At 67.5% G+C, this 112,406-nt stretch carries 99 protein-coding genes and 1 pseudogene (1 of these 100 running past the window's edge); 43 read left to right on the top strand and 57 right to left on the bottom strand.

Features of this window, described 5'->3' with window-relative positions:
- From AC1DXX_RS06525 to AC1DXX_RS06515, 3 genes and pseudogenes are all read left to right on the top strand, one after another.
- Positions 1 to 256: the 3' portion of a hypothetical protein gene (locus AC1DXX_RS06525; protein ID WP_478133355.1), read on the top strand. 68 nt of this gene lie to the left of the window's left edge; the window shows 256 of its 324 coding nt (coding positions 69–324); its start codon lies off the left edge, out of view; the stop codon is at positions 254 to 256.
- Positions 257 to 276: 20 nt separating this feature from the next.
- A pseudogene (locus AC1DXX_RS06520) lies at positions 277 to 384 on the top strand ((R)-mandelonitrile lyase); the annotation flags it as partial.
- Positions 385 to 475: 91 nt separating this feature from the next.
- Complete coding sequence (locus AC1DXX_RS06515) at positions 476 to 1,138, top strand: carboxymuconolactone decarboxylase family protein (protein WP_478133354.1); 663 nt, start codon at positions 476 to 478, stop codon at positions 1,136 to 1,138.
- Positions 1,139 to 1,203: 65 nt separating this feature from the next.
- Here the strand turns inward: AC1DXX_RS06515 and AC1DXX_RS06510 are convergent, their stop codons facing one another.
- Positions 1,204 to 1,644 carry a MarR family winged helix-turn-helix transcriptional regulator gene (locus AC1DXX_RS06510; protein WP_256330717.1) on the bottom strand — a complete coding sequence of 147 codons (441 nt, stop codon included), beginning with the start codon at positions 1,642 to 1,644 and terminating at the stop codon, positions 1,204 to 1,206.
- 160 nt (positions 1,645 to 1,804) lie between these two features.
- Here AC1DXX_RS06510 and AC1DXX_RS06505 point away from each other — a divergent pair, with 160 nt between their 5' ends.
- Together AC1DXX_RS06505 and AC1DXX_RS06500 are read left to right on the top strand one after the other, a co-directional pair.
- Positions 1,805 to 2,542: an SDR family oxidoreductase gene (locus AC1DXX_RS06505; protein WP_478133353.1), complete on the top strand. Its 738-nt coding sequence runs from the start codon at positions 1,805 to 1,807 to the stop codon at positions 2,540 to 2,542.
- The gene (locus tag AC1DXX_RS06500; RefSeq protein ID WP_478133352.1) at positions 2,539 to 2,754 is read left to right on the top strand and encodes a hypothetical protein; all 216 of its coding nucleotides are present in this window, start codon (positions 2,539 to 2,541) and stop codon (positions 2,752 to 2,754) included. Before AC1DXX_RS06505 ends, AC1DXX_RS06500 begins: the two co-directional genes overlap by 4 nt.
- Here AC1DXX_RS06500 and AC1DXX_RS06495 read toward each other — a convergent pair.
- Positions 2,744 to 3,637 (bottom strand): LysR family transcriptional regulator, encoded by an 894-nt coding sequence (locus tag AC1DXX_RS06495; RefSeq protein WP_478133351.1) that lies wholly within the window; start codon positions 3,635 to 3,637, stop codon positions 2,744 to 2,746. The genes AC1DXX_RS06500 and AC1DXX_RS06495 overlap by 11 nt on opposite strands.
- Before the next feature lie 114 nt (positions 3,638 to 3,751).
- Between AC1DXX_RS06495 and AC1DXX_RS06490 the strand changes: the two genes are divergently transcribed.
- The 7 genes from AC1DXX_RS06490 to AC1DXX_RS06460 all read left to right on the top strand — a co-directional run bounded on the left by AC1DXX_RS06490 (position 3,752) and on the right by AC1DXX_RS06460 (position 11,120).
- The gene (locus AC1DXX_RS06490) at positions 3,752 to 4,900 is read left to right on the top strand and encodes an alpha/beta hydrolase (RefSeq protein WP_478133350.1); all 1,149 of its coding nucleotides are present in this window, start codon (positions 3,752 to 3,754) and stop codon (positions 4,898 to 4,900) included.
- Positions 4,900 to 6,123 (top strand): MFS transporter, encoded by a 1,224-nt coding sequence (locus AC1DXX_RS06485; protein WP_478133349.1) that lies wholly within the window; start codon positions 4,900 to 4,902, stop codon positions 6,121 to 6,123. The genes AC1DXX_RS06490 and AC1DXX_RS06485 overlap by 1 nt, the downstream gene beginning before the upstream one ends.
- Positions 6,120 to 6,623 (top strand): cyclophilin-like fold protein, encoded by a 504-nt coding sequence (locus AC1DXX_RS06480; protein WP_478133348.1) that lies wholly within the window; start codon positions 6,120 to 6,122, stop codon positions 6,621 to 6,623. Before AC1DXX_RS06485 ends, AC1DXX_RS06480 begins: the two co-directional genes overlap by 4 nt.
- A 57-nt stretch (positions 6,624 to 6,680) precedes the next feature.
- Positions 6,681 to 7,505 carry a 2Fe-2S iron-sulfur cluster-binding protein gene (locus AC1DXX_RS06475; protein ID WP_478133347.1) on the top strand — a complete coding sequence of 275 codons (825 nt, stop codon included), beginning with the start codon at positions 6,681 to 6,683 and terminating at the stop codon, positions 7,503 to 7,505.
- Complete coding sequence (locus tag AC1DXX_RS06470; protein ID WP_478133346.1) at positions 7,492 to 8,484, top strand: FAD binding domain-containing protein; 993 nt, start codon at positions 7,492 to 7,494, stop codon at positions 8,482 to 8,484. Before AC1DXX_RS06475 ends, AC1DXX_RS06470 begins: the two co-directional genes overlap by 14 nt.
- A 13-nt stretch (positions 8,485 to 8,497) precedes the next feature.
- The gene (locus tag AC1DXX_RS06465; protein WP_478133345.1) at positions 8,498 to 10,690 is read left to right on the top strand and encodes a xanthine dehydrogenase family protein molybdopterin-binding subunit; all 2,193 of its coding nucleotides are present in this window, start codon (positions 8,498 to 8,500) and stop codon (positions 10,688 to 10,690) included.
- Positions 10,691 to 10,763: 73 nt separating this feature from the next.
- On the top strand, positions 10,764 to 11,120 hold the full coding sequence (locus tag AC1DXX_RS06460; RefSeq protein ID WP_478133344.1) for a cyclophilin-like fold protein: 357 nt from the start codon (positions 10,764 to 10,766) through the stop codon (positions 11,118 to 11,120).
- A 118-nt stretch (positions 11,121 to 11,238) separates the two neighbouring features.
- On the opposite strand, the gene AC1DXX_RS06455 is transcribed toward AC1DXX_RS06460, so the two are convergent.
- The 8 genes from AC1DXX_RS06455 to mltG form a co-directional block, all read right to left on the bottom strand.
- Positions 11,239 to 11,721, bottom strand: a complete 483-nt coding sequence (locus AC1DXX_RS06455; protein WP_478133343.1) for a DUF2726 domain-containing protein — start codon at positions 11,719 to 11,721, stop codon at positions 11,239 to 11,241.
- Between the two features lie 94 nt (positions 11,722 to 11,815).
- Positions 11,816 to 12,025 carry a DUF4124 domain-containing protein gene (locus AC1DXX_RS06450; protein ID WP_478133342.1) on the bottom strand — a complete coding sequence of 70 codons (210 nt, stop codon included), beginning with the start codon at positions 12,023 to 12,025 and terminating at the stop codon, positions 11,816 to 11,818.
- Positions 12,019 to 12,696, bottom strand: coding sequence for an ankyrin repeat domain-containing protein (locus AC1DXX_RS06445; RefSeq protein WP_478133341.1), 678 nt, complete (start codon positions 12,694 to 12,696; stop codon positions 12,019 to 12,021). Before AC1DXX_RS06445 ends, AC1DXX_RS06450 begins: the two co-directional genes overlap by 7 nt.
- Positions 12,693 to 13,499 (bottom strand): TatD family hydrolase, encoded by an 807-nt coding sequence (locus AC1DXX_RS06440; RefSeq protein WP_478133340.1) that lies wholly within the window; start codon positions 13,497 to 13,499, stop codon positions 12,693 to 12,695. The genes AC1DXX_RS06445 and AC1DXX_RS06440 overlap by 4 nt, the downstream gene beginning before the upstream one ends.
- A gap of 132 nt (positions 13,500 to 13,631) precedes the next feature.
- Positions 13,632 to 14,018, bottom strand: coding sequence for a PilZ domain-containing protein (locus tag AC1DXX_RS06435; RefSeq protein ID WP_478133339.1), 387 nt, complete (start codon positions 14,016 to 14,018; stop codon positions 13,632 to 13,634).
- The gene (locus AC1DXX_RS06430; protein WP_478133338.1) at positions 14,015 to 15,031 is read right to left on the bottom strand and encodes a DNA polymerase III subunit delta'; all 1,017 of its coding nucleotides are present in this window, start codon (positions 15,029 to 15,031) and stop codon (positions 14,015 to 14,017) included. Before AC1DXX_RS06430 ends, AC1DXX_RS06435 begins: the two co-directional genes overlap by 4 nt.
- The gene (gene tmk, locus AC1DXX_RS06425; RefSeq protein WP_478133337.1) at positions 15,028 to 15,672 is read right to left on the bottom strand and encodes a dTMP kinase; all 645 of its coding nucleotides are present in this window, start codon (positions 15,670 to 15,672) and stop codon (positions 15,028 to 15,030) included. The genes AC1DXX_RS06430 and tmk overlap by 4 nt, the downstream gene beginning before the upstream one ends.
- Complete coding sequence (mltG, locus tag AC1DXX_RS06420; protein ID WP_478133336.1) at positions 15,669 to 16,691, bottom strand: endolytic transglycosylase MltG; 1,023 nt, start codon at positions 16,689 to 16,691, stop codon at positions 15,669 to 15,671. Before mltG ends, tmk begins: the two co-directional genes overlap by 4 nt.
- 79 nt (positions 16,692 to 16,770) lie before the next feature.
- Between mltG and ygfZ the strand changes: the two genes are divergently transcribed.
- On the top strand, positions 16,771 to 17,715 hold the full coding sequence (gene ygfZ / locus AC1DXX_RS06415; RefSeq protein WP_478133335.1) for a CAF17-like 4Fe-4S cluster assembly/insertion protein YgfZ: 945 nt from the start codon (positions 16,771 to 16,773) through the stop codon (positions 17,713 to 17,715).
- A 143-nt stretch (positions 17,716 to 17,858) separates the two neighbouring features.
- Positions 17,859 to 18,773 carry a hypothetical protein gene (locus tag AC1DXX_RS06410; protein WP_478133334.1) on the top strand — a complete coding sequence of 305 codons (915 nt, stop codon included), beginning with the start codon at positions 17,859 to 17,861 and terminating at the stop codon, positions 18,771 to 18,773.
- 10 nt (positions 18,774 to 18,783) lie between these two features.
- Here the strand turns inward: AC1DXX_RS06410 and AC1DXX_RS06405 are convergent, their stop codons facing one another.
- The 4 genes from AC1DXX_RS06405 to AC1DXX_RS06390 are packed head-to-tail and all read right to left on the bottom strand — an operon-like array spanning position 18,784 to position 24,765.
- On the bottom strand, positions 18,784 to 19,644 hold the full coding sequence (locus AC1DXX_RS06405) for a YbgC/FadM family acyl-CoA thioesterase (protein WP_478133333.1): 861 nt from the start codon (positions 19,642 to 19,644) through the stop codon (positions 18,784 to 18,786).
- A 29-nt stretch (positions 19,645 to 19,673) separates the two neighbouring features.
- The gene (locus AC1DXX_RS06400; protein ID WP_478133332.1) at positions 19,674 to 22,427 is read right to left on the bottom strand and encodes a DUF6493 family protein; all 2,754 of its coding nucleotides are present in this window, start codon (positions 22,425 to 22,427) and stop codon (positions 19,674 to 19,676) included.
- Positions 22,424 to 23,794: an SWIM zinc finger family protein gene (locus AC1DXX_RS06395; RefSeq protein ID WP_478133368.1), complete on the bottom strand. Its 1,371-nt coding sequence runs from the start codon at positions 23,792 to 23,794 to the stop codon at positions 22,424 to 22,426. Before AC1DXX_RS06395 ends, AC1DXX_RS06400 begins: the two co-directional genes overlap by 4 nt.
- A gap of 5 nt (positions 23,795 to 23,799) precedes the next feature.
- Positions 23,800 to 24,765, bottom strand: coding sequence for an alpha/beta hydrolase (locus AC1DXX_RS06390; protein ID WP_478133331.1), 966 nt, complete (start codon positions 24,763 to 24,765; stop codon positions 23,800 to 23,802).
- Between the two features lie 163 nt (positions 24,766 to 24,928).
- Between AC1DXX_RS06390 and AC1DXX_RS06385 the strand changes: the two genes are divergently transcribed.
- The 7 genes from AC1DXX_RS06385 to AC1DXX_RS06355 all read left to right on the top strand — a co-directional run bounded on the left by AC1DXX_RS06385 (position 24,929) and on the right by AC1DXX_RS06355 (position 34,205).
- The gene (locus AC1DXX_RS06385; RefSeq protein WP_478133330.1) at positions 24,929 to 26,065 is read left to right on the top strand and encodes an iron-containing alcohol dehydrogenase; all 1,137 of its coding nucleotides are present in this window, start codon (positions 24,929 to 24,931) and stop codon (positions 26,063 to 26,065) included.
- A gap of 396 nt (positions 26,066 to 26,461) precedes the next feature.
- Entirely contained in the window at positions 26,462 to 28,804 is a 2,343-nt protein-coding gene (locus AC1DXX_RS06380) for a type VI secretion system Vgr family protein (protein WP_478133329.1), read from the top strand.
- 8 nt (positions 28,805 to 28,812) lie between these two features.
- Entirely contained in the window at positions 28,813 to 29,250 is a 438-nt protein-coding gene (locus AC1DXX_RS06375; protein ID WP_478133328.1) for a hypothetical protein, read from the top strand.
- Positions 29,251 to 29,277: 27 nt separating this feature from the next.
- Positions 29,278 to 31,917, top strand: a complete 2,640-nt coding sequence (locus AC1DXX_RS06370; RefSeq protein WP_478133327.1) for a DUF2169 family type VI secretion system accessory protein — start codon at positions 29,278 to 29,280, stop codon at positions 31,915 to 31,917.
- Positions 31,914 to 33,050: a pentapeptide repeat-containing protein gene (locus tag AC1DXX_RS06365; protein WP_478133326.1), complete on the top strand. Its 1,137-nt coding sequence runs from the start codon at positions 31,914 to 31,916 to the stop codon at positions 33,048 to 33,050. Before AC1DXX_RS06370 ends, AC1DXX_RS06365 begins: the two co-directional genes overlap by 4 nt.
- Positions 33,047 to 33,802 (top strand): DUF3540 domain-containing protein, encoded by a 756-nt coding sequence (locus AC1DXX_RS06360; protein WP_478133325.1) that lies wholly within the window; start codon positions 33,047 to 33,049, stop codon positions 33,800 to 33,802. Before AC1DXX_RS06365 ends, AC1DXX_RS06360 begins: the two co-directional genes overlap by 4 nt.
- Positions 33,803 to 33,818: 16 nt before the next feature.
- A complete protein-coding gene (locus AC1DXX_RS06355; protein ID WP_478133324.1) occupies positions 33,819 to 34,205 on the top strand; it encodes a DUF4150 domain-containing protein in 387 nt (128 codons plus the stop codon).
- Positions 34,206 to 34,217: 12 nt separating this feature from the next.
- Here AC1DXX_RS06355 and AC1DXX_RS06350 read toward each other — a convergent pair whose 3' ends face one another.
- From AC1DXX_RS06350 to AC1DXX_RS06325, 6 genes are all read right to left on the bottom strand, one after another.
- Entirely contained in the window at positions 34,218 to 35,198 is a 981-nt protein-coding gene (locus AC1DXX_RS06350) for a tripartite tricarboxylate transporter substrate binding protein (RefSeq protein ID WP_478133323.1), read from the bottom strand.
- Positions 35,199 to 35,300: 102 nt separating this feature from the next.
- The gene (locus AC1DXX_RS06345; protein ID WP_478133322.1) at positions 35,301 to 36,374 is read right to left on the bottom strand and encodes a patatin-like phospholipase family protein; all 1,074 of its coding nucleotides are present in this window, start codon (positions 36,372 to 36,374) and stop codon (positions 35,301 to 35,303) included.
- A gap of 35 nt (positions 36,375 to 36,409) precedes the next feature.
- Positions 36,410 to 36,829: a DUF3592 domain-containing protein gene (locus AC1DXX_RS06340; protein ID WP_478133321.1), complete on the bottom strand. Its 420-nt coding sequence runs from the start codon at positions 36,827 to 36,829 to the stop codon at positions 36,410 to 36,412.
- Positions 36,830 to 36,853: 24 nt separating this feature from the next.
- A complete protein-coding gene (locus AC1DXX_RS06335) occupies positions 36,854 to 39,229 on the bottom strand; it encodes a Tex family protein (RefSeq protein ID WP_478133320.1) in 2,376 nt (791 codons plus the stop codon).
- Between the two features lie 80 nt (positions 39,230 to 39,309).
- Positions 39,310 to 40,293, bottom strand: coding sequence for a sensor histidine kinase (locus AC1DXX_RS06330; protein WP_478133319.1), 984 nt, complete (start codon positions 40,291 to 40,293; stop codon positions 39,310 to 39,312).
- 36 nt (positions 40,294 to 40,329) lie between these two features.
- Entirely contained in the window at positions 40,330 to 41,124 is a 795-nt protein-coding gene (locus AC1DXX_RS06325) for a LuxR C-terminal-related transcriptional regulator (RefSeq protein WP_478133367.1), read from the bottom strand.
- Between the two features lie 321 nt (positions 41,125 to 41,445).
- Here AC1DXX_RS06325 and AC1DXX_RS06320 point away from each other — a divergent pair, with 321 nt between their 5' ends.
- From AC1DXX_RS06320 to AC1DXX_RS06300, 5 genes are all read left to right on the top strand, one after another.
- Positions 41,446 to 41,952, top strand: a complete 507-nt coding sequence (locus tag AC1DXX_RS06320) for a hypothetical protein (RefSeq protein ID WP_478133318.1) — start codon at positions 41,446 to 41,448, stop codon at positions 41,950 to 41,952.
- Positions 41,953 to 42,017: 65 nt separating this feature from the next.
- Complete coding sequence (locus tag AC1DXX_RS06315) at positions 42,018 to 42,374, top strand: GIY-YIG nuclease family protein (RefSeq protein ID WP_478133317.1); 357 nt, start codon at positions 42,018 to 42,020, stop codon at positions 42,372 to 42,374.
- Positions 42,371 to 42,811 (top strand): MarR family winged helix-turn-helix transcriptional regulator, encoded by a 441-nt coding sequence (locus tag AC1DXX_RS06310; RefSeq protein WP_478133316.1) that lies wholly within the window; start codon positions 42,371 to 42,373, stop codon positions 42,809 to 42,811. The genes AC1DXX_RS06315 and AC1DXX_RS06310 overlap by 4 nt, the downstream gene beginning before the upstream one ends.
- Before the next feature lie 64 nt (positions 42,812 to 42,875).
- Positions 42,876 to 43,451, top strand: coding sequence for a DUF2239 family protein (locus AC1DXX_RS06305; protein WP_478133315.1), 576 nt, complete (start codon positions 42,876 to 42,878; stop codon positions 43,449 to 43,451).
- Entirely contained in the window at positions 43,448 to 44,863 is a 1,416-nt protein-coding gene (locus AC1DXX_RS06300) for an MATE family efflux transporter (RefSeq protein ID WP_478133314.1), read from the top strand. The genes AC1DXX_RS06305 and AC1DXX_RS06300 overlap by 4 nt, the downstream gene beginning before the upstream one ends.
- Before the next feature lie 12 nt (positions 44,864 to 44,875).
- Here the strand turns inward: AC1DXX_RS06300 and AC1DXX_RS06295 are convergent, their stop codons facing one another.
- Both AC1DXX_RS06295 and AC1DXX_RS06290 read right to left on the bottom strand, forming a co-directional pair.
- Complete coding sequence (locus tag AC1DXX_RS06295; protein ID WP_478133313.1) at positions 44,876 to 45,352, bottom strand: VOC family protein; 477 nt, start codon at positions 45,350 to 45,352, stop codon at positions 44,876 to 44,878.
- A gap of 127 nt (positions 45,353 to 45,479) precedes the next feature.
- On the bottom strand, positions 45,480 to 45,818 hold the full coding sequence (locus AC1DXX_RS06290) for an antibiotic biosynthesis monooxygenase (RefSeq protein WP_478133312.1): 339 nt from the start codon (positions 45,816 to 45,818) through the stop codon (positions 45,480 to 45,482).
- A gap of 89 nt (positions 45,819 to 45,907) precedes the next feature.
- Here AC1DXX_RS06290 and soxR point away from each other — a divergent pair, with 89 nt between their 5' ends.
- Both soxR and AC1DXX_RS06280 read left to right on the top strand, forming a co-directional pair.
- Positions 45,908 to 46,387, top strand: a complete 480-nt coding sequence (gene soxR / locus AC1DXX_RS06285) for a redox-sensitive transcriptional activator SoxR (RefSeq protein ID WP_478133311.1) — start codon at positions 45,908 to 45,910, stop codon at positions 46,385 to 46,387.
- A gap of 171 nt (positions 46,388 to 46,558) precedes the next feature.
- Positions 46,559 to 47,341, top strand: a complete 783-nt coding sequence (locus AC1DXX_RS06280; RefSeq protein ID WP_478133310.1) for an alpha/beta fold hydrolase — start codon at positions 46,559 to 46,561, stop codon at positions 47,339 to 47,341.
- 122 nt (positions 47,342 to 47,463) lie between these two features.
- Here the strand turns inward: AC1DXX_RS06280 and AC1DXX_RS06275 are convergent, their stop codons facing one another.
- Both AC1DXX_RS06275 and AC1DXX_RS06270 read right to left on the bottom strand, forming a co-directional pair.
- Entirely contained in the window at positions 47,464 to 48,465 is a 1,002-nt protein-coding gene (locus AC1DXX_RS06275) for an NAD(P)-dependent oxidoreductase (protein WP_478133309.1), read from the bottom strand.
- A 28-nt stretch (positions 48,466 to 48,493) separates the two neighbouring features.
- Entirely contained in the window at positions 48,494 to 49,534 is a 1,041-nt protein-coding gene (locus AC1DXX_RS06270) for a LacI family DNA-binding transcriptional regulator (protein WP_478133308.1), read from the bottom strand.
- Between the two features lie 234 nt (positions 49,535 to 49,768).
- On the opposite strand from AC1DXX_RS06270, the gene AC1DXX_RS06265 reads away from it, so the two are divergent.
- The 3 genes from AC1DXX_RS06265 to AC1DXX_RS06255 all read left to right on the top strand — a co-directional run bounded on the left by AC1DXX_RS06265 (position 49,769) and on the right by AC1DXX_RS06255 (position 53,126).
- Entirely contained in the window at positions 49,769 to 50,278 is a 510-nt protein-coding gene (locus tag AC1DXX_RS06265) for an HD domain-containing protein (protein WP_478133307.1), read from the top strand.
- Positions 50,279 to 50,413: 135 nt separating this feature from the next.
- Positions 50,414 to 52,594: a catalase/peroxidase HPI gene (gene katG / locus AC1DXX_RS06260; protein WP_478133306.1), complete on the top strand. Its 2,181-nt coding sequence runs from the start codon at positions 50,414 to 50,416 to the stop codon at positions 52,592 to 52,594.
- 115 nt (positions 52,595 to 52,709) lie between these two features.
- Positions 52,710 to 53,126, top strand: coding sequence for a hypothetical protein (locus AC1DXX_RS06255; protein ID WP_478133305.1), 417 nt, complete (start codon positions 52,710 to 52,712; stop codon positions 53,124 to 53,126).
- Positions 53,127 to 53,187: 61 nt separating this feature from the next.
- Here AC1DXX_RS06255 and AC1DXX_RS06250 read toward each other — a convergent pair whose 3' ends face one another.
- The 9 genes from AC1DXX_RS06250 to AC1DXX_RS06210 form a co-directional block, all read right to left on the bottom strand.
- A complete protein-coding gene (locus tag AC1DXX_RS06250) occupies positions 53,188 to 54,681 on the bottom strand; it encodes a flavin-containing monooxygenase (RefSeq protein WP_478133304.1) in 1,494 nt (497 codons plus the stop codon).
- Positions 54,682 to 54,693: 12 nt separating this feature from the next.
- Positions 54,694 to 56,286: an MFS transporter gene (locus AC1DXX_RS06245; RefSeq protein ID WP_478133303.1), complete on the bottom strand. Its 1,593-nt coding sequence runs from the start codon at positions 56,284 to 56,286 to the stop codon at positions 54,694 to 54,696.
- A 64-nt stretch (positions 56,287 to 56,350) separates the two neighbouring features.
- Positions 56,351 to 56,995 carry a PqiC family protein gene (locus AC1DXX_RS06240; RefSeq protein ID WP_478133302.1) on the bottom strand — a complete coding sequence of 215 codons (645 nt, stop codon included), beginning with the start codon at positions 56,993 to 56,995 and terminating at the stop codon, positions 56,351 to 56,353.
- Complete coding sequence (locus tag AC1DXX_RS06235; RefSeq protein ID WP_478133301.1) at positions 56,992 to 58,641, bottom strand: PqiB family protein; 1,650 nt, start codon at positions 58,639 to 58,641, stop codon at positions 56,992 to 56,994. The genes AC1DXX_RS06240 and AC1DXX_RS06235 overlap by 4 nt, the downstream gene beginning before the upstream one ends.
- On the bottom strand, positions 58,638 to 59,381 hold the full coding sequence (locus tag AC1DXX_RS06230; RefSeq protein ID WP_478133300.1) for a paraquat-inducible protein A: 744 nt from the start codon (positions 59,379 to 59,381) through the stop codon (positions 58,638 to 58,640). Before AC1DXX_RS06230 ends, AC1DXX_RS06235 begins: the two co-directional genes overlap by 4 nt.
- Positions 59,378 to 60,013 carry a paraquat-inducible protein A gene (locus AC1DXX_RS06225; protein WP_478133299.1) on the bottom strand — a complete coding sequence of 212 codons (636 nt, stop codon included), beginning with the start codon at positions 60,011 to 60,013 and terminating at the stop codon, positions 59,378 to 59,380. The genes AC1DXX_RS06230 and AC1DXX_RS06225 overlap by 4 nt, the downstream gene beginning before the upstream one ends.
- Positions 60,014 to 60,033: 20 nt before the next feature.
- Positions 60,034 to 61,389 (bottom strand): MFS transporter, encoded by a 1,356-nt coding sequence (locus AC1DXX_RS06220; RefSeq protein WP_478133366.1) that lies wholly within the window; start codon positions 61,387 to 61,389, stop codon positions 60,034 to 60,036.
- A 92-nt stretch (positions 61,390 to 61,481) separates the two neighbouring features.
- A complete protein-coding gene (locus tag AC1DXX_RS06215) occupies positions 61,482 to 62,696 on the bottom strand; it encodes a multidrug effflux MFS transporter (RefSeq protein WP_478133298.1) in 1,215 nt (404 codons plus the stop codon).
- A 51-nt stretch (positions 62,697 to 62,747) separates the two neighbouring features.
- The gene (locus AC1DXX_RS06210) at positions 62,748 to 63,629 is read right to left on the bottom strand and encodes a CmcJ/NvfI family oxidoreductase (RefSeq protein ID WP_478133297.1); all 882 of its coding nucleotides are present in this window, start codon (positions 63,627 to 63,629) and stop codon (positions 62,748 to 62,750) included.
- A gap of 299 nt (positions 63,630 to 63,928) precedes the next feature.
- Between AC1DXX_RS06210 and AC1DXX_RS06205 the strand changes: the two genes are divergently transcribed.
- Together AC1DXX_RS06205 and AC1DXX_RS06200 are read left to right on the top strand one after the other, a co-directional pair.
- Entirely contained in the window at positions 63,929 to 65,788 is a 1,860-nt protein-coding gene (locus AC1DXX_RS06205; protein WP_478133296.1) for a M48 family metallopeptidase, read from the top strand.
- Between the two features lie 85 nt (positions 65,789 to 65,873).
- Positions 65,874 to 66,773 carry a DapH/DapD/GlmU-related protein gene (locus AC1DXX_RS06200; protein ID WP_478133295.1) on the top strand — a complete coding sequence of 300 codons (900 nt, stop codon included), beginning with the start codon at positions 65,874 to 65,876 and terminating at the stop codon, positions 66,771 to 66,773.
- A gap of 20 nt (positions 66,774 to 66,793) precedes the next feature.
- Here the strand turns inward: AC1DXX_RS06200 and AC1DXX_RS06195 are convergent, their stop codons facing one another.
- The 7 genes from AC1DXX_RS06195 to AC1DXX_RS06165 all read right to left on the bottom strand — a co-directional run bounded on the left by AC1DXX_RS06195 (position 66,794) and on the right by AC1DXX_RS06165 (position 74,072).
- Entirely contained in the window at positions 66,794 to 67,408 is a 615-nt protein-coding gene (locus AC1DXX_RS06195) for a DUF2894 domain-containing protein (protein WP_478133294.1), read from the bottom strand.
- Positions 67,401 to 68,051: an OmpA family protein gene (locus AC1DXX_RS06190; protein WP_478133293.1), complete on the bottom strand. Its 651-nt coding sequence runs from the start codon at positions 68,049 to 68,051 to the stop codon at positions 67,401 to 67,403. The genes AC1DXX_RS06195 and AC1DXX_RS06190 overlap by 8 nt, the downstream gene beginning before the upstream one ends.
- Positions 68,048 to 70,138 (bottom strand): DUF802 domain-containing protein, encoded by a 2,091-nt coding sequence (locus AC1DXX_RS06185; protein WP_478133292.1) that lies wholly within the window; start codon positions 70,136 to 70,138, stop codon positions 68,048 to 68,050. Before AC1DXX_RS06185 ends, AC1DXX_RS06190 begins: the two co-directional genes overlap by 4 nt.
- Before the next feature lie 10 nt (positions 70,139 to 70,148).
- Positions 70,149 to 70,823 carry a DUF3348 domain-containing protein gene (locus AC1DXX_RS06180; RefSeq protein WP_478133291.1) on the bottom strand — a complete coding sequence of 225 codons (675 nt, stop codon included), beginning with the start codon at positions 70,821 to 70,823 and terminating at the stop codon, positions 70,149 to 70,151.
- A gap of 118 nt (positions 70,824 to 70,941) precedes the next feature.
- Positions 70,942 to 72,204 carry a sterol desaturase family protein gene (locus tag AC1DXX_RS06175; protein ID WP_478133290.1) on the bottom strand — a complete coding sequence of 421 codons (1,263 nt, stop codon included), beginning with the start codon at positions 72,202 to 72,204 and terminating at the stop codon, positions 70,942 to 70,944.
- Between the two features lie 75 nt (positions 72,205 to 72,279).
- A complete protein-coding gene (locus AC1DXX_RS06170; RefSeq protein ID WP_478133289.1) occupies positions 72,280 to 72,900 on the bottom strand; it encodes a pyridoxamine 5'-phosphate oxidase family protein in 621 nt (206 codons plus the stop codon).
- Positions 72,897 to 74,072, bottom strand: coding sequence for an MFS transporter (locus AC1DXX_RS06165; RefSeq protein ID WP_478133288.1), 1,176 nt, complete (start codon positions 74,070 to 74,072; stop codon positions 72,897 to 72,899). The genes AC1DXX_RS06170 and AC1DXX_RS06165 overlap by 4 nt, the downstream gene beginning before the upstream one ends.
- Before the next feature lie 78 nt (positions 74,073 to 74,150).
- Between AC1DXX_RS06165 and AC1DXX_RS06160 the strand changes: the two genes are divergently transcribed.
- Both AC1DXX_RS06160 and AC1DXX_RS06155 read left to right on the top strand, forming a co-directional pair.
- The gene (locus tag AC1DXX_RS06160) at positions 74,151 to 75,044 is read left to right on the top strand and encodes a LysR substrate-binding domain-containing protein (RefSeq protein WP_478133287.1); all 894 of its coding nucleotides are present in this window, start codon (positions 74,151 to 74,153) and stop codon (positions 75,042 to 75,044) included.
- A gap of 83 nt (positions 75,045 to 75,127) precedes the next feature.
- Complete coding sequence (locus AC1DXX_RS06155; RefSeq protein ID WP_478133286.1) at positions 75,128 to 76,348, top strand: MFS transporter; 1,221 nt, start codon at positions 75,128 to 75,130, stop codon at positions 76,346 to 76,348.
- Between the two features lie 6 nt (positions 76,349 to 76,354).
- On the opposite strand, the gene AC1DXX_RS06150 is transcribed toward AC1DXX_RS06155, so the two are convergent.
- From AC1DXX_RS06150 to AC1DXX_RS06140, 3 genes are read right to left on the bottom strand one after another with little or no spacing between them, the layout of a single operon-like run.
- Positions 76,355 to 76,909 (bottom strand): methylated-DNA--[protein]-cysteine S-methyltransferase, encoded by a 555-nt coding sequence (locus AC1DXX_RS06150; RefSeq protein ID WP_478133285.1) that lies wholly within the window; start codon positions 76,907 to 76,909, stop codon positions 76,355 to 76,357.
- 22 nt (positions 76,910 to 76,931) lie between these two features.
- Positions 76,932 to 80,009 carry an FAD-binding and (Fe-S)-binding domain-containing protein gene (locus AC1DXX_RS06145; RefSeq protein WP_478133284.1) on the bottom strand — a complete coding sequence of 1,026 codons (3,078 nt, stop codon included), beginning with the start codon at positions 80,007 to 80,009 and terminating at the stop codon, positions 76,932 to 76,934.
- Between the two features lie 11 nt (positions 80,010 to 80,020).
- Positions 80,021 to 80,716 carry a GntR family transcriptional regulator gene (locus AC1DXX_RS06140; protein WP_478133283.1) on the bottom strand — a complete coding sequence of 232 codons (696 nt, stop codon included), beginning with the start codon at positions 80,714 to 80,716 and terminating at the stop codon, positions 80,021 to 80,023.
- A 121-nt stretch (positions 80,717 to 80,837) separates the two neighbouring features.
- Here AC1DXX_RS06140 and AC1DXX_RS06135 point away from each other — a divergent pair, with 121 nt between their 5' ends.
- From AC1DXX_RS06135 to AC1DXX_RS06125, 3 genes are all read left to right on the top strand, one after another.
- A complete protein-coding gene (locus tag AC1DXX_RS06135) occupies positions 80,838 to 82,082 on the top strand; it encodes a pyridoxal-phosphate-dependent aminotransferase family protein (RefSeq protein ID WP_478133282.1) in 1,245 nt (414 codons plus the stop codon).
- Positions 82,083 to 82,197: 115 nt separating this feature from the next.
- Positions 82,198 to 83,175 carry a Bug family tripartite tricarboxylate transporter substrate binding protein gene (locus AC1DXX_RS06130; protein WP_478133281.1) on the top strand — a complete coding sequence of 326 codons (978 nt, stop codon included), beginning with the start codon at positions 82,198 to 82,200 and terminating at the stop codon, positions 83,173 to 83,175.
- 290 nt (positions 83,176 to 83,465) lie between these two features.
- Positions 83,466 to 84,239, top strand: coding sequence for a 2-keto-4-pentenoate hydratase (locus AC1DXX_RS06125; protein ID WP_478133280.1), 774 nt, complete (start codon positions 83,466 to 83,468; stop codon positions 84,237 to 84,239).
- On the opposite strand, the gene AC1DXX_RS06120 is transcribed toward AC1DXX_RS06125, so the two are convergent.
- Positions 84,188 to 85,150, bottom strand: a complete 963-nt coding sequence (locus tag AC1DXX_RS06120; RefSeq protein WP_478133279.1) for a LysR family transcriptional regulator — start codon at positions 85,148 to 85,150, stop codon at positions 84,188 to 84,190. The genes AC1DXX_RS06125 and AC1DXX_RS06120 overlap by 52 nt on opposite strands.
- Positions 85,151 to 85,244: 94 nt before the next feature.
- Between AC1DXX_RS06120 and AC1DXX_RS06115 the strand changes: the two genes are divergently transcribed.
- Positions 85,245 to 86,435 (top strand): MFS transporter, encoded by a 1,191-nt coding sequence (locus tag AC1DXX_RS06115; RefSeq protein WP_478133278.1) that lies wholly within the window; start codon positions 85,245 to 85,247, stop codon positions 86,433 to 86,435.
- Positions 86,436 to 86,444: 9 nt separating this feature from the next.
- Here AC1DXX_RS06115 and AC1DXX_RS06110 read toward each other — a convergent pair whose 3' ends face one another.
- Positions 86,445 to 87,272: a dienelactone hydrolase family protein gene (locus tag AC1DXX_RS06110; RefSeq protein ID WP_478133277.1), complete on the bottom strand. Its 828-nt coding sequence runs from the start codon at positions 87,270 to 87,272 to the stop codon at positions 86,445 to 86,447.
- 103 nt (positions 87,273 to 87,375) lie between these two features.
- Between AC1DXX_RS06110 and AC1DXX_RS06105 the strand changes: the two genes are divergently transcribed.
- On the top strand, positions 87,376 to 88,356 hold the full coding sequence (locus AC1DXX_RS06105) for a GlxA family transcriptional regulator (protein ID WP_478133276.1): 981 nt from the start codon (positions 87,376 to 87,378) through the stop codon (positions 88,354 to 88,356).
- A gap of 22 nt (positions 88,357 to 88,378) precedes the next feature.
- Here AC1DXX_RS06105 and AC1DXX_RS06100 read toward each other — a convergent pair whose 3' ends face one another.
- The 7 genes from AC1DXX_RS06100 to AC1DXX_RS06070 all read right to left on the bottom strand — a co-directional run bounded on the left by AC1DXX_RS06100 (position 88,379) and on the right by AC1DXX_RS06070 (position 97,020).
- Positions 88,379 to 89,383 carry a Bug family tripartite tricarboxylate transporter substrate binding protein gene (locus AC1DXX_RS06100; RefSeq protein ID WP_478133275.1) on the bottom strand — a complete coding sequence of 335 codons (1,005 nt, stop codon included), beginning with the start codon at positions 89,381 to 89,383 and terminating at the stop codon, positions 88,379 to 88,381.
- A 40-nt stretch (positions 89,384 to 89,423) separates the two neighbouring features.
- Positions 89,424 to 90,833: an amidase family protein gene (locus tag AC1DXX_RS06095; protein WP_478133274.1), complete on the bottom strand. Its 1,410-nt coding sequence runs from the start codon at positions 90,831 to 90,833 to the stop codon at positions 89,424 to 89,426.
- Positions 90,834 to 90,947: 114 nt separating this feature from the next.
- Positions 90,948 to 91,682, bottom strand: coding sequence for a FadR/GntR family transcriptional regulator (locus AC1DXX_RS06090; RefSeq protein WP_478133273.1), 735 nt, complete (start codon positions 91,680 to 91,682; stop codon positions 90,948 to 90,950).
- A gap of 97 nt (positions 91,683 to 91,779) precedes the next feature.
- Positions 91,780 to 92,679 carry a 2OG-Fe(II) oxygenase gene (locus tag AC1DXX_RS06085; RefSeq protein WP_478133272.1) on the bottom strand — a complete coding sequence of 300 codons (900 nt, stop codon included), beginning with the start codon at positions 92,677 to 92,679 and terminating at the stop codon, positions 91,780 to 91,782.
- A complete protein-coding gene (locus tag AC1DXX_RS06080; protein WP_478133271.1) occupies positions 92,672 to 93,265 on the bottom strand; it encodes a hypothetical protein in 594 nt (197 codons plus the stop codon). The genes AC1DXX_RS06085 and AC1DXX_RS06080 overlap by 8 nt, the downstream gene beginning before the upstream one ends.
- 12 nt (positions 93,266 to 93,277) lie before the next feature.
- Positions 93,278 to 94,675: a cytochrome-c peroxidase gene (locus AC1DXX_RS06075; protein ID WP_478133270.1), complete on the bottom strand. Its 1,398-nt coding sequence runs from the start codon at positions 94,673 to 94,675 to the stop codon at positions 93,278 to 93,280.
- Positions 94,672 to 97,020, bottom strand: a complete 2,349-nt coding sequence (locus AC1DXX_RS06070; protein WP_478133269.1) for a phosphoesterase — start codon at positions 97,018 to 97,020, stop codon at positions 94,672 to 94,674. The genes AC1DXX_RS06075 and AC1DXX_RS06070 overlap by 4 nt, the downstream gene beginning before the upstream one ends.
- 241 nt (positions 97,021 to 97,261) lie before the next feature.
- On the opposite strand from AC1DXX_RS06070, the gene AC1DXX_RS06065 reads away from it, so the two are divergent.
- Entirely contained in the window at positions 97,262 to 97,480 is a 219-nt protein-coding gene (locus AC1DXX_RS06065) for a DUF6434 domain-containing protein (protein WP_478133268.1), read from the top strand.
- Positions 97,481 to 97,521: 41 nt separating this feature from the next.
- Here the strand turns inward: AC1DXX_RS06065 and AC1DXX_RS06060 are convergent, their stop codons facing one another.
- Both AC1DXX_RS06060 and AC1DXX_RS06055 read right to left on the bottom strand, forming a co-directional pair.
- Positions 97,522 to 97,941, bottom strand: a complete 420-nt coding sequence (locus tag AC1DXX_RS06060) for a PaaI family thioesterase (RefSeq protein WP_478133267.1) — start codon at positions 97,939 to 97,941, stop codon at positions 97,522 to 97,524.
- Positions 97,942 to 98,032: 91 nt separating this feature from the next.
- Positions 98,033 to 98,974, bottom strand: coding sequence for a helix-turn-helix transcriptional regulator (locus AC1DXX_RS06055; protein WP_478133266.1), 942 nt, complete (start codon positions 98,972 to 98,974; stop codon positions 98,033 to 98,035).
- A gap of 298 nt (positions 98,975 to 99,272) precedes the next feature.
- Here AC1DXX_RS06055 and AC1DXX_RS06050 point away from each other — a divergent pair, with 298 nt between their 5' ends.
- On the top strand, positions 99,273 to 100,148 hold the full coding sequence (locus AC1DXX_RS06050) for a helix-turn-helix domain-containing protein (RefSeq protein WP_478133265.1): 876 nt from the start codon (positions 99,273 to 99,275) through the stop codon (positions 100,146 to 100,148).
- 27 nt (positions 100,149 to 100,175) lie between these two features.
- Here AC1DXX_RS06050 and AC1DXX_RS06045 read toward each other — a convergent pair whose 3' ends face one another.
- Both AC1DXX_RS06045 and AC1DXX_RS06040 read right to left on the bottom strand, forming a co-directional pair.
- Complete coding sequence (locus AC1DXX_RS06045; RefSeq protein WP_478133264.1) at positions 100,176 to 101,060, bottom strand: N-formylglutamate amidohydrolase; 885 nt, start codon at positions 101,058 to 101,060, stop codon at positions 100,176 to 100,178.
- Positions 101,060 to 102,043 (bottom strand): Bug family tripartite tricarboxylate transporter substrate binding protein, encoded by a 984-nt coding sequence (locus AC1DXX_RS06040; protein WP_478133263.1) that lies wholly within the window; start codon positions 102,041 to 102,043, stop codon positions 101,060 to 101,062. The genes AC1DXX_RS06045 and AC1DXX_RS06040 overlap by 1 nt, the downstream gene beginning before the upstream one ends.
- A 152-nt stretch (positions 102,044 to 102,195) precedes the next feature.
- Here AC1DXX_RS06040 and AC1DXX_RS06035 point away from each other — a divergent pair, with 152 nt between their 5' ends.
- Entirely contained in the window at positions 102,196 to 103,116 is a 921-nt protein-coding gene (locus tag AC1DXX_RS06035; RefSeq protein WP_478133262.1) for a LysR substrate-binding domain-containing protein, read from the top strand.
- Here the strand turns inward: AC1DXX_RS06035 and AC1DXX_RS06030 are convergent.
- Positions 103,099 to 112,365 (bottom strand): hypothetical protein, encoded by a 9,267-nt coding sequence (locus tag AC1DXX_RS06030; protein WP_478133261.1) that lies wholly within the window; start codon positions 112,363 to 112,365, stop codon positions 103,099 to 103,101. The genes AC1DXX_RS06035 and AC1DXX_RS06030 overlap by 18 nt on opposite strands.
- Between the last annotated feature and the right edge of the window lie 41 nt (positions 112,366 to 112,406).

Below are 112,406 nucleotides of genomic sequence, written 5' to 3'. Positions count from 1 at the left end.
CATTCCCAAAAGCGGCATGCCGGAATCGCAGTTTTCCTCGCTCGATTGCCGGGCCATCGCAGACCAGCTGGCGCAAGAGCAGGTGACGCAGGAGCGTTCGGCGCAGGCCAAGAGCAACTCCTGGAAGGTCGTCATACCTTTTGCCATTGCCGCTCGCTACATCGATGCATCGAGCCACATGAACGAATCGGAGCGCAGGGCGACCTTGCTGGCGCAAGAGCGGCAATCGAAGAGTTGCAACCAGGTTTCGGGCTGACGCGGTCGCACGCCGTGAAGGCGGCGCCGACCACCGCGATGAGCCACCTGGCCGTGACCGGCACCGTGGAAGGAAAGAACGTCGAGTGGATGGAGAAAGTAGGCGATGAGCAATACAACCCACGTTAAGCGCCGCACCGCGGCTGCCATGGCCGCCGCCATGGCCTTGGGGCTGGCGGCTTCCGTCGGCCGTGCATCCCAAAACCAGGAATCGACCCGCATGACAAATACATCCCCCTCTGAAACCTTGTCGGCCGCGCAGCAGGCCATCGTGCCGATTGCGGCCTTCGCAGCCGCCGGCGACATTTCCAAATTGAACGCCGCACTGAACCAGGGGCTGGACACCGGCCTCACCGTCAGCGATGCCAGAGAAGTGCTGGTGCAGCTCTACGCCTATGCCGGCTTTCCGCGCAGCCTCAATGCGCTCGCGGAACTGATGAAAGTCGTGGAGGCGCGTAAGCAGCGCGGCGTGAAGGATGTGCCGGGCCGCGCACCCAGCCGTCCGATTCCGAAGGGCGATGCCTTGCTGGCCGCAGGAACCGCCAACCAGACCAAGCTATCGGGTGCGCCGGTGCAAGGGCCGCTGTTCGACTTCGCGCCCGTGGCGAACGAATACCTTCGCACCCATCTGTTCGGCGACATCTTCGAGCGCGACAACCTCGACTGGCAAAGCCGCGAGGTCGCCACGGTCAGCATGCTGGCCGCGCTCGCGGGCGTCGAGTCGCAGTTGCAGGCGCACATCCGCATCAGCATGAACGTCGGCCTGTCGGCGCGGCAACTGCAGCAACTCGGGCAACTGCTGGCCGATCGCGTGGATGCCGACAGCGCCCGGCGTGCGCGCGAGGCGCTGGCGCTGCATCTGGCGACGCAGCCCGCGGGTTGAAGCGATTGGAAGGAGTCCACACATGGCCGAACCCCGCGATGTCCCGATCAATCCGGTGACCACGGTCAGCTTGGCTCGTCCTCCTCCGTGTCTTGCTCCAGCTTCTGTCGCAGCGACGCCATGATCGTTTGCATCGTCTTGATGTCGTTCACGGCAATCCCGTCCGAGAGGCTGTTGATCCATGGGGCCTGCAATGCCATCGCGTCAGCGTAGACCTGCCTTCCCTTGTCGGTCAGGATCACGAGCTGCGCCCGCCGGTGGTGAGGATTGGCCTCGAATGCGACTAGCTCTTCCTTCTCGAGGTCGTTGACGATCCGCTGCACGTTTTGCCGATTGGCGCCCAGGTTGCGGGCGAGCCACGCCACCGGTTGCGGGTGTTCGCCCTTGAAGATGGTGCCGAGGATCTGCCAGCGGGCGCTCGTCAGTCCGAGCGGCGCGACAAGCCGGTCGCCGGCTGTCAGTAGGCGGCTGTTGAGCCTGAACAGCTCGAGCATCAAGCTGCTCATCGCTTCGCCGGAGGGGGTTCGCTTTGCTTTTGCCATAGGTCTCTATAAATCCATATTGACAACATGATGTCATATTGGCATCATTTGATCGTATCAGAACGACAGTCAGGGAGCCATCGAGGGCGATGGACCCGGCGTTCCCGCTTCAAAGGACCAGAGCATGACATTGCGCGACAGCACGATCCTCGTTACCGGGGGCTCCAGCGGCATCGGATTTGCGCTTGCGCAACAACTTCTTCAGCGTGGCAATCGCGTCATCGTCTGTAGCCGGGGCGCAGAAGCACTGGCTCGCGCGCAAGCGATCGAGCCGGCGTTGATCACGCGGATCTGCGACATCACCAACACCGAAAGCAGAAGGGCGCTGGTCGATTGGATTGTTGCCGAGCACCCGGACCTCAGCGTCGTCTTCAACAATGCCGGCGTGCAATCGCGCCGCAGCTTCACCGGGGATCACGCGCTGGACGACCTGGAGCAGGAGGTTGCGATCAACTTCACTGCGCCGGTGCAGCTCATCGGTGAGCTCCTGCCACTGCTGCGCGGGCAGGAGCGGGCCGTCATCGTCAACGTCACGTCCGGACTGGCTTTTGCGCCGATGGCCGATGTTCCCGTGTACTGCGCCACCAAGGCTGCGCTTCACTCGTTCACTCTCAGTTTGCGGCATCAACTTCGCCACACCGCGGTCAAGGTGGTGGAGTTGGCGCCTCCCATCGTCGACACCGCCCTGGGCGGCGACGCCCGCAGCGACGGCACGAAGAGCGCCGGAATGATGAGTCCGGAAGCGTTCGCAATCGAAGCGTTGACGCTCCTCGACGAGGGCCGCGACGAAGTGCTGATCGGGCAGGCGATCGGTACGCGCCAGCATGGCGAGGCGCTGTTCCAGCGTATGAATGGCAGTTGAGTCCGTCCGGCCACTTCGATGCCGATGCGGCGTGGCCGCCGGCGGTGCGCTGTCCGCACGCGACCAGCTCGTCAGCATCGATCAGCAACTGCCGCGCGCCCCACGATCTCGCGGTCGAAGTTGGTGATCTCACTGTGGTGGCCCGCGCGGTCGAACAACGGCTCGGCAAGCTCTTCCTCGAGCGCCTGAATGCTGCTGCAGTTACCTGCTGAAGCGCAGCGCCTTCACCACCAGCGAGAAGGCTGGCGAGGGTTGTCGTTTGCTCGGGTAATACAGGTGGTAGCCGGAAAACTTCGGGCACCAGTCCTGCAGTACGCGCACCAGCCGACCCGCCTCGATGTGCGGCATCAGCTCGTCTTCCGGCAGCAGTGAAATACCCAACCCGGCCAGCGCGGCGTCGACCTGGGGCTGCGAGGTGTTGAAGATCAGAGGTCCGTCCACGCGGACGTTCACCTTGCGGCCTCGCTTGGCGAAGTCCCACACGTACAGCCCGCCTGACGTCGGCATGCGCTGGTTGATGCACCGGTGCGCGGTGAGATCGGCGGGCGCCTTGGGAGCAGGGTGGGCCGCAAAGTAGCCGGGCGAGGCCACCACCGCCATTTGCAGCGGCGGACCGATGGGCACGGCAATCATGTCGTTGTCGATGGTGTTTCCCATCCGCACGCCGGCATCGAAGCGGTCGGCCACGATGTCGCGAAAACCGTAGTTCACGTCGAACTCCAGCTTGATGTCCGGGTACTCGCGCAGGAGCGGCGTGAGCTTGGGGAGCAGAACGGTGTGCAGCACATGGTCGCCGCAGGTGATGCGCACGGTGCCTGCGGGCTTGTCGCGCAGTTCGGTCAGCGCTTCCAGCTCCGCCTCGATTTCGTCGAATCTGTGGCCGATGGCCTTCATGAGCCGCTCGCCGGCCGACGTCGGCGCAACGCTGCGCGTGGTGCGGGTCAACAGGCGGATCTTCAGCCTTTCTTCCAGCCCGCGAATCGCCTGGCTGAGCGCCGACTGCGTCACGCCTAGCGTGCCGGCGGCCTTGGTGAAGCTACCTTCGCGCGCCACGGTGACGAAGGCCAGAAGGTCGTTGAGATTGCGTCGTGGCATGTGAGCTTGAGTGTGGGCTTGCGGCTTCGCCTGAACTGATTAGCCAGGGTAATAAATGTATTAAGCATTCATTACCTAGTCAACGCGCGCCCCGCTCGGCAAACTTCTTCGACCATGAAGACAAGCACAGACACCACCTTCGCCGCAGCCGTGGACCCCACCGGCAACGCTTCCGATCGCCGCGAATTCCTGAAGATGGCCGGCACCGGCGTGGCTGCCGTCGGCGTGCTGTCGACAACGACGGCCGGCGCGGCATTGGCGGCGGCGCCAGGCAAGCGCTCGAGCCTGCCCGATGGGGCCGACAATTTCTACACGAGCGACAAGGTCACGGTGCAGAAGGTCAGCTTCAAGAACCAATACCAGATGACCGTCGCGGGCAACCTCTTCGTTCCCAAGGCGCTGGACCGGAAAAAGCGCAGCCCCGCCATCGTCGTGGGTCACCCCATGGGCGCGGTGAAAGAGCAGAGCGCGAACCTGTATGCCACCAAGATGGCCGAGCAGGGCTTCGTGACCCTGTCCGTCGATCTCGCGTTCTGGGGCGGCAGCGCGGGCCAGCCGCGCAACGCTGTCTCGCCGGACATGTACGCCGAGACCTTCAGCGCCGGGGTCGATTTTCTGGGCAGCCAGGCGTTCGTCGACAAGCAGCAGATCGGGGCCATCGGCATCTGTGGCAGTGGCAGCTTCGTGATCAGCGCGGCGAAGATCGATCCGCGCATGAAAGCCATCGCCACGGTCAGCATGTACGACATGGGCGCCGTCAACCGCAATGGGCTCAATCACTCGCAGACGCCGGAACAGCGCCAGCAGCTCATCGCAGTCGCTATCGAGCAGCGCACAGCGGAATATGCCGGCGCGGCGCTCAAGTACACCGGCGGCACCGAGCATGTATTGACCGCAGAAACGCACCCCATCCAGCGCGAGTTCTACGACTTCTATCGCACGCCGCGCGGCGAATACACGCCCGCAGACGCATCGCCGAAAACCACGACGCACCCGACCTTGAGCAGCAACGTCAAGTTCATGAACTTCTACCCGTTCAACGACATCGAGACGATCTCGCCGCGGCCCATGCTGTTCATCACAGGCGACCAGGCGCATTCGAAGGAGTTCAGCGAAGACGCCTACACGCGGGCCGCCGAACCCAAGGAACTGCACATCGTTCCTGGAGCCGGCCACGTCGATCTGTACGACCGCGTGACCCTGATTCCGTTCGACAAGCTGACGTCGTTCTTCGTCAGGCATCTGGGCCCGGCGAGCGCCTGATGACAACGCAGGCCATCGGCGCGCCCACGGGCAACGCCTCCTCCGAACGCGCAGGGCAGGCGCAGCCCGCACACTGGGGCGGCGTGTTCGCGATGACGCTGTGCGTCTTCGCGCTCATCGCTTCGGAGTTCATGCCCGTCAGTCTGCTGAGCCCGCTGGCGGCCGACCTGCACGTCACTGAAGGCATGGCGGGGCAGGGCATCGCCATCTCCGGCGCCTTCGCGGTGCTCACGAGCCTGTGCATCCCGGCCATCGCCGTGAGGATCGATCGCAAGACGCTGTTGCTGGTGCTGACGGCGATGATGTGTCTCTCCGGCGCCATCGTCGCGCTCGCACCCGACTACCTGGCGTACATGGCGGGCAGGGCGCTGATCGGCGTGGTCGTCGGCGGGTTCTGGTCGATGTCGGCGGCCACGGCCATGCAGCTTGTACCGCCTTCGAAGGTGCCTCGCGCGCTGGCGATCTTCAACGGCGGCAACGCGCTGGCCACGGTCGTGGCGGCCCCGCTGGGCAGCTACCTCGCGTCGATCATCGGCTGGCGCGGCGCGTTCTTCTGCCTGGTGCCGGTTGCGGTGATCGCGTTCGTCTGGCAGTCGTTCAGCCTGCCTTCGATGCCGGCCAGGCCGCGCCCGCCCGGGGCGCGCAATGTCTTGCGGCTTTTCAGGAGCCGGTTGGTCACGCTGGGCATGCTCGCGGTGGGCATCTTCTTCATGGGGCAGTTCGCGCTGTTCACGTACCTGCGGCCGTTCCTGGAGACGGTGACGCGGGTCGATGTGTCGACGTTGTCGCTCATCCTGCTCGCGCTGGGCGTCGCGGGCTTCGTCGGCACCACAGTCATCGGCCGGTTCCTGAAGATGGGCTTCTACGGCACGCTGACGATCATTCCCGTGCTGATGGCTGCCATCGCGGTGACGCTCATCGCCGTGGGCGCTTCGGTGACCGCCACGACGGTTTTGCTGGGCGTCTGGGGGCTGGTGGCCACCGCGGCACCGGTGGGCTGGTGGACATGGATCGCACGAACCCTCCCGCAGGATGCAGAAGCCGGAGGCGGGCTGATGGTGGCCGTGGTCCAGCTCTCCATTGCACTGGGCTCGACGGTGGGCGGCTTGCTGTTCGACGGCAGCGGCTACCAGAGCACGTTTGCATTGAGCGCCGGTCTGCTGCTGGTCGGCGCGTTCCTGGTTTTCTTTACGGCGCGTGCGGACCACGCCAGATCGGCATGACTCAGCATCATTGTTCGTGGCGCCTGCGTCTTGCGAGCCCGTTCCTTGGCCTGCTCGTGCTCGGCGGCGGCCACGCCGGCGAGAGGTCGGCGCAGCAACCGCTCGTGGTCGCTGCGGCAGATGCCGGCACAACAACCACCAAAGCGAAGGAGTCACGCATGTGGATGACCGTCAGCGAACGTCGCTTCGCCTTCACCTTGGCCGACACCGACGCGGCCCGCGCGTTCGTGTCGCGACTGCCGCTGGCACTCGAGATGACCGAACTCAACGGCAACGAAAAGAAGTTCGACCTGCCGGATGCGCTGCCTGCGAATCCAAGTCGGCCGGGAACGATCCGCAACGGTGACCTCATGCTGTATGGCGCGAACACCGTGGTTGTTTTCTATCTGACATTCGATTCTCCGTACGCGTACACGCGGCTTGGCCGGGTAGACGACCCGACCGGCCTGGCGCAAGCGCTCGGCCGAGGCAGCGTACGCGTTGCCTTCTCGCGGCAGTAAGGGCTCGGCTTGCAACTTGCCCTCGCATTCGATTTTTCAAAGAAAAGGACAGCGTCCATGCCCCACGAAACCGACCATGGCTTGCCGGCCGAACTGAGTGCCGACGAAGCAGCTCTCGTTGCGGAGATGCCAGACCTGAACGACGTCGGAAAGTCGCGTCGCACCTTCATGATGCAGACCGGTGGCGGCGGCATCGGGCTCTTTGCGGCCAACCTGTTGGCGACCGAGTCCGCGCTCGCGCAGATGGCCCCCGTGGCGGGGGCGGCATCGGCACCTGTGGTGGCGCAAAACGTCGTGCAGGTCAGCTTCAAGGTCAACGGTATGCCGCAGACGCTGGCGCTCGACTCACGCGTCGTGCTGCTCGACGCGCTGCGCGAACGGCTCGCGTTGACGGGCTCCAAGAAAGGCTGCGACCAGGGCCAGTGCGGCGCATGCACCGTGCTGGTGGACGGGCAGCGCGTTCTGTCCTGCCTGACTTTGGCCGCAACGCTGCAGGGCCGCGAAGTCACGACCATCGAGGGACTGGCGAAGGGCGATCAGCTGCATCCAGTTCAAGCTGCCTTCATCAAGCACGATGGCTTCCAGTGCGGCTACTGCACGTCGGGACAGATCTGCTCGGCCGTCGGCATGCTGGGCGAGGCGCAACGCGGCCAGGTCAGCCATGTGACCGAGAACGTCGGCAAGACCACGACGCGCCTGACCGACGACGAGATCCGCGAGCGCATGAGCGGCAACATCTGCCGGTGTGGTGCCTACCCGGGCATCGTCGCCGCCATCCAGGAGGTTCATTCGGGCCGCCATGCCGCGCAGACCTGGGGCTTCGCCACCGAGACGCAACTGGCCACCAACCCCAACCAGGAGGACGGCCATGCGACCGTTTGAGTACGTGCGCGCAGCGGATGCCGCCTCTGCGGCCGCCGCCGTGTCGGCCATGCCGCAAGCCAAGTACCTTGCCGGCGGCAGCAACCTGCTGGACTTGATGAAAGAAGACATCGAGCGCCCCGTGCGCCTGGTGGACATCACCCGCCTGCCGCTGCGCGACATTCAGCGCACCCGCTCGGGCCTGTCCATCGGCGCCCTGGCCACCAACACCGACACGGCCAACCACCCGCTCGTGCGCGAGAACTATCCGCTGCTCACGCAGGCCATCGTTGCGGGGGCCTCCGGGCAGTTGCGCAACATGGCCACCAACGGCGGCAACCTGCTGCAGCGCACGCGCTGCAATTACTTCTACGACACCTCGATGCCGTGCAACAAGCGCGAGGCCGGCAGCGGCTGCGGCGCGCGCGAGGGGCTCAACAAGATCCACGCGATCCTGGGCTGGAGCGAAGCCTGCGTTGCGACCTATCCTGGCGACATGGCCACGGCGCTCTACGCGCTCGATGCCAAGGTGCGCGTGCGCGCGCCGGACGGACGCGAGCGGCTGATCGCCATCACCGACTTCCACCGACTGCCGGGCGACACGCCTCAGCGCGACAACAACCTGGAGCACGGCGATTTGATCGTTGCCATCGAGCTGCCCGTTTCCTCGGGTGACTTCGCGCGCAACTCGCACTACTTGAAGGTGCGCGACCGCGCCTCCTATGCCTTTGCGATGGTCTCGGTCGCTGCCGCACTGGACATGGACGGCAGCAGGATTCGCCAGGCGCGCGTGGTGCTGGGCAGCGTCGCGCACAAGCCTTGGCGCAGCGCCGAGGCAGAAACAGTGCTCGTGGGCCAGCGTGCCGACGAGGCAACGTTCAAGCGCGCTGCCGAAGCCGCGCTGCGCGATGCACGGCCGCTGGCGCACAACGCCTACAAGGTCGAACTGGGTCACCGCTGCGTCGTGCGGGCGCTGATGCGCGCGGCGCGATCGGCTTGAAAAGAGGAATCACATGTCACGCTATCTAGGCAAGGAAACGACCCGGGTCGACGGGCTCGCCAAGGTCACGGGCAAGGCGAAATACACCGCCGAGTTCCAGATTCCTCATGTCACTTACGGCTTCATCGTGCTGAGCACGGTGGCCAAGGGCCGCATCTCGGCCATCGACACGCGCGAAGCCGAGCAGGCGGGTGGCGTGATCCGCGTCTTCACGCACCTGAACGCGGGAAAGCTGGGTCCGGCACCTGCGGCCGGCGCGCCGCCCGCATGGTCGTGGCCGCTGCAGTCGGACAGGGTCTTCTTCAACGGCCAGCCGATCGCGCTGGTCGTTGCCGAGAGCTATGAACAGGCCCGGTACGCAGCGCGGCTGGTGAAGGCCACCTACGAGACCGAGCCGCACAACACCGACCTTTCAAAGGTTTTGGACCGTGCACTGCCGGACCCCGCCACTGCGAAGGGCACACCCCGGGGCAACCCAGTCGCCGCGATGCAGGCGGCAGCGGTCAAGGTCGAAGCGGAGTACCGCATTCCGATCAACCATCACAACCCGATCGAGCCGCATGCGGCCATCGCCTTCTGGCAAGGCGATCAACTCACGATCTTCGACAAGACGCAGGAGGTTTACGGCGTCCAGAAGCACCTCGCAGAAAGCCTGGGTGTGCCGGCCGAGAACATTCGCGTGATCTCCCCGTTCGTCGGTGGTGCCTTCGGCGCGTCACTCAAACCGAACTACTACCCATCGTTGACCGCCATGGCGGCGCGCGAACTCAAACGCCCGGTCAAGGTGGTGTACACCCGGACGCAAATGTTCACGGGGCACGGTTACCGGCCCCACACCATCCAGAAGATCGCACTGGGTGCCGACCGCAACGGCAAGCTGTCGTCCATGATCCACGAGGCGTTTCACAACACCTCCTCGTTCGATGCCTTCTCGGACTCCACCACGGGCTTCACCCGCCAGGTCTATGCCTGCCCCAACCTTCACGCGCCGCTGAAGGTTGCAGCGACCGACCTGGCCACGCCCACGTGGATGCGTGCGCCAGGCGCGGTGAGCGGCATGTTCGCGCTGGAGAGCGCCATGGACGAACTGTCTTATGCGCTCCAGATCGATCCGATGGAGCTGCGCCTGATCAACTATGCCGAAGTCGACCCGGAGAGCGGCAAGCCCTTCTCCAGCAAGGCGCTGCGCGAGTGCTACCGGCTCGGCGCCGAGAAGTTCGGCTGGAAGAACCGCAAGGCCGAGCCGCGCTCGATGCGCGACGGCCGGCTGCTGGTGGGCTGGGGCATGGCCTCGAGCGTCTGGGGCGCAATGCAGATGCCCGCCAGCGCGCGCATCGCGTTCCGCGCCGACGGCACGGCCGGCGTGACCAGCGCAACCAGCGACATCGGGCCGGGCACCTACACCGTGATGACGATGATCGCGGCCGAATTCCTCGGGCTGCGGCTTGACCAGGTGCATTTCGAGCTGGGCGACACGAGGCAACCCAAGGCGCCGGCGCAAGGTGGCTCGTGGACCACCTCCAGCGTGGGTTCGGCTGTGCGTGGGGCGGCGCTGGCCATCGGTACGAGGCTGCTGGTGCTGGCGAACCGCGACGCCGCTTCGCCGTTGAAAGGCGTGGGCGCATCGGACGTGGAAATGCTCGACGGTCGCTTGCGCCTCAAGAGCGATCCGTCGCGCTCGGTCAACATTGCCGAGGTCATGCGCCGCACGGGAACGAACGAGATCAGCGAGACCTACGATTCGACGCCCTCGCCGGAGCGCGCGAAGTACGCAACGCTGGGCCACGGTGCCCAGTTCGTCGAGGTGAAGGTCCACCCGGACCTGGGCACGGTCCAAGTCACCCGCGTGATCGAGGTGACGGCCTGCGGCAAGATCCTCAACCCGCTGGCTTCGCACAGCCAGGAAATCGGCGGTGTGGTGTGGGGCATCGGCATGGCGCTGGAGGAGGCGACCGAGATCGATCACCGCTACGGCCGCATCATGACCGCCAGCCTGCAGCACTACCACGTGCCGGTGAACGCCGACATTCATTCCATCGAAACCATCTTCGTCGAGGAAGAGGACACCGTCGTCAACCCGCTGGGCGTCAAGGGCATGGGCGAGCTGGGCATGGTCGGCATTCCGGCGGCCATTGCCAATGCCATCTTCCATGCCACCGGCAAGCGCGTGCGCGACCTGCCGATCACGCCGGAGAAATTGCTGTGACGCCCACGACATCGTTTCGCGCAGAAGGCAGACGCTAGGGTAGGGCTCTGCACTCAGCAGGCAGGACACGGATATGAAGATTCAGATCACCGCCAACGGCGCTGTCATCGCGACGGCGACGCTCGACAACAACGACAGCGCCAGAGATTTCGCGGCGCTGCTGCCGCTCGTCCTGACATTGAAGGACTACGCAGCGACGGAGAAGATCGCAGATCTGCCGCGCGCGCTGACAACGAAGGGTGCACCCGGAGGGTACAAGCCCTCGGCCGGTGACATCAGCTACTACGCTCCTTGGGGAAACCTTGCGATCTTTCACAAGGACTTCGAGTTTTCGCGCGGCCTTGTCCGTCTGGGGCGACTCGATTCAGGAATCGATGCAATGCGGCGCGACGGCCCAACGCTTGTGCGGGCGGAGGGCGCAAAGCCATGAGGGCGGCTATCTTGCGAGTCAGTCGGTGCGCACGGCATTTAACATAATGCACATTGTGTTATTTTCCATGGGTGCCAAATAAGGCCAACCACCTCAAGGCAACCAGGAAGGAATGCGCTCAGGACCCCATCGGGCTCACAGACGCCAGTGAAGGATCGAAATCGGCTTCGACACGGCCGATGTCCGGAACCCGTGGATATCGCAGCACGCGGTAGCCGGCCTCGATCAGCAGCGCATCGCGATCGGCGTCGCGCTGCGACTTGCCTTTGTTGCCCTTGTCGCCGAGTTCGACCACGGCCACGACCTTGAACGAACGATCGCAGACGACGAAGTCGGCGATCTTCCGGCTGAACGTGCTGCGCGCCGCGCGCGTGCGGGCCGTGAGCAATGCGCCGAAGCTGACCTGCGGAAGCACCACGAGATCCGGCAGGGTTTGCACGAGGCGGTTGTACATCGCCTGCTCGCGTGCAGTGAGCGGCGCCCGTGCCTTGGGCTTGTCGACGAAGCCGCTGCTGATTTGCGCGGACCTGCTTCTGGCGACTACTCCGAACACAAGCAACCCGATGGCCAACAAAACGACCATGAATAGAAACGTATTCATCTCTGCTTCTCCTTCTCCACAGAGTCTCGCACGAGTGCGCAGGCGCCCTTTTCTTGGCGTTTTACCGGGCCTGCCGGCGCGACGAATTCAGCCCTCAACGCTTGGGTGAACCCCCGGATCCTCTGCCTTCATAGTTCACTCCCTTGGTCTGCGTGATCTCGACCTTCTTCGCGTCCGGACAGGGCACGTTCGAGTACGTGACCTTGTCGCCCTGGACGCACTTGTAGATCGAGTGCTGGGCCGCCGCATTGGACACGAAGATCGCCAAACCGAGCGCAAAAACAGAACCCGCGCGCTTCACCATTTGCCATCCTTGGGCGGCGCCTTCGGGCCGGCTTTCGCATTCGCTGCGGCGGTGATCAGCTCCGCCGCCTCCGCACGGTTCGCCTTGTTCGCGAAGTCGACCGCAGTCATACCGAGTTGATTTTTCATCGTCGTGTCAGCGCCTTCGGCCAGCAGCAGCTTCACGGCTTCGCCCGAGCCGTACATCGCGGCCATCATGAGCGGCGTGGTGCCGTTGGGCGACTGCGCATCGATGAAGGCGTAGTTGTCGAGCAGCACCTTCATGATGGTCAGCTGGCCGCTGGTGGCGGCGTAATGCAGCGGCGTCCAGCCGGTCTTGTTGACGGCTGCGTCGCGCTTCAGCAACTGGGTAACCAGATCCTGCTGGCCCTTGATGGCTGCCAGCATCAGCGGGGTTTCGTCCTTGGCGTTGGCCAGGTCCACATTGGTCTGCGGCGATTCGAGCAGCGCCTGGATGACCTTGGGCGACGGCTCGCGCAGCGCGATGAGCAAGCCGGTCTGGCCATGTTCGTCGCGCGTGTTGGGGTCGAACCCGCGCTTCAGCAAGCTGCGCACGCTGCCGGCGTTATCGCCGCGCACGGCGCGGAAAAAGTCTTCGAACGATCCCGCATGCGCCGCAAAAGATGCAGCAATGACAACGAGATAAAGAGCTTTCTTAAAGTGATTTTTCATAATTTGACATCCCTGAACAATGCTTCGAAGTTGTCGCTCGTGGCCTTGGCGATGGCCTCTACGGGCACGTTTCGCAGTTGGGCGATCTGTTGTGCCACGAAGGGCACATACGATGGATTGTTGGTCTTGCCACGGTACGGCACGGGTGCCAGATAAGGGCTGTCCGTTTCGATCAGCATGCGGTCGAGCGGCACGAAGGCGGCCACGTCGCGCAGGTCCTGCGCCTTCTTGAAGGTCAGGATGCCCGAGAAAGAAATGTAGAAGCCGAGGTCGAGCGCCGCGCGTGCCACCTCGGCGGTTTCGGTGAAGCAATGGAACACGCCGCCGGCCGCGCCGGGCGAGCCGTCCTCGCCCTCCTCCTTGAGGATTGCCAGCGTGTCGGCCGAAGCCTCGCGGGTGTGGATGATGAGCGGCTTGCGGGTCTGTTGCGCGGCGCGGATGTGCACGCGGAAGCGGTCGCGCTGCCATTCCATGTCGGCAATGCTGCGGCCGCCCTTGCGTTCTTCCATCTGGTAGTAGTCGAGGCCGGTCTCGCCGATGGCCACCACGCGGGGCCTGGACGAGAGCCGCACCAGGTCCTCGACGCTGGGCTCGGCGATGTCTTCGTTGTCGGGGTGCACGCCCACGCTGGCCCAGAAGTTGTCGTAGCTGGCGGCCAGGGCCTGCACGTCATCGAACTCTTCGAGCTTGGTGCAGATGCACAGGGCGCGGTCGACCTTGGCCGCGGCCATGGCGGCGCGAATCTGCGGCATCTGGTCCGCGAACTCGGGAAAAGTCAGGTGGCAATGGGAGTCTGTGAACATGGCCTGATTGTTGATCCTCGCCAGGAATACCGCGGAACCGGCTCCGCCGGGCCGCTGGTATTGCCCCCGGCTGGGGGAAGGCGAAGCGACACGAAGTGCGCGCGGCCTGGGGGCGAGCCTGGACGGCCGAGCCTAGATGGTTTGAGTGGGGCGGTCGGAAGCCATCGAGCCGCCCAATGCAGCTTCGATGCGCGCCTTGAGCTGGCGTGACTTTTCATCCGAAGGAAACCGGATGCCCACGCCGGGCGCCCGGTTGCCGGCAGCACGCGCCGGCGTGATCCAGGCGACCTTGCCGGCCACCGGGTAGCGCTGCGGGTCTTCGGGCAGCGTGAGCAGCACGTAGACGTCGTCGCCCAGGCGATATTCGCGCGTGGTCGGGATGAAGATGCCCCCCTCGGCAAAGAGAGGGATGTACGCCGCATAGAGCGCACCCTTCTCCTTGATGGCGAGCTGGATGACGCTCGGCCGGGCGGGGGTGGAGGCTGCAGGTGCAGCGGTGGGGGTGGCGGGATGGTTCATGGGCGACGAGCGGCTGAGTTTAGGGTGGTTCGCGCCTCGCTCACAAGCGCTTCGAGCATGAGGCCCGCATTGAAGGGGTGTTCCGCGGTTCTCGCGGCGTTCGCGAGCGACTTCGACCAGCGGGCCAGGGCCAGCCGCGACGGCGCCGCGGGCAAGTCCGCGGCCTCGAAAAAGCGTGGCTCGGCGCCGTTGCCGACGGCCATCAGGTCGTGGCAGAGCTTCTGCAGCGCGCCGACGGCCTGGGCCGGCGCGTGGTCCGCCAGGGCGCCCACGTCGCCGCGCGAGATGGCCTTGGGCAGCAACGACCACGCCTTGGGCGACTGGCCGGAACGCGCCAGCCGCAGGGCATCGCTGGGGCGCCCACCTGCGGCGCGCAACAGGGCCGCTGCATCGGCGGCGGGCACGTCCTGCGCGGCGAGCCAGGCTTCGGCCTCGGCCGTTTCGGGCCACGGCAGCGTGAAACCCAGGCAGCGGCTGCGGATCGTCGGCAGCAGCTGCCATGCGGCCTCGCTGGCGAGCACGAAGCGCACGTCGCCGACCGGCTCCTCGAGCGTCTTGAGCAGCGCGTTGGCGGTGATGGTGTTCATGCGCTCGGCCGGATAGACCAGCACCACCTTGCCGCGGCCGCGCGCGCTGGTGCGCTGGGCAAAGCCGACCGCATCGCGCATCGCCTCGACGCGGATCTCGCGGCTGGGCTTGCGCTTCTTGTCGTCGATGTCGGCCTGCGCCTTTTCGTCGAGCGGCCAGCCAAGTTCCTGCATCGCGACTTCGGGCATCAGCACGCACAGGTCGGCATGGGTGCGGACCTCGATGGCGTGGCAGCTCGGGCAGTGGCCGCAGGCGACACCGCCCTCTTCCGCCGGTTGCTCGCAGAGCCAGGCGGCAGCGAGCGCCAGCGCGAGTTCGTACTGGCCGATGCCGGAAGGGCCTTGCAGCAGCCAGGCATGGCCGCGCTGCCGCAGCAGTTCTCCGAGCGGCTGATGCAGCCAGGGCGAGAGGGTCGGTGCGCTCATCGTGCCGTCCCTGCCAGCACGCCGCGTGCCACCAGTGCCGTCTCGATCTGCTGCCAGACCTGGTCGCGCGCCTGGCTGGCGTCGATGCGAACGAAGCGTTGTGCGTCGGCAGTCGCACGGGCTTCATAGCCTTGCGCCACGCGGCGGAAAAACGCCACCGGCTGCGCTTCGAACTTGTCGGGCACGCGGGCGCCGGCCAACCGTTGCGCGGCGATCTCGGGCGCCAGGTCGAACCACAGCGTGATGTGCGGCTGAAGCAGCCCTGCCCTGCCCCCTTGCGCCCATTGCTCGAGCGTCGACAACACCGCCGCATCGAAGCCGCGCCCCGCGCCCTGGTAGGCGAAGGTGGCGTCCGTGAAACGGTCGCACAGCACCACGTCGCCGCGTGCAAGCGCCGGTTCGATGACCTGCACGATGTGATCGCGCCGCGCCGCGAACACCAGCAGCGATTCGGTGAGCGGGTCCATCGGCTGCGCGAGGATCAGCCCGCGCAGCGTTTCGGCCAGCGGCGTGCCGCCGGGTTCGCGCGTGCGCACGACCGTCCGGCCCTGCGCCTTGAACAGCGCCTCCATCGCATCGAGGTGGCTCGACTTGCCCGCGCCATCGATGCCTTCCAGCGTCAGAAACAGACCATCGCTCATTGCGTTGCCTTGGGTTTGGGTTCTCCGCCACCGCGTTGATAGCGGTTGACCGCACGATTGTGGTCGTCGAGCGAACTGCTGAACTGGCTGGTACCGTCGCCGCGCGAAACGAAGTACAGCGACTTGCTCGGCGCCGGCTGCACCGCCGCCAGGAGCGCTGCCTTGCCGGGCATCGCGATCGGCGTGGGCGGCAGGCCTCCGCGGGTGTAGGTGTTCCAGGGGGTGTCGGTCTGGAGATCCTTCTTGCGCAGGTTGCCGTCGAAGCTCTTGCCCAGGCCGTAGATCACCGTCGGGTCGGTCTGCAACGGCATGCCGATGCGCAGGCGATTGGTGAAGACGGCGGCGATCTCGGCGCGGTCGTTGGCCTTCCCTGTCTCCTTTTCGACAATACTGGCCAGAATAAGCGCCTCATCTGCCGATTTGATCGGCAAATCGGCCGCTCGCGCCGCCCAGGCGGCTTCCAGCTTCTTGTCCATGGCGCGCATCGCACGCTGCAGCAGGGCAATGTCGGTCGAGCCCTTCGAGTAGGTGTACGTGTCCGGGAAGAAGCGGCCTTCGGGGTGCAGGCCCGGCTTGCCGAGCCTGGCCATCAGCGCTTCGTCGGTCAGGCCCACGCTCTCGGGCTTGAGCTGCTCGGCCTTGCCCAGCGCGGCGCGCACCTGGCGGATGTTCCAGCCCTCGACCAGCACCAGGCTGCGCGTGGCCTCTTCGCCGCGCACCAGGATGTTGAGCAGCACCTTGGGCGTGACGCCGCGCTCCAGTTCGTAGCTGCCGGCGCGCATCTGGCGGTCCTGTCCCGAGAGGCGGAACCACAGGTAGAGCAATTGCGGCTGCACATCGACGCCGGCATCGGCCACCGCCTGCGCAATGCCGCGCGGCGTGGTGCCGGGTTCGACCGAGAGATCGACGCTGGGCGCCGGCAACTTGAGCGGCTGGTGCACCCACCAGAGGCCACCGGCGCCGAGCGCGAGCGCGACCAGGGCGGCGAGCAGGAAAAGGGTAAGGAAGAAGCTGCGCACGGATCCGATGGGAAGACGGAGAAAAAGAAGGGAGTCCCTGCCGCACCGAAGGAACAGGCCCGACCATGATAATTCAGCGATGACCACAGTCGTTCTCAACGGGGTGACCGCCCTTTCCCAGTCCGGTCAATCCGGCCACCTCGGCGTGATTCGCGCCGAGGGTCCCGATGCCGCCAGCTTCCTCCACGGACAGTTGACCCAGGATTTCTCCCTGCTCGGCGCCACCGAAGCCCGGCTGGCCGCGCTCTGCACCGCCAAGGGCCGCGTGATCGCGAGCTTCATCGGCATCCGGCCCCAGCCCGAGCTGATCCTGCTGGTGTGCAGCCGCGACATCCTGGCTGCCACGCTCAAGCGCCTGTCGATGTATGTGCTGCGCGCCAAGGCCAAGTTGACCGATGCCACCGATCAGTTTTCGCTGTACGGCCTGGCGGGTACCGCGCTGACCGCCAACGGCCTCGACGCAACCGTCCCGCCCGGCCAGCGCACGGCCGTCGGCGACGGGATCAGCGCGGTGTCGCTGTACCCGGCCGACGGCGTGCCGCGCGCGCTCTGGATCGCACCGGCCGGCCATGCCACACCGGTCGGCCCGGCACTCGACGAGGCGCTCTGGCAATGGAGCGAGGTCCGCAGCGGCATCGTGACCCTGACCACACCGATCGTCGAGGCCTTCGTGCCGCAGATGATCAACTACGAATCGGTGGGTGGCGTGAACTTCAAGAAGGGCTGCTACCCCGGCCAGGAGATCGTGGCGCGCAGCCAGTTCCGCGGCACGCTGAAGCGGCGCACCTACCTCGTGCAGACCGATGCGCCCCTGACCGTCGGACAGGAAGTGTTCGCAGCCGGCGACGCCGATCAGCCGGTGGGCACCGTGGCGCAGGCAGCGCCCGCACCCGGCGGCGGCTGGTCGGCGCTGGTCTCGATGCAGATCGCAGCGCTCGAGACCGGTGGCCTTCGTGCCGGCACGGCCGATGGTCCGGCCCTGACGGTCGAACCGCTGCCCTATCCCCTGCTCGAAGACATCTGATTTCCGCCCCCCCAACGCCCTGACCAAGAGGGCGTTTGGCGCTGTCGAAGAGATAGCGCCATTTTTTTGTGCGCCGTTTAACCCTGCCTTCGATGCTGCGCCGTAGAAGCCTGCACCGATCAACTCCTGGCAAGGAAGACACCATGAAGCGCAGACTTTTTTCAACCGTCCTGGCATTGACCGCGTTGTCGGCTTGCGCGGAAATCCCAGCCCAGCCGTTCGCGCCGCCCTTCCCCTCGAGCCGCATCGGCTCGCTGATGCAGATCAGCATCGTCGACCGCGCGAGCGGGGCCGAACTGCCGATCTACCGCCATCGCGGCGAGTACTGGGTGGCCGGCCGCCCCGGCGCGCGCTACGCCATCCGGGCACGCAATGCGACGGGCGAACGCATCATGGCCGTGATGTCGGTGGACGGCGTCAACGTCGTCACCGGCGAAACCGCGGGCATCGGCCAGAACGGCTATGTCTTCAGCGGGCGCGAGCGCAGCGACATCACGGGCTGGCGCAAGAGCGATTCGCAGATCGCGGCGTTCGAGTTCGCCTCGGCCGGCAACTCCTACGCGAGCCGCACGGGCCGGCCGGACGACGTGGGCGTGATCGGTGTCGCGATGTTCCGCGAGAACGTGCCGGTGCCACCTCCGCCGTCTTCGCCGCCGATCACCCCGTATCCGCGCCGCGACGAGTACGGCGGCGAACGCGAGCGGCGCAGCGAATCGTCGTCCCTGGGCGATGCAAAGGCCAAGGCCGCTCCCGCCGACAGCGCTGCTGCCGCCGCCGAAGCGCCTGCCGGCAGCGTGGCACGCCAGCAGGCGCCCAGCCCGAGCCTGGGCACGGCGCACGGCCGCCGCGAGACTTCGTACGTGGGCAAGACCACCTTCGAGCGCGCGCAGTCGACGCCGGACGAAGTGGTCCGCATCCGCTACGACAGCCGCGAGAACCTCGTCGCCGCAGGCGTGATCCCGGTGCCGCCCACGCCGCGCTGGCCGCGTCCGGCAGGCCCGTCGCCCTTCCCGGGCTCGGAGCCCGGCTATGTGCCGGACCCGCCCGGCCGCTACTGAGCGGGAAGGCTCAGCGCAGTGCCCGGCGCATCTCGATGTGCGGGATGCCGGCTTCTTCGAACGGTGCGCCGTGCGACAGGTAGCCCAGGCGCGCATAGAAGCGCTCGGCGCTGCGCTGCGCATTCAGTGCCACTTCGCGGTCGCCGCGCGCCCTGGCCGCTTCTTCGAGCACCTGCATCACGGCAGCGCCATGCCCGCCGCTGCGCAGGTTGCGATGCACCGCCATGCGGCCGATGTGCGAGACGCCATCTTCGGCAGGCAGCAGCCGGCCGGTGGCGATGACCTGCCCGACGCGGTTGCGGACCACCGCGTGCAGCACCACGGCATCGTGCGCGTCCCACTCCAGTTCCATCGGGATGTTCTGTTCCTCGATGAACACGGCGCGCCGCAATGCGCTCGCGCCTTCGCCCAGCGTGGCCCAGTCCCCCGTCTCGACGGTGCGCATCGGTTCGCCGGCCTCGAAGCCGGTGAGCGCCTCGCGCAACGCCGCGGGCACCGGCTTCGAGGTCTGCGTGGCCGGGTCGGCGAACACATAGACCAGCTCGCAGCCCACGAGGAACTGGTCCTGCCGGAACAGCGCCCCCTCGAACACGATCGACGAGTTGCCGATGCGCGCGCACTTCATGCCCACGTCGATCACGTCGTCCATGCGCGCCGAGGCGCGGAAATCGATCGTGGCCTTGCGCACGTAAAGGTCGCCGCCCAGTGCATGCATCGCCTCTTCGTAAGGCAGCGCCATGGCACGCCAGTAGTCGGAGATCGCTGTGTCGAAGTACATCAGGTAGTGCGCGTTGAAGACGATCTTCTGCATGTCGACTTCGGCCCAGCGCACGCGCAGGCGGTGGAAAAAGCGGAAATCACTGCGTTGCATTCATGGCTCCAGAAAGAGATTGGGAAATTTCAGGCAGGGCGCAAGGCCAGCAGGCTCTTCTGCGTGGCGCGGCCCTTGCCGCCCAGTGACAGGCGCGCCAGCACATCGTGCGTCGATGGCGGCAGTGTGCGCTGCGAACCCAGGGCGAGTTCGAGCAGCAACTCCATCAGCGCCGCCAAGTCTTTGGGTGGATTCTCTGCGTCGGCGGCCAGCATGTCGCAGAGCACGTCGAACACCGGCGCGGCCAGCCGTGCGTCGGCGCGGATTGCGGCCTGCAAACTCTTGCTGCAGCGCTTGGCCATCACGAGCGACGACGCCAGCAGCGCCCGCAGCTGTGCGCCCAGCGCGGGCACGTCGAGCCGGCCTTCGGTGAAGGCTTGAACCAGTGCATCGACCGCAAGCGCGGTCTGCCCGGGCTCCTTGCCGGCCAGCGCCAGCGCAAGCAGCAGCACGGCCATCGGCTGCGCGGCGGTGACGGGCACCGTGGGGTCCTGCAGCGGCACGAGGTACGCGCGGTTTTGCCACTGCGCCTCCCACCAGTCGAGGTTGTTGCCGACCTGCCGGCAGCCGTCGGCGAAGAAGCTTTCCAGCGACGACGGCAGCACCGTGGCGAGGTAGCGCAACAGGGCCTCGTCATGGGCGCCCTCCACGCCAGCCAGGCGCACGGCGATCAGCGCTGGCGGCGTGCTCGCGGACACTTTGGCGGATGCCAGCACCAGATCGTGGTGCACGTAGGTCTTGCCTTCGCTGGTCCAACTTCTTTCCTTCACAGACCAGTCGTGGCGCACCGAGCCGAATCCGTCCGCATCGTCCCCACCGGGGTGACGGATGCGGGCCGCGGCGGCGAACAGCGCCCGCACTTCTTCGGTCCTGGCGGCGACAGAGACGCCCTGGTCGCCCAGCGCATGGCGCAGCGCGCGCACCAGGGGCGCATCGACAAGCTGGCGCGCCTGCTCGCGCAGGGCCGCCGCGCGATCGCCCGGCAGTGCCAGCCGCAGGAGACCCCGCACCTGTTCACCCCAAGGCGCTTCGACCCCACGTGCCTGGTACGCCGCGACACGCTCGATGAAAACCGCTGCATCGATGAACCCGCGCACATGCGTGGCCGACGACAGCGGTGCGAGGCCCCAGCCCTTCGCGGCCTGATTCACCAGATCGTCCACGCGCAGCGCCAGGAACTCGTCGGCCTGTGGATTCTGCAGGCCGCTGCGATGCGGGTCGTCGCGAAGGTCCGGCAACCGCTCGCCGCTCGTGACGAAAACCAGCAACCGCGCGAGCCGGCTCGGCACTTCGGCCTGCTGCAGCTTGCGGGCGCGTTTCACCACCGGTGCGCATTGCCTGGCCACGGCGGGCGGCAGCGGCGCCATGCGGACCAGCGCTTCGAGCACACGCTCCAGCTCGTCGGTTTCGCTCGCGTTCTCCAGCACGAAGGCGAGGCGCTCGACCAGTTCGGCCGGCTCGCCAATCGGCGCCAGCACCCGGCTGGCGTCCACGGGATCGAGCGGGCCGCTTCCCGCCGGCACCGGCTCGACGACCGGCCCGCCGGGCGCTGGCGCCGCGGGCGCATCGCCGGTCAAGGCCACGAGCGCCGGCCGGTTCACGATCGCCACGCTCTGCGCATGCGCCGTCAGTTCCGTGCGGGTCGCGTCGTTCATGCCCCAGGCCTGGAGCCGATCGAGGATCTTCTTCTGCAGATCGGCCGCTTCGTGCACCAGTCCGTGCAGCGCAATCGCCGAAGCCTCGTGCGCCAGCGCGGGTTCGCGCTTGACCGCGGCTTCAACCAGCTTCAGCGCCCCATCGACCTGCGCCTTGGCACTCGCATAAAACACTGGCTGCAGCCCGCCCAGCAGGGTCTGCCCTTCGATATGCCCCGCCGCCTGCAGCGCCTTCAGCGCGCCGAGCGCCAGCGTCACCGTGGGCGGAATGCGGCTCTGGCACAGGCCGAGGTAGCGCGCGGAAACGGGCACCATCTCGGCCACCGTCGGCGCCAGCGCCTCGTGGAAACGCGAGAACCAGCCCGCGCGGAACTGCGGCCAGTCGCGCTCCAGCGTGGCGAGCGTCTTGTCGAGCAGCTGGGTGCGCGTGAACTCGCCTCGCTCCACACCCGCGAGGAAGATGTGCGACCACGAGTTCTCCGGCGAGTGGTTGTACTTGTCGACCGCGGCCAGGTTGTGCTCGCCCGTGCCTTCGACGTCGAACAGCCTCAGCGTCGCCTGATAGAGGCCAGGGTCGCTTGCGAACCGATCGTCCATCGTGCGTGGGCGCTGCAGCGTGCGCGGCAGCGCCATCAGGCCGATCGCGTAGTCGTCGCTCTCGGGCCGGTCGATCAGTCCGGCGGCCACGAGGCTCTGTACCGGGGCGATGCGCTGCGCGAATGCGCGCAGCAGCGCGTTGGCCGCCTGCTGCAACCCGGCGCGCCAGACCTCTGCATCGATGCCGAACTGCGCGCACAACGTTGCGAAGGCGTCACGGTCGAGCACCGATTGCCGATCGACATGGAGCAGCAGGTCCTTGGGCTGACCGCAAACGACGGTGGCTGCCTGCAGGGCGCGGTACTGCGCCACTTGCGCCTCGCCGCCCCACTGCCTTGCATACGGGCTGCCCGCCCAGTGGCTGGACCACATGATCCGGCCCATGCTTTCGAGCGATTCGATGCGCGATTTGCGCTCGGCCACGGACATCGCCTGCAGGCTGGCGAGCATCGCCGCAAAGTCGCCCTGGTGCACCGCGCGTTCCAGTGCATCGGCCGGCACGAACGCCGGCAGTTCCTCGTCGTATTTCATGGAGTGCTTTCCGTCGGGGCCGGCGATGCGGCCGTGGCCTCCACCGCCAGCACGTGCTTGCAGGGGCCGCGTTCGCCTTGATGCTTTGCGTACCAAGGACAGGTGCAGCGCAGCTCGCCATCGATCTCGCGCACGCTGTGCACCGTGCCGCCGCTTTGCACTTCGGCATCGATCGGACTGGCGCCGACCATGCGGACGGCACCTTGCGTCATGAGTTCGCGGGCATCCGCCAGCCGCGGGTGCATGTCCTCGACCGAGGAAAGGTCGAACGGCAGCACCCGGTGAAAGTAGCGCCCCTGCGCGACATCGAAACCCACGAGGCCCGACGCGCCGAGGATGCGCAGGCTGTCCTCCACGCTCGATGCCGCCAGGCCCAGGGTGGCGGCCAGCGCTTCGGCATCCAGCGCCGGCTGCCAGTTCAACTGCGCACGCACCTGCGAGACCGCGCGTTCGTCGTCCATGCGCATCAGCGCGCGCAGCGCCTGCCCCTCGCCCGAAAAACCGCGCCACGGTTCGGCGCTGAGCGCCAGCGTGAGCCGCGCGCCGGGAAAGTCGAGCACCCACGCGCTGGCCTGCTGCGCCTCGTCGGCATGCACCGCCAGGCTCCGCGCCCTGGGCAGCAATGCCTCGAGCACGCGCAGCCGCGTCGTGTCGGTCACGCGCACGCCGTGCGGGTGCGGCCGGGTCGTGGTGAAGGGCCCCTTGGGGGATGGCACCACCCACAGCGGCGTGCGGCTGGTCGAGGCCCGGGGCAATGTGCGGAAGAAGCGCAGCGCTTCCAGTCCCTTGAGCTCGAAGCGATGCCGCATGCCGGCGAGGTACGACTGCACCTCGACCATGCCGCGCAGCCAGCGCAGCGGCAGCGCCACCTTGCGCTCGACCACTTCGTGGCCACCCGATTGGAGCGTGAGTGCATCCTGGCCCACCGACAGCGCCAGCCCGTCGGCATCGCGCAGGCGCGCCAGCGCGGCGCGCATCGGTGCGTTGAAGTCCACATTGGTCGTGCCCTTGCCAACCACCTGCCCGTCGTAGGACTCGGGCAGCAGATCGACGCGGACGTAGCAGCTGCAGCAGGCCGAAAAACCCTCGAAACGCAGCAGCTCGCCACCGGCCGTGACCACCGGGTCGGCCAGCATGATGGCGCGCGCCACGCTGTTGGCGGGCGTGAAGAAGCGCGACCCGACCACCAGGTGCACCGCGCTGAGCAATTCCGCATACAGCCGCGGCTGCAACAGGCGCCCCTCGAAAAAATGCGGATGGGCCGTTGTGCCATCTGCCTGGGGACTGGACGTTGCGAGGCTGAGCCGCGGGCCCGCAGGCTCGGCCACTGCGGTGGACGCGTGCGCGTAGCGGTAGGCGTGCGCCACTGCGCTCAAGGCTGCAAGGCCTCCTGCAGCACCCGGGCCGCATCGCCCTGCGCCTGCAGCGCTTCAGGCAAGGCCCGGCCCATCTTGATGAATTCGTGGATCACGCCGCGGTAGATCTCCAGGTCGACCGGAACGCCCGCGGCGCGCAGCTTGTCGGCATAGGCGATGCCTTCGTCCACCACCGCATCGCATTCGGCCAGGCCGATCCACGCAGGCGCCACGCCGTCGACATCGTCGGCCAGCAGCGGCGCAAAGCGCCAGTCGTCCCGGTCGGCCGGCGTGCGGACGTACTGGGCAAAGAAGAAATCGATCATCGCCTTCGTCAGCAACGGACCGTCGACGAAACGCCGGTGCGAGGCCGTGTCCTGGTGCGCGGTGGTGCCGGGGTAGATCAGCATCTGCAGCGCGAGCGGCAGGCCGGCATCGCGTGCCATGATGGCGCAGACAGCGGCCAGCGTGCCGCCGGCGCTGTCGCCGCCGACCGCGAGACGGCTCGGGTCGAGGCCGAGGCTTGCGCCCTCTTTCGCGATGAACTGGAAGGCGTCCCATGCATCGTTCGACGCGGTCGGAAACTTGTGCGCGGGCGCGAGCCGGTAGTCGACCGACACCACCGCGCAGCCGCTCTTCAGGCTCAGCACGCGGCACAGCGTGTCGTGCGTTCGGATGTTGCCGACCGTGAAGCCGCCGCCATGAAAATACACCAGCACAGGCAGCGCGTCCGATGAAGGCGCATAGAGCCGCGCCGGTATCGCAAAGCCGTCACGCGCGGCGATGCTGAAATCTTCGATGCGCGCCAGCTCGGGCTTGGGCACTTCCAGCACGCCCGCGCCCTTTTCATAGGAGGCTTTCGCCTCGTCGGGCGTGAGCTGGTCGAGCGTCGGATGGCCGGCCCGCGCCATGCGGTCGACCACGCTGGCCATCTTTTTGGTGAGGGGTGGCTGTCGAGATGCCATCGGGGGATTGGTCGTCATGCGTTCGTCGGAAGGAAGCAGCCCGGCCTTCGCAGCGTGCGCACCGAGCCTGAGCCGGGAGCGACACCTGCAAGGGTTTTGTTCATGTGCAAGACTGCCGTCGCTTGTTAGATTCGAAGAGTCGGCAATCGTACTTCCCCACGCGTTCAGGCACCCACGTCCCATGGCACTCATCCAATACCTCACCCAGATCCAGTTCGAATTCGGCGCCATCCGGCTGCTGTCCAGCGAATGCGCGCGCATCGGCATCAACCGCCCGCTGATCGTGACCGACGCGGGCGTGCGCGCGGCCGGCGTGCTGCAGAAGGCGCTCGATGCCATCGCCGATCTCGAGGTCTCGGTGTTCGACCAGACGCCTTCCAACCCCACCGAAGCCGCCGTGCGTGCGGCCGTCGAGCTCTACCGCAGCGGCCGCTGCGACGGCCTCATCGCCGTGGGGGGCGGCTCCGCCATCGACTGCGCCAAGGGCGTGGCGATTGCAGCCACGCACGAAGGCCCGCTCAAGACCTACGCCACCATCGAAGGCGGCTCGCCCAGGATCACCGAGCGCGTGGTGCCGCTGATCGCGGTGCCCACCACCAGCGGCACCGGCAGCGAGGTGGCGCGCGGCGCCATCGTGATCGTGGACGACCACCGCAAGCTCGGCTTCCACAGCTGGTTCCTGATGCCCAAGGCCGCCATCTGCGACCCCGAACTCACGCTCGGCCTGCCGCCCAGGCTCACGGCCGCCACCGGCATGGACGCCATCGCACACTGCATGGAGACCTTCATGTCGGCCGCCTTCAATCCGCCGGCCGACGGCATCGGCCTCGACGGGCTCGAGCGTGCCTGGGCCCACATCGAACGCGCGACGAAGGACGGCAGCGACCGCGAGGCGCGCCTCAATCTCATGAGCGCCTCGATGCAGGGCGCAATGGCTTTCCAGAAGGGCCTGGGCTGCGTTCATTCGCTGAGCCACAGCCTGGGCGGTGTCGATCCGCGCCTGCACCACGGCACGCTCAACGCCCTCTTCCTGCCCGCGGTGATCCACTTCAACGCGGGTGCCGAGTCGGTGCAGAAGGAGCAGCGGCTGCAACGCATGGCGCAGGCCATGCACCTCGATTCGGCCGGCGATCTCGGCGATGCGATCCGCGACATGAACGCGCGCCTGGGCCTGCCCAAGGGCCTGGCCGAAGTCGGCGTCACGCCCGCGCTGTTCGAGCAGATCATCGACGGCGCCATGGCCGACCACTGCCACAAGACCAATCCGCGGCTGGCTTCGCGCGACGATTACAAGGCTATGCTCGAAGCCTCGATGTAAGAGCCTGTCTGCGATCTGTTCGGGGTCGCGTTCAGGGCGCGCTCACGCCGACGGTGTGCTCTGCTCCGCGAATGTCCCCCGGCGCGGCCTAGGGCCGCAGACCTCCTCCTTTATTTCGCTGCGCAGAGCACACCGCCGGCGTGATCGCTCAGCGCAGCGGTTGATCGGCCAGCACAACGACCGCGCTCATCGTGCACAGGGCACCGGGTGCTCCCCGCAGCGAAATAAAGGAGGAGCGAAGCGGGGGACATTCGCGGAGGGGAGTACCCGGTGGCCTGTGCACGCGCCCTGAACAAAAGCGCCCCCTTGCACGTCATGTATATGACATAAGGAATTCCTAGACTGACCCGCGAAGGCTCGCATCCGCGAAAGCCCCAAGAGTCAGGGAAATTTCGAATGACGCGTACCGTCCAGGTCCACACCGTACTCAACGCCGAGCAGCTCAAGTTCCGCGCGATGCGGGGACAGGAAGGTCTCTCGCGGCTGTTCGAGTTCGAGGTCGACATGGTCAGCACCAGCTTCAGCCTCGACCTGAAGACACTGCTCGGCACTTCGCTCACCCTCGAACTGCAGGACGAAGGCGCGCCGCGCTTCCTCAACGGCACCGTGGTGCGCTTCGAACTCGTGGGCCGCGCCAACGAAACCGGCCGCCACTACATCTATCGCGCGCTGGTGCAGCCCTGGCTCTGGTACCTTACGCGCACCACCGACTGCCGCATCTTCCAGAACAAGAGCGTGCCCGAGGTGCTCGACGACGTGCTGGGCAAATACGGCTTCCAGTTCGAGAAGCGACTCACCGGCAGCTATCGTCCGTGGGAATACTGCGTGCAGTACCAGGAGAGCGACTTCGCCTTCGTGAGCCGCCTCATGGAGCACGAAGGCATTGCCTACCACTTCGAGCACGGCAACGGCTCGCACCTGCTGGTGCTGGCCGACGACACCGGCGGCTACGGCAACCTGCCGGGCCACGCCACCATTCCCTACCGGCCGCGCGACCGCGTGGTCAACGCGATGGAGCCGTGCATCGACCGCTGGCGCATCTCGGAGCAGATCACCTCGGGCCGCGTGATGCTCGACGACTTCGACTTCAAGAAGTCGCGGGCCTCGCTGCAGAGCGTGCAGCAGGACCCGAAGGGCCACGACCATTCGACCTACGAAGTCTACGAATGGCTGGGCGGCTACAGCGAGCACCAGCAAGGCGACAGCTACGCGAAGATCCGCCTGCAGGAGCTGCAGTGCGCGCACGAGCTGGCCTCGGGCCACACCAACGTGGTGGGCATGGCGCCGGGCTACCTGTTCCAGATGACGCATTGCCCGCGCGAGGCCGACAACCGCGAATACCTGGTCACCGAGACCCGCTACGACCTGCAGGAGCCCGAGTATTCCAGCGGCGGCAGCAGCGAATCGGTGTGCGAGTTCGATTTCACCGTGCTCCCCTCCACCGTCGCCTACCGCCCCGCGCGCAAGACGCCCAAGCCGCGCACCAATGGCCCGCAGACCGCGACCGTCGTCGGCCCCGAAGAGATCTGGACCGACCGCTTCGGCCGCGTGAAGCTGCAGTTCCGCTGGGACCGCTACGGCCAGTCGGACGAGAACAGCTCGTGCTGGGTGCGCGTGTCGAGCAATTGGGCCGGCGCCAACTACGGCACCATGCACATGCCGCGCGTGGGCCAGGAAGTGATCGTCGATTTCATCGGCGGCGAACCCGACCGCCCCATCATCACCGGCCGCGTCTACAACAACGACCAGATGCCGCCGTGGGAGCTGCCGGCCAACGCCACGGCCAGCGGCATCCTCACGCGCTCCAGCACCGGCGGCGCCGCCAACCAGGCCAACATGCTGCGCTTCGAAGACCGCAGCGGCGCCGAGCAGATCCTGCTGCACGCCGAGCGCAACCTCGACGTGGAGGTCGAGGCCGACGAGACCCACACCACCGACGGCACCCGCACCACCCTCGTCAAGGGCCACGAATCGGCCACCTACCAGAGCGGCGAGACGCGCGACATCACCGCGGGCGCCAAGGAAACCATCACCGGCGGCGACACGCGCCACGTGACGGGCGGCTTCGGCGAAACCATTGGCGGCGGCGTGAACCAGACGATCTCGGGTGGCAAGACGCGCATGCTCAGCGGCGGGCTGAACGACACGATCACGGGCGGCGTGAAGCTCGCCATCACCGGCGGCTTCAACGGCACCATCGACGGGCAGGAGATCCGCTTCGTGAGCGCCGGGCGCAACGACACGATCAACACCTCGAACACCGTGCTGGTCGACGGCCCCTCGACCACCACGGTCACCGGCCCGACGGTCCACACCTCGCCGGACGTGACCTTCAACACGACGAACCACATCCACAACACGACGCAGCACGTCATCAACACCAACGTCTACAACACGACGTCGAACACCTACAACAACCTGACGAACGACTACACGAACAACTCGAAGACCTACGTCAACAACTACGCGAAGAGCAGCGACTGGCGCCTGACGCGCTCGGGCGGCGTGGGCTTTCGCTTCGGTGCCGTGGGCGCCTCGCTGGACTTCTGGGGTGCGCGTCAGCAGTTCTACGGCATCAACTCGCAGTACGCCGTGCTCAAGGTCGACTTCCTCACCTTCAAGATCGCCAACAAGGGCATCGACATCACGACCGAGGCCGTGCAGGTCGGCAAGGCTGCACTGCGCTTCTTCATGGACGGCATGGCGGCTTATGCACAGGCCATGCACCTTGTCGTGTGACGGCATCCATGCCTGAGTGGGAGACGCTTCTCTGGGTCTTCTTCGGCATCGTGATGACGGCGGTGACCGTGGGAGGCATCGTGGCCATGCGGTACATGGGCGCCGAGAACCGGCGCTATTCGGCCGAGGGGAAACTGTGGCAGTCCCTCGCGCAGGCGGGCCGGCCTGTCGAGGGCGTCATCCGCAATGTCCGCATGCACCCCGGCAACATGACGCGCGGCGGCTCCGCCGGGCAGACCGTCTGCGCCCTGGTGTTCGACGTGGACTACACCGACAACGCCGGCACGGTGCACGCCACGTCGATCCACACCTTCGTCGAGGACGCGCTGGTGCCGCAGTTCCTTCAACCGCGCAAGGCGATCCACCTGCGCTATGACGTCGGCAATCCCGCGGCGGTGGCCATCGACCGGGAACGCACGCCGCTGGAGATTCCCCGTGTGCGCTGAAGGCCGGGCGCCGCGGATGCGCCAGCCATGAAGACCGTCAAGCCGCTGCGGCTGAGCGTGATCACCCGTCCGTTCCTCCGCCAGGGCGAGCAGCGCCTCGCCGTCACCACCCTGTGCATGCTGTCGATGAGCGGCAAGCCGGTGCTGACGCCGGAGCCCGAGTTCTGGAAGACGCTGTCCGAAGAGCTGGGGCCGACCACGGCCATCGACCTCGGCATTCCCAAGGCCCGCGCCGAAATGCTCGCCACGGGTTTTGCCTACACGACCCACCAGGAAGAGAAGACGCGCTGCGCCGCCCGGTTGCAGCTCGGCGGGGTGTCGAAGGACCTGGCCGTGTTCGGCGACCGTTTCTGGGTGGGCGGCCGCCCCACCCCGCCCCAACCTTTCGAGGCGATGCGCATCGACTGGACGCGTGCCTACGGCGGCCCGGGCTTCGCCGACAACCCGCTGGGCCGGGGCCACGGACTGGACGTCGTCAACGGCCAGGAGGTGCAGCGCGTGCCCAACATCGAGGACCCGGCCCAGCGCCTGCATCACCCGGGCGACACGCCGGTGCCTGCCGGCTTCGGACCCATCGACATCGCCTCGCCGCGGCGCTTGCGGCTCATGGGCAGGCAGTACGACGCGCATTGGCGTGCTCATCTCTTCCCCGGTTTCGCCAAGGACATGGACTGGCAGCTGTTCAACGCCGCGCCCGCCGACCAGCGCTTCCAGGACGCGATCGAGATTCCGCCGGGCACTGCCTACGGCGTCTGGAACATGCACCCCGAGCAGCCCATCCAGCAAGGCCATCTGCCGAACTGGCGCGCCCTCGCGGTGGTGGTTCGGCACCGCTCGCCCACGGAGATCGAAGAGATCGCGCAGCGCCTCACCACCGCCTGGTTCTTTCCGCACCTCGACCGCGTCGTGCTCGTCTTTCACGGCGAGGCGCGCATCGAGGAGGACGACGCCTCCGACGTCTCCCATGTGATGCCGGCCATCGAAACGATCGATGCGCCGCGCGGCCTCGCGCACTACGCCACCGTGCTGCGGCAGCGCTGCGATCCGGAGAAAGGCGCGCTCTACATGTTTCGCGACGACGAACTCCTGCCGGAAGAAGCCATCGGCCCGTGGCTCGACCAGGTCGGCACGGCCGAAACGGCGCTGGTGCGCAACATGCGCGAGCGCGGCAGGCAGGCCCGCGAGGAGCTGAAGCAGAAGGCCATTGCGGCGGGACACAAGGCGCGGCATTTCAACGACCGCCGGCTTCCCGAGCCGTTCACCCGAATGCCGAGCCTGCGCGAGCTGCCCGATTTCGTGGACCAGGCCGATCGCCATGCCCGTGACCAGCGCGCGCAGGGCGCCGTCGAGCGCGAGCGTCTCCAGCGCGAGGCCGACGCCAATGCCAAGGAGTCGATGAAGGTCGGCTTCGACACCGGCAAGCTGGTGCGCGAGCACGACCGCACACAGCTCAAGGGGCCGCCCAGCGTCGACAGCGCGGCCATCCTGCGCGGATTCGAAGGCATCTCCGCGGCGACCGGCACCGCGCCCTTGCCTGCGAGCCAGGTCGATGCGATGCGCAAGATGACCGCGGCCGGCGAGCGCGGCCTGCTCGCGCTCTACCGCGGCTCCGCCCAGCACCAGGCCCCCGTCGATCCTTTGTCCGCGGACCGCGCCGCCACGCTGCGTGCGCAGGTCGACGTGATCCTCGCCGGAAGCCGCGATTTCACCGACATGGACCTGACCGCCGCCGACCTGTCCGGGCTGGACCTGCGCGGCGCCTGCTTCCGGCGCGCCCTGCTCGAAGGCGCCGACCTTCGCCATGCCCAGTGCGAAGGGGCCGATTTCAGCCAGGCCGTGCTGGTGCGCGCCCGGTTGTCCGGGGCGAACTTTCAGCGCGCGCTGTTTCGCGACACCAACCTCGCGGGCATCGACTGCGAACAGGTCGACTTCTCGCACGCCTTGTTCGACGGCGCGACGTTCGAGAAGCTGAAGTTCGTGCAGTGCGACTTCTCGTCTGCCCGCATGGACCGGCTGCACCTGATCGGAGCGCAGCTGCTGCGCTGCAGCTTCGACGGGCTCGATGCCGCCTACATCGGTTTCCTGTCCGACACCGTCATCGAAGACTGCAGCTTCCGCAAGGCACGGCTCCTGAAGGCGGGCTTCATGGCCTGCCGCGTCGCCGGGCTCGATTTCTCGGACGCCGAACTCGAAGCCTGCATGTGGACCCACACCAACGGCGACGACCGGATCGGCTTCCAGCGCGCCCTGCTGCGCACCACCTGCTTCGTGGGCAACAGCAGCCTGCGCGGCGCGAACTTCGAAGAGGCCACGCTGGTGCAGTGCAGCCTGCGCGACATTCCGATGGAGGGCGTGCGGTTCACCCGCGCGACGCTCGACACCTGCGATTTCTCTTCCGCCAACCTGACAGCCGCCGACCTGAGCGCGGTGCAGGCGCCCGAGAGCCTCTTCATCCGCAGCAACCTGAACCGGGCCTCGCTGCGCGCCGCGAACCTCATGACCGCCAATTTCAACAAGGCCCGGCTGCTGTCGGCCGACCTGCGCGAGACCAACCTCTTTCGCACCGACATGTCGCAGATCCTGATCGACGACATCACCGAGACGCACGGCGCCTACCTCGAGCAGACCAAGACCGTGCCGGCTTCGCGCGCGACAGCCGTCGAATGAGCCCGCAAGAACTGGCTTCCAAGGTCCGCGACGGCGTGCAATTGCAGGGGGAAGACTTCAAGGGAATGCAGTTGACCGACCTCGACCTGTCCGGCGGACTGTTCAGCGAATGCAGCTTCACCCAGGCTGCGCTGGAGCGTGCGCGCCTGAACGATTCGGTGTTCGATCGCTGCCGCTTCGATGGCGCGGCGCTGGCCGGCGCCTATCTGGACAGCGCCTCGTTCCTGCGCTGCAGCCTGCGCGACGTGCAGGCATCTTCGAGCCGCTGGGCCGGCACCGTCGTGGCTGAGTCCGACCTGCAAGGCTTGCACGGCGAGGCCGCCGAGCTGACGGAAACGGCCTTCGAGGACTGCGAGTTCCAGGGCGCCAGCTTCAAGGGCGCGAAACTCACGAAGGCGATCTTCAATGAAAGCCGCCTCGGCAATGCGGATTTCGCCGATGCCGAGCTCACCATCGCCGTGTTCTTCCGCTCGGACCTGCGCGAGGCGGGTTTCCGGGGCGCCACCTTTCACAACGCCATCTTCTCCGAGGCCGACCTGCGCGGCCAGTCGTTCGCCGGCCAGTCGTTCATGCTCTGCCAGTTCGTGGACGCGCGCCTGTCGAACTGCGTGTTCGACGATGCACGGCTCGTGCAGTGCAACTTCAAGGGCGCGGCGCTCGACGGCGTGCGCATGCAGCGCGTGCATGCGCCGCAATCGCTGTTTCCGCAGGCCAACATGCGCAACGCAGACTGCCGCAGCGGCGTGTTCGACCAGTCGCTGTGGATCGATGCGCTGCTCAGCGACGCCGACTTTTCCGATGCCGGCCTCGAGCAATGCGTCTTTCACCGCGCGCGCTGCGAGCGCACCTCGTTCGCGCGAAGCCGCCTGACCTACGCCGACTTCTCGTACGCGGACCTGCGTGCCGCCAACTTCGAGAAAGCCCTGTTCCATCGCACCCAACTGCACCGCGCCCACCAGGGCGACAGCCGCTGGAGCGACCGCATCGGCGTGCTGGACGTCGACCCCGACCTGTTCGAAGCCGAGCGCGTGGCCTGGCAGCGCTCGACGCGCGCCGTTCGGCTCGACCGGGATGCGCAAGGCCTCATGCGCCTTGGCGACTATCCCCCACCTGATGCAAAGGACACCGCATGACGATGGCCGCCCGCCCCATTTCCTCATCCTCTTCCTCCGCCCCTCTGCCCTCCTCGTCCGAAAGCGAGCTCGCGCCGCTGCTGCGCAAGACGTCGCCCGCGAAGCCGCAGCCGGGCACGCCGCTCGGAGGCATCTCGATGGCCACGGTCGTCGCCTGCAATGCCGACGATGACTTCTGCGACGTGACGCTCGTGGACGGGCACCGCACACTGCGCTGCCAGCGCGCGGCCAGCTGCCTGCTGCTGCCCGCGCCGGGCGACACGGTCATGGTTGCGGGCCCGCACGACGATGCGCTCTACGTCATCGCCGTCGTGGTCCAGGCCGACAGGCGCAGCGCGACCCTCGCGGTCGATGGCGACCTGCGCCTGCAATCGAAGCGCGGCGGCATCGCCATCCACAGCGCTGGCACGCTCGATCTGCAATCGGACACGGCCGTCGCCACCCGCGCGCCGCAATGGAAGCTCACGGCCGAGCGCGGCCAGTGCAGCGTCTCGGAGCTGGACTACCAAGGCGCGGAGGTCCGCTTCAGCGTGCTGGTCTCGCGCTTCGTGGGGCATGCCTGCGAGGTCGTGCTGGACCGGCTCCATCTGCTCACGCGTTCGAGCTTTCGCATCACCGAAGAGATCGAGCAGGTGCGCGCTGGGCAGATCGACATCCAGGCTTCGCGGACGCTGCGGCTGCACGCGAAGAACACCCTGGTCACCAGCAAGGAGCTGGTCAAGGTCGATGCCGAACAGATCCACATGGGTTGATTGAAGGAGCCTTTGCATGTTTGCCAACTCCCAGATGATGGGCATGGACCTCGCCTTTCCCGATGTCTGCAAGACACCGCCGGCCATCCCCGTCCCCTACCCCAACTTCGCGCTGGGGCCGACCGCCATTCCCAACGCCTGGAACATCCTCTACGGCGGCACGCCGGCCCACAACCTTGCGACCACCACGCCCATCACCAATGGCGACAACGCGGGCGTGCTGATGGGCGTGGTGTCGCAAACCGTGATGGGGCCGTCGCGACACATCACGGGTGCGTTCACCGTGCTGCTCAAGGGCTCGCCCTGCACGCGCATGACCAGCCTGTCGGTACAGAACCGCAACAACATCCTGGGCATGCGCATCGTGCCCAGCCAGTTCAAGGTGCTGGTGCTGGCGGCCTGACGATGGGGCTTTCTATTCCGCCTTGACGCCTGCGGTCCGGATGACCTTGCCCCACTTGGCGGTCTCCGTGGTGATGAAGGCGTCGAACTCCTCGGGCGTGCTGCCCACTGGAATGGTGCCCATGGCATCGAGCTTGGCACGCGTCTCGTCGCTCTTGATGATGCGCGCCACCTCTTCGGACATGCGCTTGACGACGTCGCGCGGTGTGCCGGCCGGTGCCAGCATGCCGGCCCAGGTGCTGCCGGTGAAGCCTGCAAAACCCTGCTCGATGAAGGTGGGCACCTCGGGCGCGGCCTGCAGGCGCTTGTCGCCCGCCACGCCGATCAGCCGCACCTTGCCCGCCTTGGCCTGGTTGATGAGGCCGGTGGGCGCATCGAAGAACAGCTGGATCTGCCCGCCCATCAGGTCGGTCAGCGCAGGCACCGCGCCGCGGTACGGAATGTGGATCATGTAGGTCTGCGTCAGCGACTTCCACAGCTCGGTCGTCAGGTGCGCGGCCGAGCCGTTGCCCGAGGAGCCGAAGCTCACCTTGCCGGGGTTCGCGCGGGCGTAATCGATGAGCTCGCGCGCGGTCTTGAACGGCGCATTGATGTTCACCGCGGCCAGCAGGGGCGAGATGCCCATCAGCGAAACGCCCGTGAGGTCCTTTTGCGGGTCGTAGGGCAGCTTGGGGTACAGCGTGGTGTTGGCCGCATAGGCGGCGATGACGACGCCGAAGGTCGTGCCGTCGGGCGCTGCCTTGGCGATGGCGTCGACGCCGATCAGGCTGTTGGCGCCGGGCTTGTTGTCGACCAGCACCGGCTGGCCGAGCCGCGCTTGCAGGCCGACCTGCACGAGCCGCGCCATCTGGTCGGTGAAGCCGCCCGGCGTGTAGGGCACGACGATGCGGATCGGCTTGCTGGGCCAGGCGCTTTGGGCGAAGGACGGAACGGCAAGGCTTGTTGCAGCGGCGGCGAGCGTGAATCGGCGGCGTGTCAGCGTGGCGAGAGGCATGGTGGCGGGGCCCTTTGTTGCTTCTGGATGGATCGGGCCATTCTCGAAGCGCCACATGCCGCGGCCGTCAGGGTTTGCCCGGCGGCACGCGCCCTCGTCCGCTCAAAGCGCAAGCACTTCGGGCGTGCGTCCGTTGGCGAGCCAGTCCTCGAACTCGTCGCAGAGCCGCCGCGCCTCGCGCGTGGCCTTGCCCCAGGCCATGATGCGGGCCTGCGTGTCGTTCTGGAAATGGATGAAGTCCTTGCGGTCCGGCAGCTTGCCGTTGGGCAGCGATTTCACCCACTCGGGATCGGGCGCGAGCACCACCATGCGGTCGAGGAAACCCGTGGACTTGTGGCGCCAGCGCAGGCCCTTGTCGAGCCAGCCCGGCACCACCGCGCGTTGGAAGTGCGGATACAGCACGATGCCCTCGTCGGCCGGCTGGTAGTCGAGGTGCAGGTGGTAGTCGGTGATGCCGCCATCCCAATAAGCACCGCGCGGCGCGCCCGGGATGTCGTGCACCGCGGCGAGCAGGAAAGGAATCGAACACGAGGCCTGCAGCACCATGTTGAAGTTGGCTTCGCTCAACGCATGCTGGCGCGTGCGGAAATCCTGCGTGCCGAAAGGCAGCGCCGCGCCCGGCGTGGAGAATACGCAGCGTTCGAGCCAGGCGCCCAGGCTCTTGCGGTAGACGCTGTTGGAGGCGAAGGCGCCAAGGTAGCCGAAGGGCGTGCGCGCCCTGCCCTCGCGCCCGAGGATGTGGCGGCCGCGCGAGGTCACCACGTGCAGGCGATAGCGCGGATGGTTCAGCACCTCGCCGATGCGTCCGCCATAGAAGTCGACCAGGCTTTCGGCGAAGCGTTCGCTGAGCTGGCGCGGACTGAGCCGCTTCTGCCCCGTCGGCACTTCGAACTGCTGGCGCACGTAGTCGTGCTCGAAGCGCTGGAAAGCCGCCTCCGGGTCGGACAGGCAGGCCGTCGAGAGCCGCCACGCGCCGATCGATGCGCCCACCAGATGCACCGGCTGGCTCGACCGCGTGAGCCAGCGGCCGAAGATGAAGCGGTCGAGCGGCCCGAGGATCAGGCCCTTGGGCCCGCCCGCCGCACCGGGGATGGTGCGCACGTCCTGCGGGCGCAGGCCGTGCTGCTCGATGTGCTTGCGGGCCGCGGGGCCGGCGTAGATGCGCAGGGCCTTCATATGAGGGCGAGGTCTGCGGAGCTCGGAAACAGCGTTCATTTCCTGTCGCTGCGTCGCCGCAGCGAGGACGTGCCGCCGATGACGAAGCCCAGCCCGAGAAGCAGCAGGAACCCCGGCGTACTCCAGATCGCGCCGAAGTTGTCGACGACGGCGTCGCGCGGATTGCCCGGGTCGTACAGCACCGTCACCGCTTCGCCCGCTTTGTAGCCGAAGATCATGCCGCCCTGGGGATACTCCAGCACCTCGCCAGTCCGGGTCGTGAAGCGTATTTGCGGGTGAGAACCGCCGGCATTGAGCTTGACCACGCTGCCGCCCCCAGCCGCCGCGCGCTGCACGAACTGCCATTGCGTCCAGCCGCTCATCAACACGGCAATGAGGAATCCGGCACCGAGCCCGATGAACAGCAGCGCGGCCCAGGTGGGCGTTGGCGCGGCAGACGAATCCTCTTGCGGCATCGGTCTCTCCTTTGGCGTTGCGGCCTACTTGCGCAACCCCTGCAGCTTGGCGAAAGCACTGGCCATCTGGCCCGCAGGCTGCGGCGAGTTGTCGCGTCGCGGCTGTTGCTGATTGCCACGACCGGCACCTTCGAATCGGTTGTCGCGCGGCCCGTCGCGGCGCGCGGGCGCTGCGTCCAGCTTCATCGACAGGCCGATGCGCTTGCGCGCGACGTCCACTTCCATCACCTTGACCTTGACGATGTCGCCGGTCTTGACGACTTCGCGGGCATCGTTGACGAACTTGTGGCTCAGCTGGCTCACATGCACCAGGCCGTCCTGGTGCACGCCGAGGTCGACGAAGGCGCCGAACTGGGCCACGTTGCTCACCGTGCCTTCGAGCACCATGCCCTCGACCAGGTCCTTGATGTCGTCCACCCCGTCGTTGAAGCGCGCCACCTTGAAGTCGGGGCGCGGGTCGCGGCCGGGCTTCTCGAGTTCGCCCAGGATGTCCTTCACCGTGATGACGCCGAACTTCTCGTTGGCGAAAAGCTCGGGTTTCAGGGTCTTGAGCATCTCGGCGCGGCCCATCAGCTCGGCAATCGGCTTGCCGGTCTTGACGATGATCTGTTCGACCAGCGGATAGGTTTCGGGGTGCACGCCGGTGATGTCGAGCGGGTCGGCGCCGCCGCGGATGCGCAGGAAGCCCGCGCTCTGCTCGAAGGCCTTGGGGCCGAAGCCGGTCACGTCGAGCAACTGCTTGCGGGTGGAAAACGCGCCGTTCGATTCGCGCCAGCGCACCACCGCCTTCGCCACGCTGGCCGACAGGCCCGAGACGCGGCTCAGCAGCGGCACGCTCGCGGTGTTCAGGTCCACGCCCACCGAGTTCACGCAGTCCTCGACCACGGCCTGCAGGGTGCGCGCGAGTTCGCTCTGGTTCACGTCGTGCTGGTACTGGCCCACGCCGATGCTCTTGGGGTCGATCTTCACGAGCTCGGCCAGCGGGTCCTGCAGGCGCCGCGCAATGCTGGCGGCACCGCGCAGGCTCACGTCCACGTCGGGCATTTCCTGCGAGGCGAACTCGCTCGCGGAATAGACGGAAGCACCGGCCTCGCTGACCACCACCTTGTCGACCTTGATCTCGGGTGCGCCGGCCTGTGCGGCCATCTTGGCCAGCAGCTTGATGAGGTCGGCGGCGAGCTTGTCGGTCTCGCGGCTGGCGGTGCCGTTGCCGATGGCAATGAGGTTCACGCCGTGCTTGGCGCAGAGCTTGCCGAGGGTGTGCAGCGAGCCTTCCCAGTCCTTGCGCGGCTCGTGCGGGAACACGGTGGCGGTTTCGACCAGCTTGCCGGTGGAATCGACCACGGCCACCTTCACGCCGGTGCGGATGCCCGGGTCGAGCCCCATCACGACACGCGGGCCGGCGGGTGCGGCCAGCAGCAGGTCGCGCAGGTTGTCGGCAAACACCTTGATCGCCACCTTCTCGGCGTCTTCGCGCAGGCGGGTGAACAGGTCGCGCTCGGTGGAGAGTGCGAGCTTCACACGCCAGGTCCAGGCCACGCACTTGCGCAGCAGGTCGTCGGCCGGCCGGCCGGCATGGCTCCAGCCCAGGTGCAGCGCGATCTTGCCTTCGGCGATGCTGGGCTTGCCCGGCTCGGGCTCCACCGGGAGCACCAGCTTGGCGTCGAGGATGTCCAGCGCGCGGCCGCGAAACACGGCCAGCGCGCGGTGCGAAGGCACGCGGCCGATGGGCTCGTCGTACGCGAAGTAGTCGCGGAACTTGGCGATGTCGGCGTTGTTCTCGTCCTTGCCGGCCATCAGGCTGGACTTGAGCAGGCCTTCGGCCCAGAGCCATTCGCGCAGGCGCTGCACCAGCACCGCGTCTTCGGCCCAGCGCTCGGAGAGGATGTCGCGCACGCCGTCGAGCACGAGCGGCACGGTGGAGAAATCGGGGCCCGGCTTGCCGTCGTCCAGCGTGGTGGCGGGCTGCAGGAAGGCCTTGGCTTCCGCCGCCGGGTCGAGCGTGGGGTCGGCCAGCAGCTTGTCGGCCAGCGGCTCGATGCCGAATTCGCGGGCGATCTGGCCCTTGGTGCGGCGCTTCTGCTTGAACGGCAGGTACAGGTCTTCGAGCTCCTGCTTGGTCGGCGCGAATTCGATCGCGGCGCGCAGCTGCGGGGTGAGCTTGCCCTGCTCGTCGATGCTCTTGAGCACCGCCACGCGGCGGTCCTCGAGTTCGCGCAGGTACGAAAGGCGTGCTTCCAGTTCGCGCAGCTGGATGTCGTCGAGCCCGCCGGTCACTTCCTTGCGGTAGCGGGCGATGAATGGAACCGTGGCCCCTTCGTCGAGCAGTTCGACGGCGGCCTTCACCTGGTGCTCGCCGACCTTGATTTCAGTGGCGAGCTGGCGAATGATTTTCTGCATGTCTTGAGCGCATCCCTGGCAAAGCGCGGAAGTTTGCCATAGGCGCCGACGGGCCCCGGCTGCCAGCCCTGCCGGGCCTGTTACAGGGTCCCCGTGGCTTCGGGTTCGGCAGCGGTCTGTGCCAGCGCCTCGCCGGACAGCACGAGGCGGATGCACAGCCCGTGGGGAACGGCATCCTCGACGGCCAGTTCGCCGTGCAATGCGTTCGCACGTGCGCGCATGCTGCGAAGCCCCTTGCCGAGGTGATCGGGCAGCGTGCCTCCCGATGCGTCGGGGCCAAGACCGAGTCCGCGGCCGTTGTCCTGCACTTCGAGCACCAACCCGCGCGAACCCTCCTGCGGTCCGAAACGAACCTCCACCCGGCTGGCTTGCGAATGACGCATCACGTTGGACAAGGCCTCCTGCGCGATCCTGCAGACCTGCATCGCGGAATCGGGGGACATGGGATGCGCGAGCGCCACGTCGCGCACATTCCACACGAGGCGGATGCCGAGCCTGTCGAAGGCCGGCTGCAAACGGTAGCGCAGGTGGCCCAGCCTCTCGACGATCGTGGCGGAGGCCTGGTCGTCCAGGGAGTCCACCGTCATCTGGAGTTCCAGCAGGCAGGCCTGAAGGGCCATCGAGAGTGCGCGCGATTCGCTCGAGCGCGAGTCATTGCTGGCCAGCAGCGCCACCAGCCGGGAACCCACGCCGTCGTGCAGATCGCAGGCGATGCGATGCCGCTCGGCCAGCACTGCCTGCACCTGCCGATAGCGCGCGACGCGGCGGCGCGACACGTACCAGATGCCGACGATCATGAAGAACACCAGAACGTTGATGCCCTGCAGCGCCCAGAAGGCGACCGGTATTTCGCGGCCCAGCGCGGTGACTGCCGTTGTCGCCCTGAGCAACTGCCCCGTCAGCGGGGTCAGGTGCAGCGCACAGGCCAGCGCGATCCACATCAGCATCCGCTGGCGCGTCGCGCGGGGCCACAGCCAGATCAGCAGCGCACACCACGAGGCGATCGAGAGCCACACGAACTGATCTTCCAGATAGTGCGGTAGATGAAGTACCGGCGACGACATGAGCAGTTCCGCGATCTGCGCATCGTGGCGGTGCCGTCAGAGCAGTCCGCGGTGCGAGGCGAAGCTCACGGCCTGCGCGCGGGTGTGGGCGTGCAGCTTGCGGTAGATGTTCTTCACATGGGCATTGACGGTCTGCGCGCTGATCGTGAGCTGCACCGCGATCTCTTCGGTAACATACCCGGTGGCAACAAGTCGCAACACTTCGCGCTCCCGCGTGGACAGTGTGGCCCTGCTGTCCGGCGGGCGGACCGGGCTCGGGTTGGCGCGCTGGTGGTCAAGGTGCACGAGCAGCCTGCGCGCGAGCCGGGGGGTGATGGCGGCGCCGCCGTTCACCACCTGCAGCACAGCCTGCGCATAGCTCTGGAACCATGCGTTCTTCACGAGGTATCCGGAGGCGCCGAGTTCGAACGCATGCAGCACCTGGGGTTCGTCCTCCAGCGCCGAGATGACGATGATCTCGGCTGCGCTGCGGTGCTTCTTGGCCTCGTCGATCAGCTCGAAGCCGCTGCCGTCGCCGAGGCGGATATCGACCATGAGCACATCGAATTCATGCTGCATCAGAAGACGCCGGCCCTCGCGCAGGGTTCCGGCCTGCCCTTCGAGCTGGATGCGCAGATCGCTCAGCAATTCCTGGGCAATGACGCGTCTGACGAAGGGATCGTCATCCACCAGCAAGACCCGCACCGGTTTGGTCTGTTGCCCGGTCAGAAAGTCGGGCCACGGAAGCGTGTCGGCAGACGCAGCGAGCAGTCCGCCGAACTGGCCAGGATTGGCATATCGCCTAGCACTTCCATCACCATCTGTCAATGAAACATCGAGTTCGTTTTCCACTTCGATCCCCTTGTGACAAATAAACGCCGACCGTTCGTGAGCAAAAGTTAATTCATTTCTACTCAGTTGTGATTCTGCTACCTTTTTGATTACTTTAGTTTCACCTTGTTGCAAGAGGGGTAAATGTGTACTAAAGAGGTAAAAACGACAAGTCCACCGTCCGGAGAGCAACTTTGGGCCGAGTCTCCGGGTGCTTTGCACATAACTTTCGTCATAGCCTCGGAGTTCGCGCCGGCGCTGGGTCGCAACGAGTCCCTGTTCTTCCGCCCAGCCCGGAAGTAGCTCGGGCCATCCGCCCGCGCGATGCCGTACCCTTCGCGCATGACACCCCTCGTGCGCGCTCTGCGCGCCCTGCTCCGCGCAGCCGCCACGGTCCTCATCGTTCCCTTCCTGCTCTTCGAGGAATGGGGATGGGTACCACTCGCCGCACTCGTCGCGCGGCTCTCTCGCCTTCCCTTCTGGGCGCGCCTTGAAGACCGCCTGCGCAGGCTGCCACCCTGGGGCGCGCTGCTGGCGTTCTTCGTGCCGGTGCTGCTGCTGTTGCCGGTCAAGGTGCTGGCCCTCTTTCTCTTCAGCCACGGCCATGCCGCCAGCGGGGTGACCGTGCTCGTGCTCGCCAAGCTGGCGGGCACGGCCGTCGTGGCGCGCATCTTCCAGCTGGTCGAAGGTCCGCTGATGCGCATTCCATGGTTCGCGCGCTGGTATCCGCGCTGGAAAGCCTGGAAGGACCACGTGCTGAACCTCGTTCGCCAGAGCCGGCCATGGCGCGTGGTCCGGGCCCTCAATCGCCGGCTCGCGCGGGGATGGCGGCGATTGCGTGAAAGCTGATCGCTTATTTTTACCCGGGTGTATTGTTCTTTTAATTTCACCCGGGTAATATATGCAGCATGAACATGCCACAAGAGACGAGGCGCGCCCTCGTCAGGAAATACAAGGAAACGGTGCGCCCCGCGGGCGTCTTCATCATCCGCAACACGCTGAGCGGCCGCGTCTACGTGGCGGGCAGTCTCGACGTCGAAGGCGCGATGAACCGCGCCCGCTTCGAACTCGGCCTGCGCTCGCACCGCAACAAGGCGCTGGTGCGCGACTGGGCCGCGCACGGTGCGGCGCACTTCAGCTTCGAGGTGATCGACCGGGTCAAGGAGCGCGACGACCCCGCCTTCGACCGCACCGCGGAACTCGAGAAACTCCTCGCGCTCTGGCGCGAGGAGCTCCAGTGCCACGGCGACCAGGGCTACGACACGCCATGAGCGTCGATCCACTGGGCCTGTGCCTCAACATCGGCCGTGCCCATGCCAGCCTGAACCTGAAGCTCCACGAGGACCTGGGCGCCTTCCACGGCCTGAACTACGAAGACTTCACGCTGCTCCATCTGCTCCTGTGCGCCGAAGGCGGCCGCATGGCGATGGCCGACCTTGCGCGATCCCTGGGGTTGCCGATCTCGGCGTTGATTCGCAAAATGGTCCTGCTCGAAAAAACGGGACTGGCCGAGCGCACGGCCGGCGCGAATGAGGACAGCCGCCGCCATGCAACCATTCGCCCCGGCGGCAGAAAAATGATGCAAGCTGCAGTCATGACCGCCGAAGCAATCTGCGCCGATGCGGTGAAATCGCTGGCCCCGGAAAGCCTGCCGCAAATCAACGCCGCGCTCCTTGCGCTTTGCCACGACGACACACCGCACGCCTGAACCGTTCAACGGGTAGATTACGCACCTCGTTTCGACCGGACCCGGAAGAACAAAGAAATCCGACATGCCATCCGACACGCCACCCATCAACCTGATTGTTTTCGCCGCATTCAAGCGCATCGCCCAGGGAAGCACCGCCGAAGTGCTCGCACAATTGCGCGAGCGCAAGGACGACACGCCCTACCTCGTGTTCGACGAACAGACCGGTGAACTGCTCGACTTCGACGTGCACAACCGGGCCGGCGTCGTGACGCATGCGGCCAGCGCCGAGACCCATGAAGAAACTCCGCGCGGCGTGGGCCGCCCGAGACTCGGCGTGGTCGCACGCGAAGTCACCCTGCTGCCGCGCCATTGGGACTGGCTCAACCGCCAGCCCGGTGGCGCCTCGGTCGCGTTGCGGCGGCTGGTGCAGGAAGCGAGCCGCGTCAACGCCGACCGCGACGCCGTGCGCGCGTCGCGCGAAGCCACCTACCGCTTCATGACCGCGATCGCCGGCGCCCTGCCCGGCTTCGAGGAGGCCACTCGCGCGCTGTTCGCCGGCGAGCGGAACCGCTTCGAGGCATTGATCGACGCCTGGCCTGCGGACCTGCGCACCCACCTTCAGAAATTGTCCGCCGCCGGCTGGAGCACCGCTGCATGAGAGCAACCCCCGAGAGCGCAGCCACCGGCCAGAGCGGCCTGCAGGGCGCGCCAGTGGCGCCCGTCGACGCGCCGCGTCCGCTGTGGAAGGTCTTTCTCTTCTTCCTCGCGCCGATGTTGCTCAGCAACATCCTGCAGTCGCTTTCCGGCACGCTCAACAACGTCTACGTGGGACAGATGCTCGGCGTCGGTGCGCTCGCGGCCGTGTCGAGCTTCTTCCCGGTGATGTTCTTCTTCATCGCCTTCATCATCGGCCTGGGCGCCGGCGCCTCGGTCCTGATCGGCCAGGCCTGGGGCGCGCGCGATGTCGCCAAGGTCAAGGCGGTGGCCGGCACCACGCTCTCCGTGGGCCTGCTGATGGGGCTGGTGATTGCCGTGTTCGGCGGCGCCTTCACCACGCCGATGCTGGCCGCACTCGGCACGCCGCCCGACGTGCTGGCCGACTCCACGCGCTATGCCCGCATCATGCTGATCGCGATGCCGGGCGTGTTCATGTTCCTGCTCGCCACGGCCATGCTCCGCGGCGTGGGCGACACCGTCACGCCGCTGCTCACGCTGGTGATCTCGACCTTGATCGGGCTGGTGGTCACGCCGGCGCTCATCCGCGGCTGGGGCGGCCTGCCCCAACTCGGCGTGGCGAGCGGCGCATGGGCCTCGGTGCTGTCCTTCGCGGTGGCGACCACCTGGCTCGGCTTCCGGCTGCGCCGGCGCAAAAGCCCGCTGGCGCCGGACGCAGCGTTCATGCGCAGCCTGCGCATCCAGCCTCACCTGCTGAAGGCCGTGCTCAAGATCGGCGTGCCGACAGGCGTGCAGATGATCGTGGTGGCACTGGCCGAAGTGGTGCTGCTCTCGATGGTCAACAGCTACGGCTCGAACGCCACGGCGGCCTACGGCGCGGTGAACCAGGTGGTGGCGTACGTGCAGTTCCCGGCGATCTCGATCGCCATCACCGCCTCGATCCTCGGCGCACAGGCCATCGGCGCCGGCCGCGCCAACCGGCTCGGTGCGATCGCGCAGACGGCACTCATGATGAACCTCGTGCTGACCGGCGGCCTCGTGCTGCTGGGCTACCTGTTCTCGCGCCCCCTCATGGGCTTCTTCATCACCAGCGCACCGGTGATCGAAATCGCGCAGACGCTGCTGCACATCATGCTGTGGAGCCTAGTGATCTTCGGCATGGCCGCGGCCATCTCGGGGATCATGCGGGCCAGCGGCTCGGTGCTGGTGCCCACGCTGATCTCCATCGTCTGCATCATGGGCATCGAAGTGCCGGTGGCCTGGGTCATGAGCCACCGCATCGGGCTCGACGGCATCTGGATCGCCTACCCCGTGACCTTCGGGGCCATGCTGCTGCTGCAGACCGCGTACTACCAGCTGGTGTGGCGCAAGAAGGCCATCCACCGGCTGGTCTGATCCGCGCGGGGGTCAGCGGCCGTCGTAGGCCCGCTGCACCGCCGCGAGGTCGAGCTTGACCATCTCCATCATGGCGCGCATCGCGCGGCCGGCCTTCTCGGGGTCCTTGTCCTGGAACATGCGGATCATGGCCGTGGGCGCAACCTGCCACGAGACGCCGAAGCGGTCGGTGAGCCAGCCGCACTTCACGGGCTGGCCGCCGCCTTCGAGCAGCTTGTCCCAGTAGTGGTCGACCTCGGCCTGCGTCTCGCATGGCACGTACAGCGAGAGAGCCGGGGTGTACTTGTACTGGGGGCCGCCGTTGAGCACCATGAATTCCTGGCCGTCGAGCTGGAAGGTCGCGGTCAGCAGGCCGCCTTTCGGGCCCGGACCGTTGGCGGGCCAGTTCAGCCGGTCGACCACGCGGGAGTTCGGGAAGATGCCGGTGTAGAAATTCAACACGTCCTCGCCGTTGCCGTCGAACCAGAGGCAGGGGGTGATCCTTTGCATGGGGTCTCCTTCAATCGGGTGCTTGCCAACGAAATGATGAACCAAGGGGTTCAGTATCGAATCGAAGAGCGTCCGCCGTCAAGCGGTGCGCACCCGTTGTCCGGCAGGAGCGCCCTTGCAGAAAAGCTCACACACTGCCGTAGAAGCCCATGTCGGCCCGCACGCCGTTCTGCTGCACGAATGCGACCGGATCGAAGCCCTCCTGCGCGAACTTTTTCTTGACAACGACCTGCGCCGCGGCGACCGCCTGCTCGCTCGCCCATTCGACCAGCGTGATCACGTTGAACTCGCCGGGGCCGCCGGTCTGCGTGAGCACATGGTTGCGCAGGCAGCCCGGCAGCGTGCGCAAGGTCTGCTGCACGCGCTGCATCTGCGCGACGAAAGACGGCAGCACGTCGGTGGGCACGACGAACTTGTCGATGCGGAACACCGGGGTGGACGGGCTTGTGGGAGATGCGTTCGACATGAAGTTTCCTCAATGAATATGCGCGCAGGGCCTGCTCGCTGGAACGCATTCTCAAACCTCAAGTAAAGTTGAGGTCAAGAGGTTTTTTGATGAACGATGCACTGCAACGGGCCGGTATTTCTCCCACCCTCACCGTCGGCGAGGTCGCGCGCCGCAGCGGCGTGTCGGTGTCCACGCTGCACTTCTACGAAGCGCAGGGGCTGATCGGCAGCTCGCGCACCGCGGGCAACCAGCGCCGGTACCCGCGCGAGGCGCTGCGGCGTGTTGCGTTCGTACGTGTTGCACAAAGGGTAGGCATTTCGCTGGCCGACATCGGCGCCGCACTGGCGACCCTCCCCTCTACCGCCGCACCCAGCCGCGAAGACTGGGCACGGCTCTCGGCCGCATGGCGGGCCGACCTGGACGAACGCATGGCGCAGCTGAAGAAACTGCGCGACACGCTGGACGACTGCATCGGCTGCGGCTGCCTGTCGATCGACCGGTGCAAGCTGCGCAATCCTCTGGACAAGCTGGCAGCCGAGGGCCAAGGACCCCAGCGCATGTGGGTGAAGTCGCATCGGCGGGATTGAATGTCCGCCGTGGCCGGCATCGCTTGTGCAACGCGCCCTCATCGGCTACTCTCGCATCACTTTGTCGAGGCCGCCTGCCCGCCGCGACATCCACACACCGCCAACGCCCTCCCGGCCCACCGCCGCGAGGGCGTTTTCTTTTTGTTCACGCAACAACAAGGAACCACTGCAATGCGCCACACAGACTCACCCGCCCTCCTCCATCACACGCTGCACGGCCACGGCCCTGAACGGGTCCTCGTCATGCACGACTGGAACGGCGACCACACCACCTACGACGCACTGCGGCCTTATCTCGACGGCAGCGCGTTCACCTACGCCTTCATCGATCTGCGCGGCTACGGCGGCTCGAGGCACATCCCCGGGCGGTACACGGTCGACGAGATCGCGAGCGACTGCCTGCACGTGGCCGACGCACTGGGCTGGCAGCGCTTTCACGTCCTCGGACATTCGATGACGGGCATGGCAACCCAGCGCCTCGCGGCGAACGCACCCGCCCGCGTCCAGAGCGCTGTCGCAGTCTGCCCCATATCCGCCGCGGGCTCGCAGGTCGACGATGCCGCGTTCGCGTTTCTCGCAAGCACCGCGGACAACGACGACCATCTGCGTCGGCTGATCCGCTACGTCAGCGGCACGTTGTCGGAGCGATGGGTCGATGCCAAGCTGAAGCAAAGCCGCACCACCGTCGCACCGGCGTGCAGACGCGGGTATCTGGAGATGTTCGCCCGGACCGATTTCTCCGCCGAGGTCCGTGGCCTGGCAACGCCCTGGCTGGTGATCGTGGCCGAGCACGATCCGGGCATCGACGAGGCTGCGATGCAGGCGAGCTTTCTGGCATGGCATCCCCACGCCGAGCTGCTGCGCGTTCCGAACTGCGGGCACTACCCGATGCAGGAATGCCCGCCGTACTTCGCTACCGTGATCGAACGCTTTCTCGCGAAGCACGCCCGGTAGAGCGGAATCAGCGGAAAGCGGTCTTCGTAGATGTGCACGTGGCCGTCGCAGGCGCCGGGATAGCGCGTGTTGCGGGTGGATTCCATGAAGCGTCTCGGTGAGTGGTGTGATGAACTGAGAGATCAGCCGCGCTGGCCGAAAGCCTTCTGCCAGCGATAGGCCTCGGCTGCATTGACCGCCCCCTTCGGCACCCGCCCCTGGAAGAGCTCGGCCAGCTGGGCCACCGTCTCCATTGCCTGGTGCTCCACAGCGGGCGGCGTGAGCCCGCCGATGTGCGGCGTGGCGATCGCGCGCGGATGCGCAGCCACGCGCGGCGAAGGCATCTGGTCGGGCGCGCGGCCCACGTCGAGCGCGCAGCCGGCGATGGTGCCGGCGTCGAGCGCGGCCAGCAGCGCGTCTTCGTCCACGAGGTTGCCGCGCGAGGCATTGATGAAGAAGGCATGCGGCTGCATCGCGGCGAAGGCGGCGGCATTCATCATGCTCTCTGTCGCCTCGTTGGCGGGCGCGAGGCAGACCACGAAGTCCGACCGCGCCAGCAACGCATCGAACTCGACCTGCTCGCACTCGGGGCGCCCGGTCGAGGCATGCGGGTCGTGCACCACGACGCGCATGCCCAGCGCCAGCGCCACGTCGCAGAGGTAGCGGCTGATCTGCCCGTAGCCGATCACGCCCAGCGTGCTGCCGCGCAGTTCCCGGCCCATCGCCGGAGCGACCGGCTGGCCCGCGTGGTACAGCGCGGTCGACGCGCTGATGTGGCGCCCCAGGTCGATCATCGCGCCCACGATCCACTCCGACACCGACGCGACGAACCCCGCGCTCGCCTGCGTCACCAGAACGCCATGCCGGCTGGCCGAGGCCACGTCGATGTTGCGGATGTCGATGGCGCAGCGCACGAAGGCTTTCAGCGCCGGCAGCGCGGCGAACAGCGCCTCGTCGCCCACCGTCTGCCGGTACGAAACGATCGCGTCGCAGCCCTGCGCCAGCCCGGCGAGTTCGGCGGAGGACAGGTCGTTGTCCGTGGGGTTGAAATGCACCTGCGCGATGGCCCGCAAGGCGGCAGTGGCGCGCTCGCCGAAATAGTGGGCAAGCTTGCTCTGCGGATGGCTGACGAAAACCGTGGTCATGAAAAGAGAACTTTGCGAAAGGGAAAACCTAGGCGCGCGGCGACGCCACCGAATCGCGCGCCACCAGCGTGGGCGCAAAGACGAACTCCTGCGCCGGCAGCGAAGCGTCTGCCAGCCGGCTCATCACCCGCTCGACCATCACCTGCGCCATCTCGGGCACGGGCACGCGCACCGAGGTCATCGCGGGGTGCATCAGCGTGGAGAGAAACATGTTGTCGATCCCGATGACCGACACGTCCTGCGGCACCGAGAGTCCGGCATCGCGAAAACCCGCCATCAGGCCGAAGGCCAGCAGGTCGTTGACGCCGATCACGCCGGTCGGGCGACCGGGCGACTTCGCCATCAGGTTGGCTTGCATGCGGCCCAGTTCGCTCATCATCGAATCGCCGTACTCGTCGATCGGCAGGCTCTCGATGACCTGCGCGCTGCCTTCGAGGCCCGCGCTCTTCGCCGCGGCGAGAAAACCGTTGATCTTCTCGTTCCGGCTCATCGTGCGGCCCGAGGGCGTGACGAAGGCCAGCCGCCGGTGCCCCTGCGCGATCAGGTGTGCGGCGGCGATGCGCGACGACTCGAAGTTGTCGACCGTCACATGGTCGATCCCCGATGGCAGGCCCGGCGTGGCCCGGCGGTCGTAGCTCACGACCACCAGGCCGCGCTCGGCGGCCGCCTCCACATGCTGCTCGTCGACCAGCGAGGAAATGATGATCACGCCGCGCACGCCATGCGCCATCAGGTCTTCGAAGAAATGCGTTTCCTTTTCCGCATCGCGGTAGGTGTTGCCGATCATGATGCGGAAGCCGTAGCGTTCCTGCGCCAGCGTCTCGATCTCCCGGGCGATGAAGCCGTAGATCGGGTTGGCCATCGACGGCACCAGCAGGCCGATCAGGGGCGTGTAGCCCGTCTTGAGCTGCCGCGCCGAGGTGTTGGGCCGGTACTTGAGTTCGCGGATGGCGGCCTCGACGCGCGCCAGCGTCCCGGGGGCCATGCGTTCGCTGCGCCCGTTCAACACGTTCGACACGGTGCTGGTCGATACGCCGGCCCTCCGGGCCACATCGGTGATTCGGCTCACGAAATCCCTCCTTTTCTCATTGTCACAAACCCATGCGCGCCGGCAGCCACCGGGAGAACGCCGACACGAGCACCAGCGGCACAAGGGGGAGCGAACCATACGGCCAAGTATTTTCAGATTGACTGTATCTATGCACAGGGAGCCGGCCATGCGGTTGCCATAGGTGTTTTCCTTGGTGAACGAGGCAGGGCCGCCGGGGCCAAGGGCAGAATGGAACCACCACTGGATGCCTCCATGACCTCATCGACACCCGACGCCGCCCGCAGCTACGCCATCGAGATGCATGGCGACCAGAAGTACGGCACGCGGCCCTACGCCCACCACCTGGATGCAGTGGTCGCCCTCCTCCAGCCCTACGGAGAAAAGGCGCAAGTCGTCGGTTACCTGCACGACGTGGTCGAGGACACCGACGCCACGGTGTCCGACGTGCAGTCGCGCTTCGGCGACCTCGTGGCCCGATGCGTCGCGCTGCTGACGGACGCGCCCGGCGCCAACCGCAAGGAGCGCAAGACCAAGACCTACGCGGCGCTGAGCCAGGTGAGCGGCGATGAAGAACTGGCGCTCGTGGTCAAGGCCGCCGATCGGCTCGCCAATGTGCGGGCCTGCGTGGCCGATGGGCATCTCGCGCTCTGGGAAACCTATCGCGGCGAACACCCGACCTTCAGGGCGGCGGCGTTCCGCGAGGGGCAATGCAATCCACTCTGGTCCGAACTGGACCAGTTGCTGCAAGGCGTTGCCGAATGATCGACGCAGCCGTGCGAAAAACATAGGTTGTGACTATTGATGAATTTCGATCATTCAATTTCCTCATTGCATACCCGTTGCATATTCTTGTCGCTCACCTAACCTTCATCCACCACGAAAAAGGCAGAGACTCCTATGTCAACCGAAGCAAAGTGCCCCTTCAATCACGCCCCCGGCGCCGGCACGACGAACCGGGATTGGTGGCCCAATCAGCTGAAGCTGAATGCCCTGCACCAGCAGTCGACCCTGTCCGATCCCATGGGGACGGAATTCAACTACGCCGAGGAATTCAAGAGCCTGGACCTCGCGGCAGTGAAGAAGGACCTCGTGGCGCTGATGACCGACTCGCAGGACTGGTGGCCGGCCGACTTCGGCCACTACGGCCCCCTGTTCATCCGCATGGCCTGGCACAGCGCCGGCACCTACCGCACCGCCGACGGCCGCGGCGGCGCCGGTGCGGGACAGCAGCGCTTCGCGCCGCTCAACAGCTGGCCGGACAACGGCAACCTCGACAAGGCGCGGCGGCTGCTGTGGCCGATCAAGCAGAAGTACGGCAAGAAGATCTCCTGGGCCGACCTGATGATCCTCGCGGGCAACGTTGCCCTGGAGTCGATGGGCTTCAAGACCTTCGGTTTTGCCGGCGGGCGCGCGGACGTCTGGGAACCGGAAGAAAACGTCTACTGGGGCTCCGAGAAGACCTGGCTCGATGACAAGCGCTACACCGGCGACCGGGAGCTCGAGAACCCGCTCGGGGCCGTCCAGATGGGCCTGATCTACGTCAACCCCGAAGGCCCCAACGGCAATCCGGACCCGATCGCTGCCGCCAGGGATATCCGCGAGACCTTCGCCCGCATGGCGATGGATGACGAAGAGACGGTCGCGCTGATCGCCGGCGGCCACACCTTCGGCAAGACGCACGGCGCCGGCGATGTCAAGAATGTAGGCGCGGAGCCGGAAGGCGCCGGCATCGAGGCGCAAGGCCTCGGCTGGGCCAACAGCTTCGGCACCGGCAAGGGCGGCGACGCGATCACCAGCGGCCTGGAAGTCACGTGGACCCAGACGCCCACGCAGTGGAGCAACTTCTTCTTCGACAACCTGTTCGGCTTCGAATGGGAACTGAGCAAGAGCCCGGCCGGTGCGCACCAGTGGGTCGCCAAGGGCGGCGCGGGGGCCGGCATCATTCCGGATGCCCACGACCCGTCCAAGCGTCGTGCGCCGACCATGCTGACCACGGACCTCTCGCTGCGGCTCGACCCGGCCTACGAAAAGATCTCCAGGCGCTTCCACCAGAACCCGGACCAGCTCGCCGACGCGTTCGCCCGCGCCTGGTTCAAGCTGACGCATCGCGACATGGGACCGCGCGCGCGCTATCTCGGCCCCGAGGTCCCGGCGGAAGAACTGCTCTGGCAAGACCCCATCCCCGCGGTCGATCACCCGCTGGTCGACGACAAGGACGTCGCTGCCCTCAAGGCCAAGATCGCCGCTTCGGGCCTGTCGGTGTCGCAGCTGGTGTCGACCGCCTGGGCGTCGGCCTCCACCTTCCGCGGCTCCGACAAGCGCGGCGGGGCGAACGGTGCGCGCATCCGTCTCGCACCGCAGAAGGACTGGGTCGTCAACCAACCCGAGCAACTGGCGAAGGTGTTGAAGACGCTGGAAGGCATCCAAGGCGAATTCAACGGCGCGCAGTCCGGCGGCAAGAAGATCTCGCTGGCCGACCTGATCGTGCTGGCCGGTTCGGCCGGCGTGGAACAGGCGGCGAAGAAAGCGGGTCACGCCGTGACGGTGCCCTTCACGCCAGGCCGCATGGACGCCTCGCAGGCGCAAACCGATGTGGACGCTTTTGCCGTGCTCGAACCGGTCGCGGATGGCTTCCGCAACTACCTGAAGGGCAAGTACAGCGTCTCGTCCGAGGCCCTGCTGGTCGACAAGGCGCAGCTGCTGACCCTGAGCGCGCCGGAGCTGACGGTCCTGGTGGGCGGCCTGCGTGTGCTGAACACCAACGTCGGCCAGTCGCAGGACGGCGTCTGGACCCAGCGGCCGGAGGCGCTGAGCAACGACTTCTTCGTGAACCTGCTCGACATGGGCGTGCAGTGGAAGCCGGCATCGGCGGACCAGGACGTGTTCGAAGGAAGCGATCGCAGCACCGGCCAGCGCAAGTGGACCGGCACGCGCGCCGACCTCGTCTTCGGTTCGCACTCCCAGCTGCGAGCCTTGGCCGAAGTCTATGGAAGTGCCGATGCAGAGGCGAAGTTCGTCCGCGACTTCGTCGCGGCCTGGACCAAGGTGATGAACCTGGATCGCTACGACCTTGCGTGATCCCGGAGGGTAGAGCCCGGATCAGGTCGTCGTTGCGTTCGACGACCTGATGCCTTGATGCACTGAGAAGAAGAAACGAGTCGCGGCAGATCATGCCCGGCCATGGAGACAATTCATGAAAGCGAACGAGCCGGCGCTGATTGAAGAAATAGACATCGAGTCGTGGCTGCATCTGTTTGCTCGTCTCGATGTCACCCTGATGGTGGTCGGCGGCGCGGAAGCCCAACGGATTTTCCGCGCCCTGGGGCCGCAGCGGCGAGCCCACGCGCAGCAGCACCTGCTGCTCGAACGGCAGAGGCTGATCCTGGAGATGCAGGGCATGGGTGTGTGCCCCCTTCTTGAAGGGGGTGCACCTCTCGCCTCGGGCTTGCCTGGTGATGAAGGCGCCCTGGACACCCACTACGAACTCCTGGCCCAGGCCTATGCGCGCTGTGCGCCGGTCGCAGAGCGACTGGGGAGGTTCGCGCTCAGGCAATGGCTGCTCGACCGGGCGCACATGCACCGGCAACATGCGTTGTTCTTCTTGACCTGAGGGCTTGCTTTGCCTCAAGACACCCGAAGACCAAGCGAGGCACGAACGAATGATCACCGGGTCACGAAGGTCTTCCCCGCAGAACACCAGTGAGCGCAGCCCGATTGGAGAACGCCATCACCCCATCGTCCACCGCGCCGAAGCGCAGGCTGACGATGTCGCGCGCGTAGTTCTGGTACAGCCGCCACGGCGCGCGCGAGCCCTGCTTCGGAAACTTGCCGACCGAGCGCTGCACGTAGCCTGAAGAAAAATCGATCCACGGCTGCGGCGTCAACGCGGGATCGGTGTTGCGCGGCATGCATTGCCGCCAGCCGTGCCTGTCCATGTGGTTCAGCACCCTGCAGACGTACCCGCAGGTCAGGTCGCACTTGAGCGTCCACGAGGCATTCGTATAGCCGAACGACGAAGCCAGGTTGGGCACGTCGCTGTACATCATTCCCTTGTAGTTGAAGGTCGTGGCCAGATCCACGCGCCGGCCGTCCACGTCCAGTTCGATGCCGCCCAGCACCTGCAGGTCGAGTCCGGTGGCGGTGACGATCAGGTCCGCCCCCAGCTCCGCACCCGACTTCAACCGGATGCCGCGCGGCGTGAAGGTGTCGATGTGGTCCGTCACCATCGACGCGCGGCCCGCGTTGAGCGCGGCGAACAGGTCGCCATCGGGCACGAGGCACAGGCGCTGGTCCCACGGGTTGTAGCGCGGCGTGAAGTGCGTGGCGATGTCGTAGTCCGGCCCCAGGGCACGCCGCACGCCGCCGAGGATCATCCGCTTCGCGCGCTCGGGCCTGCGCCGCGAGAGCCGGAAGAACAGCATGCCCAGCATCACGTTTTTCCAGCGCGTGATGCCGTAGGCCCATCGGGCCGGCAGGTGGCGGCGCAGCCGGTTGGCGAGCCGGTCTTCGGCCGGCCGCGCGATCACGTAGGTGGGCGAACGCTGAAGCAGCGTCACGTGCGCGGCGGTCTTGGCCATCGCGGGCACCAGCGTCATCGCGGTGGCGCCGCTGCCGATCACGATCACGCGCTGGCCTCGGTAGTCGAGGTCTTCGGGCCAGTGCTGCGGATGAACGATGCGGCCGGTGAAATCGGCGGTGCCTGCGAACTCGGGCGTGTAGCCGGCGGTGTAGTTGTAGTAGCCGCTGCACATGAAGAGAAAGTTGCAGCTGAATCGCACCGGCTCCCGGTCCGGCCCGCGCTCGACATCCACGCTCCAGCGCGCATCGGGTGTCGACCACGAGGCACGCACCGCACGGTGGTTGAAGCGGATCTTCCGGTCGATGCCGTTGTCCGCCGCGGTCTCGCGCACGTACTTCAGGATCGACGGCCCGTCGGCAATCGCCTTGGCCTGCGTCCACGGCCGGAACGAATAGCCGAGCGTGTACATGTCGGAGTCCGAGCGGATGCCCGGGTAGCGGAACAGGTCCCAGGTGCCGCCGCTGCGCTCCCGCCCTTCGAGGATCGCGTAGCTGCGGCCCGGGCAGTTCGCCTGCAGGTGATAGGCGGCACCGATGCCCGAGAGGCCGGCGCCGACGATCAGGACGTCGACGTGTTCTTCTTCCACGGATGCAGTCCCCTATTGGTTGTCGGCGGCAGGCCCCCTGCGAATCATCAGCCAGGCACTCAACGCACTCGACACGGCGAGCCCGGCACTCAACAGCATCACCCAGCGAAAGCCCGCGACGAAAGACTCGGCCACGGCGCGCTTGACGGCCGCAGCCGTGGCCGCATCGACGCCCGGCGGCAATGCCGCGCCGGCCAGCTTGCTCCGCTCGCCTTCGAGAAACGCCGACACCTGCGCGGATGCCCCCATCTCGCGCAGGTTGTCGGCCAGCGCGGCATCGAAAGCCCAGGCCATGATCGCGCCGAACACCGCGATTGCCAATACCGCCGCCGCACGCGACACCGCGTTGTTGACGCCCGAGGCCACGCCCGCCAGATCGGGGCCGACCGCGTTCATGACGGTGGTGGTGAGCGGCGCCACCGTGACCGTCATGCCGAAGCCCAGCACGACGACCGCGGGCAGAAACCCGCTCCAGTAGCTCGCCCCCACGCCCGGCACCGCAAAGAGCGCGAAGCCCACCGCCGCAATTGCAGGCCCGATGACCAGCGGCAGGCGCGGCCCGAAGCGGTCGACCAGTTGCCCCGCCCAGCCCGAGAGCGCGAACATGATGAAGATGAACGGCAGCAGCGCCGCCCCCGCTACCGTGGCCGAGTAGCCCTGCACCTGGATCAGGTTGAGCGGGAAGAAATACAGCCCGCCGCCCAGCGCGGCGTAGAGCAGCAAGGTCAGCAGGTTGGCCCCGCTGAAGTTGCCGATGCGCAGCAAGCCCAGCGGCAGCATCGGCGTACGCGCCTTGCGCTCTACCGCAATGAAGCCCGCGCTCCCCACGATGCCGACGCCCAGTGCCGCGATCACGGCCGGCGAACCCCAGCCCTGCGTGGGCGCCTCGATGAAGGCGTAGACAACGCCGCCGAGCCCGGCGGTCGCCAGCAGTGCGCCCCAGAAATCCAGCCCGCCGCTGGCCGACGCGCCATGGCTTTCGGGCACGTGCCGCCATGTGATCCACAACACCAGCAGCGCCATCGGCACATTGATGAGAAAGGCCCAGGTCCACGAGAAGTGATCGACCAGGAAGCCGCCCAGCACCGGCCCCACGGCCGCCGTGATGCCGCTGAAGCCCGACCAGGTGCCGATGGCCTTGCCGCGCTCCTTTTCAGGAAAGGCCGCGCTGATGAGCGCCAGGCTGCCGGGCACCAGCAGGGCCCCGCCGACGCCCTGCACGGCGCGCGCTGCGATGAGCTGCTGCACGTTGGCGGCCAGCCCGCAGGCCACCGAAGAGAGCGCGAAGAGGCCGACGCCGATGGCAAAGATGCGGCGCCGGCCATAGTGGTCGCCGAGCGCGCCACCCACCAGCAGCAGCGCCGCCAGCAGCAGGGCATAGGACTCGACCACCCATTGCGCCTGGAACGCCGTTGCCTGCAGATCGGCCTGGATCGCCGGCAGCGCGACATTGACCACGGTGCCGTCGATGAAGGCCATGCTCGACCCCACGATGGCCGCGGCGAGCACCCAGGGTTTCGAGGCCTCGGGGCAGGCGCCCTCTGCTGCCCCGGCGCCGTGCAGGATCAGCGTGTCGTCGCAGGGCGCCTTGCCGATCTGTGCCATGGAGAGTCTCCGATCTATTCGGTTCTGGTCTTGACCCTTCCCCTCCCGGGGGAAGGAGAAGGAGCTAGATCGCGCACGCGGTCGCTCCCGGATTGGCGCGCGCCGCGCTCACGCTGCGCGCCATGGCCGCGGCGGCCGCCGCCGCCACACGCTGGGCGCCCTGCGCCACGGCGTCCATGCCGCCGCCCACGGCCTCGCCGACGTTGAGCTGGCACACCAGCGTGCGCGCCTCGTCGGAGCGCCGCAGCGTCCAGCTGAAGCCCGCATCGACGCGGCCGCCATCGACCGCATCGAACTGCTGGAGCTGCACGGCGATGCGCCAGACCGGCTGCGAGGCCTGCCGCCCGCCCTTGGTCACGTCGAGCGCGCCGAGCCGGCTGGCGATGCCGCTGGCGAGCGCATCGCGCAGCTCGTTCTCGAACGACGAGGCCCAGCGGTGCTGTTCGAGCACCTCGACCTGCACGCTGCCACCGGGCTGGCGCACCACCATCTGCGGCCGCGCGAAGCGCTCGGGCACTGCAACCGGCGCCAGTTCGATGTAGAGCGGCGCGGTGCCGCCCAGGGTGGAAGGCGCCGCATCGGCGGGCGTGACCGGGCTTGCGAGCGTGTAGTAGTTGTCGGGCTTGCTCGCACAGCCGGCGAGCGCAAGCAGCGCAGCCGCTGCAACGGCCAGCGCGGGTTTTCCGAATGCGAGGTTCTTGCTCTTCATTTCTTGTCGTCCGGTTTGCCGCGCAGCAGCGACTCGGGATGGCGCTCGAGGTAGTCGGTCAGCACGCGCACCGAGCCCGCGGCGCGGGTCAGCTCCTGCAGCGTCTGCCGCATGTCATGTTGCAGCGGCGAATCGTCGGCCAGCGTGCGCTCGGCCGAGTTGACGGTCTTGCGCACGTCCTTCATGGCGGCAGCCAGCTCGGGCGTCACGTCGTTGTTGATGCGGGTCATGGTCTGCTCGGCGCTGGTCAGCGTCTTGTTGAGCGTGCCGAGCGTGTTGCGCAGGTCGGCCGCGATCTGCTCGTAGGGCACCTTGTTGAGCTTGCTCGCGATTTCCTGCACCTGCGACTGGATCTCGTCGAGGCTGTTGGCCACGGTGGGCAGCTCGATCGGGTTCTTTGCAAGATCGATCTTCGCCGGCGGCGCCTTCGGGAAGAAGTCGAGCGCCACATAGACCTGGCCGGTCAGCAGGTTGCCGCTGCGCAGCTGGGCGCGCAGGCCCTTCTCGGTCAGGAAGCGCAGCCGCTCCTGCTGGGTGGCGCGCGACTCGATGCCGCTCTCGCCGGCGCGGCGGCGCAGGCGGTCGGGGTAGACCTGCACCAGCACCGGCATGCGGAACTCGCGTTCGGCGCGGTCGAACTCGACGCCGATCGATTTCACCTCGCCGATCACCACGCCGCGGAAGTCCACCGGCGCACCCGGCGAGAGGCCGCGCAGCGACTGGTTGAAGTACATCAGCAGCGTCTGCGGCGGGCCGTCGGGCTCCTTCATCGCGGAGGTTTCGTCCTGCGCCAGCACGAAGGCGGTGTTCGCCTTGGCCAGCGGACCCATCGCGTCATCGGGCGCCTGGAAGGCAATGCCGCCGAGCAGGATGGTCGCCAGCGACTGGGTGCGCAGCGTGAAGCCGCTGGCGCTCAGTTGCGCGTCGATGCCGCTCGCCTGCCAGAAGCGCGTGTTGACGCCAACGAACTTGTCGTAGGGCGCATTGACGAACACGCGCAGCGTCACGCCGCGGCCGTCGCCGTCGAGTTCATAGGCCGCCACCTGCCCGACCTTGATGCGCCGGAAGTAGACCGGCGAACCCACGTCGAGCGAGCCGATGTCGTTGGCACGCAGCAGAAACTGCTGGCCCGAGTCGTCGCGCGTGACGATGGGCGGTACCTCGAGGCCCTTGAATTCGCCCGCGGTTTCCGTCGACACGCCCGCATCGGCGCCGATGTACGCGCCCGACAGCAAGGTGCCCAGGCCCGAGATGCCCGAGGTGTCGAGCCGCGGCCGCACCACCCAGAAGCGCGAGTCCTGGGAGGTGAAGCTCTCGGCGTCCTTGTTGAGCTGCACCAGCACCCGGACGTGCGAGCGGTCGCGCGCGAGGCGCAGGCGCGTGACGAGGCCGATCTGCACGTCCTTGTACTTGACGGCGGTCTTGCCGGCCTCCAGGCCTTCGGCCGTCTTGAAGGTGAGCACGATCTCGGGGCCGCGCTCCAGCAGGATGCGGGCCACCAGCGTCACGCCGACCAGTGCGGCGACGATGGGAATCAGCCAGATCAGCGATGGCAGCCATTCGCGGCGGCGCTTGACCTGCGGCTTCGGCAGCGGCGGGGGCGCTGACGGCGCCGGTTTGTCTTGCGGTTGCGCTTCTTCACTCATGCTGTCTGTTCTTCCCTGTTCTCGGAATTCCGTTCGGCGGCCTGCACCTGCGAGCTGTCCCAGGTGAGCTTCGGATCGAAGCTCAGAGAGGCCAGCATGGTCAGCACCACGACCGCCCCGAAGGCCGCGATGCCCACGCCCGCGGTGATGACCGCGAAGCCCTGGATCTGCACCAGCCCGGTCAGCAGCGACACCACGAACACGTCGAGCATCGACCAGCGGCCGATGATCTCGATGATGTGATACAGCTTCGCCCGCTCGCGCCGCCGCCATGTGCTGCCGCGCTGCGCCAGCACCACGAGCAGGAAGAGCACCGCCAGCTTGAACAGCGGCACCAGGAAGCTCGCGATGAAGACGATGGCCGCGAGCCCGTAGGCGCCCGACACCCAGAAGTAGATCACCCCGCTCAGGATGGTGTCGTACTGCGCGCCGAACAGCGTGCGCGTGATCATCACCGGCAGCAGGTTCGCCGGTATGTACATGATGCAGGCCGCGATCAGCAAGGCCCAGGTCCGCGTCAGGCTTTGCGGCTTGCGCGGGTGCAGGCGCGTGCCGCAGCGGCCGCAGGCATCGCCTTCCTGCGCGTCGCGCCATACGGCGGCGCAATGCGGGCAGGCCATGAGGCCGAGCGAGGCGGCGGTGGGCACCGGCGCTGCGTCGTCGAAGGCGTCGAAGGCATCCGCATCGGCAGCATCGGCCGGTTGCGGCTCGCGTGCCTTGAGGAAGGCAAACAGCTTCATGCGGAAGCCCCCTCCTCTTTCTCGTCCGCAGGGCGAAAGGTCATCTCCCAGAAAGCGCCCGGATTGAACGACAGCACCGCGGTCAGCGTGACCGTCAACGCCACGAAGGCCCAGAGCGCCGGCCCCGGCACCACGGTCGCCATGCTGGAGAGCTTGACGATCGCCACCAGCACGCCGAGCAGGAACACCTCGATCATTCCCCAGGGGCGCAGCGACTGCATGGCCCGCACCAGCAGCGCGAAACCCACCGGCCGGTACTGGCGGCTCAGCGGCACCAGCAGGTAGGCCAGGATGCACAGCTGCAGCAGCGGAAACAGGATGGTGGTGGCCAGCACCAGCAGGGCCACCGGCGACATGCCCTCGGCGCTCAGCACGACCACCGCGCCGGCCAACGTGGTCTGGCTGCGCAGGCCCCTGAGCTCGATCTCCACGATGGGAAACAGGTTGGCGATGGCGAACATGATCAGGCTCGCCACCGTCAGCGGCAGGATGCGCTGCTGCTGCGAACCGGGATGCCTGTCGAGCTCCGTGCCGCAGCGCGGGCAGCGCGCCACGTCGCATGGCTGCAGCGGCGTGCGGCTGTAGACCGCATCGCAACCCGGGCAAACCACGGTATCGGGTACTTCCTTCATGGGGTCGTACCCTAACTCATTCAGGCGGCGTGGCCTGTCGTTTTAAGCCGCAAGCTGCTGAAGACGGCCGCCACCGCCGCGCAGCAGGCCGCCAGCACCAGCGCCACCACAGGGCCATGGCCGCCGTGCGGACTCCACACGCTGAAAACGCCCGCCAGCACCACGGCTCCCAGCGTCTGGCCCGTCAGCCGGGCCGTGCCCAGCATGCCGCTGGCCGCACCGCTTCGGTGCGCAGGCGGGGAACTGACGATGGTGTGGTTGTTGGGCGACTGGAACAGCCCGAAGCCGAAGCCGCACAGCGCCATGCGCCAGGCGATGTCGGCATTGGCCGGGTGCGCCGGCAGCGCCGCCAACAGCGCGAGGCCGGTGGCCAGCAGGCCCAGCCCGATGCCGCCGAGCAGCCCATCGGGGTAGCGGCCGATCAGCCGACCGGCGATCGGCGCCATCACCACGATGGCGAGCGGCCAGGCGGTGATGAGCAACCCGGCCTCGATGTGGCTGCGGCCGTACACGTCGAGCAGCAGGAACGGCAGCGCGATGTAGGCCAGCATCTGCGCGCAGAACGCGGCGACCGAGGTGCCCATCGACAGCGCGAACACCGGAATGCGCAGCAGGTCGATGGGAAAGAGCGGCACCGCCAGCTTGCGCTGCCGCCGCAGGTAGACGAAGCCGACCGCCAGCCCGGCCAGCAGGACGACCCAGGCGGACCACTGCCCGCCACCGCCCTGCACGCCCCCTTCGCGCACGCCCAGCCGGTCCACGCCGAGGAACACGAGCGAGAACATCAGCACGTTGAGCGCCACGTCGACCGGCGAAAACCGCAGCCCGGCGGCCGGCGCCACGCGGTTGAACGGCAGCGCCCTCATGCCCAGCGCGAAAGTGACGAGGCCCAGCGGCACGTTGATGGCAAAGAGCCAGGGCCACGACGCCACCGACAGGATCGCCGCAGCAACGGACGGGCCGGCCACCGACGAGGTGGCGACCACCAGCGAGTTGATGGCCATCCCCTTCCCCAGTTGCGCCGAGGGGTAGGTCAGCCGGACGAGTGCCGCGTTGACGCTCATGATCCCCGCCGCACCGAGCCCTTGAAAGGCCCGCGCCGCGATCAGCGTGCCGAGCGAGTCGGCAAAGGTCGCGGCCAGCGACGAGAGCGTGAACACCGCCATGCCCACGAGATAGACACGCCGGTAGCCCACGAGATCGCCGAGCGAGGCCAGCGGCAGCAGCATCACCAGCGTGGCGATCTGGTAGGCGTTGACCACCCAGATGGCCTGCGACGGGCTCGCCTGCAGTTCGCGCGCGATGCCCGGCAGCGCAAGGTTGACGATGGTGCCGTCGAGCACCGCCACGATCAGCCCGAGGATGATGACCAGCATCGCCCAGCCGCGGGCAGGCTGGGCCAGCCCGTCGATGGGCTGCAGCGTCTTGTCTCCGGCATCCGCCAGCGCGGCGCTTGGGTGTATCGAGCTCAAGCTTGCTGCGTCCTGCGTGTGGGTTCGGACCGCACGCTGCCCAGCGTGAGCCAGGTCAGCACCAGCGCGATCAGCGCGCCTGCGGCCATGCCGGCCACCATCGGCAAGGGCCGCCCGTCCGTGAAGAAACCCACCACCGCCATCGCCAATGCGCCCGTCAGCATCTGCAGCGTGCCGAGCAGCGCCGAGGCCGTGCCCGCGATGGCGCCGTGCATTTCGAGCGCCAGCACGCCGGTGGTCGGAATCACCAGGCCCATGAAGCCCGAAGCGATGAAGTACAGCACGATGAGCACCCAGAGGCTGTCGCCGCCCATCGCGAAGTAGACGAACATCGCGACCATCGCCGTACCGCAGGCCACCACACCGAACTTGACGAGGTTGACCAGCCCGTAGCGCTCGCCGAGCGAGCCGGTGAATTGCGAGGCGCCGATGAAGGCCGCCGCATTCACGCCGAAGGCCACGCTGTAGAGCGCCGGCGAGAGGCCATAGTGGCCGATCATCACGAACGACGAATTGGCCAGGTAGGTGAAGAAGCCCGCCATCGCGAAGCTGCCGATGAACACCAGCCCGAGGTAGTGCCGGTCGCGCAACAGCAACCAATAGCCCGACAAGGCGCTGCCGAGGCTGCTTTCGACGCGCTCCGAGGCGGGTCGCGTTTCATCGAGGAGCTTGACCGTCATCGCGAGGCCCGCCACTGCGGCAACCGTCACGGCCCAGAACACGCCGCGCCAGCCCGTGAAGGCGATCACCGCACTGCCCGCGAGCGGCGCGAGGATCGGCGACACGCTGAACACCAGCATCAGCAGCGACATCAGCCGCGCCGCGTCGGTGCCGGTGTGCAGGTCGCGCACCACGGCGCGCGGAATCGCCATGCCGGCCGCGGCACCCAGGCCCTGCACGAAACGCAGCGCAATCAGCGTCTGGATGTCGGTGGCCAGGGCGCAGCCCACGCTGGCCAGTGCGAACAGCGCGAGGCCGGCATAGAGCGGCGGCTTGCGCCCGACCATGTCGGAGATCGGACCGTAGAGCAGCTGGCCCGCACCGAGCGACAGGAAGAACGCCGTGAGACTCATCTGCACCGCGCCGATGTCTGCGCGCAGGCTCTGCCCGATGGCGGGCAGCGCGGGCAGGTACATGTCGATGGCGAAAGGCCCGATAGCCGAAAGCAGACCCAGCAACAGGGCCATCTTGAAGAAGGGAGAAGAACGCATCGAACCGATTGTCGCCAAGGGCGGCCATCGGTGCAGGCGTGGGGTCGGCCCTCAGACTGCGCTAATTCTGGAAGAAGAATCGGCTGGCCAGAACACCAGCGCCCGCAGTTCGATGCTGCGGCGCGGCGGTGCCTCGGGTGCGCCGGTCGGGTCTTCGAAAGCGGTGTGCGCCGTGAAGCGCGCGGTGCCGTCCTCGCGCGAGTCGTAGATCTTCAGCAGCAAGGCCTCGTCGGGCCGCAGCCTCGGGAACCAGTACCACTGGTGCCTGGGGTTCCAGGTGAAGGAGTAAGTCTCGCCCACCCTGTCGGGGTAGACCAGGTCGCTCGGCACCATGTCCTCGAATGCGATGGAGCGCGCATCACACAGCGCGAGCGGCAGGCGCTCCACCGTGGCCAGCGGGCGCCACAGGTTGACGATCGCGAAACGGTGTTTCAGGCGCACCTCGGCTTCCTCGGGCGGCAAGTGGTCGCGCACGCGCCGCGGCGCGGAAACGAAGGTCTGGTCGTTGTGCACGCGCCGCACCGGCTCGCGCAGCGCGGCCGTACGGCGCGAGCCCTGCGCGCTGTCGCGCAGTGTATGGTCGAAGATCACGATCTTCTCGGCGCCCGTGACGTCGCGCAGCAGCGCTTCGGATTCGCGGTAGTAGATGTCGCGGATCGTTGCGTCATGCGAAAAATCGGCCACTGCGCTGCGGTGCGATATCTGCGTGAAGCCGCTGCGGTCGAACGACAGTTCGCGCAGCGCAACGAGCGGCCGGCCGTCGCGGATCGTCACGCGGTGCGGCTCCAGCTCGCCGGTCACCCAGGGCACGCCCGGCGGTGGCTCGAAGGTGTAGCTCACCGGCCTGCCCTGCCCGGCCTTCAGGTAGTTGAGCTCCCCTTCCACCGAAGAAAGCGTGGCGGCCACCAGGTGGCCATTCGATGCGGTGCCCATGCGGCATGACTCCTCAGAAATGTTCCTTGAACGGGCGCAGATCGAGTTCCTGCGTCCATGCGCTGCGGTGCCGCACGTGCTGCAGCAGAGACGGAAGGCATGAATGAGGCAGAAGGCTATACCTGCGCCCCGGCGCGCGGAACGATGCAAAAGCGATAACCTTATTTGTTGGCTGGTCGGCACGCAGCCCGCTTGACGTGTCTCGAAATTTCGCGATGACGCGAACGGCGGCTACGCTATCGGCTTCCCGGACCGCTCCCACAACGAATCACAGCATTGCCTTCCAGGAGTAGCTACCCATGGCCCACGCCCGCACGATCCGTGCCGACCTTTTTCGTGTCTTCCTTCTGACCCTGGTGTCGCTCTTCGCCATTCCGGCGGCGACACTGGCCTTCACCGAATACGCGCTGCGTTCGCAGGACGCCGAATTCCTGCAGTCGATCGAAAAGCGCATCACCGCCGACGCCGGCCTGTCCGCCGACGACAAGGCGCGCGCCACCGAGTTCTATCGCAGCCACCCGCTCTCCAAGGCCTGCGACGCCACCGCGCCGGAAGACAAGAACTTCCACGACAAGGTGTGCAGCCCCTACTCGATGCACTGGCAGTTCCACTGGGCCGACCGCGCCGCCGTCTGGACGCTGGCGCTCGGCGCGGCCTTGCTCGCGGCAGCCCTGGTGCTGGGCGCGCTGGCCTTCGCCAACCGCGGCCTGCGCTATGCCAGCTTCGTCGCGGGCTGGCGGCTGATGACGGTGTCGAGCGCGGTCGAGGTCGTGCTGCAGAGCGCGATGCTGGTATGGCTCTCGTTCTGGCTCACCGCCTACTTCTGGCAAAGCTACTACATCAAGCTGATCGTCATTGCCGGCGTCGCGGCCGCGGCAGCCGTGTTCTATGCGGTCTACACGCTGTTCAAGAAACTGCCTTCCGGCAACGAGATCGAAGGCGAAGTGATTGCCGAGGCCGACGCGCCGCGCCTGTGGGACCGCATCCGCCAGCTCGCCGGCCGTGTGAAGACCGCGCCGCCCGACCAGATCGTTGCGGGCATCGACACCAACTTCTTCGTCACCGAAGCGCCCTGCGAGGTGCGCGGACGCACGCTGCACGGCCGCACGCTGTTCGTCAGCATTCCGCTGCTGCGCGTGCTCGACCAGTCCGAGGCCGACGCGGTGCTGGCCCACGAGCTGGCCCACCTCGGCGGCGGCGACACCCGCAGCAGCGCTGCGCTCGGCCCCAAGCTGCTGCAGTTCGACCAGTACACCTGGAAGATGCGCAGCGGCGGCCTGACCATCGTCGCGCACTACCTGCTGCGCCTCTACCGCATGATCTTCGCGTTCGCCCTCGCGCGCGACAGCCGCGAGCGCGAGTACAAGGCCGACCGCGTGTCCGCGAGCCTCACGGCGCCGAGCGCCATCGTGCAGTCGCTGATCAAGATCTCGGCCTATGCCAGCTACCGCAACGACGTCGAGCAGAAGCTCTTTGCGCAGAACCGCCAGCACGACGGCGCGCTGGGCATCGCCGGCTTCGTGGCCGCGGGGCTGCCGCCGTATGCCGATTCGGACGCGTTCATCGAGACGATGAAGACCGCCGACGTGCCGCATCCCTTCGACAGCCATCCACCGCTGCTCGAGCGCATGCGCAATGTCGGCCACCATGTGCCCGAGAGCGCCTACGGTGCCATCGTCTCGACCGCGCCGCAGGCCACCTGGGCCGACGACATCGAGACCGCCACCGCCATCGAGCAGCGCCTGTGGAGCGACTACGAGCAGCGCTTCGTCGCGAACCACGAACTGAGCCTTGCCTACCGCTACGAACCGGCCACCGAGGAAGAGCGCGCCGTGGTGCTGCGCCACTTCCCGCCGATCGCATTCCCGCTGAAGAACGGCGAACGCATCGAAGTCGACTACGCCGGCCTGCACCCGAGCGCCGATGGCGGTTCGTCGATCCCGTGGGACGAGGTCAAGGACCTGACCTACAAGGACGGCAGCTTCGGCGACACGCTGATCGTCACGCACCACGACAAGGGCATGCTGGGCGCACGCACCACCAAGATCAAGCTGGGCGGCCTCGGCAAGCAGAAGGAGAACTTCAAGGGCGCCGTCGGCCACTACTGGCAGCGGCACCAGGTCATGAGGGCGCAGCAAAAAGAACGGCAGGCGTCGTAGCCGAACCCAGCATCGGGCACGGCGCGCGGTCGGAGCAGGCAGCGCCGGGCCGAGCGTCATTCGCAATCCATCGACAGGAGATTTGATGACCATCCAGCGCACCGGCCACAGGTACCGCGACGCCGAAACAGGCCGGACGATCGACGTCTGGTTTCCGGCACAGGGCGCCCGGCGCAACAGGAGCTGCCTGGCCGAGAAGGTCGGGCTGATCTCGGGCGACACCGTCGATGTGTCGATCGAGTCCCTCGACGCCCCGCCCGTTTCGACCGAAGACGCCTACCTGCGCCTGCACCTCCTGTCCGAGAGAGCCGTCCGTCCCAACAAGCTCAACGTCGAGGGGATCTTCGGCCTGCTGCCCAACATCGCATGGACCTCCGCCGGCCCGGTGTTTCCCGGCAAGGTGGAGCAATTGCGGGACCTGGTTGCGTCCGAGTACCACCACCTCACCGTGCCCTCCATCGACAAGTTCCCGCGCATGACCGACTACGTCGTTCCCGAAGGCGTGCGCATTGCCGATGCCGACCGCGTCAGGCTGGGCGCGTACCTGTCCGCGGGGACGACCGTCATGCACGAAGGCTTCGTGAACTTCAACGCGGGCACGCTCGGCGCGTCCATGGTCGAGGGACGCATCACCCCCGGGGTCACCGTCGGGACGAACTCCGACGTCGGCGCGGGGTCCTCCATCATGGGCACCTTGTCCGGCGGCGGGAAAACGAAGAACTCCATCGGCGACCGCAGCCTGCTGGGCGCCAATGCGGGCATCGGGATCTCGCTCGGCAACGAATGCATCGTCGAGGCGGGCCTCTACGTCACCGCCGGAACCAAGGTGAAACTGCCCGACGGCAAGGTCGTCGCGGCCAAGCTGCTTTCGGGTCAATCCGGGCTGCTGTTTCGCCGGAACAGCCAGACCGGGGCCGTCGAGGTTCTGCCCACGAGTTCGGCGCGATGGGGCGGGCTGAACACGACGCTGCACAGCAACGACTGAGGTTTCGACGAAGCCGCGTACTAGCCAGCCTTGCCGCGGCCGCTCTTCCTGGCGCTTTCGGCACGCGGGGCATCCGTACCTGCCGAGGCACTGCCGCTGCTCGCCTGGTCGACCCACAACAAGGCGTCGACGTACGACATGAACCGGTTGAGGTACTCCGGCGACAGGTCGCGCATCAACGTGAGCGATCGATGCACGAGGTTGTGCGAGTTGAGGGGGCCGGCATTCTGCGGCAGCTTCGCCAGCGACTGCGTCAGCCGTCGTTCGGCGCTGAGCCTGGACCAGGTGCTTCTGAAGTACTCGAGCGTCTTCAGTCTGTGGGCCGCCGCCCCGTCCCCCTGGGAGGAAGCATGCCGGGCAAGGTGGTCGGCGAGTTCGGCGAGCGCCCCGCGAGCGGGTTGTTCGGCCGGAGTGCCTTCGGCGCGCGGGGCCTTTTCGAGATCCTCGCCGTACGCCACCAGCAGCCCGGCCACCTTGTCGTCCAGGATGCGCCGCGCATCGCCGCTGTGGGCGGCCGCCCTTCTCGCCAGCGTCTCGATGAAATGAAAACGGACGGGGTCCAGGCGATAAGCGCCACGCTCGCGCCAGGCGTCGAGCGTCGCACCGGTCCCGCTGCTTGCCTCTTCGCTAGCCACGGGGTTTGGCGATGGCGTCAGACCGCCTCGGCGTGGGCGCCATTTCCACGCGCCGGTTTCTGGAACGTCCGTCGGCATCGGCATTCGACGCCACGGCCTGCTCGGCGCCGAACGCCGCCGCAAATATGGAGGATGAAGGAATGCCTTCCTCGATCAGTGACCGGGTCACCGTGAGGGCCCGCTGGGCCGACAGCTCCCAGTTGTCGGCGAACTGGCGGTTGCCTCCCCGCACCTGCCGGTCGTCGGTGAAGCCGCTCACCATCAGGATCTCGTCACGGGCCTGGAGGTAGGCGGTCAGCGGCGCGGCCAGGCTCTTCAGCAATTGCCGGCCTTCGGGCTGCAACTCCGCGGAGTTCAAGGCGAACAGCACGTTGCCACTGATGCCGATGCGCCCGTTGTTCAGCGTCACCCGGCCCGCCGCCAGCGGCCCGGCCAGGGCCTGCTCGAGTGTCTGCAGCCGCTGCGCCTCGGCCTTGCGCTGCTTGACCTCGGATTCCAGCTGGGTCGCGAGTTCCAGCTGCATGCCGATCACGCACACCAGGATCAGCACGAAGGCGCCCAGCAACCCGGACATCAGGTCGCCGAAGACGGCCCACACGGGCACCGCCGACTCCACGCCGGCGTCGATGTCTTCCGTCGTCACGCTTCGCTGCCCACGGCCGCCCGCTGGCTGGCGAGCTCCTGCAGGTCCTCGACGATCTGCTTCTGCGACAGGATGCTGAGGTCGATGACCTCTCTGGCCTGCGCCACGTAGTACGCCAGCTGCTCGTCGCTGCGCGCGATGGACTTGCCGAGCGCGCCTTCGATGCGCTGCAGCTGCGCTCCCATCTTGTCGTTCGATTCGGTGAACAGCTTGACGGCGAAACCGAAGGCCTCGCCCAGGCTTGCCACCTCGACCGCGCCGCCGGTGATCTGTGCGGCGATGTCGGCCATCTTTCCGGTTTCCGTCTCGACCTTGTCGGTGAAGCGCGAGCCCACGCGGTCGAGCAGGTCCGCCGACGAGGCGACCAGCGCATCGATGGCCGAGCGCTGTTCGGTGGAGGCGTGGTTCACCGCGCCCAGCAGGGTCTCCAGCGTGCCCAGGATGCGGCTGCGCTCTTCGAGCATGGCGTTGTCGCGCACCATGCTGTCGGACAGCTTCTGGCGCAGTTCGGCAATCACTTCGGCCGCGGCGCGCGGTGCTTCGGAGGCCGCCTGCATGAGCTGGGCGATCTCGGCGATGGTGGTCTTCGCGTGGGCTTCGGTCTGCGCCGAAATGTCGGTGGCGGTTTGTGCCAGCGTCTTGCAGATCTCGTGCTGCTGGCTCTCGCTGCGCGCACCTGCCTGCTGCCATTCCTGCTGCAGCGACACGGCCATTGCCTCGAGCGACCGGGTCCAGGCCGCAAGGCGTTGCTGGTCGCGCGACGCCATCTCGGTCTGCAGGTCGGTGTGCGCCTGGCCCACCGTGCCCAGCAGCGAGGCCGAGTGTTGTTCGAAGGTGGCCGCGGCCGCGGTCAGCGCTTCGTGCGTGGCCCTGGACAGGTTCTCGCCGACGTTCTGCTGCTGTGCCAGGGCGCTGCGCCAGGTGTCCGACATGCTGCCGACCGTGGCTTCGAGGCGGGCGGAGACGCCCTCCACCAGCGAGGACGAGCGTTGCTCGAAGGTCTGCGTGAACTGGTCCAGCGTGATGCGCAAGTCTTTGGCCTGCGCCTCGCTCGTGCGCTGTTGCCCGGCGAGCGCGGTCTTCCAGATGTCCGCGACGGTGGTGGTGGTGGCCTCGAAACGGCTCGACAGCCCGTCCAGCTGCCGCTGCACGCTGTGCCCGACGGTGTCGTGCAGCGAGGCGGTTTCGCGCGCGATGCCGGCCATCGTGGCTTCGACCACCGGCTGGATCGTCGCGCCGGCCGCACGGGCGCTTTCGGTCAGACTGTCCTTCAGCGATCGGCCCACGGAAGAAGCCAGGCCTTCGTACACGGCCTCGGCCTTGCTGTGGAAGTTGTCCTGGCTGGAGATCAACCGCTCGTTCAACGCGTGGCTCTGCCGCTCCATCGCCGCCATCATGAGCTGGAGCCGATCGACCAGCACGGGCATCGCCTCGCCCTGCCGCTGCAGCAGCTTGAAGGACTCCTCGCGCTGATGGGCCAGCGAGAACACGCGCAAGGTGGTTGCGATGCGCGTGTCGAGCAGTTGCGCGGTCTGCAGCCTGTCGCGCCGGCACAGGGCCGAGACCAGGCCCAGCATCGCGGAAGCGGCCACGCCCGCGAGCGATGTGCCGAAGGCCACGCCCAGGCCCTTGACCGGCGCGGCCAGCGAGGCGCGCATGGCCTGCAGGTCCGATGCGCTTTCCAGCGCCGTGCCGGTGCCGTTCAGCGTGACCACCATGCCCAGGAAGGTGCCCAGCATGCCCAGCAGCACCAGCAGCCCTGCGAGGTACGGCGTCAGCGTGGGACCGGGCAACCCGACGCGCTCGCCCTCGACGCGCAGGCGCACGGCGTTGCGCAGGGACGGATGCATCTTGTCCAGCCACTGGCCCAGGCTGGCCGGAGCCTCGGCCATGTCCGCCACGGCGCTTGCCAAAGTGGTAGTGGCCTGGTCGAAGCGGTGAAGCTCCAGTGCGCCCATCAGGTAGAACGCGCCGATCAGCACCGTGATCGCCAGCGCCAGCGGGTTCGCGCCGATGTACCCGACGCCGACCCAGCACACGGCAACGAGGCCGACAAGAAAGACGATGCGATGAAGAAATCTGGTCATGAAACTCTGGTTACCTCGTGCGAAGGGCTTCGAGCAGCCCTTCGACTGGTTGAAATCGGATGTCCATCTCGGCGAGCAGCACGTCGTGCATGTCCTTGCGGAACACGTTGAGCCACGCGCCGGGTCCGGCCTCGGGGTCGGTGTCGACCTCGGCCTGGCGCAGGCGCTCGAAATGCTTTTCGAGCATCGCGGGCACGGCGGCCAGCAAGCGGTGCTCCTGCGCGCTCAGCACCTGCTCCATGACCACATCCACCGCCGCCAGCCGCGCCATGTCGGGCGACCGGCTCGCCAGCGTGGACCGCAGCCGGCCGCGCAACGGGCCGATGCTCGTCTCCATGGCCTGCTGCCTGGCGAGGTAGCGCCGGCGATGGGCCGCGAAGTCGGCCGTGGTGTCCACGGGGGCGTTGCGTGTGTCGTCCGCGATGGCGTTGGCCAGCGCGGTTCGCACACGGGTGAATTCGCGTTCTTCGGCGGTGCCGGACGCGCGCGCGCCGGATGAGGACGCAATCGCCGGATTGCCGTTCAAAGCCGCAGACAAAGAGATCGCATCGGTCCAACCGAGCCATTGGCTCAATCGATCCGCGAAGGCTTGCTTGGGCTCGGGAACTTCGATGTCGGTCAGTCGAGCGAGCAAGCGAATCAGCGCCGAGCCGGTGAAGCCTGTGCGCCGTGACACTTGCACCATACCGCCAGTCGGAAAAACCTGGCAGTCTACACTGCCGACCCTCCCCGAATGGCCCCTTGGCCACCCGCCGTTGCTTTGCGTGACATCTTGCCGGTGCCGGTCACAAGCCAGCGCCGGATCAGCGGTTCTCGCGATGTGCCACGCCGTGCTCGTCGGTCCAGCGTCCGGACCATGTGAGCGGATACAGCTGCTGCCGCCAGAAGCCCTTGGGCACGTAGTCGCCCACCACGCCGTAGTTGTCGGGCCAGATCTTGTTCTTTTCGGCCTTCACCGCCGTGCCGAACAGATAGTCCCAGAACGCGAAGTGCGCGGCATAGCAGCGGTCCAGCCCTTCGGCGTCGCGGCTGTGGTGCCAGTGATGGAAATTGGGCGTCACGACGAGGTAGCGCAGCGGGCCCAGCCGCACCGAGGCGTTGGTGTGGTTGAACACCGCCTGCACACCCGCGATCAGGATGTAGACGTTGATCACGCCCTGCGAAAATCCGAGCAGGAACGCCGGCGCGAGGATCACCACGGTCGACAGCACCGTCTCCACGCCGTGGGTGCGGCTGCCCGAAATCCAGTCCATGCTTTCGGCGCTGTGATGGATGGAATGCAGCCGCCAGCCGATGGAGGTCTCGTGATAGAAGCGATGCAGCCAGTACCGCGCGAAGTCGGTGATCAGGATCAGCAGCAGCAGCGCCCAGCCGAACGGCAGATGCCGCACCCAGCCGCGCAGCGTGTCCTGTGCCACCGGATCGAGGCCGGCGAGCATGCCGCTCACGCCGTAGAGCACGGCGTAGACCAGAAACAGCGTGAGGCCCACCAGCAGATGGCCCGTCACGAAATACATGAAATCGGTCTGCCACTCCTTGCGGAAGACCGGCATGTCGGGCCGCAAGGGCCTGAGCTTTTCGATGGTGGTGAACAACAGCGTGGTCGCCAGCAGGTCGAAGATGAACCAGTCGATGCCGAGGTAAGGCATGTTGCCGGTCACCCCGCCCACCGGCAACCAGCCATGCCCGGTGGCGCTCACGCCCAGCCGCGACCCCACCACGGACACCGCCAGCCAGAACAAGGCCCAGGCCGACAGGCGCCGCACGCGGTTGAAGACGATGTTGGTCAATGCGAGCGCGCCGCACAGCACCATCGCGACCAGCAGCACGGTGCGCATCGCATCGAAACTCAGGTACTCGCGCACCTTGGGCGTGCTCAGGAAAACCGGAAACTGGAACATCAGAACGGCCAGCATGCTGAAGTTGGCGAGCACCAGGGCCAGCATTCCGCTCACCATGCCCTTGCCGGGTCGAAGCGGACCATGAGAGAGCGCGAGGTCGACGCCCTTGCGGATTTCCTGGGCCACATCGGCCTTGAGGCGGTCGGAGGGGGATGGCGTGGTCATGGAGGGGGAGAGCCTTCGCGGGGAGCGTGTCGTCAGCGTAATCTAACCTCACTCGCACTCACCTCGGTCGCCTCCTCAGTACAGCGTCGCCTGCTGCCTCGTCGGCAGTTCCCGGTCATACGCCGCTCCATCGAACGCCGAGTCGGTCAGCGCCGACAGAATGGCCCCGGCCGTCGGCACTTCGCGTTTCGCATCTGCCGCCACAGGCGCCCAGAGCTTCGAGCGCTGGATCGCGCGGGCGCATTGGAAGTACACCGTCTCCACCTGGATCTCGATCACGCATTGCGGCAGCTTGCCGTCGACCGCGAAGCGCGCCATGACATCGGGCGCGACGGTGATGCGCCCTCTTCCGTTCACGCGCAGCGTTTCGCCGACACCGGGAATCAAGAAGAGCAAGGCCACGCGCGGGTCCGTCACGATGTTGCGCAGGCTGTCGATGCGGTTGTTGCCGCGGCGTTCGGGCAGCAGCAGCGTCTTCTCGTCCTGCACCGCCACGAAGCCCGGTGGGTCGCCGCGCGGCGATGCGTCGAGGCCGCCGGGGCCGGTGGTGGCCAGCACCGCAAAGGGCGATGCGGCAATCAGCGCCTGGTAGGCCGGGTGCAGGTAAGGCACTTCCTTCTTGAGGGAGGCTTCACCGGGCTGGCCGAACAGGGCTTCCAGCTGGGCCACGGTTTCGATGGCATGGGGCGTCGTCATGACGTTCGCTCCTGGGTGTGGGTATGAGGCATGGAATGTAGCGACGGACTCCTGCCGCAGGCCAGCGCCGTCGCTGCCAGCAGCAAGGCGGCAATGCCGTAGATCCAAGGCGGCGACGCGACCGGCAGCAGCAGCCCGGCGATCAGCGGCCCGGTGCCGGCACCGATGTCGCGCCACACCGAGCGTGTGGCCAGCGCATGCAGGCGCTCAGGCCCCGGTGTGCGGCGGGCCACGATGGGCGGCAGCAAGGGCAGCTGCAAGGCGCGCAGCACCACGATCAGCGCCGCGCAGCTCCATAGCCAGCCCAGGCCGAAGCCGACGAGCGCAATGGCCGTCACGAGCGAGAGGCTCACCAGCAGGCGCTCGGCGCCGAAGCGTTCGGCCAGGTGGCCGCCGACAGGGCTCAGGAAGATTTCCGCAAGGTAGCGCAGCGCCATCAGCAGGCCGGCCACGATCACCGCACCGCCAGGCAGCAGGTCCTTGCCGAGGTAGGACAGGCCGACGATGAAGAGCCCGTCGAGCGCCAGCCCTTCCATGAACGACCAGCCGTCGAGGCTGTTGGGCCGCGCGAAGCGCCGCGCAGGCTTTTCCGTGCGGTGCGGCGTGGAAGGCAGCCGTCTTGTCGCGAACACCGCCAGCAGCGAGAACACCGCGAGGATGCCGAAGATCGCGCGCGGCCCGGTCCAGTGCGCCAGCAACGCGCCCAGCGGCAGCGCCAGCACCGGCCCCATGGCGATGAAGGCGCGCGAGCGTCCGTTGCGGCGGGCCGCGCCGACGGGATCGGCGGTGGCCAGCGCCTGCGTCGAAAGATTGAGCGCCGCGAAGCACAGGCCCCACGTCAGCCGCAGCGGCAGCAGCGCCCAGAAGCCCGAGAGCGTGGCATAGCCCACGCCGCAGACAGCGGCGGCCACGACGGCAATGGTGCAGGTGAGCCGGTCGCCATGGCGTGCATAGAAGCGCGCCACCCAGCCGTACCCGGCAATGCGCACCAGCCGGTTGGCCGCGAGCAGCATGCCGGCTTCCGCCAGCGTCACGCCGAACTGGTCGGCATACATCGGCAGCAGCAGGTAGAGAACCACGTCGGCCGGCAGCGAGAGCCCGAGCGCGATGGCCGCGTGGCGGGAATTCAGGTCGGTGGAATCAAGGGATGGAGGGCGTTGGGCAGGAGGCATCGAGGCCGCATGGTGCGCCGCGGCAAGGCAGGCTGACAAACGAGATTAACGCCCCTCATGCGTGAGAAAATTGCACACATGCCGCTTCGAGAACCGCCCCTCAATGCCGTGCGCGCCTTTGTCGCCGCGGCCCGCCACCAGAGCTTCACACGCGCGGCGCTCGAGCTTCATGTCACGCACAGCGCGGTGAGCCGGCAGATCAAGAGCCTTGAGGAATGCCTGGGCGTCGCGCTGTTCGAGCGCCGTGTCCGCCAGGTCACATTGACTGCCGAGGGACAGCAGTTCTTCGCCGAAGCAGGGCCAGCGCTGGCGCAGATTCACGCGGCCGCACGCGCGCTTCAGGCACAGGGTCCGGCGCGCGCGGTCAGGATCAACGTGCGGCCCTCCTTCGCTGTGCGCTGGCTCATTCCGCGGTTGCCTTCGTTCGTCGAACGCTATCCCGACATCGAGCCGCAGGTCGTCACGAGCACCCTGATGCCGGAGCAGGCCACAGGCAGCTTCGACATCGCAGTGCGCCGCGGGCTCGAAGGCTGGCCGCCGTCCATCGACGTGCGGCCCTTCCTCGAAGACGAGATCCTGGTGGTCGGCGCGCCGGCCCTGTTCAGGACGCATCCGCTCGCGGACCTGCGCACGCTCGCATCGCATGTGCAGCTGTCGGCCAAGACACGCAAGGAAGACTGGGACGCCTGGAAGAAGCACGTCGGCGCACCGCGCACGAAGCCGGCGGGCCAGCTGCAGTTCGATCATCTGCACTTCGTGCTGCAGGCCGCGGTCGACGGGCTGGGCATCGCGCTTGCGCCGACCTCGCTCGTCGCGCACGACTTGGCCTCGGGCCGGCTGCAGTCGCCGCTGCCCGCGCTGCGCATGACGCTGAGCCGCTACTACTATGGCCTCGCGCCCGACGCTGCACCCGAGGCACGGCATGTGGCGGCGTGGTTCGAGGAAATGCGGGCGAACCTCGACCCGCGATGACACGGATGCTCGCAGGTCCGGAAACGGCCAGCGCCGAATGAGGCCTCCCCGCACGATGAGGTTTTCCGCCTGAGCCTCATCCCATGTCTTCCGCCCTTCCCCGTTCGTTCCTGAATCTCGCGTGGTCCAACCTCGCGGCACAGTCCGCCGAGCAGCTGAGCCTCGCGGCCGTGCCGCTCGTTGCCGTGCTGATGCTCGGCGCCGGGCCGGGTGAAATCGGATTTCTCGCAGCCGTCCAGACCCTGCCCTTCCTGCTGGTCTCGATGCCGCTGGGGCTGCTGGCCGATCGCATGTCGCGCCAGCGGCTGATGGTGTGGGCCGAGGGATTGCGGGCAGTGTCGCTGCTGGCGCTCCTGGCCATGGTGTTGGCATCGAAGCTCAGCATCGGGTGGCTAGCCGTGCTCGGGTTCCTGGGCGCCGTCGGCACCGTGGGCTTCAGCGTCGCGGCGCCGGCCCTGGTGCCTGCGCTGGTGCCCCGCGAAGCGCTGGCCCTGGCCAACGGCAGGCTGGAGCTCGCACGCAGCGCGGCGTTCACCGCCGGCCCTGCGCTTGCTGGTGCGCTGGTCGCCTGGGCCGGTGCCTCTGCGGCCTTCGTGCTGGCGGCCGTGCTGTCGGTCGCCGCCGTGGCCCTGCTGCTGCGGCTGACCGAGGCGCCGCGCTCATCCGCTTCTCGACGCCATCCGCTGCTCGAGGTCCGGGACGGCGCCCGCTTCGTCTGGCAACACGAACTGCTGCGGCCGATGGCGATCACCGGTGCGGTCTTCAACATCTCGTGGTTCGTGCTGCAGGCCGGGTATGTGCCTTATGCGGTGCGGGTGCTCGGTCTCGGCGCACAGGCGGTGGGCTTCACGCTGGCCATGTACGGCGCGGGCATGGTGGCGGGCGCGTTGCTGACGTCGCGCGTGGTGGCGCGGCTGCCCTTCGGCCGCGCCATCCAGGTCGGGCCTGCGGTGGCGGTGATCGCTGCGGCCGTGATGGCGGCCACGCTCATCGTTCCGGCAGCATCGCTCGCCGCGCTGTCGTTCTTTCTCTTCGGTGCGGGCCCGATGGTCTGGGTGATCACGTCCACCACGCTGCGGCAGAGCGTCGTGCCTTCGACGATGCTGGGCCGGGTGTCGGCTGTGTTCCTGACGATCAATTCAGGCGCGCGGCCTGTCGGTGCGGCGCTGGGCGGCGCCGTGGGTGCCGTGTGGGGCGAACCTGCTTGCCTGCTGCTCGCGCTCGCAGGCTTTGTGCTGCAGGCCGTGATCATCTTTGCTTCGCGCGTCACGGCGCTGCACCGCCTGCCGGTTCCTGCGATCTGACCGGCTTCAGAACAGCGAGGCCATTCCGTTCGGCCGCGCGCCTTCGATGTCGAGCATGCGCAGCTTGGTCAATGCGCCGCCGCCCGCCGAGAATCCGCCGGGCTTGTTGCCTGCCGCGAGCACGCGATGGCACGGCACCACCGGTGCGAACGGGTTGTGGCCCATGGCCTGCCCGACGGCGCGCGACAGGCCCTTGTCGCCGAGCTCGGTCGCGATCTCGCCGTAGGTGCGCGTCTGGCCCGGTGGAATGCGCCGCGCCATCGCATAGATGCGTTGGTGGAATTCCGACACGGCGCTCATGTCGAGCACGATGTCGCTCAGGTCGTTGTCGGATGTGCCTTCCAGCAAGGCCTGAACGGCCGCGATCGCGCGCTGTGCGCTCTCGGGCGGCGGGGCCTCGGGCAGCTCCGGAAAGCGGCGCCGCATGCGGGCCCGCGCGGCGGCTTCGCCGTTGTCTTCGGGCAGTTGCACGCCGATGAGCCCGCGCGGCCCCCAGGCCAGCGCACAGGTGCCGATGGCGGTCTCGAAAAGGGCAAAACCCGGCTCGATGGATGCGTTCATCGCGCCATTTTCTGCCAACCCCTTATTCCTGCCTCGAGGCCAGGGTCTGCTTCAGCAGATGGCGCTCCAGCAGCACGGCCACATGCACCGCCTCGCGCTGCGCCCCATCGCCGATCTGGTGCCGGCAGCTGGTGCCGTCGGCCACCACGATGGCATCGGGCTTCGCACGGATCGCGGGCAGCAGGCTGGCTTCGGCCATCTGCATCGACACGTCGTAATGGCTGACCTCGTAGCCGAAGCTGCCGGCCATGCCGCAGCACGAGCTTTCGATCAGCTCGGGCTCGGCGCCGGGGATCAGCTTCAGCACGTCCAGGATCGGGCTTACCGCACCGAAGGCCTTCTGATGGCAATGGCCGTGCAGGAGGATCGGCGCGGTCGCCGGCTTCAGCGCCAGCGCGAAGCGGCCGGCCTCGAGCTCGCGCGCGATGAATTCCTCGAACAGCAGCGCCTGCTTCGCGACCGTCCGGGCCTTGTCGCCGAAGCCCATCACCAGCGTTTCGTCGCGCAGCGTGAGCAGGCACGAAGGCTCGAGCCCGACGATGGGAATGCCGGCCTGCGCCAGCGGCAGCAGCGCGTCGATCAACGCTTCGGCGCGAACCTTGGCCTCGTCCACCATGCCGCTGGCCAGGAAGGTCCGCCCGCAGCAATGGTGCCCGCCGCGCTTCTCGACAGTGTGCAGCACATAGCCCGCGGCTTCGAGCACGCGCGCGGCCGCCAGGGCGTTCTCGCTTTCGAAGGTGCCGTTGAAGGTGTCGACGAACAGCACGGCCGCCTTGCCGCCCCGCGCCGCCACCGACAGCACCGAGGCCTGGTCGGCGAACAGCCCGGGCTCGTTGCCCTTCGCGCGCCAGAACGTATCCGAACGCCATTCGGGCAGTGAACGCTTCGCCGAAAAGCCCAGCAGTTTCTCGCCGAGCCACGCCGCACCGGGCACGCTGTTGCGCAGGTTCAGCAGCCAGGGCATCCGGCTCGCCTTGTGCGCGTAGTCGGGCATGTAGGCGACGAGTTTGTCCTTCAGCGTGTGGCCGTGGCGTTTCTTGTAGTGATCGAGAAACTCGATCTTCATCTTCGCCATGTCCACACCGGTCGGGCAATCGCGCTTGCAGCCCTTGCAGCCGACGCACAGGTCCATGGTCTCGTGCATCGCTTCGCTCGTGAAAGCATCGGCGCCGAGCTGGCCCGAGAGCGCGAGGCGCAGCGTGTTGGCGCGGCCGCGCGTCAGGTGCTGCTCGTCGCGCGTCACGCGGTAGCTCGGGCACATGGTGCCGGCGTCGAACTTCCGGCAGTGGCCGTTGTTGTTGCACATCTCGACGGCCTTGGCGAGGCCGCCGGTGCTGTCGCCGCCGGTGCCGGGAGCGGTGGTCGCCTCGGTCACCGGGTCGGCGTTGACGTTCCAGGCCGACCAGTCGAGCACCGGCTTGAGCGCGATGCGGCGATAGGGCCTGGGCGCCGTCGGCGGCGCAAAGCGGAACAGCGCACCGTCGTCCATGCGCGGCGGGTCGATGATCTTGCCGGGGTTGAACAGGTTGACCGGATCGAGCTTGTTCTTGATTGCGCGGAAGGCTTCGTTGATGGCCGGGCCGAACTGCCATTCGATCCATTCGCCGCGGCACAGGCCGTCGCCGTGCTCGCCGCTGAAGGCACCCTTGTGCTTGCGCACCAGTGCGCTGGCCTCCTCCGCGATGGCGCGCATCTTGGCGCCGCCGTCGGCGCGCATGTCGAGAATCGGCCGCACATGCAGCGTGCCGACCGAGGCATGCGCATACCAGGTGCCGCGGCTGCCGTACCTGGCGAACACTTCGGTCAGCGCATCGGTGTACGCGGCCAGGTGCTCGAGCGGCACCGCGCAGTCCTCGATGAAGCTCACCGGCTTGCCGTCGCCCTTGAGGCTCATCATGATGTTGAGGCCGGCCTTGCGCACTTCCCACAGGTTCTTCTGGCGCGCGTCGTCGGGCATCTCGACCACGCTGCCGGGCAGGCCGAGGTCGCCCATCAGCTCGACGAGCTGCTTCAGCTGCGGCAGCAGCGCGGCCTTGTAGTCGCCGGAGAACTCGACCAGCAGGATGGCCGCGGGCTTGCCGATCAGCGCGGTCTCCACGGTCGGCTTGAAGGCCGGGTTCGCCAGGCTCAGCTCGATCATCGTGCGGTCGACCAGCTCCACCGCCGTGGGGCCGAGCTTCACGATGTGCTGCGCCGCATCCATGGCCGCATGGAAGGTCGGGAAGTTCACGATGCCCAGCACCTTGGCGCGCGGCAGCGGTGCGAGCTTGAGCTTCAGGCTCTTCGTGTAGGCCAGCGTGCCTTCGGCGCCGATCAGCAGGTGCGCAAGGTTCACGCTGCCGTCGGCGGTGTAGGGCCGCTCGCTCTGGTTGTCGAAGATGTCGAGGTTGTAGCCTGCCACGCGGCGCATCACCTTGGGCCAGTGCGCTGCGATCTGCTCGCGGTGCTGGCGCGCCAGCCCGTGCACGAACTGCGCGATGCCGGCCGCCCTGGCGCCCAGCGCGGACTGCGGGCCGAACTCGACCAGCTCGCCGCTCGACAGCCACGCGCTCGCGCCCAGCACGTTGTGCACCATGTTGCCGTAGGCGATGGAGCGCGAGCCGCAGGAGTTGTTGCCCGCCATGCCGCCCAGCGTGGCCTGCGCACTGGTCGACACGTCGACCGGGTACCAGAGCCCGAGCGGCTTGAGCTTCGCATTCAGGTGGTCGAGCACGAGGCCGGGTTCGACGGTGGCCGTGCCCTCCTCCGCATTCACGTCGAGCACGCGCCTGAAATGCTTGCTGTTGTCGATGACCAGCGCCGCGCCCGTGGTCTGCCCGCACTGGCTGGTGCCGCCGCCGCGGGCCAGCACCGGCACCTTCAGGTCGCGTGCGATGTCGATGGCGGTCGCGATGTCGCGCTCGTTCGTCGGCACGAAGGCGCCGACGGGCGTGATCTGGTAGATCGACGCATCGGTGGCGTAGCGCCCGCGCGATCCGCTGTCGAACAGCACCTCGCCCTGCGTTTCGGTGCGCAGCCGGCGCGCGAGCAGCTCGCAGGTGTCGTTGGGCGGAAGAACGGTTCCGGCTGGCTGCATGTGGCTCGCGGGATCGATGCGCATGGTGTGCAGGCTCAGCTCGCCTTGGCGGCTTGTGGGTAGATCTCGCCGGCGCGCAGCAGCGCCAGCACGGTGTCGCGCTTGCGCAGCACGTGCGCCACGAGCACCTTGCGCATGGCCGGTGCATCGCGCGCAGCCAGCGCCTCGATCATCTGCTCGTGCTCGTCGACCGCATGCTTCCACTTGGTCTCGTCCTGGTTGGTGCGAAAGCGCAGCGACTGCACGCGGGCGTTGATCGAGCGGTAGGTGCCCGTGAGCACCGGGTTGCCCGCGGCCTCGTTGATGGCGGTGTGGATGCGCGCGTTGAGGCGGTAGTAGCCCGAGAGATCGCGCCGCGCGAAGCAGGCCAGCATCTCGTAGTGCAGCGCGCGCACCTCGGCCAGTTCCTCGTCGGTGATGCGCTTGGCCGCCAGCTCGCCCGACATGCCTTCGAGCATCGCCAGCACCTCGAAGGTGTTGAGCACGTCGGCCTCGGTGAGCTTCACCGCCACCGCGCCGCGGTTGGGCAGCAGATCGACCAGCCCTTCGGCCGCCAGCAGCTTGATGGCCTCGCGCAGCGGCGTGCGCGACACGCGCAATTGCAGGCACAGCTCGCGCTCGTTGAGCTTGGCGCCGGGCGCGATGTGCCCCTCGACCAGCATGGTGCGCAGGCGCGCCGCCACCTGGTCGTGCAGGGCGAGTCTGGAGATTTCGATGATGTCGGCTGTCATGGTGGTGTCCCTTGAATGCATTTTGAATGCAAAAAATAGGACTCACAACCCCCTAAATTCAGGGTAAACCAGCATACATAAACGTATTTTGAATGCAAAACTGAAAGCGAAAGGACAGTCCATGCTGCAACTCGACATCCATCCCACCGGCCGCCACTTCCTCCAGATTCCCGGCCCGAGCCCGGTGCCCGACCGCATCCTGCGCGCCATGAGCCTGCCGACCATCGACCACCGCGGGCCCGAGTTCGGCACGCTGGGGCTCAAGGTGCTCGGCGGCATCAGGCAGATCTTCAAGACCAGGCATCCGGTCGCGATCTACCCGGCTTCGGGCACCGGCGCCTGGGAGGCCGCGCTCGCCAATACGCTGAGCCCGGGCGACCACGTGCTGATGTACGAGACCGGCCACTTCGCCGCGCTCTGGCAGAAGATGGCCACGCGCCTCGGCCTCTCGACCGAGTTCCTCGCGCTCTCGGGCAGCGACGAGCACCTGCCGCAGGCACCGAGCTGGCGCCGCGGCGTGCAGGCCGAACTCATCGAGGCCCGCCTGCGCAAGGACACCGAAAAGAAGATCAAGGCCGTGTGCGTGGTGCACAACGAAACCTCCACCGGCGTCACCTCCGACATCGCCGCGGTGCGCAAGGCCATCGACGCGGCCGGCCACCCCGCCCTGCTGATGGTCGACAGCATCTCGGGCCTCGCGAGCGCCGACTTCCGGCACGACGAATGGGGCGTGGACGTCACCATCAGCGGCTCGCAGAAGGGCCTCATGCTGCCACCGGGCATCAGCTTCAACGCGCTCTCGCCGCGCGCACTCGAAGCCTCGAAGAGCGCGAAGCTGCCGCGCGCCTTCTGGGCCTGGGACGAGATCGTCGAGATGAACAAGGACGGCTACTGGCCCTACACGCCCAACACCAACCTGCTCTACGGATTGTCGGAATCGCTCGACATGCTCCTCGGCGAAGGGCTGTCCAACGTGTTCGCAAGGCACCAGCGCTGGGCCACGGGCGTGCGCGCCGCGGTCAATGCCTGGGGCCTGCCGATCCAGTGCGCCGACCCGGCGGTCTATTCGCCCGTGCTCACCGGCGTGATCACGCCCGAAGGCGTCGATGCCGATGCGCTGCGCCGGCTGATCCACCAGCGCTTCGACCTCTCGCTCGGCACCGGCCTCGGCAAGCTCAAGGGCCGCATGTTCCGCATGGGCCACCTGGGCGACAGCAACGACCTGACGCTCGTTGCCATGGTGGCAGGCGTCGAGATGGGCATGAAGCTCGCGGGCATCCAGCTGGCGGGCAGCGGCGTGCAGGCAGCGATGGACCATTTCGCGAACCACGCGGCAGCGCCCGTCGGCCTGCAGAAGGCCGCCTAGGCGCCGCACCTCGCACCGGCCGCAACGCGCTGCTCGAACGGCGCGGCGGCCACCCTCCTGCCGGGCTTCCAGGCCCGGCACGCATCGGACCCCCAACACCACGGAGACAAAGATGATGCAACGACGTTCCCTCATTCAAGCCGCAGGCGCCGCGGCTGCCACGCTGGGCGTGCCCCGCCTCTTCGCGCAGGAGTGGCCTTCGGGGCCGGTGCGCATCGTGGTGGGCTTTCCGCCGGGCGGCGGCACCGATGCGCTCGCGCGCGTGGTCGCGCAGAAGCTCACGATCCTGTGGGGCCAGCAGGTCATCGTCGAGAACAAGGGCGGCGTTGCGGGCGTGCTCGCGGCCGACTACGTGTCGCAGCAGCCCAGCGACGGCAGCACTCTGCTGATGGCGCACATCAACAGCCACGCGCTCGCACCCAGCCTGCAGCCCAAGCTGCGCTACAACGTGGAGCGCGACTTCGTGCCGATCGTGCTCGTGGGCGTCACGCCCAACCTGCTGATCGCCGGCCCCTCGCAGAAGGCACTCTCGGTGAAGGACATCGTGGCGGCCTGCAAGGCTGCACCGGGCACGGTGAGCTTCGGCTCGGCCGGTGCGGGTTCGGCGCAGCACTTGGCGCTGGAGATGTTCAAGCTGCAGGCGGGCATCGACGCACTGCATGTGCCCTACAAGGGCAGCGGCCCGCTGCTGGCCGACCTGATGGGCGGGCAGATCCAGTACAGCTTCGAGACCATGACGGCCGCCACGCCGCACGTGAAGAACGGCCGCGTGATCGCCGTGGCGCAGACCCGCACCAAGCGCGCCAAGGGCCACCCGAACGTGCCGACGATGCAGGAACAAGGCTTTGCCGGTTTCGAGGCGACCACCTGGTATGGCCTCGCTGGTCCGGGCAAGCTGCCGCCTGCGATTGCCCAGAAGGTGAATCGCGACGTCAACACCATCCTCGTGATGCCCGACGTGCAGGAGCGGCTCGATACCTATGGCGCGGAAGACGGTGGCGGCTCGCAGGACAAGTTCAAGCAGTTCATCAGCACCGAGATTGCCAAGTGGGCGAAGGTGGTCAAGGATGGCAACGTGCATGTGGAAACTTGAAGGCCCGTTCAGGGCGCGCTCACGCCGACGGTGTGCTCTGCTCCGCGAATGTCCCCCGGCGCGGCCTAAGGCCGCATGCCTCCTCCTTTATTTCGCTGCGCAGAGCACACCGCCAGCGTGATCGCTCAGAGCACTGGTTGATCGGCCGCAAACCAGCAGCGTGCCTTGTGCGCAGGGCACCGGGTGCTCCCCGCAGCGAAATAAAGGAGGAGCGAAGCGGGGGACATTCGCGGAGGGGAGCACCCGGTGGCCTGTGCACGCACCCTGAACGCAACTGACAAAATCGCCACATGAACTCATCCATGACAGCCCTCGCCGACGCCCTGATCGCCGCACGCCGCAGCAACCGCACCCTCGACGCCGCGCCCTGGACCGACGCACTGCAAGATGCCGCCCAGGCCTACGAAGTACAGGACGCCGTGGCCGCCGCACTCGACTGGTTCGACAACGACGGCGCCGTCCCCGCCCACTGGAAATCCGGCGGCGGCTCGCGCAGCGTGACGCTCACGCATGCGCCGCTGCCTCCTTCGGGCGTGCGCCAGAGCCCCGCCGATTTCGGCGACCTCGTGTTCCACACGCCGGGCATCGAGTCCGAAATCGCACTGCGGCTCGGCCAGGACGTGACGCCCGCGCAAGCGGCGAAGCTCGATCACGACAACGCGGCCTCGCTCATCGACGCGATGGCCGTCTCCATCGAGATCGTGGATTCGCGCTGGCAGGACCTCTCCTCCACCCCCGCCCTGCTGCGCCTCGCCGATTCGCAGGTGCACGGCGCGCTGGTGCTCGGCGAATGGCAGCCCTATGCCGCGATCGACTGGGCCTCGCAGCGCTGCGAAACGCGCGTCGGCGATGCCAAAGTCGTCGTGCGCGAAGGCACCCATCCGCTGGCCGATCCCGCCTGGCTGCTGCCGACCTGGCTGCGCCACATCACGCGGCAGGGCCAGACGGCACGCGCCGGCACGGTCGTCACGACCGGTTCGTGGGTCGGTGTGCTGCCCTGCCGCCGCGGCGATCAGGTGACGGCGGAGTTCGCCGGCATCGGCGCTGTTCGCTTGCGCGTGTAGCGCCCGTCGCCCACCCCCGAGCACGCCACCAGGAAGTCGAGCACCGCGCGCACCCGCGCCGGCAGCGTGCCGGCCTTGCCGATGTACACCGCGTGGATCGGCTCGATCTCGCCCGGGTTGAACTCCTCGAGCAGCGGCACCAGCCGGCCGGCATCGATGTCGTGCTGGATGTGATAGAGCGACAGCCGCGCCACACCGGCCCCTGCGATGGCCAGCTGCCGCAGCGTTTCGCCATCGCCCGCGCGCACCGGGCCGGCCACCGGGATGGCGATCATCCGGCCGTCGACGCGCAGCGGCCAGTCGGGCGCGCTGCGCCGGTAGCTCCACCCGAGCCGGTTGTGCGCTTCCAGCTCCTGCGGCGTGCGCGGTGTGCCGTACTTCGCGAGGTAGCCGGGCGCGGCCACGATGGACTGGCTCGTCTCGCCCAGGCGCCGCGCCACCAGCTCGGACGACGGCAACTGGCCCCAGCGGATCGCGATGTCCGCGCGCTCGTCCATCAGGTCGACGACGCGGTCGGTCAGCGCGATGTCCAGCGTGATCTGCGGATGCGCTTCGAGCAGGCGCGGCACCAGCGGCACCAGCTTGTGGTGGCCGAAGGACACGCTCGCGTTGATGCTCACGCGCCCGCGCGGCGCCGCACCGGCGGCGGCACAGCGCTCGGCTTCGTCCATGTCGGCCAGCACGCGGGTGCTGCGCTCGTAGAAGTGAAGCCCTTCGGGCGTGAGCTGCAGCTTGCGGGTGGAGCGGTGCACGAGCTGGATGCCGAGCCGCAGTTCGAGCCGCGCCACCAGCTTGCTGACGGCCGAGGGCGTCATGTCCAGCAGGCGCGCCGCCGCCGAGAAACCGCCGGACTCCACCACCTGCACGAAGGCTTCCATCTCGCCGGAGCGGTTGACATCGATGCGTGGCATGGCGGACTTCCTTGTCTGTGATTTCAATTCACAAGTGCGTGTAGCAGCGGCATTCTAGTCACAGGGCCCGAATGTCCGCACAGTACAGGCCATCATGCCAATCGCTCTACTCGCCCTCACCGCCGGTGCCTTCGGGATCGGCACCACCGAGTTCGTCATCATGGGCCTGCTGATGCAGGTGTCGACGGATCTTCACGTCTCCATCACGGCCGCAGGCCTGCTGATCTCGGGCTACGCGCTCGGCGTCGCGGTCGGCGCGCCGGTACTCACCATCGCCACCCGCAAGCTGCCGCGCAAGACCGTGCTGCTCGCGCTGATGGCGATCTTCACGCTCGGCAACCTGGCGTGTGCGCTGGCGCCCAGCTACGAGATGCTGATGGCCGCACGCGTGATCACTTCGCTCGCACACGGCACCTTCTTCGGCGTCGGCTCGGTGGTGGCCACCGGCCTCGTGGCGCCGGAGCGCCGCGCCTCGGCCATCGCGATCATGTTCACCGGCCTCACCGCCGCCACGCTGCTCGGCGTGCCGGCCGGCGCGTGGCTGGGCCTGCAGTTCGGCTGGCGCTCGGCCTTCTGGGCCGTGACGCTGATCGGCGTGCTGGCCTTCACCGTGCTCGCCATGTTCGTGCCGCGCGTGAAGGGCGAGACCAGGCCTGCGCCGCTGCGTGAAGAGCTCGCCGTGCTGGCCCGGCCGCAGGTGCTGCTCGGCCTCGCGATGACGGTGCTCGGCTTTGCCGGCGTGTTCGTGGTGTTCACCTACATCCAGCCGCTGCTGACGCAGCTCACCGGCCTGCCGGAATCGGCCGTGTCGCCGATCCTGCTGGTGTTCGGCGGCGGGCTGGCCGTCGGCAACATCCTCGGTGGCAAGCTGGCCGACCGCGCGCCGATGGCGGCCGTGCTCGGCACGCTGGTGGCGCTGGCGGTGGTGCTCGGCGCGATGCAGTTCACCATCGGCACGCCGTTCACGGCCGTGATCTTCGTCGGGCTGCTGGGCGTGGCCTCGTTCGCCACGGTGGCGCCGATGCAGCTGCGTGTGCTCGAAAAGGCTTCGGGCGCGGGCCAGAACCTGGCGTCGAGCCTCAACATCGCGGCCTTCAACCTCGGCAATGCGCTCGGCGCCTGGGTGGGCGGCGTGGTGATCGACCACGGCCCGGGCCTGCGCGCACTGGGTTGGGTGGCCGCGCTGCTCACGCTCGCGGGCCTGGCCATCGCACTCTGGAGCCGCTCGCTCGACCGGCGCGAGACCGCCAATGCGCTGGGCGATTGCGCCGCGGTCCGCACCTGAGCCTTTCCGTCATCGCGAAGCGAGGCGGCGCACGAAGAACGAAAGGATCTCGTCGCGTGCCGCCATCGTCGGCTGGCCCGCCTCGTCGATGAGGTGGGCCGTCACCACGCTGTGCGGGCTCGCAACCAGCTGCTCGAAGAACGACGGCAACGATTTCCGGTTGGCTGCGCTGTCGGGCAGCACGCGGGCAACGAAGCGGCTGCCGAGCGCTTCGGAATAGGCGGCGAAACGCTGGGCAGTGCAGAACCGGTCGCCCTCGAAACGGTAGGCCATCACGGTCAGGTCGTCGCGGTCCAGGCGCTGCTTGACGGCAGCGATCTCCTCGGGCGCGATCTCGATGCCGGCTGGATTGTCCAGTGGCAGCGACGGCTGCGACAGCACCGGCGCCAGCACCGAGGGCTCCAGCATCATCGTGAGTGCGAAGTTGCCGGTGAAGCACATCCCGATGGCGCCGACACCGGGGCCGCCGCACTCTCCATGCGCCAGCCGTGCGAGCGATCTCAGCCACTGCGTCACCGGGCTCGACCTGTTGCCCGCAAAGGCACGGAATTCGGCGCTGACGCATGCCCGCTGGAAGACGGCCTTGCCCTCCTCCGCGTCCGCCACCGCGCCGTCGCGGCCGAACAGCGAAGGCATGTACACGGTGAACCCCGCATCCCGCACCCAGCGGGCGAAGCGCGCGACGTGCGGGCTGATGCCGGGCATCTCGGTCATGACGATCACCGCCGGCCCGGTGCCTGCAACGTAGACCGTCTTGGTGGCGTCGTCCAGGGTGATCTCGCGGCGGTCGAAGTCTTCGAGGGGATCGCGTTCGTTCATGCTCCGTGTCGGCGGCATCGTGGCTCCTGCAGGTGGATCGTGTGAATCTGAGCGGCTATTACACGGGGTGAAGCGCTAGACTGACAGTGTCCATTTGGACATTTATCGGGCGTTTCAAGCCATGCATGATTTCACCGTCCTGGTGCTTCCAGGAGCCTTCGCCACCAGCGTCTCCGTCACGTTGGATGTGCTGGATGCGGCAGCGGGCCTGGCACCGGGGTTGAAGATGCCTCGCCCGACGTGGCGCGTGGTGTCGCCGGACGGCGGCGCCGTGCCGCTGAGCGGCGGCCTGCGGGTCGAGACCACCGCCATGCCCGGCCGTTCGCGCGCCGATGCCTCGACCTGGATCGTTCCGGGCCTCGGCGTGGACCGCCCTGCGGACCTGGCCGTACGGCTGGCCGACGACTGCGCCACCCGCGCCATCGCCGCCGTGAAACGCCACGGCGCGCGCGGCGGCGCAGTGGCCGCATCGTGCTCCGCCGTGTTCCTGCTTCAGGCAGCGGGCCTGCTGCAGGACCGGCGCGCCACCACCACCTGGTGGCTCGCGCCGGAGCTGCGGCGCATCGAACCCCGCTGCAAGGTGGATGCGGACCGCATGGTCTGCGCCGACGGGCCCGTGAGCACGGCCGGCGCCGCATTTGCCCAGTCGGACCTGATGCTGCATCTGCTGCGCACGCGCTTCGGCCCGCCGCTGGCCGATGCGGTCGGCAAGGTGCTGCTGATCGACGGGCGCGAGGCGCAGGCGCCCTTCGTCGTGCCCTCGATGATGTCCAACGGCAGCGCGCTGGTCCGGCGGCTGACGCAGCGCATCGAATCGTCACTGCCCCGTCCGCCCAGCATCGCGGTGCTGGCCGGCGAGTTCGCGATGTCGCAGCGAACGCTGGCCCGGCATGTGCGCGCCGCGACCGGCCTCGGCCCGCTGGCGCTGGTGCAGAGCGTGCGGCTGTCGCGGGCACGCATGCTGATCGAGACGAGCCGGATGACGATCGAGCAGGTCGCCACGCAGGTCGGCTACGAGGACGCCACCGCGCTGCGGCGGCTCATGCGCAAGGCGGCAGGCGCCACGCCGAGCAAGTTCCGTTCGAATTTGCAGCCGGCCTAGGCATCGGTATGGCTTCGCCGGGTCAGTCGCCCTTGTAGCCCGAGGCCTTGATGACCGGCAGCCAGCGTGCGGCCAGCGCGTCGGTGTAGCGGACGACCTCTTCTGTCGAAGCGCCGGGCAGCAGGTCGTAGCCCACGCGGCCCAGCTTTTCGCGCACGTCGGGCAGGGCCAGCACCTTGCGCATGGCCTGGTTCCACTGCGCGATGGTGGCGGGCGCCGTGTTGGCATGGGCGTAGAGCACGTAACGCGACGAGGCCACCAGCGTCGGGTATCCGGCTTCGGCGAAGGTCGGGACATCGGGCAGGCCGTCGGCGCGCTTGTCGCCCGCCACCGCCAGCACGCGCAGTTTTCCCGCCCGGTGGTATTCGGTGAGCGTGGTCGTGGCATCCATGCCGGCGCTCACCTGGCCGCCGAGCAGTTCCGTGACCATCGGGGCGCCGCCGCGGTACGGCACGAGCGTGGCGCCGGAGCGCGACATGGCCACGAAGTCCATCGCCAGGAAGTGGAGCAGCGATCCCACCGTGGTGATGCCGATCGAGCCTTGATCGGGGTTCGCCTTGGCGGCCTGGACGAACTGGGCCAGTGTCTTGACGGGCGAGGCTGCGCTGACGGCCAGGCCGAACTGCACGCCGGTCACGTCGGTGATCGGCTTGAAATCGGTGGCCGGATCGAAGCGCATGTTGGTGTAGATCGCCGGGCCGATGAACATCGGGTCCACGGGGGCCAGCAGCACGGTGGCGCCGTCGGCGGGCGCGTTCTTCAGTGCCTCGGCGGCCAGGCGGGTCCCGGCGCCGGGACGGTTGTCGACCATGATGGTGCGGCCGAGTTCGGCCTTGAGCTTTTCCGACAGCAGACGGCCCATGAAGTCAGCCGGGCCGCCGGCCGGGAACGGCACGATGATGCGGCTGATGTTTTGCGCCTGGGCCGCGTGCGGGATCAGGCAGCCCAGGCCCAGGCCCATGGCGGCACCCGCCAGCAGGTTGCGACGCGAAAGCCGGGCAGCGGCAACGAGGTTGTGTTGGCTCATCGAAAGACTCCTGGTTGAAATGACGGGGACGGAGAGGGAATCACCGGGCGGTGAACGGAATGAACTGCGCAGCCTCTTCCAGGACCTGGCCTGCTTCCAGCAGCAGATCCTCGCGAAAGCGCCAGGCCATCAGTTGCACGCCCATGGGCACGCCACCCGCCATGCCGGTGGGCACCGAGAGGCCTGGCAGGCCCAGCGCGGCGGTTGCCAGCAGCGGGCTCTGGGCGTCGATCAACGCGCGCGCCTGCTCCAGCGTGCCGGCGTCTTCGTCCTGCGCGCACGGACGCTGCCATGACACCGGCATCAGCACCAGCGGATGGGATTGAAGAAAAACCGACCAGCTGCGAACCAGCACCTGGCGCCGCGCCAGCGCATCGAGAAAGCCGTCTCGGTCGGTTTCGGGCATGCCCGCCAACAGGTTGCGCTGGCTTCGCTGCATGATCTCGTCGCCATGCTGTTCCACACCGGCGACGATGCTGCGGCGGCTGTCGTCCACCGTCAGCGTGCGCCACAAGGCGGCGGCTTCGGCGAAGAAAGGCAATTCGGTTTCCTCCACCTCGTAGCCGGCTTGCTGCAGCCAGCCCGCGGCATCGTTCAATGCCTGGGTGACCGCCGGGTCCACGGGAATGCCGGGGGAACGCCTGAACAGCGCCACGCGAATCGGGCCCGCAGGCCGCGGCAGCGCGTGCGGCACCGGCACCCAGTTGGGGTCGCGCGCGTCGTGACGTGCCATTGCCTCGTAGCCCAGGCGCAGGTCGGCCATGCTGCGCGCCAGCGGCCCCTGCACCGACATGAGCTGCGGCGTGATGCTGCGCTCGGCCGTCGCGCTCGGGTTGCAGGCCGGCACACGGCCGACCGTGGGGCGCAGGCCGGGCACGCCGCAGGCATAGGCCGGATAGCGGATGGAGCCGCCGATGTCGTTGCCGTGCGCCAGCGCGCCCATGCCGCTGGCCACGGCGGCGGCCGCGCCGCCACTGGAGCCGCCGGGCGTGATGGCGGCATCCCAGGGGTTCAGCGTGCGCCCGTGCAGGCCGTTGTCGGTGAACCAGCGCGACGAATAGGTGGCGGTGTTGCTGCGCCCGACGATGATGGCCCCGGCGCTGCGCCAGTGGGCCACCACCGGCGCATCCTCGCGTGCGATGTGCCCGCGCAGCGGGACCACGCCGTTGGTGGTCGCATGGCCGGCCTGGTCCGCGTTGATCTTGATGCTGACCGGCACGCCGTGCAGCGGGCCCAGTACATCGCCACGAAGCGTGAGCCGGTCGGCGGCATCGGCGCTGGCCAGTGCTTCGTCGGCCAGCACTTCGGCCAGGGCATTGATCTGCGGATTGATCTGCTCGATGCGTGCCAGCACGCTGGCCGTGACCTCGCGGCAGGACACATCGCGCCGGCGCACGGCCGCGGCGATGTCGATGGCACTCAGTCGCCAGAGCGCTTGCTGTTGATTCATGTTCGGACTCCGGAAAATTCAGGCACGGGAAACCCGGCACCCCGGCTCGACCGGGGTGAAGGAAGGCGTTGGGATTGATGCGGCGGCAGCGGCTGGTCCGCGCCGCAATGGCGATCAGCCGCTCGAATTCATCAGCAGACTGCCGCGGTCGACCCGCGATTCGGCCTCGAGGGCCAGCACTTCGGCGTGCTCCATGTGCCGCCGCATGACGTCGCGTGCGCGCGAGGCGTCGCGGGCGCGCAGCGCATCCAGCAGCTCCGTGTGGCTGTGCATGATTTCCTCGTCGAAGCTGTCGAACGCCGGAAGCGCATGGCGCACGATGATCACCCGCCGGATGACGTCGTTGAGCAGGCGGCAGACGAGTCCCAGGAAGGGGCTGCTGCAGGCGTCGATCAGCCGGTCATGAAACAGCAGATCGGCCTCGCGGCGCTCGTTCCAGTCTTCGCTGCCGCCATGCGCCGGATGGCTGTGGCCGATCAGGGCCTCGAGCTCGGCCAGGTCGGCCTCGTCCAGGCGCGTGGCCACGTTGGCGGCCAATTCAGGCTCGACCACGCGGCGCAACGCATACAGCGTGGTGATGTCCACAGGCTGGAAGTACAGGAAGTTGGACACCGCCTCCAGGCACTGCTCGTACGAGGTCTGGGTGAGCGTGGCGCCCCCGTTGGGGCCGGTGCTCAGAGCCACCAGCCCCTGCACCTGCAAGGAAGCCAGCGCTTCGCGCACCGTGCCGCGCGAAACACCCATCTGCTCGATCAGCTCTTTCTCCTGGGGCAGCTTGCCGCCCACCTGCTGCTGCGTCTGGACGATCCAGCGCTTGATGCCGTTGACCACTTGGTCTGAGCGTTTCACGCGCTTGTTGCGCGTCAAGGGAGAAGGCTTGGGCTTGGGTGGCATGGTGGTGATCTGCTATTTATGATCATAAATATCACAAATCCACCAAATCCCGTCAACCGGGTTTACCTGCGGTGACGAAACGGCGCTGCCGCATCCACTTGGTCGCCACCCATTTCTCGCCGCGCAGCACCGGGCCGCCGGCATGCAGCGAAGCGTGGTCCACCTGGCCCAGGCTGTTGCAATACTCGAAATACACCGCATGGCCGCGCTGCGGCGACACCGACCAGCCGGCTTCGGGAAACACCGTCTCGCCGCCCTCCTCCACGTCGTTGAGGTAGCTCACCAGCGTGCTCACCCGCTGGCCGCTGCGTTCCAGCGAGGCCTGGTTGGCGGGGTTCGACGGCACCAGGAAATCGAAGTGCGGCATGCTCTGCGCGCCCGCCGGGTAGTACAGCACCTGCAGGCCTTCGCCGTTCTCCACCGGCAGGTTCATGAGCGCCGAGACGCGCGCGTCGAGCCGCGCGATGAAGGCGTTCTCCTGCAGGCGGAAGAACATGCCGAGGCTGCTGCGCTCGTTGCCCACGCGGTCGCGGCCTGTCTGCGGATCGACCGTGGTCGATGGCGCCAGGCGAGGTCTTGCGAGCGCGATCAGTTCCTCGCACTCCTGCGCGCTGAACACGTCGTTCAGCACCGCCATCGCCGGTTGTGCCATGCGCGCAGCCACGCGGATGGTGCGGTCGGCCGTGCGGATCGATGTGCCCGGTTGCAGGATCGGCGTCTCGTCGTACTTGTACGGTGCAGCCACCGTCACGGCGTCCGTTGGCAGCGCGCCGCCGGTGCGCAGCGCCAGCACGAAGGCATCGACGATGGCTTTCGCGGCGTCGGCCGGCATGTCCTTCGCCTGCATCGCCGCCACCAGGCTCGCCGAGGGGCACCCCTCCCGCAGGTTGTGCACCACCCATTCGCCCAGCGCAGGCGGGAAGCGCAGCACCGCATCCACCGGCTCAGACATCCTTCGCGACCCAGCCGCTCCCGGTGCGCTGGAAGCTCTCCTTCAGTTCCATCGTGCCGGCGCCGCGCACCACGCGATCGACCATCGGGAAGGCCTTCTGCACATCGGCATCGCGCGTCCAGGGCGCGGCATCGACCTTGTAGGTGTAGGTAACCAGCACCTCGGCCTGGTCCTTGTCGCCCTTGTGCACTTCCCACCCGACGATCTTGTCGAGCGTCAGCCGGGCGGCGCAGAAGTCGCCGCGGGAGGCTTCACGCACGAGGAAGTACTTCTTGCCCTCGTCGGTCAGCGCATAGCGCGTGACGGTGGCTGCGGGCGTCTCTTCGGTCGCTTCGACCTTGACCTGCGATGAACTGACCAGTCCGATGTGTTCGAGCACCGGCATCTGCACCGCGTTGCGTGCATGCGAGCCGGCCTCGCGCGGCGTGACGTCGATGGGCCACTTGTCCTTGCCCAGACAGAGGTCGCCCTTTTTCGCGAGATACACGTTGACGGCGGCGGTCATGCTCTGCAGGTCGGCGTCGGGTTGCTGGCTGCATGCGGCCAACAAGGCCAGGGCAGCGGAAAGAAAGATCGTGTGCTTCATGAATTCGTTGTGTTACTTGGTGCAGGCACCGGGCTTGGGCGGCGTCGCAGGGGTGGTGTCGGCATCGCTCAGGGTGTTGAGAAAGCAGACCAGGTCGGCAATGTCCTGCTCGGACATCGGCGCCGCGGTGCCTGCGCGCCGGCCGTCGAGCGGCATCTGCGTGTCGATGTTGGCCACGTAGGCCGGTGGCAGGTCGTTGTACTTCTGCACCTTGCCGCCGGTGTACTGCGTGGTGATCAACCCATAGGTGGGGAACGCGGGATCGTTCACCGCCTTGGGCTTGCCGCCGACCGTCGGATACCAGAGCTGCGGCTGCGTGTCGCGCGTGTTGTAGAAGCGAATGACCTGTTCCAGCGAGTGCATCACGCCGTTGTGGAAGAAGGCCGTGCGCGTCGCCACGTTGCGCATGGTGGGCGCCTTGAACATGCCGCAGTAGCTGTTCGCGGCATTCGGAGAGGCCGGTTTGTGGTCTGCGCGCAGCGTGCCGCACACGCCCATGTCGAAGTACAGCGGGTCGTTGTTGGCGGGAATGGCCGCGTTGCGCGGCACGCTGATCGCCTCGTAGGAGAAGTCGGTGAACAGCGCCGAGCTGCCGTTCAGGCCCGCGCCCTGGTAGTGGCACGAGGCGCAGTTGCCGGTGGAGGGGTTGGTGAACACCTTCAGTCCGCGCGTCTCGGCCGGCGTGAGCTCGCCGCCGATCTTGTTGCCCGCGTAGCGGTCGAACTTGCTGCTGTACGGATGAAAGCCCTTGTCCTCGAGCTGGTAGGCCTGCAGCGCCTTCAAGGCGCTCTCGAACGCGGCGTCGCTGTCGTCGAACACCTTGGGGCCGAAGGCCTTGGCGATGAGCGGCGCGTAGTCGGCGGCCTGCAGCTTCTTCACCACGTCGGCGCTGCTCGCGTTGGCCATCTCGATCGGATCGAGCAGCGGAATCCGCGCCTGCGCTGCCAGCGTGTCGGCGCGGCCGTCCCAGGCAAAGCCGCCGCCCGGCCCCGGCACGCTGATGCCGTCCGGGTTGTCGAGCAGGTCGGCGTAAGGCGGCGTGATGTCCTTGTAGCGCAGCGAAGGCACCGCGCGCAGGCCGGCCTGGTCGAGCTTCGGCCCGCCGAGCTGCACCGACAGGTCGTTGGCCGGCGCGTGCGCATGGGCGGGGTCGTGGCAGCTGGCGCACGACATGGCGCCGGAGCCCGAGAGCTTCTTGTCGAAGAACATCTTCTGGCCCACCTGCGCCGCGAGGCTCAGCGTGTTGCCGGCCGGCACGGATGGGGAGGCCGCGGGTGCCACCGCCGCGGTGGCGGCAGGCGGCACGGCAACGGCTGCCGCCGTGCCGCCGTCCCCGCCACCGCAGCCGGCCAATGCCGCAGCCGCGCACAGGGCCGCCATCGCGAGCCGGCCCGAGCGGCGATCCCTCATTGCTTCAGCGACCAGACATTGACCTGGTTGGCGTCGGCACCCACCTGGGCCGTCGTCGAGACGTCGGCCGACTGCTTCTGCGTGTAGCCCGCCGGAATCACGAAGGCGTGGTTGATCGGCCGCACGCTGTCGAAGTGGGTGTCGGCGCTGCCCGCGTACTCCGGCAGGTTCAGGATGTTGGCGGCGACGAAGGCTTCGGTGTACTTCGAGCGGTTCATGTACGAGGCATCGACGGCGGGGTCGGCCAGCTGGAACATGTCCTGCAGCGTGCGCACGAACGAGAAGTGGCTGTAGGCGTCGCTGTCCGAGATGCCCTTGGGCGCATTGGCCTGGTTGGTCAGGATGCCGAAGATGCTTTCGCCGTGGCCGCGGTTGCCGCGGGTGTAGTTGTTGATGGTGGCATCGACCGACCAGGTGCCGTCCGCGTTCTGCTTGAGCGGGTTGGCGACGGTGCTGTTCGACACGTTCCAGCCACAGCAGGAGTTCATGCCGCTGGTGGCATTGCCTTCGTCGAACATCAGCACGATCGCCACGCGCTTCTGCGGGTTCTTCCAGAGGTCGGAGGCCTGGATGCGCTTCACCGTGAAGTCGACGTAGTTGTCGCCGCGCGTGATGATGGCGCCGCCCGTGGCCGTGGGCACGTTGTTGGGCACGTTGTTGGCCACGCTGCTGCAATCGCTCGCGGTACCGGTCGCACCGCCGGGCACCGTGCCCTTCACGCTGATGCCGTGCATGTCGTCGCACTGGTCGGGCACGAGGAAGTTCAGGTTGCCGACATTGCCGCTGGCCAGGTCGCTGCCGAGCTGGTCGTAGTCGTAGCCCGCGGGAATGGCGTAGTCGGTGCTGCTCTTCAGCATCGCGTCCCACTGGCCGCCGCCCATGGTGCGGTTGCTGTACTTCCACTCGGGCGCACTGCGCACGTTCTGGTAGGCCATGCCGGGATGGTGCTTGGTCTTGTAGAGGCCGGCCGGCAGCGGCAGCGTGAGCGTCGCATCGCCGATGGTCGTCGCGTTGCCGGCCAGGGTGCCCGGTGCATAGACGTTGTCCTTCGCGGTCACGGCCGCGTCGGCAACGCTGTCGGTGCGGAAGTCCTGCCCCGGGTTCATCGACTCGCTGTAGGTGCGCCACGTGAGGCCCGCGCTCGTGACGGCATTGAAGAGGTTCGGCTTGCCCACGATGTTGTGGTTGACGCCGACCGCCTGCGCGCAACTGGCCGCGAACGGCGACTTGGCGAGGCCGGGTTGCGTGTTGTCGGGCACGGGCAGGTCCTGCACCGCGTTGGCGCCGGTGGCGTCGCAGTTCCACTGGCTGTCGTCGGTAATGCCCCAGTCGTCCGCACCGCCCAGCGCGGTGTAGTTGGGTTCGCTCGGGTTGCCGGTGGCGTAGTAGCTCGCGAGCTGGTTGCCGGACTTCAGGTAGCCGTTGATCCTGGGGGCGAAAGGCGAGTTCAGGATCGAGAGCGTCGCCTTGTTCTCGAGCATCACGATGAAGATGTGGTCGTAGCGCGGAATGCCTTCGATGCTGAAGGCAGCCTGCTGCGCCTGCTGGAAAGTGATGGCCTTGCGGGTCTCGGCCACGTTGGCGGTGGCGGCGGTCACGCCGGCCTTGCCGGTCAGGCGCGGGTCGCCGCCGGGGTTGGCCAGCGCGTCGGGATACAGGTCGCCGCGGTCGAACTTGGTCGTGGCGTAGGCGAAGCGGTTGTTGAGCGCATTCGATTCGTTGAGCAAGGCGGTCTGCACCTTCGCGGCGGCGGTGTTGGCATCGCCGAGCACTGCGTCGAGCGACACGCCGAGGCGCGTGGCCAGGTTCTGCTTCTCGACCGCATAGGTCGAGTTGTTGGCCTCGACGAGGCGCGCCACTTCCGACGACAGCGGGCTGACCACCACCGAGGTGCCCTGCTCCCGCACCTGGTCCAGCGCGACGCGCAGCACTTCGCGTGTCGGCACCTTGGTATTGGTGGCGGTGTTCTTTGCACTGGTGCCGATGTCGGCGATCAGGGCCGAGGCTGCCGACAGCGACAGGCTGAACTTGCCGTTGGCGTCGGTGACTGCAGCGGTTTCACCGCTGTCGCAGCGGCCGTTGCCATTGGCATCGACGCAGACCGTGGCGCCCTGGTAGTAGCCGGCGACGACGACCGGGTCGGTTGCGCTGCCGGGCTTGAAGGCGCTGGCGGTGAGCACGCCGCTGACCGTGACGCTGCCGGGGCCTGCAGGCTGCGTGGCGGGCGGCAGGAACGAGAACGAACCGGCGCCGCCATCGCCGCCCCCGCATGCGGCAAGCAGCGAAGCAGCCAGGACGGTCAACGTGGGGCACAAGCCGGATCTGATTTTTTGAATGGCTTTCATGTGTACTTTCAAACGTGGAAAAACGAAAGGCGACACGGTTTTCTTGAAGCCGGACGCGCCCGAAAGGCAAGCGAATCTAGGACTGCGTTGTGTCAGGAAAATGACCTCTTTTCCCTCTGAAAACGCACGTTTTTCCATCGCATTTTTTCGCTGAAACGGGGCTGACCGCGACCTGACTTTTCAGGTCGGAAAAATTACGTTTCTGACAGAATCGGGCCGACAGAAAACCAAGGAAGGCAGCATGCAATTCGACTGGCACAGCGATCCCGTCACGCGGGATACCGAGGTCGACAAGAGCTACAGGAACACGCAGAACGTGCGGCGCTTCATGCTTCTCGCGTGCGGCGACGAATTCAAGTTCGACCGGGCCTTCATGGCGTGGATTCGCAATGGCGTGCCCAAGCGCATGGGCGACGTGGCGGATGAGTGGTTGAAGCGGCGCAGGCAGCCGTCGAAGTGACGCCAGTCACTCGCCTTGAGGCTGGGCCCGTGACGGCCCGTTCAACCCGCAGCCGCAGCAGTCCGGATCATCCTCGCGCTCGCCGTGGAGCGCGCCACCACCCGGCCTTGCGGATCGCTCAGTTGCGCTTCCAGGAACGAGATGGTCTTGCCGAGTTGCACGACCTTCCCCTCGCCGTACAGAAGACCGGGTGAAGCCGCCGCCAGAAAGGACACGTTGAGATCGATCGTGGCCGAGAACGCGCCCGCACCGTTCATGAGCCACAGCGCGGGCCCCATGGTGTCGTCGAGCATCGCCCCCAGGATGCCGCCCTGCACCGAGCCCGCCGGGTTCAGAAAGGCCTCGGTTGCGACGAAGCTCATGCGAACCCAGCCTTTCGCCGTATCGAACTCGATGATGCGCTGGCCGAACAGGCGCGCGGTCGCGGAACTGGGAAAGCGCTGCATCAACGGGTCCGACATCATCACGATCCTTCGCTCCGCAAGGCGGGTCGAAAAATCTTAGGCGGCCACTCCTGACAGCGTGGTGTCAGGAGCGCCCTGTCGGAGCCCTCTACATCTCGCTGAGCACGCCGAAGTCGCTGTCGCCCTGCTGCACCGCGTTCACCAGCTGCACCCGGTTGCGTGCCGCAAAGCGGCGGCGCAGCTGCCGCATGTGGTAGTCCACCGTGTGAGCCGACAAGTCCAGCCGGTTGGCGATTTCCTTGTCGCTGCGGCCCTGCAGCAGGTGCTGGAGGATGTACTGCTGCGTCGTCGAGATCTCGATGCGCGCCCCGCCCGACTCGCTCGGCATGCGCGAATGGCGCGACAGGTATTCGTGCAGGCTCAGGCCCAGCGTCAACGCCTGTCCGACGACCTCGTCCGTGATCCAGCGGCGGCCCGGCTCGCTCGACTGCAGGCTGATGACGGTGTACTGGTTCACGTGCGTGGGTGAAGCCAGGCGGAACATCAGCCCGCTGCGGATGCCGCTCGCGCGCAGGTCATCGACAAAGCGCTGCCGCCGGCCCGCCGCGTCCTCGGTTGCGGTCGTGGCGGCAGAAGACAAGGGCGAGGACTCGATCTGCTCGACATCCCACACCAGCGGCAGGCTGGACGCCGGCACGCCCTGCTGGCGCAGGTCCAGCTCGTAGAGGCGATGCGAGAAATAGCGCTGCGTCCACTCGGGGTTCGCATAGGCGGTGAAGAAGCTCAGCGGCCACCAGCGTCCACGCAGGTAGGTGATCGTGCCGTAGCCGAGCCAATCGAAGCCGAGGGCATTCAGCATGCCCTGGATCAGGTAGCGGCGCTCCTCATGGCTGCGGGCATCGAGCAGATCGCCGACGATGCCCGGCACCCCTTCCGCGTACCGGTCCGCCGATGGCGGCAGGTACAGCTGCTCTTCCGAATAGAGCTGTGGAAACGGCCCGCCGGATGGCAACTCGGCCGCGTCGAAATCAGGTGTATCCGACGACAGCGATGCCGCCGCGGCGCGTTGCAACAAGGTAGCAAGAATCATGAAATGCCTGTTGGAAATGCCGCATGCATCAGCCGACGCTGCGGGCTTGGAGCCAAACTACCAAACGGCGGTTGTGCCGCCTTGTAAATTCTTAGCTTCGGACGCATTCGCGCGGCCCATGAAGGCAAAAGCACGCCATTGCATTCCGCAGCGGCCAGCGACTGAGTACCTTCGCATGAACGATGCACGAGCTCACCGCTTCACGCATGATCGATGCTTCATAGAAGCGGGGAGCATTGGCATGCTGTTTGCTGCCCGCCGACAAGACAACGACAACATCCGAGGAGCCCTGCTTTCGATGGAATTCCCGGCCTCCCGCTATTGGCGAGACGCTGACCTCACGGGTCTTCAATTCACCGCCAACCGGCTGCTGCATCGCGAGATCCGGCCGCACCGGCATGTCGGATTTACGCTCTCGGTGTCCGACACCGAACTCCACGTGCGCACCGGCAACCGCGTGACGGTCGTGCCGCCGGGCACGCTGCTGCGCATCGCGCCGCAGGTCTGGCACGCCGTGCAGGCGCGCAGCGTGCCGTGGCGCGAGGACGCGATGTATTGCAGCTCCGCCGTCGCTCGCTGCATCAGCGCGGCGAACGAAGGCACCCCGATGGCCCGCGCGGAAGACGATGCGGGCGTTTCGATCTTTCTCGAGGCCTCGGCAGCCGTCGAATTCCTCGAGTGCCACCGATTGCTGCACGAGCCCGCGAGCGCCGGCAACGAAGAAGACAATGCCGCCGGCCGCGCCCTGCTGCGCCAGCGCCTGGCGCAGTGGATTCCCTTGCAGGCCCCGCCGCGGCGCGTCGTCGACAGCGGCGACGAACGCATGAACAGGCTCTACGAACTGATCGCTTCCGGCTTCCAGCAGCGCATGACCCTCGACAACCTCGCCGGTGCGGCGGGCCTGCACCCGGTGCACGTGCAGCGGCGCTTCCGGGGCGCCCTGGGGTTCACGCCGCACGAGATGCTGGTGGGCCATCGCATCGAGTACGCACGCGACCTGATCGCCGGCGGCGCGCGCGTCACCTATGCGGCGCATGCGGCCGGCTTCACCGACCAGAGCCATCTGCACAAGACCTTCCTCGGCACCTATGCGGTATTGCCCGGCGACTACCGCAAGCTCTCCGTGCTCGACGCCCTGCAGCCGCCCTCGGCCAGGAACGGCATCGTCGGGTAGAACGGTTCCGGGCTGCAGCATCGCCGGCTAGCCTTTCCCCAGTTGCAGTTTCACGTGCGCCGCCACTGCGGTGATGGTGGCCTCGATGCAGCGCTGCAGCGGAGCGAAGCCGTCGTTCGGTTCGCGCGTCGTCTCGTTCATGTAGATGGGACGGCGGATCTCGATCTGCAGGCTGTGCCGCTCCTTGGCCGGGTTGCCGATCTCGGCGATCAGCGCGACGCCCTTGTACGGGTCGTTGCGCGCCACCGTGTAGCCGTGCGCGCGCACCGTGGCTTCCACCACGTTCAGCAGGGCCGGCCCGCAGGTCGTGCCCTCGCGGTCTCCGAGCACGAAGTCCGCGAGCGGCCGTGGCGACTGGATGCGCAGCTTTTCATAGGCGTTGCCCGGCATCGAATGCAGGTTGAGGTGCCACAGGGCGCCGAAGTCGGTCACCGCGCGCTGAACCGCGGTAGACAGCGCCGCGTGATACGGCTTCCAGAACTGGTCGATGCGCCATTGCACGGCGGCCGGCTGCAAGGGCTGGTCGTACAGCGGCTGGTCGGCCGCGATGCGGCTCCACACCAAGCCATAGCCCAGGCGCGATTTCTCGCCCGGCTTCAGCGGCGAAGGCCAGGGCCCGTCGAGCAGTTCGGGGTCGAGGTCGTCGATGGCCCGGTTGGGATCGATGTAGGCGCGCGGAAACTGCGCGGCCAGCAAGGTGGCGCCATGGTGCGGCGCGGCGGCCCAGAGCGTGTCGATGTGCGTGTCCTCGGCCTGGCGCAGTTGCGCGAACGGCACGCGGGTGACGAAGTCCGCCGGGTAGCGTGTGCCGCTGTGCGGCGAATCGCACACCAGCGGCAGGCGGGCCACGCCGGATGGCGGGTCGACGACAACGACGACCGGATCGGTGCTCTCCATGTCCCGGGTGCTCATCACAGCTTGATGTTCGCGACCTTGGCGATGCGCGCGTACTTGTCCATCATTTCGCGGATCTGCTGCGCGAACTGCGCCGGCGTGTTGGCCATCGGCACACCCGAGATGTCGATCGTGCGCTGCTTGAACACCGGGTCCTGCATCGCCTGGTGCGCGCTGAGCATCAGCTTCTCGATCACGGGCGCCGGCACGCCGGCCGGCGCGACCAGGCCGAACCAGCCGCCTTCGCTCATCGCTTCGAAGCCGAGTTCGCGGTAGGTCGGCACATCGGGCAACAGCGGCGAGCGCTGCGGCGACAGCACCGCCAGTGCGCGCAGCTTGCCCGACTTGATGTGCGGCAGCGAAGACGGCAGGTTGTCGGTCATGGCGTCGACCGTGCCTGCCAGCGCATCGGTGGCCGCCTGGCCCGCGCCCTTGTACGGCACATGCGTGAGCCGGATGCCCGCGAGGTCCATGAACTGCTCGACGTTGACATGCCCGAGCGAGCCGTTGCCGGGCGACGCGAAGGTGAGCTTGCCGGGTTCCGACTTGGCCAGCGCGATGAACTCCTTCATGGTCTTCACCGGCAGCTTGGGGCTGACCACGAACACGCTGGGCACCGACATCACGTTGGTGATCGGCTGGAAGTCCTTCACCGGGTCGTAGGGCAGCTTCGTATAGACGGCCGGGTTCGCGCCATGCGTGCTCACCGTGGCCATGCCGATGGTGTAGCCGTCGGGCTCGGCCCGGGCCACCGCCGAGATACCGATGGTGCCGCCCGCGCCCGCGCGGTTGTCCACCACCACCTGCTGCCCGAGGATCACCGACATCTTCTCGGCCAGCAGCCGCGCAACGAGGTCGGTCGAGCCGCCCGGCGGGAACGGCACGATCAGCTTGACCGGCTTGTCCGGGTAGGACGAAGCATGCGCATCGGCGGCGGCCACGAGCGGCAGCCCGAAGGCGACGGAGGTGATGGCCAGCAGGAGGTCTCGGCGTTTGTTCATCGTTATTAAGTCGAAAGAAATATCGGGGGAGACAACGCACATGGGAGGTGCCCTGAAGTGCGGCGATTATGTGAAGCGGCCCCCCATGTTTGGAGTGACAATTGCGCCGCTTGCTATGACCAGTGCGCATAGTGGGCCACCCCACTCCACCCATGCGTATCCGCTCACCGTCGCTGCACGAGCTGCACGCCTTTGCCAGCACCGCGCGTCTGGGCAGCTTCTCGAAAGCGGCCGACGAGTTGTGCGTCACGCAAGGCGCGGTGAGCCGCGCGGTGGCGCGCCTCGAAGAAGAACTGGGCATGCGCCTGCTGGACCGCCATGGCCGGCTCAGCACGCTGACCGACGCGGGCCGCGCCTACCTGGACAACGTCGCACCTGCACTGCAGCAACTCGAGGCGGCCGCCGAGGCCGCCGGTGCGCAGCATGGTCCGCACACGCTGCGCCTGTCGGTGCCGCCGACGCTCGCCACCAAGTGGCTGATCCCTCGGCTGCCCGACTTTCGCAGGCGCCATCCTGAAGTCGCCATTTCGTTCGCACCCTACCGCCGCGACGATCCACTGGACAAGCCCGACATCGACGGCTGGATCCGCGTGCGCACCGGCAGCACGCCGTGGCACCCGGCGGGCATCCAGTCCGACTACCTCGTGGGCCGCGAGATCGTGCCGATCTGCCGGCCCGAAGACCTGCGCGGCCCGCTCGCATTGCACACACCGCAAGACCTGCTGCAGCGCCCGCTGCTGTTCCACGCCAACTACCCCGACAACTGGCGCCTGTGGTTCGACACGCAGGGCGTGCCCGACGCGAAGCCGCGCCCCGCCGCCGACTTCGACCAGGTCGTGATGCTGGTGCAGGGCGTGATCTCGGGCCTGGGCCTCGCGGTGGTGCAGCGCTGCCTGATCGAGGACGAGCTCGCCGCGGGGCGCATCGCGATCCCGATCGACCGCGCCGCGCTGACGCCGCGCGGCTACTACGTCTGCGCGCCGAAGGGCCGGCGCGAGACGCGGGGCATGCGGGTGTTCAGGGACTGGGTGCTGGCGCAGGCGGCCGGGGCCGCCTCACACGCCCTGCCCTGACCCCGGCCCCGGCGCGCCGCCGTTCAGCCCGTCCAGCGGGTTCGTCTTGGGAGCCGCACCAAGGTCGAACAGGTTCATCACGCCCTTGGGAATCTGGCGGGTTGCCGAGGAGCCATCCGCCGCCCGGAAACGTTCGGCGGTTCCCGGCACGAAACTGCCCCATCGATCCAGCGCGCGCGCGGCGACCACGGCGCTGATGGGAACAGTGCCTGCGCCGTCGGCCATCACGCCCGCGCCCCGGCTGTCGACGGTGTAAAGGTGGGGAGGCACGACGTTCGAACCGCGAACGGGCTCAGGCAAGTCCTTGATCGCCGCCCACTTGGCTTCGGCCACCGTGTCGTACAGATCACCCGTCAGTCCGCCCGAGCGACGCACCGCCTCGGGCTCCGGGCCGAGCGCGAACTGCACGCGGCCTGCCGCGGGCGTGTCGGGCGCTTCCCGGTTCGCCGCATTTTGCCGCCCGGTCCGGACCAGCCTGGCAACCACTTCCTTGAAGAGGTCCGTGGGCATCGAACTCGTCGCACTGAGTCCGGCCGGACCACCGGGGTCGCTCAAAACAACATCCCCCGAATGCCCGACCAGAAACTCGGGATCCCACGGGTGCGCTCGGGCGCTCTTCAGGCTGTCCGCGATCGCGCCGGTCTGCATGGCAGTCCGTTCATTGAGGATTCGGGCCTCCGCACCCGTGAAGGTCCGGTTGGGCTGGTCTACGTGCAAGGAGTTGGTCGACGCCGAGTAGGCATCCATGAAGAGCACCGGACGACTGCCGATCAGGTACGGCCCCTTCACGCCGAGTACGTTCTCGGCGCCGGCAGCACCGGCGAGCGTCCAGAGCGTCTCCGCTTCCTCGTGTGCCAGGGTCAGGGCGCCGTCCATCCTTGCGCCGTCCGGGATCTCCCGCAGGAGCAGTTGTGTCGCGTCCGTGGTCAGCGGATTGCCCGCCGCATCGAGAGGGTGGAACACCTTCACCACCTGGGTCAGGCCGAACGGGTATGCGGCACCAGCCGCGCCGGTTCCGAGCGCCTCCGGGCCCATCATGCCGAGCGCCTCCGCGCCCGTCATCGGCCGGCGCGTTCCATCCGCTTCGCGCACCATCAACCGGAGCACGGGTATTTCATGCCCGTTGTGCGCGTCCCTCATCATGACGGGGCGGCCTTCCCAGTCGATATCGAGCGGCACGCCCAGGCGCATGTCCGTCGACCCCTCGAACCTGCCGAACCTGTCCACCGTGCGCGCGGCAACGAGGGCTTCGCCGGGAATGGTGCGTGTGCCGTCCGGCGCGGGGCGCGTGTTCGCCAGGGCGTCTCGCGCCTTGCCGCCGTCCACGGTGTAGATGTGCGGCCCCTGCGTTCCTGCGCTGCCATCGGGCGGCAGCACATCGCGCATGGCCGCCCACTTGGCCGCAGCCACCGTGGGGTACAGGCCGTCCGGCGCTTCGCTGGAACCGGCCGGCAACTTCAACCCGCCCATCCGGCCCACTTCGTCGGGCGCCGGCCCCAGCGCAAACAACGCCTTGTCCGCAGTGTCGGGTGCCGGGCGAAGCGCTGCGTTTTGCCGACCGGTGCGCGCGATCCGCGTGACGACGTTGTTGAATAAGTCGGAGGGAGTCAGCCCTTCATGGACCCCGGCAGGGTCATGCAGAACCGGCCGCCCCTTCGAGTCGACCATGAACTGCGGATCCCAAGGGTCCTTCCCGGCACGATGGAGTCCATCCGAGATCGCCGCAACCCCCGTCGCGGTGCGTTCGTTGAGAAGATCGGTGCCCGGACCCGTGTACGTGCGGGTGGCAGTGGCAACCGTCATCGCCGTGCTCGACTCTTCGTAGCGGGGCATCACCGTGACGAGGCGGTTGCCCACCAGGTAAGGGCCCTTGACGGCGATCACGTTTTCCGCGCCCGCGGCATCGGCCAGTTTCCGCAAGGCCGCCACCTCCTCGACCGCCCCCTTCATGCTGCTGTGGATCGTCGCACCGTCCGGCAGATCGACTTGCAACTCGTCCAGATCCATGCTCAAACGACCGTCACGGATATCGCTGTCGGTACGCGGGACCTTGATCGCCTGGCCAGCGCCGAACTCGTACACGGTGCCGTACCCGCCCACACCGATCTGCGGCCCCATCATGGCGACCACCTCGGCCCCCGTCATCGGCCGCCGCGTGCCGTCGCGCTCGATCACCGTCAACCGGCTGGCCGAGAGTTGTTCTCCGTCGCTCGTCCTCAGCGCAACGGGCTGCCCATCCTCGAAATCGATCCTGGGGTGCTGCGCCGCATTCTTGCTTGCATCCACGCCCGTGTCCGCCTCGGTGAAGATGCTGGCCAGCGTTCGGCCGGGCATCGTCTCGGCGTAGCCCATGTGCATGCCGACGCCTTTTTCGCCCTTGCGCTTGAGGTGCGGGATGTCCGCCAGCCCGTGTGCCTCGGCGTAGTCTGCAATGCGCCGGCCGGCCGCGTCGAGCGCGACACGCAGGCCCGCCTCGTCGACCTGTCCCACGACCGCCACAGCCAGTTCGTCGCCGCCGGTACGCAGCGGGATGACGGTGGCGCCGGTGCCCGACAGCTCGTTGGCGAGCAGCGTCGCCATGGCCTTGAAATGCACGTTGGCGCGCTCGGCCACATCGCCCATCGCGTGATTGAGGCCACCCAGGTTGGCGATGTCGGCGGACACGTAGAAACCGTTGTCGTCCGAGCTGTCCACCAGCGCCCGCATCCGGCGCACCGTGTCGACCTTCGCGCCCGACTGGCGCGCGTCGTAGAAGCCCGTGACGCTGTCCTTCGGTGAAATTCCGTAGTGCAGCAGGCCGGTGAACTGCTCGGTGTCGAGACCCGCATCACGGGCCGCGGCCGCAAAGCTCTGCATCCTGACCACGTCCGGGTCGATGGCCGCGTGTTCGTGCGAGCCGCTTGCGAAGCGCGTGGGGTGGTCCGGCGTCAGGACTTCGGGGCCGCCTGGCTCCGGCGCGCCGCGCGCTGGGCCTCCAGCGCCGTCTTCGCCTGCTGGCGTTCCTGGTCGACCTGCTGCTGCAGTTGCTGCAGGCGCTGCTTGCGCTGCGCCGGGCTCAGGCCCGTCAGCCCCAGTCGTTCGTCCCTCGTCTGTTGTGACATGTTGCTTGCTCCTGTCGACGCCTTGGTCGGCCTCGGTAAAGATGTGGTCCAGGGTCTTGTCGGGTGACACCGATGTATACCCGATGTGCAGGCTGACGCCGCTCTGGTCTTCGTTCTTGGGATGCGGAATGTCGGCCAGGCCGTGCGCCTCGGCGTACTGCGCCACCTGCCGCTGTGTCGCCTCGACGGCGTTGGCGAGCGTGGGCTCGTCGATGCCCACGACCACCACGCCGAGCTTTTTGCCGCCGGTGCGCATCGGCACCACCGTGGCACCGGTCGCGTCCAGCTGCGTGGCGAGTATCTCGGCCAATCCGCGGATGTGGACGTTGGCTGCCTCGGCCACGTTGTTCATCGCCGCGTTGAGCCCGCCCAGGTTGCCGATGCCGGCCGATACGTAGTGCACCTGGTCGCCGCTCTCGGCAACGTGCGCCTGCGCACGCTCCACGGTCTCGGCCTTCAGTCCCGACAGCCGCGCGTCGTAGAAGCCGGTCACCGTATCGCGGTGCAACAGTGTCCACTCGCGCATCGCATCCGTTTGCGTGCCGGTCAGGCCCAGCTCGCGCGCCAGGGCCTCGTAGCGCTCGCGCGCGACGCTGTCCGGGTCGATGGCGGGGGCGCTTCGCTGCGGGCTCGGGTTCTCGGGCAGCCGGCTCCCGGCGTTGCTCACCGCCGGGCCGGACGCTCCGGTGTCCTGCGCCGCGCCGAGCCACGACGACGGATCCGGATGGTTGTCGATCAGCTTCTGGATGTCGGCTGTCCATTTCTCGCGGCCCGGGCCTCCGGGCAGGTAGAGCCCGCGGTCCGTCTCGAAGATCAGCACGTACCGGTCGGCGCCGCCCGTCACCGGTGAGCCCTGCTCCAGGCCCACCGCGATGGGCCCCCGCCGCGCCATCGATTCCTGCCCGAACAGGCTCGGGATGTTGGGGTTGACGTGCGGCTCCATCAGCACGAGCGGGCCGCCGCCGTGCACGCGCGCGTAGAAGGCCAGCACCTCTTCTCCTCTTCGCTTGCCCTCGGCAGCCGCCTCCTCGATGGTCAGCATCTTGCCGGCCTTGTTGGTGCCGGGCACCTGCTTCGCATCGGCGTTGAGGTAGGTCGAGAACTGCCAGACATCGCCGCGCGCAAGCAGGTCTTCGCGCGACACCTCGCCCGCCGCGAACTTGCCCTCGCGGTAGTACGACGCGGGCAGCGTCTTCACGTACTTGCCATCGACCAGCGCCTCGCGATGGAGCGCGATGATGCCGAGCGGCTTCTGGCCCAGCGGCGAGCCTTCGGCCGGATAGACGACGTAGGCCATCCGGGTCCCGTCCTCCATCTCCTGCTGCCACTTGCGCGCCATGCCTTCCGGCCCGAGGTTGTTGAAGTCGGGGCTGACGGCCAGCTGCTTCTTCAATGACGACAGCACCGCGGGCGCGTTGCTGTCGCTGAACTGCTCCAGCCGCACCACGCGATCCTCGATGCCCAGCACGAACGGGTCGATCCAGTTGTCGCCGACCCGCGCACCCATGTTGCGCACATCGGCGCCGAGCGGCGCATCGACGCGCTCGCCGCGGCCGTTCGGCGCGAGCCAGAAGCGCTGCTGCGTGTCGAAGTTCTCGCCCGCATGCGCGCGCCCGGTCGAGACGTCCATCAGCGGCAACTGCGGCCTGGCCGTGACGAAGTCGCCTTCGCCAAGCTCGATCTTCTCGCCCAGCTTGATGGTTCCCCCCATCGCATGCACGCGCGCACCGAGCTTCTCGCCGAGGTGCAGCGCGAGCGACTGCGGCACCACCGCCTGGGGATCGACGAGCTTGCCGGCGCGGCAGATGTAGAGCGCGACGTCCTGCCCCTCGGGGTAGCCCGCGGCGCGCATGTCGGCGGCGATGCGCTCCGGGCTCGGCACGTTGGCCTCGTCGGCCATCACGACGAAGGCCTTCTCCGGTACGGCGACTTCGATGTCGCGCGCCGGCACCGGGCGGCCGCCGACGGTTGCATTGCCCTCCAGGTAGTTCAGGTCGGCACGGCGATGCACCAGCGGCTGCGCCTGCCATTCTTCCGGCCCGAGCCAGCGCTGCGGACGTTCGTCGCCCGCGATACGGCTGTCGAGCAGCGAGCGGTATTCCGCCGTGCCTGCGCCGCCCTCCGCGTAGCGGCTCACCGGGGTCTTGAAGATGGCGATGTAGCGGGTCGGCGGGGCTTCCCCCGCAAGGTCTCCGGTTCTTGGCGGACCCGCCTGGTGCACCACCGTGATGGGCCCCTCGCCGGACATCCGCTCCTGGCTCTTCAGGCTCGGTACGTTGGCATCCCTGGGCCAGCCCAGTTCGGGCACGTCCTCGGGTGCGCCGGCATGCACGGCCGCGTAGAAGGCGTCGATGTGCTCGCCCTTGCGCGCCAACTCCTCCACGGCCATCGCCATCAGCTGCTTCTTGGCAGCCGTGTTGACCACCCCGCCCGGGAAGGCGGACTTGGAAGAGGTCCGCGCCCTGCTGAGGTAGGTCGAGAACTGCCAGACCGGGCCGAGATCGCGCAGCGCGTCCTGGCTCAACTCGCCCGCCGGCTTCGCGCCCGGATAGCTTTCCGCCGGCCGGATGCCGATGAAGCTGTCGCTGACCAGGGGCCCCCTGTGCACGGAGATGATGCCCAGCGGCCGGCGCGCCAGGTTCGAGCCGGGCGCGGGGTAGATGACGTAGGCGATCCGGCTGCCGTCCTGGACTTCCGCCGTCCACTTCTTCGCCATTTCCTCCGCCCCCAGCTTCGTGAACTCGGGGCTGAAGCGCAACTCGTGCGTCAGGTACGGGAGCACGTCGCGCGCGTGCTGCACATCGAAACGCGCCAGCTCGACCGCGCGGTCCTCGATGCCCAGCGTGAGCGGGTCGATCGGGTCGTCGCCCACGCGCGCGCCCATGTTGCGCACATCGGCGCCGAGCGGCGCATCGACGCGCTCGCCGCGGCCATTGGGCGCGAGCCAGTAGCGCTGCTGCGCGTCGAAGTTCTCGCCGGCATGCGCTCGCCCGGTCGACACGTCCATCAGCGGCAGCTTCGGCTGGGCACTCACGAAATGGCCTTCGCCGAGTTCGGTCTTCGCTCCCAGCGTGATGGTGCCTTCCACCGCATGCACGCGCGCACCCAGCCTGTCGCCGAGCTGCAATGCCAGCGATTGCGGCACCGGCGCGGCCGGGTCCGCGGTCTCGCCGGCGCGGCAGATGTAGAGCGCAACCTCCTGTCCATCGGCATAGCCGGCCGCGCGCATGTCGGCGGCGATGCGTTCCAGACTCGGCACGTTCGCCTCGTCGGCCATCACGACAAAAGCTTTCTCGGGCACCGCAACCTCGATGTCGCGCGCCGGCACCGGGCGGCCGTTCACCGTGGCATTGCCCTCCAGGTAGTTCAGGTTGGCCGGGCGGTGCACCAGCGGCTGCCCTTGCCATTCCTTGGGTCCAAGCCAGCGGTCCGACGGGTACTTGCCGATCTGGGTGTCGATCAGCGAGCGATAGGCCTCCGTGCCGGGACCGTTCTCCGCATAACGGCTCACCGGCGTCTCGAAGATCGCGACATAGCGGGTCGGCGCCTCTCCGTTCGGCATCTGCGGCCCCTTTTCGTGCACCACGGCCAGAGGTCCGCCGCCGGACATCCGCTCCTGGCTGCCGAGGCTCTTCGAGTTGACGGTTTCCTTCCAGCCCAGCGCCGGCACCGCCTCGGGCGCGCCGGCGTGCACGCGTGCATAGAAGGCGTCGATGGGCTCGCCGCGGCGCGCCAGCTCCGCCAGCGCGATGTCCATCACCTGCTTCTTCGCGGCGGAGTTGACCACGCCACCAGGGAATGGCGACTTGCCGTTCCGTGAGCTCGCCCTGTCCTCGCTGAGGTAGGTCGAGAACTGCCATACCTCGCCACGGTCGAGCAGATCCTTCTTGCCCAGCGTGCCGGCCGTCGCCTCGCCGTTGTAGCGGTCGGGGGTCAGCGTTTCCTTGTAGTTGTTGCCGACCAGCGGCTCCTTGTGCACCGCGATGATGCCGAGCGGCCGGCGCTGTGCCGCCGAGCCCGGCGGAGGATAGATCACGAAGGCCATCCGCGTGCCGGCCTCGATCTCGGCGATCCATTTCTGCGTCAGGCCATCGGCCTTCAGCCGCATGTAGTCGGGGCTGAACTCCAGCTCTTTCTTCAGGTACGGCAACACATCGCGCGCGTGCTGCGCATCGAACGGCACCAGCTCGACCGCGCGGTCCTCGACGCCCAGGTGCAGCGGATCGATGGACTTGTCGCCCACCGTGGCGCCCTTGTCGAGCACCTTCTGCGAGAACGGCGCCTCGTCCTGTTGGGTGCGGCCGCCTGGCTCCAGCCAGAAGCGCTGCTGCGCATCGAAGTCCGCATCGGTCACCGGGTGCGGCACGTTCTGCGAGACATCGGTCAGCGGCAGGTTCGGCCGTTGCACCACCGGCGCGCCCTCGACCGTGTTCCTGGCGCCGAGCACGATGTCGCCGTCCACCGCATGCACCCGCGCGCCGAGCTTGTTGCTCAGGTCGCGCGCCAGCGATTCGGGCACCGGCGCATCGGCCCGCGCAGGCGTGCCACCCTCGCAGAGGTAGAGCACCACGTCCTTGCCTTCGGGATGACCTGCCTCGCGCAGGTCCGCCGCGATGCGCTCGACGCTCGGCGGGTTCCCGCGCTCGGCCATCACCAGGATGCTGTCGGGCGGCACCGCCAGTTCGATGTCGCGCACCGGTACCGGCTGTCCCTTGACCGTGGCCTCGCCTTCGAGATAGTTCAGGTCCGCCCGCCGCGTTGGAGCAAGCAGGTTGCGCGAGTCGGGCACCTTGTCGAAGGCTTCTTCGATCTTGCCGCGCCACTTGAGCGTGCCCTTGCCCTCGGGCCCGTAGAGGCTCGCGTCGGTCTCGTAGATGTAGATGTGGCGTGCCGGTTCGCCGTCCGGATAGATATCGGTCTTGAACGGCGAGCTGTCTTCGTAGCCGACGGCGATCGGGCCGCGCCCGACCGTCTGCGACTCCTGGCTGAAAGCGCTCGCCACGTTGAACTTGTGGCCCTTGAGCGCGACCGTGACGCCGTCCGAGCCGGTGACGAACGGTGCGCCGCCGCTGACGCGCGAATAGAACGCCTCCACCGGCGCGCCCTTGGCCGCTTCCTGCCGCATCACGTCGCTCATGAACTGCATGCGCGCGGCCTTGTTGATCACACCGCCCGGATAGCGATTCTTGTTGGAGCCGAGGTAAGTCGAGAACTGCCAGACTTCGCCGCGGGCCTGCAGCGCCTGCTTGCTCGTTTCTCCCGCAGGCTTGCTGCCGCGGTAGAGCGCCGCGGGCAAGGTGTTGCGGTAGCTGTCGCCGATCAACGCTTCCTTGTGGACCGAGATGACGCCGATCGGCGCATCGGAGGCCGGCGTCGAACCGGCCGCCGGGTAGATCACGCGCGCGTAGCGCGTGCCGGCGGCGATCTCGCCGAGCCACTTGTCGATCATGCCCTGCGCGCCGAGCGCGTTGTAGTCGGGGCTGACGCCCAGCTCCTTGGCCAGCAGCGGGAACACGGCCTGCGCGTTCTCCGCATCCATCGGATGCATGTCGACCACGCGGTCCTCGATGCCCAGGTGCAATGGGTCGATGGTCTTGTCGCCCACCCAGGCGCCCTTGCCGAGCACTTCGGGCGAGAACGGTGCGTCGGCTTCCTGCGTGCGGCCACCGGGCTCCAGCCAGAAGCGCTGCTGCGCATCGAAGTCCGCATCGGCCGCGCGGTGCGGCGCGTTCTGCGAGATGTCGGTCAACGGCAGGTTCGGCCGTTGCACCACCGGGGTGCCTTGCACCGCGCTCTTGCTGCCGAGCACGACGTTGCCGTCCACCGCGTGCACCCGCGCGCCGATCTTGTTGCTCAGGTCGCGTGCCAGCGATTCGGGCACCGGCGCATCGGCCCGCGCGAGCGTGCCGCCTTCGCAGAGGTAGAGCACCACGTCCTTGCCTTCCGGATGTCCTGCCGCGCGCAGGTCCGCCGCGATGCGTTCCGCGCTCGGCGGATTACCGCGTTCAGCCATCACCAGGATGCTGTCGGGCGGCACCGCCATTTCGATGTCGCGCGCCGACACCGGGCGGCCGTTCACCGTCGCGTTGCCTTCGACATAGTTCAGGTCCGCCGGGCGCAGGCCGGCCGGGCGCGCCGCGGCCGGCACGGCGAGCGGCGCCGCCTCGTCGGGCTGACCCGCCAGCAGCG

This window comes from Variovorax sp. P4_B10, from assembly GCF_056402375.1.
This window is presented reverse-complemented; position numbering and strand designations above follow the sequence as displayed.

Bases quoted from the DNA above. Each gene is read 5' to 3' on its own strand.
- AC1DXX_RS06060 (WP_478133267.1), bottom strand. From the start codon at position 97,941: ATGTCGGACCCGTTGATGCAGCGCTTTCCCAGTTCCGCGACCGCGCGC.
- soxR (WP_478133311.1), top strand. From the start codon at position 45,908: ATGAACGATGCACTGCAACGGGCCGGTATTTCTCCCACCCTCACCGTC.
- AC1DXX_RS06100 (WP_478133275.1), bottom strand. From the start codon at position 89,383: ATGAGCCAACACAACCTCGTTGCCGCTGCCCGGCTTTCGCGTCGCAAC.
- AC1DXX_RS06375 (WP_478133328.1), top strand. From the start codon at position 28,813: ATGCCTGAGTGGGAGACGCTTCTCTGGGTCTTCTTCGGCATCGTGATG.
- AC1DXX_RS06165 (WP_478133288.1), bottom strand. From the start codon at position 74,072: ATGCCTCCTGCCCAACGCCCTCCATCCCTTGATTCCACCGACCTGAAT.
- AC1DXX_RS06230 (WP_478133300.1), bottom strand. From the start codon at position 59,381: ATGAAGCTGTTTGCCTTCCTCAAGGCACGCGAGCCGCAACCGGCCGAT.
- AC1DXX_RS06235 (WP_478133301.1), bottom strand. From the start codon at position 58,641: ATGAGTGAAGAAGCGCAACCGCAAGACAAACCGGCGCCGTCAGCGCCC.
- AC1DXX_RS06405 (WP_478133333.1), bottom strand. From the start codon at position 19,644: ATGCAACGCAGTGATTTCCGCTTTTTCCACCGCCTGCGCGTGCGCTGG.
- AC1DXX_RS06515 (WP_478133354.1), top strand. From the start codon at position 476: ATGACAAATACATCCCCCTCTGAAACCTTGTCGGCCGCGCAGCAGGCC.
- AC1DXX_RS06085 (WP_478133272.1), bottom strand. From the start codon at position 92,679: ATGTCTGAGCCGGTGGATGCGGTGCTGCGCTTCCCGCCTGCGCTGGGC.
- AC1DXX_RS06220 (WP_478133366.1), bottom strand. From the start codon at position 61,389: ATGCTGGTCATCATCCTCGGGCTGATCGTGGCGGTGCTCGACGGCACC.
- AC1DXX_RS06080 (WP_478133271.1), bottom strand. From the start codon at position 93,265: ATGAAGCACACGATCTTTCTTTCCGCTGCCCTGGCCTTGTTGGCCGCA.
- AC1DXX_RS06280 (WP_478133310.1), top strand. From the start codon at position 46,559: ATGCGCCACACAGACTCACCCGCCCTCCTCCATCACACGCTGCACGGC.
- AC1DXX_RS06120 (WP_478133279.1), bottom strand. From the start codon at position 85,150: ATGCCACGCATCGATGTCAACCGCTCCGGCGAGATGGAAGCCTTCGTG.
- tmk (WP_478133337.1), bottom strand. From the start codon at position 15,672: ATGAGCGATGGTCTGTTTCTGACGCTGGAAGGCATCGATGGCGCGGGC.
- AC1DXX_RS06335 (WP_478133320.1), bottom strand. From the start codon at position 39,229: ATGCAGAAAATCATTCGCCAGCTCGCCACTGAAATCAAGGTCGGCGAG.
- AC1DXX_RS06310 (WP_478133316.1), top strand. From the start codon at position 42,371: ATGAGCGTCGATCCACTGGGCCTGTGCCTCAACATCGGCCGTGCCCAT.
- AC1DXX_RS06125 (WP_478133280.1), top strand. From the start codon at position 83,466: ATGAACTCATCCATGACAGCCCTCGCCGACGCCCTGATCGCCGCACGC.
- AC1DXX_RS06145 (WP_478133284.1), bottom strand. From the start codon at position 80,009: ATGCGCATCGATCCCGCGAGCCACATGCAGCCAGCCGGAACCGTTCTT.
- AC1DXX_RS06095 (WP_478133274.1), bottom strand. From the start codon at position 90,833: ATGAATCAACAGCAAGCGCTCTGGCGACTGAGTGCCATCGACATCGCC.
- AC1DXX_RS06510 (WP_256330717.1), bottom strand. From the start codon at position 1,644: ATGAGCAGCTTGATGCTCGAGCTGTTCAGGCTCAACAGCCGCCTACTG.
- AC1DXX_RS06385 (WP_478133330.1), top strand. From the start codon at position 24,929: ATGGCACTCATCCAATACCTCACCCAGATCCAGTTCGAATTCGGCGCC.
- AC1DXX_RS06480 (WP_478133348.1), top strand. From the start codon at position 6,120: ATGACTCAGCATCATTGTTCGTGGCGCCTGCGTCTTGCGAGCCCGTTC.
- AC1DXX_RS06050 (WP_478133265.1), top strand. From the start codon at position 99,273: ATGGAATTCCCGGCCTCCCGCTATTGGCGAGACGCTGACCTCACGGGT.
- katG (WP_478133306.1), top strand. From the start codon at position 50,414: ATGTCAACCGAAGCAAAGTGCCCCTTCAATCACGCCCCCGGCGCCGGC.
- AC1DXX_RS06225 (WP_478133299.1), bottom strand. From the start codon at position 60,013: ATGAAGGAAGTACCCGATACCGTGGTTTGCCCGGGTTGCGATGCGGTC.
- AC1DXX_RS06380 (WP_478133329.1), top strand. From the start codon at position 26,462: ATGACGCGTACCGTCCAGGTCCACACCGTACTCAACGCCGAGCAGCTC.
- AC1DXX_RS06290 (WP_478133312.1), bottom strand. From the start codon at position 45,818: ATGTCGAACGCATCTCCCACAAGCCCGTCCACCCCGGTGTTCCGCATC.
- AC1DXX_RS06485 (WP_478133349.1), top strand. From the start codon at position 4,900: ATGACAACGCAGGCCATCGGCGCGCCCACGGGCAACGCCTCCTCCGAA.
- AC1DXX_RS06075 (WP_478133270.1), bottom strand. From the start codon at position 94,675: ATGAGGGATCGCCGCTCGGGCCGGCTCGCGATGGCGGCCCTGTGCGCG.
- AC1DXX_RS06205 (WP_478133296.1), top strand. From the start codon at position 63,929: ATGGCCCACGCCCGCACGATCCGTGCCGACCTTTTTCGTGTCTTCCTT.
- AC1DXX_RS06490 (WP_478133350.1), top strand. From the start codon at position 3,752: ATGAAGACAAGCACAGACACCACCTTCGCCGCAGCCGTGGACCCCACC.
- AC1DXX_RS06430 (WP_478133338.1), bottom strand. From the start codon at position 15,031: ATGAGCGCACCGACCCTCTCGCCCTGGCTGCATCAGCCGCTCGGAGAA.
- AC1DXX_RS06295 (WP_478133313.1), bottom strand. From the start codon at position 45,352: ATGCAAAGGATCACCCCCTGCCTCTGGTTCGACGGCAACGGCGAGGAC.
- AC1DXX_RS06040 (WP_478133263.1), bottom strand. From the start codon at position 102,043: ATGAACAAACGCCGAGACCTCCTGCTGGCCATCACCTCCGTCGCCTTC.
- AC1DXX_RS06160 (WP_478133287.1), top strand. From the start codon at position 74,151: ATGCCGCTTCGAGAACCGCCCCTCAATGCCGTGCGCGCCTTTGTCGCC.
- AC1DXX_RS06440 (WP_478133340.1), bottom strand. From the start codon at position 13,499: ATGTTCACAGACTCCCATTGCCACCTGACTTTTCCCGAGTTCGCGGAC.
- AC1DXX_RS06320 (WP_478133318.1), top strand. From the start codon at position 41,446: ATGACACCCCTCGTGCGCGCTCTGCGCGCCCTGCTCCGCGCAGCCGCC.
- AC1DXX_RS06475 (WP_478133347.1), top strand. From the start codon at position 6,681: ATGCCCCACGAAACCGACCATGGCTTGCCGGCCGAACTGAGTGCCGAC.
- AC1DXX_RS06180 (WP_478133291.1), bottom strand. From the start codon at position 70,823: ATGGTGCAAGTGTCACGGCGCACAGGCTTCACCGGCTCGGCGCTGATT.
- AC1DXX_RS06410 (WP_478133334.1), top strand. From the start codon at position 17,859: ATGAAGCGCAGACTTTTTTCAACCGTCCTGGCATTGACCGCGTTGTCG.
- AC1DXX_RS06465 (WP_478133345.1), top strand. From the start codon at position 8,498: ATGTCACGCTATCTAGGCAAGGAAACGACCCGGGTCGACGGGCTCGCC.
- AC1DXX_RS06390 (WP_478133331.1), bottom strand. From the start codon at position 24,765: ATGACGACCAATCCCCCGATGGCATCTCGACAGCCACCCCTCACCAAA.
- AC1DXX_RS06365 (WP_478133326.1), top strand. From the start codon at position 31,914: ATGAGCCCGCAAGAACTGGCTTCCAAGGTCCGCGACGGCGTGCAATTG.
- AC1DXX_RS06445 (WP_478133341.1), bottom strand. From the start codon at position 12,696: ATGAAAAATCACTTTAAGAAAGCTCTTTATCTCGTTGTCATTGCTGCA.
- AC1DXX_RS06305 (WP_478133315.1), top strand. From the start codon at position 42,876: ATGCCATCCGACACGCCACCCATCAACCTGATTGTTTTCGCCGCATTC.
- AC1DXX_RS06140 (WP_478133283.1), bottom strand. From the start codon at position 80,716: ATGACAGCCGACATCATCGAAATCTCCAGACTCGCCCTGCACGACCAG.
- AC1DXX_RS06105 (WP_478133276.1), top strand. From the start codon at position 87,376: ATGCATGATTTCACCGTCCTGGTGCTTCCAGGAGCCTTCGCCACCAGC.
- AC1DXX_RS06210 (WP_478133297.1), bottom strand. From the start codon at position 63,629: ATGGGCACCGCATCGAATGGCCACCTGGTGGCCGCCACGCTTTCTTCG.
- AC1DXX_RS06155 (WP_478133286.1), top strand. From the start codon at position 75,128: ATGTCTTCCGCCCTTCCCCGTTCGTTCCTGAATCTCGCGTGGTCCAAC.
- AC1DXX_RS06170 (WP_478133289.1), bottom strand. From the start codon at position 72,900: ATGACGACGCCCCATGCCATCGAAACCGTGGCCCAGCTGGAAGCCCTG.
- AC1DXX_RS06240 (WP_478133302.1), bottom strand. From the start codon at position 56,995: ATGAAGAGCAAGAACCTCGCATTCGGAAAACCCGCGCTGGCCGTTGCA.
- AC1DXX_RS06275 (WP_478133309.1), bottom strand. From the start codon at position 48,465: ATGACCACGGTTTTCGTCAGCCATCCGCAGAGCAAGCTTGCCCACTAT.
- AC1DXX_RS06110 (WP_478133277.1), bottom strand. From the start codon at position 87,272: ATGCCGCCGACACGGAGCATGAACGAACGCGATCCCCTCGAAGACTTC.
- AC1DXX_RS06115 (WP_478133278.1), top strand. From the start codon at position 85,245: ATGCCAATCGCTCTACTCGCCCTCACCGCCGGTGCCTTCGGGATCGGC.
- AC1DXX_RS06175 (WP_478133290.1), bottom strand. From the start codon at position 72,204: ATGACCACGCCATCCCCCTCCGACCGCCTCAAGGCCGATGTGGCCCAG.
- AC1DXX_RS06470 (WP_478133346.1), top strand. From the start codon at position 7,492: ATGCGACCGTTTGAGTACGTGCGCGCAGCGGATGCCGCCTCTGCGGCC.
- AC1DXX_RS06370 (WP_478133327.1), top strand. From the start codon at position 29,278: ATGAAGACCGTCAAGCCGCTGCGGCTGAGCGTGATCACCCGTCCGTTC.
- AC1DXX_RS06055 (WP_478133266.1), bottom strand. From the start codon at position 98,974: ATGATTCTTGCTACCTTGTTGCAACGCGCCGCGGCGGCATCGCTGTCG.
- AC1DXX_RS06450 (WP_478133342.1), bottom strand. From the start codon at position 12,025: ATGGTGAAGCGCGCGGGTTCTGTTTTTGCGCTCGGTTTGGCGATCTTC.
- AC1DXX_RS06265 (WP_478133307.1), top strand. From the start codon at position 49,769: ATGACCTCATCGACACCCGACGCCGCCCGCAGCTACGCCATCGAGATG.
- AC1DXX_RS06340 (WP_478133321.1), bottom strand. From the start codon at position 36,829: ATGCCGCAAGAGGATTCGTCTGCCGCGCCAACGCCCACCTGGGCCGCG.
- AC1DXX_RS06065 (WP_478133268.1), top strand. From the start codon at position 97,262: ATGCAATTCGACTGGCACAGCGATCCCGTCACGCGGGATACCGAGGTC.
- AC1DXX_RS06495 (WP_478133351.1), bottom strand. From the start codon at position 3,637: ATGCCACGACGCAATCTCAACGACCTTCTGGCCTTCGTCACCGTGGCG.
- AC1DXX_RS06255 (WP_478133305.1), top strand. From the start codon at position 52,710: ATGAAAGCGAACGAGCCGGCGCTGATTGAAGAAATAGACATCGAGTCG.
- AC1DXX_RS06130 (WP_478133281.1), top strand. From the start codon at position 82,198: ATGCAACGACGTTCCCTCATTCAAGCCGCAGGCGCCGCGGCTGCCACG.
- AC1DXX_RS06435 (WP_478133339.1), bottom strand. From the start codon at position 14,018: ATGAACCATCCCGCCACCCCCACCGCTGCACCTGCAGCCTCCACCCCC.
- AC1DXX_RS06200 (WP_478133295.1), top strand. From the start codon at position 65,874: ATGACCATCCAGCGCACCGGCCACAGGTACCGCGACGCCGAAACAGGC.
- AC1DXX_RS06150 (WP_478133285.1), bottom strand. From the start codon at position 76,909: ATGAACGCATCCATCGAGCCGGGTTTTGCCCTTTTCGAGACCGCCATC.
- AC1DXX_RS06505 (WP_478133353.1), top strand. From the start codon at position 1,805: ATGACATTGCGCGACAGCACGATCCTCGTTACCGGGGGCTCCAGCGGC.
- ygfZ (WP_478133335.1), top strand. From the start codon at position 16,771: ATGACCACAGTCGTTCTCAACGGGGTGACCGCCCTTTCCCAGTCCGGT.
- AC1DXX_RS06355 (WP_478133324.1), top strand. From the start codon at position 33,819: ATGTTTGCCAACTCCCAGATGATGGGCATGGACCTCGCCTTTCCCGAT.
- AC1DXX_RS06460 (WP_478133344.1), top strand. From the start codon at position 10,764: ATGAAGATTCAGATCACCGCCAACGGCGCTGTCATCGCGACGGCGACG.
- AC1DXX_RS06215 (WP_478133298.1), bottom strand. From the start codon at position 62,696: ATGCGTTCTTCTCCCTTCTTCAAGATGGCCCTGTTGCTGGGTCTGCTT.
- AC1DXX_RS06455 (WP_478133343.1), bottom strand. From the start codon at position 11,721: ATGAATACGTTTCTATTCATGGTCGTTTTGTTGGCCATCGGGTTGCTT.
- AC1DXX_RS06135 (WP_478133282.1), top strand. From the start codon at position 80,838: ATGCTGCAACTCGACATCCATCCCACCGGCCGCCACTTCCTCCAGATT.
- AC1DXX_RS06400 (WP_478133332.1), bottom strand. From the start codon at position 22,427: ATGAAATACGACGAGGAACTGCCGGCGTTCGTGCCGGCCGATGCACTG.
- AC1DXX_RS06070 (WP_478133269.1), bottom strand. From the start codon at position 97,020: ATGAAAGCCATTCAAAAAATCAGATCCGGCTTGTGCCCCACGTTGACC.
- AC1DXX_RS06360 (WP_478133325.1), top strand. From the start codon at position 33,047: ATGACGATGGCCGCCCGCCCCATTTCCTCATCCTCTTCCTCCGCCCCT.
- AC1DXX_RS06045 (WP_478133264.1), bottom strand. From the start codon at position 101,060: ATGAGCACCCGGGACATGGAGAGCACCGATCCGGTCGTCGTTGTCGTC.
- AC1DXX_RS06345 (WP_478133322.1), bottom strand. From the start codon at position 36,374: ATGAAGGCCCTGCGCATCTACGCCGGCCCCGCGGCCCGCAAGCACATC.
- AC1DXX_RS06315 (WP_478133317.1), top strand. From the start codon at position 42,018: ATGCCACAAGAGACGAGGCGCGCCCTCGTCAGGAAATACAAGGAAACG.
- AC1DXX_RS06185 (WP_478133292.1), bottom strand. From the start codon at position 70,138: ATGACCAGATTTCTTCATCGCATCGTCTTTCTTGTCGGCCTCGTTGCC.
- AC1DXX_RS06300 (WP_478133314.1), top strand. From the start codon at position 43,448: ATGAGAGCAACCCCCGAGAGCGCAGCCACCGGCCAGAGCGGCCTGCAG.
- AC1DXX_RS06350 (WP_478133323.1), bottom strand. From the start codon at position 35,198: ATGCCTCTCGCCACGCTGACACGCCGCCGATTCACGCTCGCCGCCGCT.
- AC1DXX_RS06035 (WP_478133262.1), top strand. From the start codon at position 102,196: ATGCGTATCCGCTCACCGTCGCTGCACGAGCTGCACGCCTTTGCCAGC.
- AC1DXX_RS06330 (WP_478133319.1), bottom strand. From the start codon at position 40,293: ATGTCGTCGCCGGTACTTCATCTACCGCACTATCTGGAAGATCAGTTC.
- AC1DXX_RS06245 (WP_478133303.1), bottom strand. From the start codon at position 56,286: ATGGCACAGATCGGCAAGGCGCCCTGCGACGACACGCTGATCCTGCAC.